This is a genomic window from Hymenobacter setariae, from assembly GCF_007713685.1.
Classification (GTDB): domain Bacteria; phylum Bacteroidota; class Bacteroidia; order Cytophagales; family Hymenobacteraceae; genus Hymenobacter; species Hymenobacter setariae.
Genome location: NZ_VMRJ01000006.1, coordinates 172,661 through 286,560 on the forward strand (window position 1 = coordinate 172,661; position 113,900 = coordinate 286,560).

Here is a 113,900-nt window from a genome sequence, read left to right on the forward strand (position 1 = left end):
TGTTGAAAGGGCTAAGCTCGGACCCGAATTATTTCGTGCGAGCCAACTGCGCCACGGCGCTGGGACGAGTAGCGCGGCCAGTGGCATACGACGCATTAGCAACAGCAGCTCGTTTCGATACTGACCACCGAGTACGTATCGGAGCCCTGCGCGTATTGCATAATGCATTAAAATTCAATGCAATGTCGCCGTCAGCGACCCGGTTGTCCATAGCGCAGCATGCGGCAGTAACACGTGGGCTGCTTATGCCTCAGAAAGTGCTCGGTAATGAATTGAATAGCACATTGGCCCAAGAGTCACTTGTAGCTGCTGAATGGTTTTTAAGGGCAAAGCCAGATAGCGCATTTAACCAAGCTTTCCCTAATTTGCTAAAGCTGGCAACGGATAATAAGCACTTCCGTGCCCGCGCCACTCTGCTGCAAGCAGCCCTGCGCCACGCACCTGCCGCCCAGCGCCCAGCCATTGCCGACAGCATCCGTGGCCGTTACCAGCGCACGCCCAACCAATACGAAAAAGCCGCCCTGCTTACGGCCCTAGGGGAGGACCCGGCGCAGTTTGACTTTATAGCCAAGCAAGCGTCCCTTACCACCGGCCCGCCCGTAGTGCCCGGCACTGCCCTAGGTGCCCTGGTGGCCATGCGTGGAAGCAAGAGCTTCCCCACCGCCCGGCAGGCCGATTTTACGGTGGCTTTGCGACACGCCCTGGCGGGCGGCGACGAGGCCCAGCTTAGTACCGCCGCCGAGGCTATGGCCGATTCTAAGCTGGTGCCTGCTCCCCAACCCGAAGACCTAGCCGCTCTGCGCCAGGCCCGCGACAAGCTGGCGCTACCGCGCGAAATCGAGCCGTGGATTGCACTGCAACAAGCGCTTGATAAGCTTGAGAAAGCAGCAACTCCCACGCCCATTCCGCGGGGCACGGCCGGGCAGCACCCCATCGACTGGGCTGTGGTGCAGCGCGTGCCAGTAGGCCAGCGCGTGCGCCTGGCTACCACGCAGGGCGTAGTGGAGCTGGAGCTGAAAGTAGTGGAATCGCCGGGTGCGGTGGCCAGCTTCGTAACACTGGTGCAGCAGCACTTCTACGACGGGCTGTATTTCCACCGCGTGGTGCCCAACTTCGTGGTGCAAGGCGGCGACCCGCGCGGCGATGGCTCGGGTAGCACGCCCTATACCCTGCGCTCGGAGTTGGCCCAGCTTACCTACGGGGCGGGCGCTGTGGGGCTAGCTTCGGCTGGCAAAGACACCGAGAGCTGTCAGTTCTTTATTACGCACCTACCCACGCCGCACCTCGACGGCCGCTATCCCATTTTTGCCCAGGTAGTGCGCGGCCTCGACGTGGTGCAGCGCCTCGACATCGGCGACCGCATCACGGCCGTGACACTACTGCCGGCCGCGGCACTTCCCCGTGAGAAATAGGGAGCATCTAGCCGCCGCCCGCAAAAATGCCCTAGGTGCGTAAGGTGTTTAAAATCAGTAGCTGCAAAGCACAGGCTCAACCTAAAAGGACATGTCACCGTTGCTACTAGCCTTTCGCTTACTGTTTTCGCTATGCCTGCCGTTTCCCTTATCGCCCTGCACCAAGTTGGTTTTTACTTAGAGCGCTTGCAAGACCTCGCGGTGCTTTATGTGCCCCGGCTGCTCTCGGCCATTGTGATGCTGGTAGTGGGCTGGTGGCTTATTGGCTGGGGTAGCCGCCTGGTGGCCGCCGCTACGGCGCGGCTTGATGTGTCGCTGAGCTCGTTCCTCACCAGCATGTTCAGTATCGCCCTCAAGGTGCTGCTGCTCATGTCGGCGGCGGGCATGGTGGGCTTCGAGACCACGTCGTTTGTGGCCATTGTGGGGGCCGCGGGCTTGGCCGTGGGCCTAGCGCTGCAAGGCACGCTGGCCAACTTCGCGGGTGGAGTACTTATTCTGATTTTCAAGCCCTTCACCGTTGGTGATGTCATCGAGAGCCAGGGTCGCACCGGCACGGTGCAGGCCATCCAGATTTTCAATACCATCCTGCTCACGCCCCAGGGCGACACGGCCATCTTGCCCAATGGCGCCACCTCCAACGGGGTTATCGTCAACAAAGCCCACCCACAGCGGACGTTAGTCGATATTCAGTTGGAACTGGACAGCAGTACCGATTTTGAGGCCTTGAGCCAACAAGTGCTGCCCCTGCTGCGCCACGACCATGAGGTGCCCGATGCACCCGCCCCGCAGGTGGTGCTGGTAGCCCTCAAGCCCGGCGCTACCATGACGGTGGCTTTCCGCGCCTATGCGCAGCCTGGCCAAGAGGAAAACCTGCGCAACCACCTCATGGAGCGGCTGCAACAGTGGTTTGCCCAGAAGCCCTTGGCCGACACCGCGCCTGGCAAGTAGCCCTAGGTGGCGCTATACTGGTACCACCACCACCTTCTTGGTGTCGAAAAACTCTTCTTCGTAAAAGTCTTTCAAATCAATTACCTGGGCTACGAGGCCGCTTTCAGCAATTTCCTCCCCTAGGTCGCCTCCTTTGAGGTAGTACAGCCCAGCGCCCGCGGCCGGGTGCTTTTTATAGCTGTGCATAATCCAGGGGTGAAACGTGGCTAGGCGAGCCACCGCACGGCTTACTACAAAGTCGAACTTCTCAGACACTTGCTCGGCCCGGGTTTGGGTAGCGGTCACATTGGCAAGGCCTAGCGCTCCGGCCATAAACTGCACCGCCTTAATCTTCTTGCCGATGCTATCGACCAGGTGAAACTTCACCTCAGGAAACATGATGGCTAGTGGCAAGCCCGGTAGCCCGCCGCCCGTGCCCACATCGAGCACGGCGCTGCCCGCCGGAAACTGCACCACCTTGGCAATGCCCAGCGAGTGCAAAATATGGCGCTCCAACAGGTTGTCGGTATCGGTGCGAGCCACTAGGTTTATCTGCGCATTCCAGGCTTTAAACTCTTGTTCGAGCTCCGCAAATTGCTGGCGCTGGTGCGGCGTGAGCTGTGGGAAGTATTTAGTGAGTAGAGACATAAAAAACGTGTGTCATTGCGAAGAGGAACGACGAAGCAACCTCTCCTTCGCGCCAACTAGCGTTCGCAAACGCCAGCGACATGTAAAGGAAAGGTTGCTTCGTCGTTCCTCCTCGCAATGACAGGCGGGGAGAGCAGTAGCAGCTTAATAATTAAATAAACTCTTTCTTGTCCTTCACCATGTCGAAGAGCAACTCACGAGCGCGGTGCAGCTGGGCTTTCACCGTGCCTAGGGGTGCCTTCAGCTCGGTGGCGATTTCCTCGTAGCTGAGCTCGTCGAAGTAGCGCAAGCTCACGAGGCGCTGGTACTTATCGGGGAGGCGCGACACGACGTGGCGCATGATTTCGATTTTTTGGTTCTTAATCGTCGTGTCGGCCGGGTTGAGGTCGTTGTCGCGAAACTCCAGCTGAATCTCGTCGCCATCGCCCATTTTCACGGCCGAGTCAATGCTCATCGTCTTGATTTTATTCTTGCGAATAAAGTCGATGCAGTTGTTGGTGGCGATGCGAAACAGCCAGGTGCTAAACGCGAATTCGGGGTTGAACTTGTGCAGGTTACGAAAAGCCTTAGCGAAGGCCTCGATGGTGAGGTCTTCGGCATCGTCGGGGTTGCGCACCATTTTGAGTACGACGTGAAACACCGGCTTCTTGTAAATCTGCATCAGCTCGGCGTAGGCCTTTTCGTCGCCGTTGTCCACGGCGGCGCGGATGAGTTTGAAGTCATGCCGGGCTTTAGACGAAAACTGTTTCTGAATATCAGCGGGGTTTACTTCCATTGGAGCGGTCGGCGCACCAAGAGCGAAAGGCCCCAGGCGCAATAAAAAGCGAGGTACAGAAAATCAAAAAAGGGCAGCGCAGCGGCTGGCAGCGTTTGCCCGAGGCGGCGGGCTAGTGGTATATAAGCCAGTAGCAGCAGCAATGTTCGAGCCAGCCACAATACTCCCAAAGATATAATATTTTCGGAGGAAAGTGAAACTGCCAATACGGCCGGCGTCAGCAAATAGAAAAGGACATTGCTGCCCATAAATATAGCAAGTCGAAAGCGGTCGGGCGCGCGGTAACGGCTGCCAGCCGAGAGGTGGCGGCGTTTTTGGCGCCACCAGCCCGCCCAAGTACGAGCGGGCTCGCTCAGGGTTTGGGCAGCCGGGTCGGCCACTACGGCCACGCGGGCACCTAGGGCCACGGCATCTTGCACCAGCAGGTCATCATCGCCGCTCAGGCGCCGAATGTGGCTGGCGAAGCCCTTGGTGGCCTGGAAAATACGGCGAGTATACGCTAGGTTGCGGCCCACGCCCATGTAGGGGCGGCTAGCCCAAGCCAGCCCTAGGTACTGCGCTGCCGTGAGCAGCGTTTCGTAGCGAATGAGCTGATTGAGCAAGCCGGGCTCTTCGGTGTAGCCCGAAAAACCAAGTACCATGTCGGCGCCATTTTTTTGGCTGAAGCCGCGCTGCATGAGGCGCAGCCAATCATAGGTGACAGGGCGGCAGTCGGCGTCAGTGAACAGCAGCCGCTCGTAGCGGGCAGCCTTGATGCCGAGCGTGAGTGCGTATTTCTTAGGCGAAAAGCCTGCTGGTGTGTGCGTCACAGTCACGAGCCGAAAGCGACCGGGGTAATACTGGGCCAGCTGCTGGGCGTAGAACTCGGTTTCGTCGTGGCTGCGGTCGTTGATGAGCACCAGCTCGAAGCCTGCCGGGTAATCTTGCTTGAGCAAAATGGGCACCAGCTCGCGCAGGTTGTCAAGCTCGTTGTGGGCGCATAGGATGAGCGAAATCGGCTCGCTATCGGGGCCGGGCTCATCGCCCGGCGCCTCGATAGGCCGCCGCGTAAACGGCCGAAAATACTGCGCCCAATACCAGAGCTGCACCAATAGCAGCGGCAACAAGATAAGCGACGGCGGGAGCGAGGTAAGCGGGGGCAACAACACAGGACTATGCCGCAAAGGTACGGCTAGGGGCGGCCCAGTGTTGGCCTTATTCGCTGAATAAGCAGCGCGCCTGTCCGAAGTACCTTTGTAGGAGTGCCGCGGGCCTAGGGCCGCGCCGGAACTATCCGCCGCGCCTGGCCAGTTGCCCGGCCTTCGGCCCAGTGCTTTTTTGACCATGACTTTTGACCTCCTCGCCCAAGACCCGGGCACCAAAGCCCGCGCTGGGTTGCTCACGACCGCGCACGGCGCCATCGAAACGCCCATCTTTATGCCCGTCGGCACGGCCGGCACCGTGAAGGCCGTGGGCCAGCGCGAGCTCAAGCAAGATGTGCAGGCCCAGATTATCCTAGGTAACACCTACCACCTCTACTTGCGCCCGGGCCTCGATGTACTGCAAGCCGCGGGTGGCCTGCACAAATTCAACGGCTGGGACCGGCCCATTCTTACCGATAGCGGTGGCTACCAAGTGTTTTCGCTCAGCGGTACCCGTAAGATTAAAGAGGAGGGCGTCACCTTCCGCTCGCACATCGACGGGAGCAAGCACCTGTTTTCGCCCGAAGGCGTGATGGATATTCAGCGCCGCATCGGGGCCGATATTATTATGGCCTTCGATGAATGCACGCCCTGGCCCTGCGAGTACGACTACGCTCGCCGCTCCCTGGATATGACGCACCGCTGGCTCAAGCGTTGTATCCAGCGCCTCGACACCACTGAGCCGCTCTACGGCTACGAGCAAAACCTTTTTCCCATCGTGCAGGGCAGCACCTTTAAAGACCTGCGCAAGCAGTCGGCCGAGTTCATTGCCGAGCAGGGCCGCGCCGGCAACGCCATCGGTGGCCTCAGTGTGGGCGAGCCCGCTGAGTTGATGTATGAGATGACCGAGCTAGTCTGCGACATCCTGCCGCAGGACAAGCCGCGCTACCTCATGGGCGTGGGCACGCCGGCCAACATCCTCGAAAACATCGCCCTAGGTGTTGATATGTTCGACTGCGTGATGCCGACCCGCAATGCGCGCAACGGCATGCTCTTCACCACCCAAGGCATCATCAATGTGACTAATAAGAAGTGGGAGCTAGACTTTTCGCCCATCGATGAAACCCTAGGTGGCCACGTCAGCACGTTTTACACCAAAGCCTACATGCGCCACTTGTTCCAGGCTAAGGAAATGCTTGGCGCACAAATTGCTTCGGCGCACAATCTCACCTTTTATCTGTGGCTAGTGAAGGAGGCACGCAAGCAAATCCTAGCCGGCACGTTTGCAGCGTGGAAACCGGGCATGGTTGAAAAGCTGATGACTCGTTTGTAAGGCTACGCGTCTAGGTAGTGCCAAAATCGTCTGTCATTGCGAGCGTAGCGAAGCAATCTTTCCTTCACATTCGCACTGCCTGCTAGGACATGAGAACCTACTATGTCTACATTCTTACTAACCAAAATCATACAATGCTCTACATCGGGGTCACAAACGATTTGGCGCGGCGAGTAGCTGAGCACAAAGCAGGTGCGCATGAGGGCTTTACAAAACGGTATAAGATAAATAAATTGGTTTATTTCGAAGAGTCTCCGAGCGTTGCGGTGGCTATCGAGCGTGAAAAGCAACTGAAAGCGGGCTCACGGGCTAAGAAGCTAGCTCTGATTAACGAGTTAAATCCTTATTGGAATGAATTAGCAGACGTTGGAGAAGTAGGCGAACGTTAAAGGAAAGATTGCTTCGCTGCGCTCGCAATGACAGGCGACCTTAGGTATCATTAGAATGAAACTTTTAGATAAATACATCATCGTCAAGTTTCTCACCGCGTTTTTCTTCACGGTGGTAATGCTGGTGTCGGTGATTTGCGTGATTGACTACACCGAGAAAAACGACGATTTTATTCACCATAACCTGTCGTTTGGGCACGTTTTCACGCACTATTACATCTACCTGTTTCCGTACTTCGCCAACCTGCTCTCGCCGATTACTATCTTCTTGGCGGTGGTGTTTGTGACGGCGAAGCTGGCGGCGCGCACCGAGATTGTGGCCATGCTAGCCAGCGGCATGAGCTTTATGCGCCTACTGGTGCCTTACCTCATGGGGGCTGCCATTATCGGGGCGCTCACGTTTGGGCTGGTGGGCTGGGTTATCCCGAAGGCTACCAAGGAAATAGTGCTTTTTGAGTCGCTGCACGTGAAAGAGCCCTACAAGTATGAAGGCCGCAACGTGCACATGAAAATTGGCCCTAAAAGCTATGTGTACCTGGAGAGCTACAGCAGCGGCAGCAATACCGGCTACCACTTTGCCCTCGAAACCATCGATGGCACTGTGCTGCGCCGCCGCATGACAGCCGACAACCTAAGCTGGGACAGCACCAAGCACGTCTGGAAAATGTCGCAGCAGCTAGTGCGCTCGTTTCGGGGCAACCAGGACGAATCACTGCAAACTATCCCGGCCCGCGACACCACGCTGAACCTATATCCAAAGGACTTCGCCAATACTTACCGTCTGGCCGAAACGCTGACCTCGCCCGAGCTAGATGCGCTGATTGACAATAAAATCTTGCGTGGCTCCGACGATACCGACCAATATCTGAGCGTGAAATTCGAGCGCTACGCCTATCCGTTTGATATTCTCATTCTCACTTTCATCGGCGTGGTATTGAGCGCGCGCAAAAGCCGCGGCGGCGTGGGCGGGCAAATTGCGCTAGGCTTCGTATTGGCGTTCATTTTCATCATTTTCGTGATGCTGAGCCGCAACCTAGCGCAGGTGGGCAGCATGCCGCCGCTGCTGGCGGCGTGGTTTCCGGGCATGGTGTTCTCGGCCATTGGGCTGGTGCTCTATCGCTTCGTGCCGAAATAGGTAGTGATGCTTGGTGCATAGTGCTTGGTGCTTGGGTTCTATGTGTAGGTGAGGCCGTTGTCTTAACCCAAGCACCAACTACCACGCACGAACAACCATGTTAAAAGACTACCTGAAGCTACATTTTATCGTCCTGCTCTGGGGCTTCACGGCCATTCTGGGCAAGCTGCTGACCGTGCCGCCCGTGGAGCTCGTTTTCTGGCGCACGGCTTTGGCCACCCTCGGCTTGGCGGGGCTGCTGGTGGTGCGGCGCACGGGCTGGCGCGTGGCGGGCTCCGAGGCCCTAAAGCTGCTAGGTGTGGGGGCGCTGGTGGCGGCGCACTGGATTACGTTCTTCTTGGCCGCGCGCCTTTCCTCGGTGAGCGTGTGCTTGGCGGGCCTGGCCACGCTAGCGCTGTGGACTTCCTTGCTCGAGCCTCTGCTGCTGTGGCGCCGCGTGCGCCCCTACGAAGTGGGCCTAGGGCTGCTGGCGATGGTGGGGCTGTACCTCATTTCTCAGGCCGAGTTTACGCAGCTCACCGGCTTGCTGGTGGCAGTGGCGTCGGCGGGGTTGTCGGCGCTGTTCAGCGTGCTCAACTCGCAGCTGGTCAAGCGCCACGCGCCGGTCAAGCTTACTTTCTACGAAATGGCCGGCGCTTGCTTGAGTATCGCGCTGTTCTTCCCGGTTTACAGCCGCTACTTCACGCAGGGGCTGCGCCTGGCGCTGCACGGCCTCGACTGGCTGTGGCTGCTGCTGCTGGCGGGCGTGTGCACGGTATATGCCTTCTCCTCTTCTGTCGAGCTGATGAAGCGCATTTCGGCTTTCGTCGTCAACCTCACCATTAACCTAGAGCCGGTATACGGTATCGTGCTGGCCCAGATTATGTTTGTGCTAGGCGTGCCAGGCTTTGGGCAGGAGAAAATGTCGGGTGGCTTCTACCTAGGTACCATTTTGATTTTGGCCAGCGTGCTAGTGCACCCCGTACTCGACCAGTGGAACCAGCGTCGCGCTCGCCGCACCGCCGCCGAGGCAATTGCCTAAGCCACTGGCTACAGCTGCCCGCGCCACACCAAATAGTCGCTAGGCCAAGCCAGGGCGGGCGCTTCACTAGCGCCGGGAAATAGCCCATACACCGCCGAGCCCGAGCCCGAAAGGCTAGCGTAGGCCGCGCCCGCGGCGTAGAGCTGCGCCTTGATGTCGGCCAGCACCGGGTAAGCGGGCGCCAGCGACGCCTCGAAGTCATTGCTGACTGTGTCGCGCCACGTGCTCATGGGCTGACCTAGGGCCTCGCGCAACGAGATGCTGGGCGCCTGGGGCACGATGCCCGCAAACGCCTGCGCCGTGCTAATGTGCAAGCCCGGATACACCACCACGCAAGGCGTGCCGCGTAGGTCGAGGCTGATGGGCTCAAAAACGTCGCCCCTTTCCAAAGCCAAGCACGGCTTATTCTGAATAAAAAAGGCACAGTCGGCCCCCAGGCGGCGGGCATAGCCTTCGAGCTGCGCCACGCTGAGATTCAGCTCAAACACGTCGGCCAAGGCCCGCAGGGCAAAGGCAGCATCGGCCGAGCCACCCCCTAGGCCGGCGCCGATGGGCACCAGCTTGTGCAGGTGCATCTGGGCAAAGGGCAAGGCCGGAAAATCAGCCTTGAGCAGCTCATAGGCCTTGACGCACAAGTTAGTAGTTGCCTCACCCGGAATGGGCCGGCCCGTAAGCGCGAGGCTGGTGCCAGCCTGGCCTTTGGGGGCGGGCAGTACTTCGAGCGCATCGGTCCAAGGCAGAGGCAGGAACACGGTTTCGAGGGCATGGTAGCCATCGGGCCGCTTGGCGGTCACGTACAGCCCTAGGTTAAGCTTGGCGTTGGGGAAGGTGAGCATAGCCGCAAAGATGGCGGCTGGCATCTTTGTGTTATGGCTGCTATTCTCCCTGCATACCCTGGCAAGCGCCTGCTCGACTTGGCCGTGGCTCTGCCGCTGGTGGTAGGCACGCTGCCGCTGCTAGTACTGGGTGCGGGGCTAGCTGCGTGGCAAAATGGCGGCCCTTGGCTATTCAGGCAGGCGCGGCCGGGGCTGGGCGGCCAGCTGTTCGCGCTCTACAAGCTCCAAACCATGACCAGTGCCCGCGACCCTGCTACCGGGCAGCTGCTGCCCGATGCCCAGCGCCTGCCGCGCCTAGGGCGCTGGCTACGAGCCACCTCGCTCGATGAATTGCCCCAGCTCTGGAATATTGTGCGCGGCGACATGAGCCTGGTGGGGCCGCGTCCGCTGCTGCCCCAGTACCTGCCGCTGTACTCGCCGCGGCAGGCGCGTCGCCACTTGGTGCGCCCCGGCCTTACGGGCTGGGCCCAAGTCAATGGGCGCAACGCCATTTCGTGGGAAGAAAAGTTTGAGTTGGATAACTGGTACGTCGACCACCAAAGCTTAGGGCTCGACCTACGCATTTTGTGGCGCACGGCTGGGCGGGTTCTGGGGCGGCGTGGCATTGCCGCGGCGGGCGAGGCCACCATGCCTGCCTTTCGGGGCAGCGGGGGCGGGGAGCCTACCTAGGCGGGCACTGGGTAGCGGGCGTCCCATTCGGCCGCTAGCGCTGGCAGCCGCTCCGAGCCATCGGTAAGCCAGTCTAGGGCCGAGGCCACGTCGGCAAAGTAGTGCGAGCTGAAGCGGATAGCCGGATGTACCAAGTCGTGGAGGGCGTCGACAGCCAGTTGGTTGTGCACGCGGTGGCTGTCAATGACTAGCACCAGCCGCTCTAGGTCTAGGGCCACCAAGCCGGGCATCCAGTGGGTGCCGAGCCACTCTTGGTCGGTCAGCTGCAAGTCGGGAAGGCTGTTCATATCGAGCAGCAAGTGGCGCACTTCTAGCTGCCGCAGCAGCGCTAGCAACTGCTGCGCACTCGTGCGGAGCAGCTGCGGATTACTCAGGGCTACCCATTCTAGCCGCAGTACTTTAAAGGATGGGTCATGCTGCAGGCAGAAGTTAGGAATGTAGCGGATAATCACAACGACAAGGGCACTAGCACCCACCACGAAGGTAACGCATTAGGCCGAATTTATTGCTATTTTAAGCTGATAAATAAGAGCTGTATACGCGTGCTGCACAGCCGTATGCAGCTATTGGCGAAAGCACTTCGCTGCTGCTTGCTCACTAGCTCAAGTAGTGGCCCTAGGGTAGGGGGTAGAGCCCACTTGTCCATTATCGGACACATCGCCCACTATTGGACATAGGGAAGGGTGAATAATAGGCAGGGTATTGTTGTAAGTGTCTTTTTAATAGATATTTAAATCATTGGCACGCCCCTTGGCTTAGTAGATAGCAACCCGCTACCTACTTGCCCACCAATGGACAGAGCTATATCGACTACTACGCAACGCCGCCGCCAGCTTCGCGCTTGGCTGCTGGGCCTAGGTGCCCTAGCTGCCGCGCTTGTGGCAGCACTGGGTTTGCGCACGGTGCTGCAGCCCAGCCTGCGCCGGGTCGACATACTCACGGCGACAGTCGAAACGGGCGATGTAGATGCCACGCTCACGGCCGCTGGCACCGTCATTCCGGCCCGCGAGGCGGTGCTGGTGAGCCCCATCCAGAGCACCATTCGCCGGGTGGCGCTGGCGGTGGGCACGCGGGTGCAGCCCGGCCAAACCATTCTGGAGCTCGACAAAGACCTGGCTGCCTCGACCTTGGCCAAGCTCGACGACGAGCAGCTGCGCAATCAAAATAAGAACGCCCAATTGCAGCTCACTCTGGCGCGTAGTCTTACCGACCTGCAAGCCCAGCAAGAAGCCCAAGCGCTGAAAGTGAGTAGCCTGCAATCGGCCCTGCGCGACGAGCAGCACCTGCTTGACATTGGGGGCGGCACTGCCGAGGCTGTGCGCCAAGCCGAACTGAACTTGAGCACCGCCCGCCTCGAAGCCGAGCGCCTACGCCACCAACTCGCCAACCAGCGCCAAGCCAGCGCCGCCGACCGCCGCGAGCTGAGCTTTACCGTTTCGATGCAGCAGCGCAGCATTGCAGAGCAAGCCGGTAAGCTGCGTCAGGCCGACATCAGCAGCCCGCAGCCCGGCGTGCTAACCTGGGTAAATGACAACCTAGGTGCCACCGTGCAGGCTGGCGATGCCTTGGCCCGCGTGGCCGACCTCAGCCGCTACCGGGTGCGCGCCACCCTGGCCGACACCTACGCCGACCAGTTGCACCCCGGCGACGCGGTGCTGGTGCGCCTAGGGCCGGGCTCCGACCTGCGCGGCACGGTAGCTAGCATCAGCCCCGCCGTGGACAAAGGCACCGTAACCTTCTACGCCACCCTCGCCAACGACCACCACCCGGGCCTGCGCGCCAATCTGCGGGCCGATGTATTCGTGATAACGCGCGCCCATCGCGCCGTGCTGCGCGTCAAAAACGGTCCCTTTTACCAAGGTGGGCAAGAGCAGCCAGTGTTTGTGCTGACCGGCGGCCGGGCCGTGCGCCGGGTAGTGCGCTTCGGTGACAGCAACACCGACTATGTACAGGTGCTGAGTGGCTTGGCAAAAGGGGAAGAAGTCTTGGTCTCGGAGATGAAAAACTACCTAGAAACGCCGGCACTGCGGGTCGAGTGAGTGCTAACGTGAAACCCCACCCCCGGCCCCTTCTCCGCTTAATGCGCGGAATCCTCCAGGAGAGGGGGAGCCTGACGATTTTTTAAAACTGATTTTATCAATAATAGCAGTGCTTCCTCTCTCCCTAAGTTTTTTAAGCAGAGCCCTCATCCAAAAGGCATCCGGCTCCCCCTCTCCCGGAGGATTCCGCGCATTAAGCGGAGAAGGGGCCGGGGGGTGGGGTCTAACGGCGGGCCTCTTGCTAGGATTGATTGCCTTTAGCACGTCCGCCCAAACCCTCACGCTACCCGCTCTTATCGAGCAAACCCTGGCTACTTCGGCCGCCAGCTTACAGGCAAGGGCGGCCCGCGAGGGTGGCTACTGGGCCTTCCGCGCCTACCAGGCCAACTACCGCCCGCAGCTGACGCTGGCCGGTACGGTGCCCAACTTCAACCGCGCCATCATCCCGGTGGTGCAGCCCGATGGCACTACCGAGTTTCAGAGCGTGCGCTACAATAACTCGCTGCTAGGGGTGGGCCTGAGCCAGAATATTGGCCTCACGGGTGGGCAAGTCGTCATTGGCTCGCAGGTGCAGCGCTTCGATGACTTTGCCCGCAGTGAGAAGCGCTATAATAACCAGCCCTTTACCCTAGGGCTTACACAGCCGCTGGGCTACTTCAATGCCCTGCGCTGGAGCCGCCGTATCGCGCCGCTGCTTTACCAGGAAAGCCAGCGCCAGTATCTCGAAGACCGCGAAGCCCTGGCCCAGCGCGTGACAGAGCTGTACTTCGATGTGCTGTTGCAGCAAGTAAATGCCGCGGTGGCCGGCCAGAATGCCCAGGCCACCGCCGAGCTGCTGCGCGTGGGCCGCGAGAAATACGCCCTAGGTCGCCTTTCGCAGAGCGACTTGGTGCAGCTAGAGCTCAACCTGCTCGACGCTCAGCAGGCTCAAGTGCAGGCCCGCCTCGATGCCGAAAGTGCCGCCGTTAGCCTGCGCACCTATTGCACCTTGCCCGGCCCTGCTACCACCGAGGCCGTGCCGCCGCTGGTCGTGCCTGCGCCCGCACCGGCCCTGGCCGTGGTGCCCACCGAGGCCCTGAGCCAGGCCCGCCAGCACCGCGCCGCGCCGCTGGCCTTCCAGCGGCAGCAGCTGCAAGCCGCCCGCGATGTGGCCCAGGCCCGCGGCACTACCGGCTTTCTGGCCACCCTCACCGCCAACCTCGGCTATGTAAACCAGGCGCCCTACTTGCTCGACAGCTACCGGGCGCTGCAAAATCAGCAACAGGTGTCGCTAGCCTTTTCGCTGCCGCTCGTGGACTGGGGCCGCCGCCGCGCCACCGTGCGCACCGCCGAGCTGGCCCGCGACCAAACCCAGGCCGTCGTGACCCAAGATGAGCGCGCCTTCGAGCAAACTGTGCTCACGCAGGCGGCCCAGGTGCCCGCCCTAGCCGGGCGAGCCAGCCTAGCCGCTCGCGCCGATACGCTGGCGCAGCGCCGCTACGCTATCACCCGCGCCACCTACGAGGCCGGTCGCCTCTCGCTCACCGACCTCACGCTGGCCTCGGCGGCCAAAGACCTCGCGCGGCGCAGCTACATTCTGGCTCTGCGGGCCGGGTGGGTGGCCCACTACCGGCTGCGCGGGCTCACTTTATTTGATTTTGAAACCGGGCAGCCGCTGGCTGCCGAGTAGCTGCTTTTGTACGATTGTCAGGCTGACGAAGGAAGCATCTTGGCCGCTTTATCAGCTTGAAAACTATTCCGCCAAGATGCCTTTCGTCAGTATGACAGACGATTTTAACGCGCTTTTTATGCAGTCAACTTCCACCACCTCCCCCGTCATCCGCCTCGCCAACATCGAGAAGGTCTACCAAACTCGCACCATCGAAACCGTGGCGCTCAGCCAAGTCAACCTCACCATCAACCGGGGCGAGTTTGTGTCGGTAATGGGCCCCAGCGGCTGCGGCAAATCGACCTTGCTTAGCCTCATGGGCCTGCTCGATGAGCCCAGCAGCGGCACTATCGAGATAGATGGTCGGCCCGTGACCTCCTACTCAGATAAAGAGCTGGCCGGGCTGCGCAATCATAAAATCGGCTTCGTCTTCCAGAGCTACCACCTTATTAACGACCTTTCGGTGCTCGACAATGTGGAGATGCCGCTGCTCTACCGGCCCAGCATCGGGAGCAGTGAGCGCCGCCGCCGCGCCATAGAGGCCCTCGATAAAGTAGGACTCACGGCCCGCACCAAGCACTTTCCGGCGCAGCTCTCGGGTGGGCAGCGGCAGCGCGTGGCCATTGCCCGCGCCCTGGCCGGCGAGCCCGAAATTATTTTGGCCGACGAGCCCACCGGCAACCTCGACTCGGTGATGGGCGAGGAAATAATGGAGCTGCTCCTAGGTCTCAATCGGGAGCAGGGAACCACCCTCGTGATGGTAACCCACGACGAGCAGCAGGCCCTGAAAACCCAGCGATTGATACGGTTTTTCGACGGTCGGCAGGTGGCCTAGGGCCAATTATTAATGAGCAATGAACAGTGAGCAATTGTGCTAACCGACCGTTCGCTCATTTTCCTACCTGCTCATTGCTCATTGTCAATTACTCATTACTCGTTACTCGCCATGCTTCTCTCTTATCTCAAAATCGCCTGGAAGGTGCTCCTGCGGCGCAAATTTTTCACCGCCATTAGCCTGTTCGGCATCAGCTTCACGCTCATGATTATGCTAGTGGTCTACGCCATGTTCGACTACGTGGCGGGACCGCACCGACCGGAGCTGAAAGCCGACCGGCTGCTGTTTGTGAGCCGGATGCAGCTGGTGTACCGCGAAGGCGGCACCAGCAACTCCAACCTAGGCTACGACTTCCTGGAGCGGCACCTGCGCACCCTGAAGACGCCCGAAAAAGTATCACTCAGCCTGGGCAACTTTAGCACCGTGACCGCCTACGTGGGCGACCAGACGCTGAAGCTGGACCGCAAATTCACGGATGGCGAGTTCTGGCAGGTACTCGACTTCGACTACGTGGCCGGCCGGCCCTACAATGCCCGCGAGGTGCGCGACGCTGCCCACGTGGCCGTTCTCAACGAAACCACCGCCCGGCGCTACTTCGGCAACGTGGCCGCGGCCGTGGGCCGCCCGGTAGAGCTGGATGCCGTGCGCTACCAGGTGGTGGGCGTGGTGCGCGACGTCAGCATCTCGCGCATCAACACCTACGCCGAGGCGTGGCTGCCCATTACCCTCTCTACCGACAACCTGCGCGACCCCAGCTATCTAGGGCGCTACCAAGCCATTGTGCTGGCCCGGCAGGCCGCCGACGTGCCCCTCGTGCAGCAGGAATACCAGCGGGTAATTGACCACCTACCCCTGCCCGACCCCAAGCAGTATAAGCAAATACGCAGCTACGCCCACACCCTGCTGGGCACGCTTACGGCACGCTTCAACATGGAGGGCGGCCCCGAGGGCGGGGCTAAGGTCTTTACCCGTGCCGCGCTGGTCCTAGGGCTGCTGTTTCTGCTGCTGCCGGCCCTCAACCTGGTCAATATCAACGTGAGCCGCACCCTGGAGCGCGCCTCCGAGATTGGGGTGCGCAAGGCCTTCGGGGCTACGGGCGGGCGGCTGGTGGGGCAGTTCCTGGTCGAGAATATCTTCCTGACGCTGCTCGGCGGCATCCTGGGCCTAGGGCTGGCCGCGGGCGCGCTGGCCTTGCTCAACAGCAGCCACTTCATCCCCTACGCGACCTACGCCCTCAACGAGCGCGTGTTTGGGGCGGCGCTGGTTATCGTGTTGTTTTTCGGCATCCTGTCGGGCGCCTACCCGGCCTACAAAATGTCGAAGCTGCACCCGGTAAAGGCCCTGAAAGGCGACGCCGGCAGCTAGCCCTAGGTAACGCTCCTGCTCATTATTCATTGCTCATTGCTACTTACTTATGCTACGCCACCTGTTTACCTTGATGTGGAACCGCAAGCGGGCCAATGGCCTGCTGATTCTGGAAGTGTTTATGGCCTTTGTGGTGCTCTTCGCGGTGGGCAGCACGGGCGTGTACCTGTGGCGCAACTACCAGGCGCCGCTGGGCTTTGCCTACGAAAACGTGTGGCAGATTAACCTGAACTCGGGCAGTCAGCCCCGCGCCGAGCAGGTGGCCACCTTGCAGCGCGTGCTAGCCAAGCTGCGAACTACCCCCGGCGTAGAGGTCGTGAGCCGCACCGAGGATACGACCCCCTTCTCGTACAATGGCAACAGCGGCAACATCACCACGGGAACGGGCGACACCCAGCGGCGCACCGAAGAGGCCGACTTCTACTCGGGGGGGCCTGAGCTGCGCGAGGTGATGGGTGTGCGCCTGGTGGCCGGCCGCTGGTTTGACCGCCGCGACGAAACGCCCACCCGCCGCCCGCCGGTGGTTATTACCGAAGCCACGCAGGCCGAGCTATTCCCGGATGGACAGTCGGCGCTAGGCAAAGTCATCCATTACGGCTTTCACGAAAATCAAGAGCGCGTTGTCGTGGGCATCAGCGGCCCCTATCGCGCCGGTGGCGAGTTGAGCGAGCCTAGGTCGGCCCTGTTTGGCTACATTAGCCCGCAAGACACCACTACGGCCCTGAATACCTTACTGGTGCGGGTGCAGCCCGGCACCGGCGCAGCCCTGGCCAAGCGCCTGTCCGACGACATCCGCCTCACCAGCGGCGGCCGCTGGAGCAGCGATATCACGACGCTCCGCGAGCAGCGCCTCTCCAAGCTCAAGGTGCTGCTGACGCTGCCCGCCGTGCTGGGCGTGGTATGCGTGTTCTTGCTGGTGAATGTGGCCCTAGGGCTCTTCGGCGTGCTGTGGCTCAACATCAACCAGCGCCGAGCCGAGCTGGGCGTGCGCCGGGCCATGGGGGCCACGGGCGCGGCCATCAGCGGGCAGGTGCTGGGCGAAATCCTGACGCTGACCACCTTCGGGCTGGTGCTAGGGCTGCTGGTGGCGGCGCAGTTTCCACTGCTGGGTGTCTTCAACATTAAGGCGGGCGTGTACCTAACGGCTATGTTGCTGGCCACCCTAGGCCTCTACGCGCTGGCGGCCGGCTGCGCCTTCTACCCCAGCCGGCTGGCGGCGGGCATCCAGCCGGCCGTGGCCTTGCGCGAGGAGTAGGAAGAGACTCTAAAAGCCGCGTTGGTGTAAGGTCAGCGCCAGTTGGGATAATATTCTTGGGACCCGCGGCAACGGCTACCACCTTTGCCGCATCTAGTAAGGCAGCCAACTCGGCACAGCTACTTATTTTTTGGTCCCTTGTAACGGATGCCCCGCCGGCCTGGTACCCTAGGCAAAACCAACCAAATAGCATCTTCACGCCACTTGTCTTTCTGAGTCATGAAAAACCTACTGCTTCCCGCACTGCTTGGCCTCGCTGCCCTCACTACGGCCCACGCTCAAGATACCCAAACCCGCCAGGTGCCCGCTTTCCATGCCATCAACGTGGGCACCGGCATCGAACTGACGCTGACTGCTGGCCACGGCCAGCACGTGGAAGTGAGCGCCGATACGCCCGAGCTGCGCGACCACATCGAAACCACCGTGAAAGATGGCGTGCTGACGCTGCGCTACGATAACCGGGACGACCGCAACGGTACGATGCGCCGCAACAAGCACCTGCGCGCCACCGTCACGGCCGACGAACTCACAGCCCTTTCAGCTCACAGCGGCTCGTCGGTACGCGCTTCAGGCGACTTCGACGCCGACAACTTCCAGCTCGACGTATCGTCGGGGGCCACGGTGAAAGCCAGCCTCGCCACCAATACCCTCACCGTGCGCCAAAGCAGCGGCAGCACCGCCGACCTCAGCGGCCGGGCCACCAGCGTAGACGTGCGTAGCAGCAGCGGCGCCACCCTCGACGGCAAGGACCTGCAATCCGAGCGCGCCCGCGCCGAAGCCAGCAGCGGCAGCTCAATACAACTAGCCGTGAAAGACGACCTCGTGGCCCAAGCCAGCAGCGGCGGCAGCATCAGCTACAAGGGCTCGCCACAACTCACCAAGCGCACCAGCAGCGGCGGGAGCGTAAGCGGCCGGTAAGTACGTTTGTCCTTGCGAGCGTAGCGAAACCATCGCACCTAGGCAGCCATGTTGCTCAGGTGCGATGGTTTCGCTACGCTCGCAAGGGCAGGATATGATAGAACATGATACTAATTGTCGACGACGACCTCGCCGTGCGCGTGTCGCTACAGCTGCTACTGAAGCAGGCGGGCTACCCGGCACAGGCTGTGGCCGGCCCTGCCGAGGCGCTGGCCGCCGTGCAAGCAGCCGCGCCCCGGCTCATCTTGCTCGACATGAATTTTACGGCTGCCACTACCGGGGCCGACGGGCTGGCGCTCCTAGGTCAGCTCAAAGCCCTAGCGCCGCAGGTGCCCGTCATTCTGCTCACGGGCTGGGGCAGCATTGCGCTGGCGGTGGCGGGCATGAAGGCGGGCGCGGCTGAGTTCATTACCAAGCCCTGGCAAAACGAAACGCTGCTCCAAACCATAGCTACCGTGCTGGCGCTGCACGCGCCCGCCGAGGCCGCACCGCTGCCCGGCCGCCCGGCCCTCGACCGGCAGTTTGCCCTAGGTAGCATCGTGGGCGAAGACCCGCGGCTGTTGGCTGTGCTGCGCCAAGTAGGGCAAGTAGCCGCCACCGACGCCTCGGTGCTAATAGAAGGCGAAAGCGGCACTGGCAAGGAGCTCATTGCCGAGGCCCTGCACCAAAACAGCCCGCGCCGTACCCAGCCCTTCGTAAAAGTGAACCTAGGTGGCATTTCATCGTCGCTATTTGAAAGCGAGTTGTTTGGCCACCGGCGCGGCGCCTTTACCGATGCTCGCGCCGACCGCGTCGGCCGCTTCGAGTTGGCCAACGGCGGCACCATCTTTCTGGACGAAATTGGCGAGTTAGAGCTGGCCAGCCAGGTAAAGCTGCTGCGCGTGCTACAAGACCGCACCTACGAGGTGCTTGGCGACTCGCGCCCCCGCCGCCTCGATATCAGGGTAGTGGCCGCTACCAATAAAAACCTGGCCGAGCTCGTAGCCCAGGGCCGCTTTCGCGAAGACCTGTTTTACCGGCTCAACCTCATTACGCTGCACCTGCCCGCCCTGCGCGAGCGGGCCGACGATATTCCGCGCCTAGCGCGCTATTTCATTGGCCAGCTACAAGCCACCTACCGCCGCCCCGGCCTACGCCTAGGGGCGGCCGCGGTCCACTGGCTGCAAGCGCAGGCATTGCCCGGCAATATTCGGGAGCTTAAAAACTTGGTGGAGCGCGCCGTGCTCACCAGCTCGCACGACGAGCTCACGCCTGCCGACTTCCAGGCGCGGCACCTAGGGCCGCCCGCCGCCACTACCGAGGCCGCCCTACCGCCCCCCGGCACCATGACCTTGGAGGCCTTAGAGGAGCAGGCCATTCGCCAAAGCGTAGCGCATTATCGGGGCAATCTCAGCCAGGTAGCGCGGGCACTGGGCCTAAGCCGTGGGGCATTGTACAGAAGGTTAGATAAGTTTGGGATTCCGTATAGCGAGTAGAGACCGATAATAATCTGTCATTGCGAGCGCAGCAATAGCACCTGCACGGAAGGAACACAAACGGCGCAGTTCAACAGGTGTCATTGCTCTTCGCTGCGCTCGCAATGACACTTCCTAACTATGCGCCTCAAGCTGCTTCTGTTTCTGTTGCCGCTGTATGCGGTACTCATCACCCTGGCGGCGCAGGCGCGCACCACTAATGTGGCGCTGTTCATCACGTGCGAGGTAGTGCTGCTGGGCAGCCTGGTGCTGGCGTGGCAGCTGTACCGCAGCTTTATGCAGCCCATTCGCCTCATTGAAGCGGGCACGGCAGCGCTGCAAGCCCAAGATTTCAATTTGAAGTTTCAGCCGGTGGGGCAGCCTGCGCTCGACCAGCTTGTGGCGGTTTACAACCACATGCTCGATGCCCTGCGCCAGGAGCGCGTAAGCCAGCACGAACAAAGCGTGCTGCTCGAGCGGCTTATCCAAGCCTCACCGGCCGGCATCCTGATACTGACTTTCGACCAGCTCATTGCCAGCACCAATGCGGCAGCGGCGCGGGCCCTAGGTCAGCCGGCAGCAGCGTTGAATGGCCGAGCGGTGGCGGCGCTACCCGCCCCGTGGGGAGCGGTGCTGGCCGACCTAGCTGCTGGCCAGCCCCAGACCGTGCGCCTCCCCGGCGGCCAAACCTACCGGGCCGCTGCCGCGCACTTTCTCGACCGGGGCTTTCAGCGGCGCTTTGTGGTGCTGGAAGAGCTGACGCAGGAAATCAGGGCCCAGGAAAAGCAGACCTACGAGCAGCTCATCCGGCTAGTAGCGCACGAGGTCAACAACTCCATTGGGGCGGTAAACTCGCTGCTGGGCAGCTTTCGGCACTACACCCCGCAGCTGGCCCCGGCCGACCAAGCCGACTTTGCCCAGGCCCTGGAAGTCAGCATCGTGCGCAACACCCAACTCGCCGACTTTGTGGCCGGCTACGCCCGCTTGGTGCGCCTGCCCCCGCCCGCCCCGCACCCCACCGACCTGCACGCCCTGCTGCGCGACCTAGGGCACTTGCTAGCGCCGCGCAGCGCGGCCCAGGGCATAGCTTGGCACTGGCAGTTGGCCTCAGCTGGTCCGCTCTTGGTGCAGGCCGATTCGCAGCAGCTAACCCAGGCCCTGCTCAACGTGGCCAAAAACGCCCTCGAAGCCATCGGCCCTAGTGGTGGTAGCGTGTGGGTGACTACTACCAGTCAGCCGCTCACGCTCAGTGTCGCCAACGATGGCGCGCCGCTCAGCCCCGAGGTCAGCCAGCGGCTATTCACGCCGTTTTTCAGCACCAAGGCAGGCGGCCAGGGCATCGGCCTTACGTTGGTGCGCGACATTTTATTAGCGCACGGCTTCACTTTTCGGCTCGAAACGGAGGGCGATGGGCGCACGGTTTTTGAGGTTAGCTTCTAAGCTGATGAACGGACGCTGTTATTGATTTAATACTATTGGCACTGGTTAGTATGGGACGGGCTTGTCTCATACTGGTACGAGCTCGACAATAGGAATTAGTATCTTAAGCAGATTTGGATAAACGATTTCTATAAAAAAGGCGCTGGTAAATAATTTGCGAAAACGGAAGGGTACGTTACTATCCTTTTCCTGATGCATTTTAAAGTCCTATATCAACTGCGGGTGTTGCTGCCCGTTTTTGTTAGCTTTTTCCTTAGCCTGCCCAGTGCCCATGCTCAAATCCAATACGCTAATAAAGTAGTGATGGAAGAAGGCATTGTGTCGGATAACACTCGGGCGGCCGATGGCAACCTAGCCACCAATGCCACCATCAAGCCCTCCTTACTGCTCGGCTACACTAGGCTGCGGGTCAGCTTCCCCACCACGGCCGCTGCAGGCAAAGAGGCGGGCATGTACATCAAACCGAATATTCTGATTTCGGCTGCCCTGCTAGGTGGCGCTACCCTGAATACTTTCTACAAGGACGGCTCTACCATTACCCCCGTCGATAGCCATTTACTGAGCAGCGATTTACTGAACCTGAAGATTGAAGTCTCGGGTATTCGGCGAATCTCTTTTACCCCGACTCAGCCCTTCAACCAGATAGAGCTAGTTTTCTTCTCTGTGCTAGCCCTAGGCCAAGACATTGAGATATACGAGGCCTTTAGCACGGCAGCGCCCCTACCGGTAGTGCTCACCAGCTTCCAGGCCGCGGCTACGCCGGCGGGCGTGTCGCTGTCGTGGGGCACCGCCTCGGAGCACGCTGCCGACCAGTTTGTGGTGGAGCGGGCCGCTGCCGATGCCCCCGGCAACTTCCAAGCCATTGGGCGGGTGCAAGCCGCGGGCACTTCTGCGCAGGCCCGTACTTACCAGTTTGTAGATGCCGAAGCTACCTCCGCCGCCCGGCGCTACTACCGCCTGCGGCAGCTCGACCACGATGGCACGGCCACTTTTAGCCCAGTAGTGGCGGTGCAGGCCGAGGCCCTAGCCACCCGGTTGCTAGCATATCCTAGCCCCACTGTCGGGACACTCACTGTGGCTGGGGCGGCGGGTTCCGAGTTTAGCATACTAGACCAGCTAGGCCGGCCTGTGCGGCACGCCACCACCAGCCCTAGCCAGCCGCAACTAGATGTAAGCAGCTTGCCTGCTGGCCTATACTTTGTGCAAGACGCCACCACCGGCCAGCGAGCGAAGTTCTTGAAGGCCAACTAAGGGCAGTAGCCTTGCTACCTCGCTTCGCTACTTGCCAAGCGCAAATACTGCGGGCCGCTTGTGCAGCTTGGGCAACTCGGGCAGGCGGCGCCAATCGGCCACGGGCAGCGTGCGCACATACTCGGTGGGCGCGGTAAGGTCGGCGGCTACGCACAGGCGCGTGGCGGGCCCTAGGTGTGCCAGCAAGTCGGCCAGCAGTTGGTCGTTGCGGTAGGGCGTTTCGATAAACAGCTGCGACTGGTCGCGCTGGGCGCTTTCCTTTTCGAGTTGCTTGATGGCCGCAATGCGCGGGCCTTTCTCGATGGGCAAATACCCGTGAAATGCAAACCGCTGCCCATTGAGCCCCGAGCCCATGAGCGCTAGTAAGATGCTCGACGGCCCCACCAGTGGCCGCACCGGCAGCCCCAGCCGGTGCGCCTCCTGCGCCAGTGCCGCGCCGGGGTCGGCAATGCCGGGGCAGCCGGCTTCCGACAGTACGCCCGCTTCGAGGCCCTGCTTGAGCAGTGGCTCTAGCGCGGCGCGCACTTGAGCTGGCGTGCTGTCTTTGTCAATCAGCTCAAAGCGAATGTCTTCGATGACGCGGTGCGGGGCCACCTCCTTTACGAAGCGGCGGGCCGTGCGCAGGTTTTCGACCAGAAAGTAGGGCAGCCGAGCCACGGCCGCCACCACCTGCGGCGGCAGCACCTGCGGCGCCGTGCCCTCGGCCAGCGGGGTAGGGAGGAGGTAAAGCATATTAATGAGCAATGGGCAGTGAATAATGAGCAGCGAAAGAAGAAGGGCAGGCGATGTATTGTAAGCCTGCCCGTCGCTCATTGTTAATGGCTCATAAAAGCGAAGTTGCGCACTAGCCCAAAAATCTCGTCGGGCTTTTCGGCGTGCACCCAGTGGCCGGCATCGGGCACGGTAGCCACCTGGGAGTTGGGAAACAACGCTGGAATGCCGTGCAGCTTGTCGTCGGCCGTGATGTAGTCCGACTTGCCGCCCCGGATAAATAGTGTGGGCTTCAGGAACGGCTGGGCCGATGAGATTTCCTGGCCCACGGCCGCTAGGTTCTCAACCAGCGCCGGTAGGTTGATACGCCAGGCAAAGGAGTTGTCCTCGCGCCGGTACAGGTTTTTCAGCAAAAACTGCCGCACGCCCAGCTGCGGAATGCGCGGCAACAGCGCCGCCTCAGCCTGCTGCCGGTTCTGGATGGTGCTTAGGTCCACGGCCTGCAAGCCCGCAATGATATCATCTTGATGCTCCATGTCCGAAAAGCGCGGCGCGATATCGAGCACGATGAGCTGCGCCAGCCGCTCGGGGTAACCTAGGGCCAGGGTCATGGCCACCTTGCCGCCCATGCTGTGCCCCAGTAGCGTGAGGCGCGCCGAATCGAGCCCTAGGTGGTCAAACAGCGCCAGCACGTCTTGCGCCATTAGGGCGTAGCTGTGCTCAGGTGCATGAAACGAGCGCCCGTGGTTGCGTAAGTCCACGCTAATTACCCGCAAGCCGGCTTCGTCGGCCCAGCGGCGTGCCAGCGTCTGCCAGTTGTCGAGGGTGCCAAAGAGGCCGTGCAAAATCACCAAGGGTGGCGCGGCCGGGTCGCCTTGTTCAAGAAAGTGCAGCAGGGGAGTAGCCATGAGATAGAAGCGAAATAGAAATACAAAGATGGCAGCCCGCCGCTCGGAAAAGGGCGCCATGTAGCCTGCTACCTGGCAAAGTGGTGGGCTAGCTGCCTACCACGGCACAGCGCACCCAGGGGTGGTTAATGAGCAAAGCGACAGTGATTACTATTTTTTAAAGTTGACTTAGCATCATGCTACACTTCAGGTTACTCGATAGTAGTTTTGAAAATAGGTTTGGTTTAATATTGTATTATAATGTCACATAATATTATTCTATAGGTAATGAGTAAGGTCAAATCTGCTTTTATAACCCACAGCTTGCGGCCTTTCAGCTAGTAGCGATAAAATAGCCAGCATAGCATCTTAAGCAGTTTACCGAGAATAATACCTTGTTAAGCTAATAAATAGAGTTGCAAAAGACCAGCTTTGTTACTTGTCAATTATAAAGGACCTATTCTAATCGAGTGCTACTAGCTAAAAGCCCTTTATTATTTACCATTCTGATTCTATTGTATATATGATAAACATAATTTATAAAATAAATAAGATTGGCTTGCTAGTAATCAGTAGCCGTGCAGCGCTGTCTAAACCGTTGGGCAGGGTAGGTTGAGTTTGCTGATACTTGGTTAAAAACTTTAGATATGTACGAAGAGAGCAAAGCTGCTTTCGTAGCAGTTCATCAGCTCGTCGAGCAGTCGGCTCAGCGGTATCGCAACCAACCAGCTGTGGTAGATGGGGCCGCCACTTATACCTACGCACAGCTGCTGGCGCGGGCCGACCAGCTTAGCCGGGCTATTCGGCACCAAGCCCCAGCCGCCGAGTTGGTGGGCCTCAGCACCACGCGCGGGTTCGATATGGTCGTGGGGGCATTGGCCATTCTGAAGGCGGGCAAAGCATACTTGCCTCTTAATCCCAGCTACCCCACGCAGCGCCTGGCGCAGCTCGTGGCCAGCTCGGGCATCACGAGCTGCGTAGCGCCCCCTACAGATGCCGCTGCCCTAGGAGCACTGGGCTTGCAAGTTCTTGCTTCCGACGCAGCACATACTTCTGAAAGCCAAGTTGTGACCCAGGGTGCAGCGGCCTACGTGCTCTATACCTCTGGCTCGACTGGCGAGCCTAAGGGCGTGTGCATGGGCCACAAGGCGCTGGTGAACTTGCTGCAGTGGCAAAACGAGCATTCGCTGGCGGGCCCTGGCACGCGCACCTTGCAGTTTGCGCCGCTGAGTTTTGACGTATCGTTTCAGGAGATTTTCGCTACCCTGACTACAGGCGGCACACTGGTACTGCTTAATGAAGAGCAGCGCCTCGACTTCGACGGCCTGCTGGAATTGCTTGAGGCAGAAGCTGTCAGCCGGCTGTTTTTGCCCTTCGTGGCGCTGCAAGCCCTGGCCGAAGCCGCCGTAAGCGCTCAGCGCTTTCCCAGCGCTTTGCGCGAAATCATGACGGCCGGTGAGCAGCTTAAGATTACGCCGCAGCTCGCGGCCTTTTGCGCGGCGCTGCCCGGCTGCGTGCTCTACAACCAGTACGGCCCCACCGAGTGCCACGTCGTGACGCAGCTGCGCCTGGCGGGCTCGCCGACTGCCTGGCCTGCACTGCCGGGCATCGGCCAAGCTATTGCTAACACCGAGGTTTTCTTTCTAGATACCGAGCTGCGCCCCGTGCCCGCTGGCAAAGTGGGCGAGCTGTGCATTGCCGGTACGTGCCTAGCCGAAGGCTACCTCAATCAACCCACGCTCACAGGGGCAAAATTTGTGCAAGGCGCAGATGGAAAGCGCTTTTACCGCACTGGCGACCTAGGGCGCTACCTGCCCGATGGCAACATCGAGTTTCTGGGGCGTCAAGATGACCAGGTTAAAATCCGCGGGCACCGCGTCGAGGTAGGGGAGGTGGAGGTGGCGCTGGCCGATTTGCCGGGCGTTCGGCAGGCCGTGGTGGTGGCCCACGCTGGCCCTACCGGTTCGCCTCAGCTAGTGGCGTACCTCGTGGCTGCGCCCGGTGCCGAGCCAGCGGTATCGGTGGTGCGCCAGGCGCTGGCCGAGCGCCTGCCCGACTACATGCTGCCCAGTGCATTTGTGTGGCTAGCCGAGCTACCCAAAACTACTAGCGGTAAGGTTGACAAGAAAGCCCTACCTGCTCCCGAGCGCAAGCGCCCTGCCCTAGGTGTGCCGTTTCGGAGGCCAGCCGCCGGTGCCGAGCAGCACGTGGCGCAGCTTTGGGCTGAGCTGCTGCAGCTAGATGAGATAGGGGCCGACGACAATTTTTTTGAGCTAGGCGGCAACTCGCTACTGGCCCAAAAAACAGTTGCTACTCTCCAAAAGCGGCACCAATACGCCGTGCCCATCACCAAGCTTTACCAGCTGCCAACGGCGGCTGGCCTGGCTGCCTACCTAGGTGGTGGGGGCCAGTCTCGCCCGGTCCCGGCCGACCTTAGCCAAGCCCGCGTCAGTCATGCAGGCGACATTGCGGTCATTGGCTTGGCGGGACGCTTTCCGGGGGCGGCGTCGGTGGCGGAGCTGTGGGATGTGCTGGCGCAGGGTCGCGAAACTATTCGATTTTTTAGCTCTGAAGAGCTAGATGCGTCAATTCCGGCGGCACTCAAAAACGACCCGCTGTACGTAGCAGCCCGCGGCGTAATTGACCACGCGGAGGATTTCGACACCCGCTTTTTTAATCTGCCACCCAAGCTGGCCGAGCTGATGGACCCGCAGCAGCGGGTATTTCTGGAAATAGCCTGGGAGGCGCTGGAAGAGGCTGGCTATTTGCCCCAGACCTACGCTGGGCGTGTGGGCGTGTTTGCGGGCAGTGGTAATAATACTTACTACCTGCGCCACGTGCTGCGCAACCCCGAGCGGGTGGCGCAGCTAGGCGAGTTTCAGGTAATGACGGTAAATGAGAAGGACTACCTGGCCTCGCGCACAGCCTACCAGCTAGGGCTCACGGGGCCGGCCGTGAGTGTGTACTCGGCCTGCTCCACGTCGCTGCTGGCCATTACGCAAGCCGTGCAAAGCCTACGTAGCGGCCAATGCGAGGTAGCGCTGGCGGGTGGCGTCAGCATCACGGCGCCGCTGCGCAGCGGCCACCTTTACCAAGAAGGCGCCATGCTGAGCGGCGATGGCCACTGCCGCCCGTTTGATGCGCAGGCGCAGGGCACCGTGTTCAGCGATGGGGCCGGGGTAGTGCTGCTCAAGCCCCTCGCCGCGGCCCAGCGCGATGGTGATACCATCCACGCCATTATCAAAGGGGTGGGGGTGAATAATGACGGCGCTGGCAAGGGCAGCTTCACTGCCCCCAGCGCCGAGGGCCAGGCTGGTGCCATTCGCCAGGCCTTGGCCGATGGCGCTATTGACCCCGCCACCATCAGCTACGTGGAGGCCCACGGCACTGCCACGCCGCTTGGCGACCCCATCGAAATCGAGGGCCTGGCTATGGCATTTGGGGAGCAGGCAACCCAGCAGTTTTGCGCCCTAGGCTCCATCAAAAGCAACCTAGGGCACCTCACGGCGGCAGCCGGGGTGGCGGGCTTTATCAAGACTGTGCTGGCTATGCGCTACCAGCAGCTGCCGGCCTCACTAGGCTTTACAACAGCCAACCCGCACATTGATTTTGCGGCTAGTCCCTTCTTCGTCAACGCCAAGCTTTCGCCTTGGCAGCCAGCCGGTACTCGTCGTGCTGGGGTAAGCTCCTTCGGTGTGGGAGGCACCAATGTGCACGTGGTGCTAGAAGAGTACGTGGTGCCCGAACTCACCGACCCGACCCCAGCGAGCGCCGAGCGCCCGGCGCAGCTCCTCACGTGGTCGGCCAAGTCAGAAGCCAGCCGCACTGCCTACGCCCAGCAGTTGGCGCAGCACCTAGGTGCTAGTTCGGCTATTTCCTTAGCCGATGCGGCTTTTACGCTGCACACCACGCGGCCGGCGTTTACGCACCGCGGCTTTGTAGTGGCAAGCACCGCGGCCGAAGCGGCAGTTGCACTTCAGCGCCCAGCAGGCACCCTAGGCGGCACGAAGACTGTAGCCACAGTGCCAGGTGAAACGGTATTTCTTTTCCCCGGCCAGGGCTCGCAATACCTAAACATGGGGCGCGGCCTTTACGAGCATGAGCCCGCCTATCGCCAAGCGATAGACGAATGCGCGACCCTGCTGCACGACCAGCTAGCCATGGATATCCGTGAGGTGCTGTATCCTGCGCCGGGCAGCAGCGGTGCTGAAGAACGCCTAAAAAATACGCGCTACACCCAGCCGGCGCTTTTCGTGACGGAGTACGCCCTGGCGCAGCTGTGGCAGAGCTGGGGCATTCGACCTAGTATTTTGTGCGGCCACAGTGTGGGCGAGTTTGTGGCGGCCCACCTGGCGGGTGTGTTCACGCTGGCCGATGCCCTGCGGCTCGTGGCCACCCGCGCCCAGCTGGTGAGCGAGCTGCCGCGCGGCAGTATGCTAGCAGTGCAGTTGCCCGCTGCCGAAGTACTAGCCCAGCTGCCAGCCGCCCTCTCGCTAGCGGCCACTAATGGCGCCCGCCGCTGCGTGGTAGCCGGCCCCGACGAAGACGTAGCCACCTTCGCGCAGTGGCTCGACGCGCAGGCCATCCCGAGCCGGGTGCTCGCTACCAGCCACGCTTTTCACTCCGCCATGATGGAGCCCGTGCTGCCTACCTTCCGGGCGGCGGTGGCTACTGTGGCACTGCACCGCCCCCAGCGGCCGGTGGTATCTACCGTCAGTGGCACTTGGCTGACCGATGCCCAAGCCACCGACCCTGAATACTGGACGCAGCACTTGCGGCGCACCGTGCGCTTTGCCGAGGCCCTCGATACCCTAGGGAGCCTTGCCAACCCACTGCTGCTCGAAGTAGGGCCTAGCGGCGTGCTAGCCGCGCTGGCCCGGCCGCACCTGGGGGGGCGCGCAGCGGCTGTGCTACCGGGCTTACCCCCGGCCACCATTCACACTGATAGCCACGCCATGTTGGCGACAATGGGTGGATTGTGGATGAATGGTTTGGCTATAGAATTGTCTCGCTTATATCTTGGGCAAGCGCGCCGCAAAATCAGCTTGCCTACCTACGCTTTTGACCGCCAGCGGTGCTGGGTCGACCCTCCTGCCGCTGTCGCCAGTTCTTCGGCGGCGCCCGCGGCAGAGGAGCTGCCTCGCCCGCTACTACCTGCTACTACCCCGCTACTTCCTTCTGCCATTAGTATGAGAAAGACTACGCTGCTTACCAAGGTGCGAACCTTGCTGGAGGAAACCTCCGGCATTGAGCTAACAACCGCCCCACCCACCGCCAGCTTCTTGGAAGTTGGGTTTGATTCGTTGCTGCTGACGCAACTGGCCATCACGCTGAAAAAAGAGTTTGGCTTGCCCATCACTTTCCGGCAGCTGAATGAGGAATATGCGACCCTAGGCCAGCTCGTTGACTACCTAGACCAGCAGTTACCAGCCGAAGCACCAGCCGCTCCTGCGGCGCCAGTGCCTGCTCCTGCACCGGCTGCCCCCGCACTAGCGGTGCCTGCGCCCGCCATAGTCCCAGTGGGGGCCTTCATGGCGGGGCCAATGCTCCCCGCGCCAGTTGCCAGCGACACGCTGGGCCTGCTGGCTCAGCAGCTACAGCTTATTGCCCAGCAAGTGGCCCTGGTGCAAGCCAGTACGGCTGCCGCGGTGCCGCTGCCAATGGCAGCACCTAGCGTAGCGCCACTCGCCCCGGCCCTAGGTGCTGTGGCGCCAGCCCCTGCGCCCGTAGCACAAGCGCTCTCTTCAGCGCCCGAACTTTCGGCAGAAGAAGTTGCCGAATTGAAAAAGCCTTTCGGAGCCACTGCCCGCATCGAGCGCCAAGCTACCGAGCTAGGGCCGGGGCAGCAGGCCTTTTTGCAGGAGCTGACTCGCCGCTACACCAAAAAAACTGCCGCCAGCAAGGCCTATACGCAGCAGCACCGCGCCCGCATGGCCGACCCGCGCGTGGTATCGGGCTTCCGGCCGCTGACCAAGGAACTGGTTTATCCGCTGGTAGTCAACCGCTCGCAGGGCAGTCGCCTCTGGGACCTCGACGGCAACGAGTACATCGACGCCCTCAACGGGTTTGGGTCGTCGCTGCTAGGCTACCAGCCGGCTTTTCTGAAAGAAACGTTGCACGCCCAAATTGAGCAGGGCTACGAGATAGGGCCCCAGCACGTGCTGGCCGGCGAGGTCAGCAAACTGCTGTGCGAGTTCACGGGCTTCGACCGGGTTGCGTTGTGCAATACTGGCTCAGAAGCCGTCCTAGGTGCCTTGCGTGTGGCCCGCACCATTACGGGGCGCTCGCTGGTGGTGGCCTTCACGGGGTCGTATCACGGCATTGTTGATGAGGTGCTGGTGCGCGGCACCAAGCAGCTCAAGTCCTTCCCGGCGGCGCCTGGCATTATGCCCGAAGCTGTTCAAAACATGCTCATTCTGGACTACGGTACTGACGAGAGCCTGCGCATCATCCAGGAGCGGGCGCACGAGCTGGCGGCCGTACTGGTCGAGCCCGTGCAAAGCCGGCGGCCCGAATTCCGGCCGGTGGCATTCCTAAAGCAGGTGCGCGAGGTAACGGCCGCCGCGGGTACGGCGCTGATTTTTGATGAGGTTATTACGGGCTTCCGGATGCACCCGGGCGGGGCGCAGGCACTGTTTGGCATCCGGGCCGACCTAGCCACTTACGGCAAGGTGGTGGGCGGCGGGCTCTCTATCGGCGTGATTGCGGGGCACGAAGAATGGATGGACGCCCTCGACGGCGGCCACTGGCAGTACGGCGACGCCTCATTTCCGGAGGCGGGCGTGACCTACTTCGCCGGCACGTTTGTGCGGCACCCACTGGCGCTGGCGGCGGCCAAGGCCTCGCTCCAATATCTCAAAGAGCAAGGCCCTAGGTTGCAGCAAGAGCTGACGGCCAGCACCGAGCGGCTAGCCCATGCGCTCAATACCGAGCTCGAGCGTCAGCAACTGCCCTTCTACGTGGCGCAGTTTGGGTCGCTCTGGAAAATTAAATTCTACGACGAGCTGCCGTATAATGAGCTGCTGTTTACGCTCATGCGCGAGAAAGGTATTCACATCTGGGATGGTTTTCCGTGCTTCCTCACCACGGCCCACACCGCATCAGAAGTTGACCAGATAGTAGCGGCTTGCCTAGCCAGCGCCCATGAGCTGGTGACCGCCGGCTTCCTCAAGTCGAGCCGGCCCGTTGTGGCTCGCCCGGCGGCGCCCGCCCTAGGTACCACCGAGCAGCTCAACCAGCCACCCGCGCCCGGCGCCCGCCTGGGCCGCGACCGGGCCGGCAACCCCGCTTGGTTTGTGGCCGACCCCAGCCGCCCCGACAGCTACCGCCAACTTAGCGTGAACTAACGGGCTATGAGCAAGATTTTTACTGATGACCCGCTCATAGCGCGTCTGCCCGCGCGCTTGGCCACGGTGGCCGAAGTAGAGTTTGACCCCTTCGCCGGGCCCGAGCTGCTGCGGCTAGTACCCATTACCGAGTCGCAGGCCGAGATTTGGGCGGCGTGCCTGCTCGGCGGCGACGATGCCAGCCGCGCCTACAACGAGTCGGTGACCTTGCGCCTAGTAGGGCCGCTCGACCGCACTGCGCTTGAGCGAGCGCTGCGGGCGCTGGGGCAGCGCCACGAGGCCCTGCGCTCGGCCTTCAGCGCCGATGGTAAATACAGCTGCGTCTTTCGAGAGCTGCCGCTGGAGATTGCCTACCAAGCCATCACCGACCTAGGCGCCCCTGAGCAGCAAGCGGTAGTGGCCGCTTGCGTGGCCCACGATGCACAGTATGTGTTTGACCTGCTACACGGGCCGCTGCTGAAAACCAGTCTGTTTAGCGTAGCGCCCGAGGAGCATCAGCTGGTGTTGACGGCCCACCATATTGTGTGTGATGGATGGTCGCTGGGTATCTTGCTGCAAGAGCTTAGTGCGTTGTACTCGGCTTACTATCAAGGGCTAGTACCTGCGTTGCCGGCCACCACGCCGTTTGGCCAATACGCCGACCAGCAGTTGCTTTTTAGTCGCAGCGTTGATTATCAAGTGGTCGAGCAATTCTGGCTGGCGCAGTACCAAGGTTCGGTGCCAGTGGTGGCTTTGCCCACCGACTTTACCCGGCCGGCCGTGCGCACTTACCGCAGCACCCGCGCCGATTATCCATTGGCTCCTAGCCTAGTAGCGGGCCTCAAAAAAGTAGGCCTAGGAGCTGGTAGTAGCTTTGTGACGACGCTGCTGGCAGCTTTTGAGGTGCTGCTGGCCCGGCTCACTGGCCAAAACGACGTAGTGGTAGGGCTGCCGGCGGCCGGGCAGTCGGCCAGTGGGCTGCCGCAACTAGTGGGGCACTGCGTAAACCTGCTGCCCTTGCGTAGCCAGCCCTACGGCGACGGTGACTTTGTTTCTTACCTGCGGCAGCGCAAAACGGCACTCTTCGACGCCTACGAGCACCAGCAGCTCACCTTCGGCAGCCTACTCAAGAAACTGCGCCTAACCCGCGATGCCTCCCGGGTGCCGTTGGTGCCGGTGGTGTTCAACATCGACCTTGGGCTGACCAACGAGGTGGCGTTTGAGGGCTTGCGCTACGAGCTGATTAACAACCCTAGGGCCTACGAAAGCTTCGAACTGTTTTTGAATGCCAGCGGTACCGAGCAAGACTTAGTGCTGGAATGGTCTTACAATACCGACCTATTCAAAGCCGAAACCATTGGCTTCTGGATGGCCAGCTTCGAGGCGTTGCTGCGACGCATTATTGCCGAGCCTACTACTAGCCTCAAGGCGCTAGTGCAGGGCGAGGCTGCTCCGCTGGCTGCGGCCTATCAGGCGCTCAATGCCACCGCGCAGCCTTATCCTGCGCACAAGCTGCTGCACCAGCTTATTGCCGAGCAGGCCCGCGCCACGCCCGCGCGGCCGGCACTGCGGTTTCGCCAAGAGGAACTGTCGTATTACGACCTAGACCGCCGCGCCAATCAGCTGGCTAACTACCTCTGGCATCAGGGTGTGCAGCACGGCGATGTAGTGGGTATTGCGGTAGAGCGCTCGCCTGCGCTGGTCATTGCCCTGCTGGCACTCATGAAGTGCGGGGCCGCCTACGTACCGCTCGACCCCGCTTACCCGGCCGAGCGGCTCGAATTTATGCTCGCCGATGCAGGAGCTCGGTTGCTGCTAGCTTCGGCCTCGGCTGCGCTGGCCACCACAGCCCGCGTGCTGGCCATCGACGAGGCCCTAGAGCTGTCGCGCAGCTACTCCGACCAGGAGCCCGCTGCGCTACCCGACAGCCAGCAGGTGCTATATGTGCTCTATACCTCGGGCTCGACTGGCAAGCCTAAAGGAGTGGAAATTACACACCGCAATGCTGTAAACTTTCTATGCAGCATGCAGCAGGCGCCGGGTATCACCGCCGATGACAAGCTGCTAGCCATTACCACTATCTCCTTCGATATTGCGGGCCTAGAGCTGTACCTGCCCCTAGTAAGCGGAGCCACTGTAGTGCTGGCCGATGCCTACGCGGCCAAAGAGGGCCAAGAACTACTGCGGCTGGTAGAAAAGGAGAAAATCACCATCATGCAAGCCACGCCCTCTAGCTGGCGCATGATGCTTGATGCGGGCTGGCAGCAGCCCCTGCCGCTAAAAGTGCTGTGCGGGGGCGAGGCCTTGCCGCTGGAGCTGGCTGGCCGGCTGTTGGCTCGCAGCCAGGCGGTATGGAACCTATATGGGCCCACCGAAACCACCATTTGGTCGTCGGTCAAGCAGATGGGCCGCACCGATACAGAGGTGACTATCGGCCATCCTATCGCCAATACCCAATTTTATATTCTGGATGAGCACGGCCGGTCAGTGGCTCCTGGCACGCCGGGCGAGCTATGCATTGCCGGCGACGGTGTGGGCCGCGGCTACTTAAACCGCCCTGCCCTCACGGCCGAAAAGTTTGTGGCTAATCCCTTTGCTAGCCAGCCGGGGGCACTGCTTTACCGCACCGGCGACCTAGGCCGGCTGCTGCCTTCGGGCGAGGTGCAATGCCTAGGGCGCCTCGACCAGCAAATGAAAATCAGGGGCTACCGCATCGAGCCCGCCGAAATCGAGCATGCCCTCGAAGCCTTCGACGAAGTGCGCCAAGCCGTCATTGGCACCTATGAGCGCCACCCCGGCGACGAGCGCCTAGTAGCCTACCTAGTACTGGCCAACCCGGTGTCCGCGCCGCTCGACAAGGCCCGCATCAGTCGCTGGCAGCAGGCGCTGCTGAGCCAACTGCCCGCCTACATGGTGCCCAGCGACTTTGTGACGCTCCCCGCGCTGCCCCTGACGCTCAATGGCAAGCTCGACCGCAAAGCACTACCAGCGCCCAGCAGCACGGAGGCAGGCCGCGCACTCACCCCAAGTCAGCCCCGCACCGACCTCGAAAAGCTCGTAGCTGCCACCTGGCAGGAGTGCCTAGGGGTAACGCAGGTTGAGCTAAACGATGACTTCTTTCAGCTAGGCGGGCACTCCCTCATTGCGGTGCAGGTGATGGCCCGCCTGGCCGAAGCCACTGGCCAGCGCTTGCCCTTGGCCACACTGTTTGAGCACCCAACTGTGGCGAAGCTAGCGGCCGTGTTGCAGCAAGCTAGCCCACCCGGCGCCTGGAGTTCGCTGGTACCCATCAAGCCCCAGGGCACTAGGCCGCCTTTATATATTGTGCATGGGGCAGGGTTCAATGTGCTCATATTTAACGCGCTGTCAAAGCAGATGGCAGCCGACCAGCCCGTGTATGGCTTGCAGGCCAAGGGGCTCGATGGCATTGAAGAGCCCGCCGCAAGCGTGGAAGCAATGGCAGCGCATTACGTAGCAGCCATCGTAGCGGCTAATCCTAATGGGCCCTATGCACTGGCAGGCTATTCGTTCGGGGGCATTGTAGCGTTTGAAATGGCCCGGCAGCTCATCGAGGCGGGCAAGCAGGTGACATTCCTAGGTATGTTCGATACCTACGCCGCGCAGACAGACCACTACGACCCCTGGCTGCATAAGACATGGAAACGAGGTATCCAGCTTGTTAAGCAATTGCTCTACAGTGCGGTGGCGTTGAAAAATAGTCCGCGTGAGGCTATGCGAATGAAGGTGCAGTCGCTTCGGCGAGCCACGGTAGAGCGGCTTCAATACAGTCCGGCCGAGCAGTACGAGCGCATTAATGGGCATCCCTACAAGCTGGGCCTTGTGCATGCGCTGGCGCAGCGCCAGTATCGGTTGCGGCCGCAGAATATTGTCGTTCACGTGTTTCGCAGCAAGGAGCGGCTCTATTATATGGAAGATTACACCTACCTAGGATGGCGAGAATTTGCTACGGCGGGCGTGAAAACATATGACTTGCCCGGCAATCACTTCCACATGTTTGCCCCGCCTCACGATGCCGAATGTGCCCAGATTCTGCAAGCTGCCCTCGACCAGTGCACCTAGGTAAGCCTGAGCTAGATGCCACCCCGCCCGGCGAGCTGCCCGTGCTACTGACGTGTAATACCCGGCCGGGCGCCGAAAGATGGCAACGTCCAGCTTTCGGCGCCCCGACTGGCGTAACAATTTTTAGACTACACGTTACTGGTAGCCTGGCATTTGTGTCGCAAGCCGCGGCACTGCTACAGGCCGAGGAACAGCGCCGTGCCCAGCGCTACCACCGCGCCGAAGACTACCACCGCTTTGTGCTGGGGCGGGCGGCCCAGCGGTTGGTGCTGGGTGCCTACCTAGGGCTGCCGCCAGCCGGCCTACACTTCGAGCCGGGCGCCGCTAAGAAGCCGCGCCTACGCGAGGCCCCAGGGCTGCACTACAACGTATCGCACGCCGGCGACTGGGTGCTGCTGGCCGTAGCCAAGGCAGAAGTAGGTATTGATATAGAGCGCCTCGCCCCGCAGTTTGCTTTTCAAGAGGTGCTCGACTACAGCTTTAGCCCCGCCGAAAAAGCATTCATCGAGCGCAGCCTGGTGCCAACTCATGCGTTTTACCAACTCTGGACGCGTAAGGAAGCCTTTGTGAAAGCGACTGGGCGGGGCATCGATGCCGAGTTTGCCCAAGTGCCGGCTTTGGATGGTCAGCACCACGTAGCTAGCCCCGGCCAAGTACCTAGGTGGGTGGTCAGCACCTTTGAGGCAGCAGCGGGCTACGTAGCCGCGGTGGCCTACCCGGCGGCGCTGCCGGGCCCGCAGCAGTTTTATGAACTTGGAAATGACGTGCTAGACGAGTTGTATACAGTGGCACCGTCTGAGCCTTATGTTCTTAGGTAAAGGTAGCCAACGCCTAAATCCATGCCCAGCCGCGTCGTTTTTCTACCACTTCCACCCCAAAATAGCGTAAGTAGTGCACTAATGGCTGCATGCTAGGCAGCACCAATACGGTGAGAATAATATCGCCCTGGGGCAGCGGCAGGCGCAGATATTCGTAGGGCCGCCAAAATACGCCGGGCCAGCGGCAGCGGCTCCACTCCACCGGACCGGGGCCGGGCCAGCCTTGACGCGCGGGGTCGTAGGCCAGCACTTCATTGAGCGCTACTTGCAGGTGACCCTTGGTGGGGTCAAAAACCAAGGTGGTAGCCGCGTTGAGCGTGTAGTAGCGTAGGTGCAGCACTAGGGCTGGGGCAGCTAGGGCTAGCACAGCTCCCAGCAAGCCCCAGGCCAGCCAGCGCTCGGCGGCGGTAGCGGCTAGCAGGTCGGGCCCCGCGGCGGCCAGGCCGGCGCCCACTGCCAGCAGCGGCCACGTAAGTAGCGCTAGTTGCCGGGTAGTGGTGGGGCAGTAAATGGTAGTTTTCTTGCTAAAAATGCTGAGTGCCCAGCGCAACAGCCCCAGCACTACCACCAGGACCACGGCGGCTTCGAGCAGCGAGCGGATAATTTTCATTGCCCCAAAATACGGGCATAGACCGCGCCGAACGCCTGCCCCACTGCTAGGTAGCTGTACTGGGCCACGGCCCGCGCCCGCAGGCGAGCGGGGTCGAAGCGGCCGGCGGGGGCTGCTAGCACCTCGCGCAGGGCTTGGGCTAAGGCTACTTCGTTGCCGGGCGGCACCAGCAGTCCGAGGCTCGGCTCGGGTAGCAACTCGGGCACGCCGCCTACGCGGGTGGCTACGGCGGGCAAGCCGCTAGCCTGCGCCTCGATGAGCACACACGGGAGGTTTTCGTAATTCGAGAACAAAACCAGGCAGGTGGCGCGGCGCATTTCGGCCGCTACCTGGGCTGGGGCCAACTTACCCAAAAACGTGACAATGCCCGTAGTCAAGAGCCCTAGCTCCTGGGCTAGGTGGTGCAGCGCCGCCTCGGCTGGGCCATAGCCCGCCACCCGCAAGCGCAGGCCGGGCTGCTCGCGGTGCAGCTTGGCCACCGTGCGCAGCAAGCCACCTAGGTTCTTGGCTGGCTCGTTGAAGGCGGCTACGTGCAGCAGCCCACTGCGCACGCCTGGCGGGGTAGGGGGATGAAACAACTCGATATCAACCACATTGGGAATGACAGTGGTATGTGCATTGACGCCGCCCAACGCCGCCAGTGCCTGCCCTAGGTCGGCCGAAACGGGCGTGAATGCGGCAGCCCGGCGCACCAGCCAGCCGGCTAGCCAGCGCATGGGCCTGCTCAGCCGGCCTATGTTGATGGGCTGGAAGGCCGTCCAGTGCTCTGTAAGCACATAAGGCGTGCCGTGGCGCCATTGTAGCCACCACGCCCACGCCGCTGGCCGAAACAGCACGTGCGCGTGCACCACCTCGGGCCGGGCGCCGCCCCAGTGGCGCCGTACCGCTCGCAAGCCGCGCTGCTGGGCCAGCAGCCACAGCCCCAGCTTCAGCAGCTTGTCGAGAGAGGCTAGGCCGGTGGGGCGTGCCCGGTAGTAGTAGCGCCAGGTAGGCACCGGCCCGCCTAGGTCGGCTTCCTCTACCAGCAGTGCCGGTAGGGGGCCGCGGGCTACCGTGGCAAACACTACCGCAGCTTGCACCGGCCCGCCATGCGCCGCAATGGCCGCCACGTGCCGGGCCACAAAGTCGCCGTCTTGGTCGTCGTAGCGGTGGGGGTACCACTTGGGCAGGTGCAAAACTCTCACGCCCCGAAAGTAGCAGCGCAGCAAGCCGCTGCCGGCCGCCGCGTCAGATAATGGCGGGGCGCTGCGTTATTTCATGGTACTGAAGCACGCCCTCTGCGAAGTAATGCGCCACCATGCTCTGGCGCGTCAGTTGAGGGTCCAAAATGGGCGAGCCAGCGTGCAATAGATTGGCGTGCCAGACAAGCACATCGCCTTTCTTAGCCAAAAAAGGCTGGCCTACACATGCGTGCTGCTGCAGAAGCTCTTCAATTTTGCGCTCATAGCTTTCGCGGGTATCGTGGCCGAGTTGCAGAGATGTGTTGCCGCTGACAAAATCCTCGCTCATCACGTAGCGGAGCTTGTGGCTGCCTGGGTAAAACAACAGCTCGCCGCTGCCCGCCTCAATATCTTCGAGGGCCACCCACACGGCCACGAGGTAGCCTAGCGGCTCGGTGGTCATGTGAATGCTGTCGCTGTGCGGCTTCTCCTGGCTGCCTCTGATAAAGTTGACGGTCTGAAAAGGCACGACTTCTTTATTGAAAATAAACCTGATGAGAGCCAGCAGCAGCGGGTGATGAAAGATGCCCGCTGCGGCCGGGCTGTGCTTCCAGGCATTAAAAATCTTGCGGCCGGTGAAATTGAACGCAATCTTACCCGCTTCGCGTAGCGCCGTTATTTCTGCGTTCACCGCATCAGCTTCAGCGGCTAGCAGTCCGGGCAAGATAAGGAAGCCATTTTGTGGCCATAGTAGCAGCTGGGCCTGCAGCGCTGCCGGAAACTCGCTAAAGTGCGCCTGCTTCCGAATGGCCTCTGGCGCAATACTATCTTGGTCCAACCACGGCGTATCGGCTGACGGCTGCTTGATATCGGCGTGGGCTACGTGCTGCCACACTGCCTTGCCAATACCTAGGGTTTTGTACAGCTGCTTGTTTTTGGCCAGCCGCAGCAAGTGCGCTAGGTTAAACAACCAATACGTGAAGCGTAGCCGACGTAAAAATCCGGTGTACTGCTCTAGTGCTTTCATGGTGGCTGGCGGTAGTTAGAGAGGGTAGAAGGTGCAATGAAAGTTCTTGGCTATGGTGTATTAGTATTTGATTTACAATTATTTAATCAGAGAGATATTATTTTGTAGTGCAATAGTATTGTTCATCTTTACTTCATAAATAAGCTGGCCTTTGTGAAAGCTGTCAATATATAAGTATTTAATTGTTTTTTAAATGAAAATCAGCTTTTTCTCAGCGTAACCGATGACTTTTTCTACCTAAGCCCACACAATAGGACGGAGGTGTAAAGCAGGCAAAGGCCAAAAAGCAAAAGGGCCCTGGCCCCGCAACAGCGGAACCAGGGCCCAGGCTTCTAGGGTGCCGTAGCTATTAGAAGAGGTAACGCACGCCCAACTGGCCCTGCCAGCGCGAGGCCAGCTGGTCGATGGAGTAGGTAGCTGGCGAGCTGTAGGTGAATGCCGGCCGGTTGTACTGATTGGCGCTGTATGTGGTCGAAATGTTGCCCGCCGCATCGGCGAAGGCTACCTGCGAGAGGCCGGTACCTAGGGTCGAGTTGAAGGTGTTGGGCACGAAGTACTGGCGACCCCAGTTTTTATTGAGCATGTTGCCCACGTTCTGGATATCAAACGAAATCTGGATAGTGTGGCGGGCCGGAATCTGACCGGCTTCGTTGGCCTCCAGTTTGCCCAGCTTGGCCTCTACCATGAAGCGCACGTCAGCTTGGTTGTTCCAAGGTGTGCGAGCGGCGTTGCGCTCGGCATACTGCCCGCGGCGGTTCTTGAGGTAGGGGTCGTTGTCGATAAAGCTGCTCAGGGCTGCGTATTGCGCGCCGCTGGCGTCGATAGCAAAGCCTGTGGGGTTTACGGTAGTAGCTACGCGATTGACGAGGGTGATATCAGTAGCCGAGCCAGGGATGTAAGCGAGCTGTACGTTCTGCTGCCCGTTGCCTAGGAAGTTGTTGTTGTACACCCAGGTATAGGGCGAGCCGCTGGCATAAGTCAGCACCGAGGTGAAGTAGCCCGTGAAACGCTGACCTAGGCCGTGGTGCAGGTTGATGCTAGCTACCACGCGGTGGCGCAGGTCAAAGTTGGAGTACGACAGTGCAGGGTCATTCACGTTCAATGCCGGGTTCAGCTCCCAGTTGCTTTGGGGCGAGTTGCGGATACCATTGCTGATGTCCTTACTCACGCCGTAGGTATAGGCCGCGCTCAGGTCTAGTAGGTTCACGAAGGTCTTGCCCACCGAGCCAGTCAGCTGGTAGCGACGGCCTTGGTTGGTGTTGGTCAGCAAGAAGGCGTTCGAGAAGTTCGTGTTCACCCTAGTAGCGGCGCTGGTAGTGCCGGGGAAGGTATAGCCCGTGTAGCGGGGCGACTGCGTTGGGCCTTGGGCAAAGTAAGTCGCGTTGTCAATCAGGTTGATGTTCTGGAACTTCACATCTTGCAGCACCTCCGTGTACAAGCCCTCTACCGAAGCCCGGAAGCCCATGGGCAGCTTGAAGTCGAAGGCCAGCGACGAGCGCCAGATTTGCGGCATCTTGAAGTCGGGGTCGATGAGGTTGATTTCAGTCGTGTTCTGAACCGAATTTGGCAAGGCAGTCTGCGCGTTTTGATAAATCTGGTCAGGATTCTGGCTGAGCAGTATCTGAGGGCCTTTCGACAAATCGCCGCTAGTGGGCTGAATATTGTTGTAGTCTACCGAGTTGTAGTTGATGCCGTTGTTGTAGTAAGCATAGCCCAGCCACGCAAACGGAATGCGGCCCGTGAATAAGCCCGTACCACCACGCACTACGATGCTGCCATCGCCCTTCACGTCGTAGTTGAAGCCTAGGCGCGGCGACACTTGGATGCGGCCCAAAAGACTGTTGTTAAACTCCGTCCAGCTCCTATGCTGATAGGTCTGGTTCAGGGTGCGGGCGTCGTTTTGCGGGTTGTTCACTAAGGCCGTATTCAGGGCCGGGGCCGTGGGCAGCGAGCTGAGGTCAAAGCGTAGGCCGGGCGTGATTTTTAGGCGGTCGGTCGCGTTCCACTCGTCCTGCAAGTAAGCCGAGTACAGGTTGACATTAAACGAAGCCGACGGGTTGTTGTAGTTATAGTCGTAGCTGTTGTCATTCTTGTTCGACGTACCACGAATACGGGTCGGCTGGTTGTTCAGGAACTGCGACACGCTGTTGTACTCAATGCGGCCATTCCAAGAGTTGATAAAGCCGTAGTCAATCTTATACAGCTCGTTGTGGGTACCTAGGGTCAGCGTGTGGTTGCCCAGGAAGTAGGTCAGGTTGTCGGTGATTTCGAAGGTCTTGGTGCGGGTGTTGAAGATGCTTGCTTCCCGGTCCGAGCCCAGCAAAATTTGGTTCGAGCCGCGATAGTAGGTGCCCGAGTACAGCGTGTTGTCGCCTGCCGAGGGGCCCACATTGTTTATCTGTACTGCTGGAAACAGCGTGCTCTGGCCGCCCAGCAGCGAGCGGTAATCGTGGATGTTGGTATAACCCAGGATGAGGTTGTTAGCAATCTTGCTGCTAAAGTTCGACTTCACTTCCAGTACCGTCGAGTTCTGCAAGTTGTTCTGGTTGAAGTCCTGCGAGCCAAACTTAAACAAGCTGCCCGAGCGCTCTAGGTTGGTCGCGTCCGACTTCACGTAGTTGTGGCGCAGCGCGATGCTCGTCTTATCATCGAGGTTGAAGTCGAGACGGCCGAAAATTTTGTCGCTGTTGGCGTGGATGTTATAGTTGTTGTACTCACCTACGTTGTAGCCGTAAGTGGTTTGCAGCTTGTTGGCAATGAGCTGGGCTAGGTCTTGCGACACTGGCGAGCCAGGCGTGCCTGCGCCATAAAACTGCGGCTCTTGGCGGCGGGCTATTTCGCCGTTTACAAAGAAAAACAGCTTATTTTTCACAATCGGGCCACCTAGGCGGAAGCCCGTCTGGTAGTCGTGGTAGCTGCTGCCGATGCGGCTGCGGTCGTCGTCGATGCTGCGGCCCGTGATACCTTGGTTGCGGCCGTAGCCATACACCGAGCCGTGAAAGTCGTTGGTGCCCGAGCGCGTCACGGCGTTAATCGAGCCGCCCGTAAAGTTGCCCAGCTTCACGTCGAACGGCGCCACCGACGCTTGAATTTCCTGGATAGCGTCGAGCGAAATCGGGTTGGCGCGGGCCGACGAGCCCGGCAGGCCCGAGGTGCCGCCCTGCCCACCTAGGGAAGGCGAAAAGCCAATAGCGTCGTTGTTCACGGCGCCATCTAGGGTAATGTTATTGTAGCGGAATGACGAGCCCGCAAACGAGTTATTCGAGTTGCGCGGGTCGAGGCGCGTAAAGTCCTGAATGCTACGCGAAATAGTGGGTAGCTGCTGAATAGCCTCCTTGCCCACGTTGGTGCCCGCGCCGGTTTTAGTGGCCTGCGTGTTGCCCGTAATAACTACTTCATTCAGGGCCTGCGCTTCGGCGGCCATCGTAAAGTTGAGGCGCGTAGTGTTGCCTAGGGTCAGGTATACACCGCTCACCGTCTGCTCCTTGTAGCCTACGTAGGTTACCGTGACCGTGTAAGGCCCGCCGGGTGCCAAGTTCGGAATGCTGAACCGACCGTCCGACTCGCTGGCCGTGCCGCGTTTGGTGCCAGTGGGCACGTTAGTAGCCACGACGGTAACGCCAATGAGCTCCTCGTTCTTATCAGAAATGACCTTGCCGCTTATCGACGAGGTGGTGACTTGCGCCGAGGCCCAGTGGGCCAGCAGCAAAAAAAGCAGGGTGGTCAGTCGCGTTGCGGGCTGACCTAGGGTACGAATGCGCATAAAAAGGGGGTTAAGCCAATGCGCCTGCAAAGTTCCCCCACGCTATAAGCTAATTAAGACTTCATAAATTATCAAATTATTGGTAATCAACATAAGATGTAATACTGGCGTAACATAGGCGCTAGTGAAGCGGCTCGGAAAGGCACTATATATAATAAGGTGTGTAACGGCCATCCAACTGGTAGCTCTGCCGCCGCAACATCACCGTCTAGCGAGTAAAAACCCTTAGTCGAAGGGTAAATGCCCTCAGTGGCCGTTAAAGGCCCTAGGGCAATAGCTTTGCCACTCACCTTTGTATCACCAACGCTGCTCCTGGCGCCGCTGGCCCAGGCTTCTCCCCGCTATGTTGTTATCCATGACCGGCTTCGGCCAAGCTCACCGCGAAACCGACCGCTACACTGCCACAGTAGAGCTTCGCTCGCTCAATTCTAAAACTCTCGACCTCACCCTGCGCCTACCGCGCTTTTTGCAAGCCCACGAGCTTGAAATCCGCCAGCAAATCACGAAAGCTCTGTTGCGCGGCAAAGTCAATTTCAACCTCGATTTCACCCGTTCCACCACCACTACTTCAGCAGCTGTATCGCTCAATCGCGAGGCGCTGCTCGCCGCCTTTCGCGAGTTGCAAGCCGTGGCCCAGCACCTAGGGTTGTCTACTAGCGAAGAAACCCTACTGGCGGCCCTGCGCCTGCCCGGTGTTATTCCTAGCGCGGCCGAGCAAGCCCAGGCCGCCCAAGCTGAGGCTGGCCCCGCCGACGAGCCCACTTGGGCCGAGCTACAGCCACTGCTCACCGAGGCGCTCGCTGCCATGCAGCAATTTCGCCACGACGAGGGCCAGACGCTTCAGGCCGAGATACTAGGCTATATCGCTACCATCCGGCAGCAGTTGGCCGCTGTAGAGCTGCACGACCCACAGCGCATTGCGCATGTGCGCCAGCGCCTCGCGGCGCATTTGGCCGAGCTTACGCAGCACGAGCAGTTCAACGCTACTCGCTTCGAGCAAGAAGTACTTTACTATATAGAAAAGCTCGACATTGCTGAAGAAAAAGTGCGTTTAGCTGCGCATTTAAACTATTTCGAGTTAGCAATTCAGCAGCCCGATGAGGCAGTAGGCAAGAAGCTGGGCTTTCTGGCGCAGGAAATAGGCCGAGAAATCAATACGATAGGTTCGAAGGCTAATGATGCTACCGTGCAGCACCTTGTGGTGGGCATGAAAGAGGAGTTGGAAAAAATAAAGGAGCAGCTCAACAACATTTTGTGATTACCGCAAAAATAATTTTCAAAAAAACTGCTGCATCTTTCGGATTACGTTTTGCATATTTCTAATAAAATGGACGTGTAGAACGAATAAATTATTGTTATTTTATAAGATGCTTAGCTTTACTTGTTATTAATATAAACTCTGATAATAAGTAACTTATAATAATAAATTGTTTTGCTAAAATTTGATTTGCGGAGAATGAGCTACGTCATTTTCAATTGCAATGAAATTTGGATTTTGCTTGTAACTTAGTTTCCACAAAGGACGAAGAGCTATTTCTACTTACTCACCCTCTTACTTTTTTACTTTTATGAAGTCACTCATACTAACCCTGCTGGTCTCGTTATCGGGCCTGCTGATGGCGGCCCGGCCCGCCTCGGAAATCGAGCTGGTAAAAAAGCGAGTATTGAGCGAGCGCGTAGAAGTACTAATTCCGAAAGGCTTCGAGCTGATGACCGAGCAGCAAATGGATTTTATCTATTCGCACGCCAGCAGCCGGCCCAGCGTAGTGTTCACTAACAACAACTTAGTGACGTTGTCCTTCAACTACTCCGACAACGAAGCCGACCAGGACATGGTCGATGTGTACCAGGCCAACTTCTCCAAAACCTACCACAAGCAGTACAAGCAGACTACTTGGTTTGGTGAGGGTGTGAAGGAGGTTTCGGGCCGCAAAGTGGGTTACCTCGAATTTATGAAGCCGGAGATGGGCCACGAAGTCTACACCTTGGTGTTCTTCACCGACGTGCAAGGCAAGCTCCTCATCTGCACTTTTAACTGCGCCGACCGCCAAAAGCCCGAATGGGAGCCACTGGCAAAGAAAATCTTAAACTCGTTGAAAGCCAACGGGTAAACGATTTCCGCCTCCTGGCGGAAAGTGGGGGATACTTGTGACAGATTATTAGTGCATTAGGCTAACATTATAACAAGACTTATACTATTATTTTAGAAAAAACCCCGGCCGGTTAGCGGTCGGGGTTTTTTAGTGTCGATATGGGTACCTAGGGCCGGGCGCCTAGGTCGTTCAGAAAGTCGCGCACTAGTCCAAAGGCTCCCGCAAACCCCGCCAGTGACAACGCGCCTGGTACGTCGTGTACATCGTGGTAGGCCTGGCTGCCGCCACGGGTATAAAGGAAAAAGGCTGGCACGCCCGCCTCCGAGAAGGGAAAATGGTCGGAATTGGCGGCGCGGCCGCGGGCGGTGAGGCGCGGCAGATAGTGGTGCGCCTCGTTGAGGGCAGTGAGGCGCTGGTAAGCGGGCTCGTAGACTTTTCCATTAACGACGGTAGCGCCTTCCTCACCGGTGCCTAGAAGGTCGAGGTTAACCAAAAACTTAATATGCGGCAGCGGTACCAGCGGATGCGCCACGAAGTAGCGCGAGCCTACTAGCCCCGCCTCCTCAGCCCCAAACAGCAGAAACACGACCGAGTAAATAGGCCGGTTTTCGGGGCGGGCGTAGTGGGCGGCGAGCTCCAGCAACAGTGCCACCCCACTTGCATTATCGTTGGCGCCCGGGAAATAGGTTTTGTTCCCCATCATCCCTAGGTGGTCGTAGTGGGCCGATACTACCAGAAAGCTATCGGGCTGAGTGCGCCCGCGGACGATGGCAGCAAGGTTCTGCGTTTGGTAATTGCGCTTGAGCTCCGCGTCGACGCGAAGCGTAGCGGTGAAAGGAGCGGCGGCATTGCTAGTTTGACCCGGCGGCCATTTGGAAGCCAGCACCTCTAGATGAGGCTGTTTGCCTTGCTGCTCAGCTACGGAAGCGGTTAACTTATTGACCAGTACAAGGCGTGCCTTATACATTCTTTCCCATTTGGCCAATAAATCAGCATTGCTAGGTGCAGTTAATTGGTTTTCCGCACGTTGGCTCAGTACTAAGAATTGGTTTGGCTTGCTGTCTAAGTAACCAGACAATAATTCTCGTGCCTTAGCTTCGCCCCCATACAAAGCTGCGGTGTCGGCTGGGATAAGCGAGGCGGCTGTGGTGGCAGCGCTAGGCGACTCGGGTGATGCAATAAAATCGATGCCTGGGGTGAAGGATACAGCAGGCATAGAAAGCCGACTTTGGTAACCGAGTTGCAGCTCCAGTTTACCCGGAAACGTATTTACATCCAACGTAAACGACTGCATAAAGTCGGGCGCCAGTGGCTGCAAGCCTAGCTGGCGTAGCCGGCCGCGTAGGTACGCAGCGGCCTGGTGCTCGCCGCCCTGCACATAGCCGCGGCCATGCATATTGGGCGCAGCTAAGGCTTCGATAGTGCGGCGGGCGCGGCCTAGGTCAGGCGCCTGGGCCTGGGCCGGACGGACAAAAAAAAGGCTGCTGCTCAAGAGCAGCAGTAATAGGGAAGTAGCCATTTGGCGGCGCGTCCACCAGTGCCAGCCTCCACTGATTAGCAATAGCGCCAGTGCGGCCCCTAAGCTATCACCAACTAGGTCCGACCATTCGGCTTGGCGCCCCACTGCCATGAGGTATTGCAGAATCTCGATAAGGCCTCCGAATAGCACACTGCCTATGAGCACAGGCATAGCTGGCCGTTGAGCCAGCGCGGGCCAGCGACGCTGCTGCCGAAGGGCCACCCAACTCAGCACGGCTAGCACGGCAAAGACCCCCGCATGGGCTGCCGTGTCGAAGGCTAGCAGCTTCCAGTCTGGGGTGCGGGGCATCTCCTTGGCCGGGGTGAGGGTGAGCACCAGCATGATTATCGCCCACAGCACAGGCGGCACGGCGTAGAGTTTTCGGGAAGAGGACTGGGCCATAAGGAGACGCAATAAGCAGCAGAAGCGGGCAAGAGAAAAGAGCCAAAAAGAACGCCATGCCGAACGCAGAGCGTTCCGAGGCATGGCGTTCTGAAGTAGCGTAGGACGGACCTAGGCGCCTACCAATTCGCTGTAAGCGTCGGCGGTCATTAGCTCGTCGATTTCGGCGGGGTTGCCGATAGACATTTTAATAATCCAGCCGTCGCCGTAGGGGTCCGAGTTTACGGTTTCGGGGGCGTCGGCAAGCTTAGCGTTTACTTCGAGCACCGTGCCCGTAATAGGGCTGAACAAGTCAGAAACCGTCTTCACGGCCTCTACGGTGCCGAATACGTCGTGCTGAGCAATATCCTTATCCACAGTATCAACGTCCACGTACACAATGTCGCCTAGCTCGCGCTGCGCGTGGTCGGTGATGCCGATGTACGCCACGTCGCCTTCGACGCGCAGCCATTCGTGGTCTTTGGTATAGTGCAGGGTGGCGGGGAAATCCATGAGGTAAAAGGGGCGCTGAATAAATGAGTAAAGAAGAGGTGCGGCAAAAGTACGTTGCCGCGGGCAGTAGCTATTGATGAAAAAGCATGCAAGGGCCACTTTACTCGTTTGCGTAGCGGCTACTGCAAACTGTAGCGTAGCTGCAAGCCGCCCTCGGTGGTGGCGTTGCGGAAGGCATTGCTCACGCGAGGCTGCGTGATGGTTTGGGTAAAGTAGAATTGAAGATTGAGACGAGCATTGAGCAGGTAGTCGACGGTGGGACGCAGCTGCACCGTGAGGGCGCCGTTGGTAATCTGCGCAGTCGGAATGCCCACGTCGCCCTGTACGGCGGGCGCACCACCCGTCAGGCCCGGAATGGGGTCTACCGAATTTAGAATGCTGCGCTGAATGGTAGTATTGTCGCGAATGCTTAGGTCGAGGCGCGCTTGCAAGTTGTTTTTGAGAACGCGCTGCTCGCCACCCACCCGGAAGGGCAGCCGCAGGCCGGTGGCTGCGTAGCCGATACCAATGGTAAGGTCGGTGGCGTGCACTTCGGTCACCTGGGCGTTGGTGGTGTTCAAAGCCACAGCGCGGCTGGTGGCATATTGCAAGCGGCCAGTTACGTTGTTGACGGTTTGAAAATTGATACCCACCAGCGGGGCTAGGCTTTCCAAGAAGCTAACCTGCCCTACCACGTAGTACGGCACGTACTGGCCAGTGCTGTTAGTGATAAGAGGTATGAGCGCATTAGGCCCAAAATCAGGCTGCTGGCTGTAGTTGGTAGTAGTGGTATAGCTGCCTAGGGTGTATACTGACGAGTATAAGTGATTGATGGTGAACGAGCGGAACAGGTCGCGCATACCCGGCAATTCAGCAAAGGTATTATACTCGAGGCGCCAGTTGGGCAGCGGGAACATACCAAACGGGTTGAAGCGCTTGGCCTCGTAGCCATCCGACGACTTGCCGTGGTAGGCATCCAAGAAGCTCTGAATCAGCACATCCTGCGAATTGAGGCTGTAGAGGCCAGTGGTAGTGCCACCCGCGGCACTAGCCGGGTTAGCCGCCTGCAGCTTGGCTTGCACCGCTGCGCGGTTGGCCACGAAGCGGTCGAAGGCCTTACTGGTTTCGCCGTTGGCGCCTAGGTCACCAAAAAACGTTTGGATGGTGATGGTAGTGGCGCTGAATGAGCCCGTGCCTAGCGCTTGAACAGGGGCTTGTCTTAAATCACCAAAAGGCTGAAGGTAGCCAACTTCTTTATAGGCAACGGCTGAGGTGTCTATTGCATTACGATAGTAAGCTTCGTCGTTTTTGGTGCGCTGCCAGCGGGCATCGAGTTGCACGTTGAAGCCGCGGAAGGGCTCTAGGGCAGTGCGGGCCGCCACGTTATCAGTCAGCAGGGCACTGTAAGCTGTGTTCAAATACTGGCTCGATTGCGTGTACCAGCCCTTGCTGACGGCCTCCTCGTAGAGCGAGGAGAGGCTGTACTGCCGGCCTAGCACAAAGGGAATGCCCGGCGCCAAGCCATCGAAGCTGCCGTCGGTGAGGCCAAAGTAGCGCGTCCTAGGTAGGTAGCCCGGTAGCAGCGTGCCATTGGAGTGGGCGTAGGTAAAGTTGATGCTGCGGGCGGTCATGATGGCCCGCAGGGCAGCCTTCACAAAGCGCAATGGGTCTTTGCGGGCCGTGTCGGGGGCAGCAGGCTGCTGGGGCCGGCCGGGCGGCACCGGCGCGCCCGCCACCGGCTGGGCTGGCCGGGGGCGCGGGGCTGGCTGGGCATTGTTGATGATATTCAGAAACCGCACTTTGTTGTACAGTTTCACCAGGTCAATCTTACCGTTGGCCGTAAACTCGGCGTTGTTCTGCACCGTGTTGCCTAGGTTAATGGCGACGGTGGTTGTGTCGGTCGGGTCTATAGTACCATCAGTGAAGCGCCTAGGGGTAGGGGTGCGGGCGCGCAGGGCGGTAGAGGCCGCCTGCCAGGTATAGTGCGCCGAGTAGCGCACATCGGCCGAGAGCCAGTCGGTGAGCGGAAATTTATCGAGCGGCAGGCGATAGGTGGCCGAGATAGTTTGGTCGAAGTTGGTGGTGCGGCCGCCGCGCAGCAGGTTTTTCCACTGCTGCTCGCGGTTGGCGCGGGCCTCGGGACTGTCGCCAATAGAGCGGCCGATGCCCTCGTCAATTACACCACGGTTGTTAGCGGTGTAGTCAATAGCCAAAGCCTTGGTAACATCCCAGCGCAGGTCATACACCCTATTGATGTAAAACGACTTATAGAATACCCCCGGAATATCGCCCGTGGTGGGCAGCGTGCCCGGCTCCAGCACGCGCTGCAAAAAGCGCTCGTTATAGCGCCGGTCGAGGTCGGTGCGGAACGAGAAGCGGCTCGGCAACGGTGAGAAGTTGACTTCCTTGAAAATCTTAAGGTAAGGGTTGTCGAGCGCCTTGATATTGCTCAGCGGCGTAATGCTGCGCGGGGTAGTTTGGTAGATGTAGGCCAGCGCCGCCGTGTACGAGCGTGAATAGTCGCTCTGGGTGTTGATATCGGAGTGGGTGCGCTCGGTAATGGCGTAGCTCACGGCTACGTTCTCAATGTCCCAGGGGTGCACCTTGGTTTGGGTGGGAGCGCGCTCCTTGCGCACGTTCAGCACCGAGATGCTGCGGCTAGTGGTGCGGTCTACTACCAATTGCTTGTACTCGGCCTTGGCTTGGTCAGTCTGAAACTTGAGCAAGCTTTGCTCTAGCTTGGTGTCGGGGTCGAGAGGGTCGTACTGCGGGGTGCTGATTTGGGTGCTGGCCTGCACCAGCACGGGCACCTTCAGGCGCAGAGCAGACGGTAAAAACTTATCGACGGCTACCGTGGCGTTGAGGTCGCCGCGCACCACATCGCTGGTCGAGCGGGCCTGAGCCTTATCCTGCAAGCCCCCGAAGCCCACGCCCACAAACGAGCCTGTGGCTGTGATGTTGGCTAGGTCGGCCAGTTTCACGTTTAGGCGGGCATTGGCCGCCCAGCCGCCCTGGTTTTCGAAATCAAACACCCGGAGTTCATCGGCCCATAAGCAGAAGGTTTTTACACTGGTATTGCCAACTTTTACGGGGTTGAGCACACCTATCATACAGCCTTGCACCGCCGAAAAGTCGGGGTTGCCCAGGATAGTGATGTAAGCTGTTTTTCCGCTGGGCAGCAGCACTTTCTTTATATAGGGCAGCGTGAGCGGCCAGCCACGCTGGTTGCGCTCAGCCTTGGCATCAATAAAGTCTTGGAAGGCGATGTCTATGTTGTTGCTTTCGGGCCACACGTCAGTCTGAGCCGTTTGGCCAGCCGTCGTGAACGTGAGGGGCAGCGAGTACTCGTAGTAGTTCTGGGTGTAGTCGGTGCCAATGCGCAAAAAGGCCCGTACACTGTCGCCTTCTTGCATGCTGCTCAGTGTATTGGGGTCTTGCGAGTCGGCGTGCAGGTACATGCGTAAGCGCTTATAGCGCAGCATGTTGATAGTGATATTCTTATAAGCTGCCTTAGCATAGCCATCACGCAGTTCCTCCACGCATAGGCGCAGGCTCTGCTCATTTTGCTGGCGCGAAACCGACGACGAGCCGTACTCGATGTCGCGCGTAATACCAGGCGGCTGCACGTAGGGAATGGCGCCGCTGCTGGCGGCCGTGGTTAGGCCGTTTTCCTCTACGCTCACCGTCGACACGTTGAAGGTCTTGGCATCGGTTATCTGCGTAGTTAGGCCACTGTTAGGGTCAGAGATGCGACTCAGAAAGCGGCGCCACTGGTTGGCCACGAACTGCGGCTGCACCATGCGTAGTACTACCGGCTGCTCCCAGCCAGTGAGGTAGAAGCGCATGAAACGAATGTTCTTAAAGTCATTCGGTCCTCTGTTGCCTTGAATGCCGGTGTACTCACGCACTGGAATGCGAAACTGGTAATATGTCACCGTTTCGCCGGTAACCGTTCCCGTAGTATTGGTAACGGGGGCCTCTACTTTGTCAATAATGTAGTTCTCCCCGATGTTAAGCTTGCCTGGGCGCAAATCCATGGTGTACTCATAGTACTGCTCCGAGTCTTGTACTACGTTGTCGCGGTTCAGGTCTTCTTTGTCGGGGTAAGCCGTGGAGCTGAGCTGCGAGTTTTCGGGCGAGTTGCCTTCGTAGTTGTCGTAGTCTTTGTAGCGACCTAGGAGCTGGACGTTGTTCTGAGTATAAAACGGGTCAAGGTGGTGGCGGAAGTCATCGGCCGCCGGGTCGTCAAACGCGTTAAAACCTCCTGGCTTGCCATTCCAAAAAACCTTCTCATCGACATTGCCGAAGCCATCCAAGCCCACATCTTGCAGAGCACGGGCGCCCGCAGCGGCGTTGAACGCATCGGTCAAGAACTGCTGCGTAGTAACGCGGCCCCAGGCGGTGGGTTCTGTATTTTGTGTTGGGTCGGGGTCGGCCGGCGTAGGCAGGCCGTTCTCAAACTCGTGGCGGTTGCCGTCTTTCAGCGCATCTTCGCTCACATTGCCTAGGTTCAGGATAAACCGGCCACCGGGGTTTGTATCCGCATAATAGGGCGTGCTCGAAGCTGGGTCATCTATCCGGGTTAGTTCTCGATTGCTGGCCTTTGCAAAAGGGTCCAGCATCCAGAATTCTAAGTATTCGATGTTGGCATTGTCGAAGTCCGTGTCAAATGTGATACCTCGTGAAATGCCGCCGAAGCGGTTTGCATTGGCAGCGCCTGTGGTGTTGGCAAAGCGGCGGCCATTGCTATCTGAACGGTCAAGGCCGGTCGAGAAGTTATAGGGGCCGCGCTCGCCAGGGTAATAAGCTAGATCGAAGCTGTACTCATAGCCGTTGCCGGTAGTCCCTAGGTCCTTATTGGGAAATATCTCATTGCGAGGTATGCCACGCGTATAAAAGTTGCTGAGCGTAGCGTTCGAAATACCCGATGTGCCGTTGCCGCCTGTATAGTAGCTCTGGTCGATGGTGTACCAGGCCAGCTTGCCGCGCTGGTAGTTACTAGCCAGCCCAGTAGCTGTGCCCAAAATGGGCGCGGGTGTGGCTGCCAGGCGCCAGGCCGGTACCGAGGCCAGCCCGCCGAGGGTGTAGGGCGTGCGAGCATTTTCAAAGTCGTCGATGTAGCTCACGCCGTTTTCGCCGCGCCCCAGCTGGGCCCGGCCGGCAATGAGTTTAGCCACTTCGCCCGTAAAGGCTACCGTCGATACCTCTTTGGTCGAGACGATGGGTAGCATGTCTACTAGCTTGGTCAGCACCCGGCTGTCTTTGCGGAAGCTCACGTCGCCGCCCAGCATGGTATTGTTAGCCGGTTCGTCGCCGATGTTCACGCGGTTGATGCCGGGAGCCTGGTTTTCTAGGATGTGCATGGCCGTGAAGCCAAACAGCGCGTCCTTGTTAGCAGCGTAGTCGAGGCGAGTGCCCACCAGCTTGCGCGGCTGCACCTGCACCAAGGCGTTCTTCTCGAAAGCTATACGCAGCTCGTTGGCCGCGCTGAGATAAGCTGGGTTAAGAATTTTAACCTTAGCCTGGTCATAAAATACTTGGTAATCAACGCCCTCCGTTAGTAGCGTGCTGCCCGAGTACACCTTTACCGAGCCCTGCGCCACCCCAATGCCGGGCAGGCTGATTTCATCAGAGCCTGCCGCGCCTTGGAAGCGCCCACGCAGGAAAAACTTGTCTTTTACTTGCTGCTGTTGCGCATCGCTCTGCGTCTGGTTGTAGAGCGCCTGGTACACATACTTCTGCACCAGCGCCCGCTCAGAGGCCGCTACGGTAGCGTTGGTATTGGTCGTGTCAAACTGCGCCCGCAGGTAAGAGCCAAACGGCTGCACGCTTGGGAAAATTATCTTTCCTAGCTCCGGGTCAATGGTGATACCCGGGAAAAAGTCGAAGTTGCCGTCGGCGTTGCGGTCGTTGTTGGCATTCACCCGGTCTAGCCCCAGCACCTGTATCAGCGGCGTATTCTGAATGCGCGCGCCTTCCTTCAGCGAAATCAAGTCTACGCCGGTGGCGTCGTCCTTGTAAATAATCTGAAGGTTAAAGTTGTCGCGGTTGAGCTGCGAAGCGTTCAGGGGATAGATGTTTTTCATCATCAAATCCCAGGCTGGCGTGTTGCGGGTGCGTAAGTTCGGGTTGAACTGGTTGAAGTTGAGACTCCTATCGTCGTAGGCTACGGTGCCCACACCGGGGTTGGTCGCCTTCAGCAGTTTCAGGAAGATTACTTGGTCCTGCGCTACGTTGCTGTACTCGTTTATCGTTTCGCCCACCGTGTAGGTAGTGCCGTTGTAGATGTACGAGTAGCTGACGCCCAGCACTTGGTCGGGCAGCAGGGCAGTATTCAGGTTGATGTAGCCGAGCTGCGGATTGAAGGTGTACTCGCTGGGAGCCAGCTTGCGGGCGCGTACCCGCTCGTAGTCGAGGTTTTTAATCAGCGCTACCGTGCCCTGCGGGGTGGGCAGGCTACCTAGGTACTGCTCCACGTTCAGGTTGTCGCGGGCAGCCGCGCCACCATTCAGCAGCGCATTATATAGCGAGTTGCCGGGGTTGCGGGCAAAGGGCGCCCCCCCCACGGTCTGATTGAAAAACTGCGAGCGCAACGTACGGTCGCGCCGCGGCTCACCTAGGTCCATCAGGGCCACCACGTTGCGCAGGTTGTCGGTAGTGCGGTTATCGTTGGTCACGTACACCTCTAGGCGGGTGACGGTGATGCCGCTCTGCACCGTGGGCAAACCACGTAGGTTCTGGTCGTACTGGTCGCGGAAGTACTGGGCCAGGAAGAAGTGACGGTCGCGCTCGTACTGGCTGGCTTTGAGCTCGTAGGTGCGGCTTTGAGCACCGTTTTGCACCCGCACCTCGTCGGCCGAGCCGCGTAGTGTAGCCGCCACCGCCGTCACGCCCAGGCGTCCAAATTGTAACTGGGTTTTGATACCGAACAAGTTAGAGCCACCCGTTATCAACGAGTTGTTCAGCGGCATGCTCACGTTACCTAGGTCCAGCTTACGCAGGATGTCGGTAGGCTGCCCCACGTAGTCGAACTTCATCTGGTTGTCGAAGTCGAACGCTGCCTTAGTATCGTAGTTGAACGTGAGCTTGAGTTTGGTACCGACCGTACCGCTCAAGTTCAAGTTCATGTTCTGCTCAAAAATGAAGTCACCTACGCTCTGCTGGCGCAGAGTAAGGGCTGGGTTGCGGTTCGTGTTGAAGCGCGCACCAGCCTTGAGTGTGAGTGAGCCCGCCGGCCGAATGTCGATGTAGCGCCCACCAAAAATGCGGTCGGCTACCGGCCCAATGTCAATCTTCGGAATGAGCCGCTGGGCCTGGGCCGAGCCGGGCTGCGCCCCAGTGCCCGCCACGCCGCCCTGGCTGCGTAAGCGATAGTAGTCGTTGATGGCCTGCCGCTCCTGAAACCGCAGCAGTTCTTCCCGCGTGATTTCGGTGGGGTCACGGTAGTCGATGTCGGTGCCCACCGTTTCGCGCACGTCGTAGCGCTTGAGGCTGTCGTCGGGCGTCACCTTCACCTGCACGCTTTTGGGCAGGGGTAGTACCAGCGGCGAGCGCCGCCGCTGCGGCGAAAAGCGGCTGCCCGGTCGGTCTTGGGTGCGCACCCGCGGCCGGCGGCTGGGGCGGTAGCGGCCCGTGTCGGCCGGCGCGGTTTGAGCCGGTAGGCCTTGCATAGGCAACCCTAGCTGGCCCGCCCACGTAAACACCCCAACTGCTACGCGCGAGTGCCCCGCCGCCCCGGCCGAGCCCGCCCACGCCGCTGCCATAAACACCGACGAGACCAAAGTGGTCGTCAGGATAGTGGCAGGCGTAAGTAATTTATAACCAGCAGATAGTAGAGACTTCAAGCAGATACGAAGGTTCGGCCCCGCCCTACCTAGGTAGGTGTCGCCGGGTTTAAGTAGATAAAGCTAACAGCCTAGGCAACAGCGCTTGCTGCCGCCTAGGCCTAGGTACTGGTAGCTGCCCGGCCGTTTGCCTAGTGCGATTTAAGAGCAAATTTGATAAGCTCTTCCACGCTCAAGTCGTTGCCGTGCTTGTGCTGAATCTGGTCGAGCGTTTTCTCGGCTGCCGCTCGGGCAAACCCCAGCATTACCAGTGCCTGCAACGCTTCCTGGCGCTGGGTATTGTGCTGGCGAGCCAGTGGCACAGTGTCTACGCCGGCCTTAGCTAGCAGCTCGTCTTTGCGCAGCTTGTCCTTGAGGTCGAGTATTACGCGCTGCGCCGTTTTAGGCCCTACGCCCTTGATGCTTTGGATGGCGCGTACATCTTCATTCACGATGGCTTGGCGAATCTCGCCCACACCCATGCTGCTCACCATGATAATGCCCGTGCCCGGGCCGATGCCCGACACCGAAATCAGGTGCAGAAACAGCGCTTTCTCATTAGGGTCGAGAAAGCCATACAGCGTTTGTCCATCCTCCTTAATGTGCTGGTAGGTATAGACCTTAACTTTTTCGTCTTCAGCAGGCAACTTAGAGTAAGTAGCCAGCGAAATTTTTACTTCGTAGCCTACGCCACCGGTGTCGATGATGGCTTGAGTTGGGTCTTTATAGGCAAGTTTACCGTCTAGGTAGGCTATCATAGCAGAGAATACTGGCGGTGGGCCGCCGAGGAAAAGTTGCTTGCCAAGCCTAAGTATGGCCTAGCAAGCGGTTCTTGGCTTTGTACTATCAAAAATAAGCCCTAGGCGACCAAATACTAGCAAGGCGGCCCGAAAGCAAGCTGTCTGCTTTCGGGCCGCCTTAATAAAATAGTAAAACGAGGTTGTCTGCTACTGGCTTACAAGGCCTTACCGCCGCGCTGGGCGTCGGCCACCGCAATGGCCGTCATGTTCACAATCTCGCGTACACTAGCGCCCAACTGCAGAATGTGCACCGGCTTGCGCATGCCCATCAAGATAGGCCCGATTACCTCGGCGCCGCCGATTTCCTGCAACACTTTGTAGGCGATGTTGCCCGATTCTACGTTGGGGAAAATCAGCGTGTTGGCGCCGCGCTCGGCCAGCGGCGAGAAGCCGTACTGCTCGCGTAGCAGCTCAGGATTGAGGGCTACGTTAGCTTGCATTTCGCCGTCGATGAGTAGGTCGGGGTAGCGCTCCTTGGCCAAGGCCGTGGCGGTGCGCATCTTGTCGGGCAGCACGCCCGAATTCGAGCCAAAGTTGGAGTACGAAATAGCCGCCACGCGGGGCTCGGTGTCGAAAAACCGCACGGCCCGCGCCGTCAGGCCAATGATGCCTACCAGCTCTTCAGCGGTGGGGTTAATGTTCACCGTGGTATCGGCAAAGAAGAACGGCCCGCGGCGGTTCTGAATGATGTACATCGAGGCCACCCGGCTCACGCCTTCGGCCGGCCCAATTACTTGCAGCGCCGGCACAATGCTCTTGCCATAGTCTTTGGTGAAGCCGGTGATGCAAGCGTCGGCTGCGCCAGTTTCGACCATCATGGCGGCGTAGTAGTTGCGCTCGCGCATCAGGCGCTTGCCTTCGTAGAGCGTGATGCCCCGGCGCTGGCGCTTCTGGTACAGCAACTCGGCGTATTCGTGGCGCTTCTCATCATTCTGCAAAATGTCGAGAATCTCGCAGCCTTCGAGGTCGATGTTATTCTCCTGGGCAATTGCCTTGATACGGTCTTCCGGCCCTAGCAAGATGGGGTGGGCGATGTTCTCATCGCGCACAATCTGGGCCGCTTTGAGAATTTTGTAGTTATCAGCCTCGGCAAACACCACGCGGCGCGGGCCCGAGCGGGCTGCCGACGTAATGCGGTTCATCAGCTTCTGGTTGACCCCTAGGCGGGCGCGCAGCTCGTCTTCGTAGGCCTGCCAGTCGGTGATGTCGCGGCGGGCTACACCGCTTTCCATAGCCGCCTTGGCCACGGCCGGCGACAGTGTAGTGATGAGGCGCGGGTCGAGGGGCTTTGGAATGAGGTAGGCGCGGCCGAAAGCCAGCGTGTTATCGCCGTAAGCCTTATTCACCATGTCGGGCACCGGCTCCTTGCTCAGCTCGGCCAGAGCGTGCACGGCGGCCAGCTTCATGGCCTCGTTGATTTCGGTAGCGCGCACGTCCAAGGCTCCCCGGAAAATGTAGGGGAAGCCCAGCACGTTGTTTACCTGGTTGGGGTGGTCCGAGCGGCCGGTGGCCATAATCAGGTCGGGCCGGGTGCTCATCGCTAGGTCGTAGCTGATTTCGGGGTCGGGGTTAGCCAACGCAAACACGATGGGGTTGTCGGCCATCGTCAGCAGTAGCTCGGGCGGCAGCACGTTGGCCGCCGACAGACCTAGAAACACGTCGGCACCTTGCAGCGCCTCGGCCATTGTGCTAATGGGCCGGTGGGTGGCAAAGCGCATCTGCATGTCGGCCAAGTTGGTGCGGCCGGGATTGATGATGCCGTCTTTGTCAAAGACAACCACGTTTTCGAGCTTGACGCCTAGCTCTAGGTACAGGCGTAGGCACGAAACCGCTGCGGCACCCGCGCCGCTCACCACCAGCTGAATCTCGTCTATCTTCTTGCCCACGATTTCCAGTGCGTTCAGCAGGGCGGCCGATGTGATGATGGCCGTGCCGTGCTGGTCGTCGTGCATCAGCGGAATGTTCATTTTCTCTCGCAGCTCGGTTTCGATGCGGAAGCACTCCGGCGCCTTGATATCCTCCAAGTTGATGCCGCCAAACGTGGGCTCTAGGGCCTTCACGATGCGGATAAACTCGTCAGGGTCCTGCGCGTCAATCTCAATATCAAAGCAATCAATACCCGCGAACTTCTTGAACAGTACGCCTTTGCCTTCCATCACGGGCTTCGACGCGGCCGGCCCAATGTTACCTAGGCCGAGCACGGCCGTGCCGTTGGAGATAACCGCTACTAGGTTGCCCTTGGCGGTGTACTTGTACACATCGTCAGGATTTTTGGCGATTTCCTTGCAGGGCTCGGCTACGCCCGGCGAGTAGGCCAGCGCTAGGTCGAGCTGGGTGCTCACGGGCTTGGTGGGTACTACCTCGATTTTGCCCTGGGGGCTAAGCTCGTGGTAGGCGAGCGCGTCTTGCGGATTGATTTTGAGCATGGTGGGAAGTTAGACCAAACAGAAACGGCCGCGAACCAATCGCGGCCGTTCGGCAAAATTACACTTTATTCGGCGGGCGCTACCCGCCCACCACTAGCTTTTGGCCCGGTTTTACCTGGTCGGTAGCTAGGTGGTTGAGGCGTTTTAGCTGAGCCAGCGTCAGTCCAAAGCGTTTGGCGATGCTAAATAGCGTATCGCCGGGCTGCACAGTATGCGTTTCCAGTGCGGGGGTGGCAAGGCTGTGCTTGGCATGGCGCGGCGTCTGGGCTACTGCTGGTAGGGCGGTGGCATCGGCGGGCGCAGCCAGGTGCAACTGCTGCCCTGCCATCACGGTTTCGGTGGTTAGCTTATTCCAGGCCTTCAGCTGCTCGATGCTGACGCCTTGTGATTGCGCCAGCTTGGTGAGGTTGTCGCCCGGCCGCACAGTATAGAGTACTGTAGCTGCTTCGGTTTTTTCTTCCCTAGGTCGGCGGCTGTCAGCCTGCGGCCGGCCAGTGGGGCGTCCTTCGGCAAGCGCGGCACGGCTGAGCCGTGGTGTAGCCACAGTCTCTTCGGAGGCTAGGGACGCATCGGAGGTAGTAGCGAGCTCCGGCTGCGGAGCAATGACGCGCGTTTCGCGGCGCTTGGTGGTGCGCGCAGGCTGTTGTACTAGTGCTACAGTAGCAGTGGCTTCGGTGGCCGCCGAGTCGGTGGGCATACCTAGGCGCGTGGCGGCAGTAGCCTTGGCTGCGACGGCCGCCTGCGCAATAGATAGGCGGCGCTGAGCCTCAGCCCGGGCTGCCAGCTGCTTTTTCACACGAGCCAACTCCTGGGCCTGGGCTATCTCGCGGGCAGCGCGCTCCTGGGCTTGGCGGGCGTAGCGCGCATTAGCAGCGGCTAGTAGCAGCGCAGTGCTGTCGGTTGGGGCAGCGCGGCGTAGCGTGGCCACCGTTACGGGGGGCGGCGCAGCTGCTGCTATTATGGCCTGATTGGCAGCCAGAGCTGAGGGCACTGGAGCGGGCACCATTACCAGCAGCTGACGACCGGGCTTCAGCGGCTGCTCTTTGCGTAGGCCGTTCCACTTACGCAGTTGGGCTGGGCTCACGTGGTATTTCTCAGCCACGGTGACTAAGGTTTGCCCGCGGTGCAGCGTGTGCGTGAGCCGCCGGAAGCGCGGAGCGGCTTCTTCATAAGAAGTGCGGGCCAATTGTGTGTTGGTCGGCCAAGGCTCGACGCCCGCTAGCCGAACAAACAGCGGCGACAGCGGCCGTGGTAGCTCGGCCGCAGGCTGGCAGTAAGCTAGCAGCGTAGGGCGGTCTACATCACCTAGGTGCTCGCGCGCCGCCGCCGGAAACCGCAGCACATAGGGCCGGTAGCCGGCTGGTAGGCTAGCGCGGCGCAGTTCGGGGTTGTAGCGGGCCAGGGCCAGCGAGTCGTCGTAGCCCAAGGCCCGGCTGAGGCGGCGCAAGTCAAGCGCTTGCCCGTGCAGCGTCAGCGTGTCAAGCTGCTCGTAGTGCTGGTAGCGCAATGCTGGGCTATGCAGGTCGTGCTCCTTGGCGTAGGTCATGGCGTACATGATGGCCGTGAAAGTGGGCACGTAGTTGCGTGTTTCGGCGGGCATGTGCGGGTACATATCCCAGAAATTGCGCTTGCCCGTCTTGCGGATTACCCGCTGCACATTGCCCGTGCCCCAGTTGTAGGCGGCCAGCACTAGTTCCCAGTCGTGAAACGTCCGGTAGAGGTCACGTAGATATTTGCAGGCTGCCTCCGTCGCCTTTTCGGGGTGCATGCGCTCGTCTACCCATTCATCACGCTTCAGGCGTAGGTCGTTAGCAGTGGGCGGCATAAACTGCCACAGGCCCACGGCACCAACCCCCGACTTGGCCGTGGGTATAAGAGCCGATTCTACTACCGATAAATATTTCAGCTCGTCGGGTAGGTTATACTTGGCTAGGTACTTCTCAAAAATTGGGAAGTAAAAATCCCGACGCTCTAGCACACGCTGGGTATAGCCGCGCTGCCGCTCCGTAAAAAGCCGCACGTAGGCCATCACGGCATTATTAAATTGGTGCGGCGCCGCCGTTTCAAAGCAGCTCATGCGGTCGCCTACTAGCTCTTGCAGCGTGGTCGGGGTTTGCAGCCAAGCTAGGCGGGCCGAATCCACCTGAAGCTCGATAAGGGGCTCAGCGGCCAGCGAGTCAATGGTAGCGGCAGGCAGGTCAACTAATTGGCGAACAGTATCCAACGGTGCGGCCTGTTGGGGGCGGGGCACTCGCTGAGCGGCTGCCGGCAGCGCTCCTAGTGCCAGGGCCCACACGAGTAACCGGCCTGTCAAACGACCCCGCAAAGCAGGGCGATTGGCCGACGCGGGTACTTGGTGCAATACTTTCATTAGGCTAAGGTAAAATACAAGTTCTGAACAGCCTAACCGTTAGCAAGCCTTGCTAAAAAAATGACTGACCGCGCAGCATCCCGCTACGCAGTCAGTCATTTTAAGGTTGGGCACTCTGTAAAAAGCACCTAAGAGGCGTAAACTAGCTAGCGGCCGTTACGGTAGTTAACTCATTGGCAAAAGCCAGCAGCTCAGCTTCGCGGAACGCGCCACTCAGAATCTGCAAGCCGATGGGAAGCCCTTCGGCATCTTGCCCAGCCGGAATAGAGATGGCGGGCACACCCGATAGCGATGCCTGCACCGTGAAAATATCCGCCAAGTACATCGACACGGGGTCTTGTTTTTCACCTATTTTAAAGGCAGTAGTAGGCGTGGTCGGCAGTACCAGGAAGTCATATTGGCGCAGCAACTCATCGGTTTTCTCCTTGATGAGCCGCCGCACGCGCTGCGCCTTAGTGTAGTACGCATCGTAGTAGCTGGCGCTGAGCACAAACGTGCCAAGCATGATGCGCCGCTGCACCTCGGGCCCAAAACCTTGTGCCCGCGTTTTCTTGTACAGCGATTCTAAATCCGTGGCGTCGGGCGCCCGGTAGCCATACTTCACGCCATCGAAGCGCGAGAGGTTGGAGCTAGCCTCGGCCGTGGTCAGGATATAGTAAGTCGGAATCATCTCGTCGAGGTACGGGAAATCCACGGCCTCTACTACGTGGCCCTGGCTGCGCAGTGCACCTAGGGTACCTTCTAGCGCATCGTGCACCTCAGGCTGCAAGCCCGGCCGGTCGATGGCTTCTTTCAAGTAGCCAATGCGGTAGTGGGGGAGGGGCTCTAGCAAGGCACTGTAGGCAGGCACCGGCTGCTGGCTAGCCGTACTGTCCATGCCATCGGGGCCGGCCATTACTTCAAGCAGACGCGCGGCATCCTCTACCGAGTGGGTAATGGGCCCAATCTGGTCGAACGACGAGGCAAAGGCCACCAGCCCGTAGCGCGAGATGCGTGAGTACGTCGGCTTCAGCCCCACCACGCCGCAGAAAGCAGCCGGTTGGCGTACCGAGCCACCCGTATCAGAGCCAATGGAAGCAAGGCACATATCAGCCTGCACTGCTACGGCCGAGGCGCCCGACGAGCCACCGGGTACGCGGCTAGGGTCCTGGGCATTGCGCGCAGGGCCAAAAGCCGAGTTCTCGTTCGAGCCGCCCATGGCAAACTCGTCGCAGTTCTGGCGGCCGATAAAGATGGCGTCCTCGTCTAGCAGCCGCTGTACGGCCGTGCCCGTGAAGAGCGACTTAAACCCATCGAGAATGCGGCTGCTGCTTTGCAGCGAGTGGCCCTGGTATGCCAGCACGTCCTTGAGGCCAATGACCATGCCGGCCAGGCGGCCAGCCGTGCCTAGGGCCAGCTTTTCATCCACGGCGGCGGCTTGCTGGCGAGCTTCATCGGCCCACACTTCCAGAAAAACATTCAGCTCAGCGTTGCGCTGGTCGATGTTATCGAGGTAATACTCAACGAGCTGGCGGCAGGACGTAGTGCCCGCCGCCAGCTCGCGCTGGATTTCCGAAAGGGAAGAAAACAGAGGTTTCAAATCTTAAGCGTCAGGTGAAGGCTGGTCGAGGCGCGGCTTGGCACCGGGCACGCTGCCCGGTAGAGGCGTGTCGTGTGCATGCGGTGCAGGGGCTGCGGCGGGCGAATTTACGTCATTCGCGGCATTATACACCGGATGCACGGGCTCATAGCCGGACGGCTGCGTGGGCGGCACGTGGCCATACTGCGGCTGCGAGGGGTCGTAGGGCTGCTGGTAGGGCGCTTGCTGCTGCGGCGGATATTGGTTGGAATACTGATTAGGGCGCGGCTGGCCAGCATTCTCAAACTCGTTGCGAATCTCGCTGCTGGCATCCTTAAACTCCCGAATGCCTTTACCCAAGCCCCGTGCGAGCTCCGGAATTTTATTGGCACCAAAGAATATAAGAATGACGACCATAATCAGAATTAATTCGGAGCCGCCGATATCACCTAGGAAAAGCAGGGTAGAAGTCATAAGAAAGAGGGGGTAAGACGCGAGTGAATAAAAGCTAGCAACTAGGCTGCCGGGCCATTCGGATTATATGGAGCGGCTGGCGGCACTTGGGGTAGCTGGCCGGGTGCCTGCTGGCCGTAGCCAGGCTGCGGCTGGGTATAAGGCTGATGTGGCTGCGCATACGGCTGCTGAGGCTGGCCGGCGTACTGCTGGGGTTGGCCGTAGGGCGGCTGGGGTGCCGTGGGTGCCTGGTAGTTGGGGCGCTGCGGCTCATTGCTAGCATCCTTAAACTCGCGCACGCCCTGGCCAATGCCCCGGAACAGCTCAGGAATGCGCTTGGCGCCGAAGAAAAGCACCAGCACAAAGATGATAAAAATGATGGTCTTCGGATTGCTGATGAACAGCAGGGTGAGAACTAGCATGAGCAAGGAGGCTGAGCAGCCGTAGCGAGTGGAAAAACGAAGAGAAAAGGTAGAAGCCAGTATACGATAAAAGCCGTGGCACTGGACTGCTACAAAGGTATCAGTTTAGTTGGTTTTGCCCGGCACTCAGGGTTGATGACGTATTCACCAACCGCTCACTATCTGGTGCTAATTGAATTAAGGAGACCAACCTAGGAAAATAGATTACTAGATTATTCCAAGTAAATAATTAATTGAACGTTAGCACGCACATTAGATACGTTCGCAGATTAGAAGGGCAAATTCAGCGAAAAGATTCAGCAGTACTGCGCATATGTCATTCAAAACTGCCAACTTTGTATCGGTTAGCAACCTGATACTGTAATCGACCTTTGGCCGATTCGGGAAAGGGAAGTTGGCTAAGTTTGTTTTCATAGCTCAGAAAGACACCGGGTAGTGCCCGGTGTTTTTTTTGTTTTATCCCACTTAGGTTACCCCCGAGCACGCCGCAACTGTCGGCCTTCGACCACATATACCAGCCCCAAAAACAGTAGTGGCAGTAGCAAGCCCACTGCATAGCCCGCAGGTGCTGGTAGCGCCTGAATGCCAGCTTGCCCTGCTACTACTAGACTCACTGCCCCAAGCAGCCATAGCAACAGCCGACCAACTGGGTAGGGCACCGGAAAATGCCGCTCGCCCAGCCACCAGCACAGCGCGGCCATCAAAAAATAGCACGCCAGCGTGGCCCAGGCACTGCCCGTGTAGCCCAACACCGGAATCAGTACAAAATTGAGCGCGATGGTCAGCACCGCGCCGGCGGCCCCGATGTAGGTGCCATAGTAAGTTTTATCAGTTAGCTTAAACCAGACCGACAGGTTGTAATAAACACCTAGGAAAAGGTTAGCGAGCAAGAGAATGGGCACTACATCGAGGCCGGTCAGGTAGACTGGACGCCGCAGAAATAGCGGACCTACCCAACTCAAATTCAGGCTGATACCAACAAAAATAAACGCGCAGCACAGCGTAAACCATTTGAGGACCAGTGCAAACGTAGCCGGTGAGTTTTTCTCCGTGCTTTGGGAGAAAAAGAAGGGTTCGGCTGCGTAGCGAAACGCCTGAATGACCAGTGACATGAAGATGCTGAGCTTGTAGCAAGCCCCATACACGCCCACAGCGCCTAGCCGACTTAGACCCGGATAAAAGTTTTCGGGCAGCCAGCGCGGGAGCAAGATGCGGTCGAGCGTTTCGTTGACCATGCCGGCCAAGCCCATCAGCATAAGGGGCAGCGCATAGGCCAATAATGGCCGCAAAAAAGATAAATCGGGCCAGCGGAAGCGGAAGTCTAGCAGCTCACGACCCAGCAATAGCAGCGTTAGAGCCGAAGCCGCAAGGTTGGATAAGAACACGTAACCTACCCCTAGGCTCGGGTTATAGACGGCTGCCACCAGCGGCCGAAGTCCGGCCAGCAAATTTGTGGAGGAACTCTGCATCACATAAGGACACAGCACCACAAAAAACAGGTTGAGCCCAACGTAGAGTAGGATGTTTGTCAAACGGATAGCGGCAAATTTGCGCGCCTTATTCTCAAGCCGCAGCCGTGCAAAAGGCAGCGCTGCTATCGCATCAAATCCCAGAATCAGAGCCACCCAGCGAGCGTATTCCTCGTGGCCGGGCGGTAAGTCGAGCAGCCCTAGTAAGGGCCGGGCTAGTAGCGCCAGCAGCAGCGTGAGCACTACGCTACTGAGTAGCAATAGGCTCAGGGTGCGGTTGTACAACTCACGGCGGTCTTGGCCGGGGCGGTTGGCAAAGCGAAAAAAGGTAGTTTCGAGGCCATAGGTGAAAACTACATTCAGGAAGGACACATAGGCATACAGCCCCGTAACTATACCATACTCAGCCGCCGCAAAATGGGCCGTGTAGATAGGTACTAGCAGATAGCTCAGCACCCGCCCCACTATGCTGCTGACCCCATAAATGGCCGTTTGGGAGGCCAGCTTTTTCGCAATACTCATTAGCCAATGCACAGGTTTCCTGTCAGGCTAAGCGACTATGTGACTAATAGCTACTTACCTAACAGTGATAACCCTTGGTAAAATTATTTTCCGGTAAAAACGGCCGGTCGTTTTTCAAGAAATGCCGCCGTGCCTTCCTTAAAATCGGCGGTGCCAAAGGCTTGGCCAAAGGCTGCGGCTTCGGCTTCGTAGCCTGCTTCGCCACCCTGGTCGAAATAGGTGTTTACGCAGTCGATAGTAAGCCCTAGGGCGATAGGAGCTTTTGTTAATATCTTGAGTAGCATACTGCGGCAAAAGCCAAGCAGCTCGGCCTGCGGCACTACATGGTTGGCCAAGCCTAGGCGCAGGGCCTCATCGGCTTTCACTTGGTCGGCTGTGAGCAATAGCTCCAAGGCCTTGCCCTTGCCCACTAGCTGCACCAAGCGCTGCGTGCCGCCGTAGCCAGGCAGTAGTCCTAGGTTCACTTCGGGCTGGCCAAAGCGGGCGTTCTCAGCCGCCACGCGGATGTGGCAGGCCATTGCTAGCTCGCAGCCGCCCCCCAGGGCAAAGCCATTGACCGCTGCCACCACAGGCTTTGGGCTGGTTTCAAACTCCCGGAATACGGCTTGCCCACGGGCAGCCGCCTCCTGGGCTTCTGGGCCACTCAACTGGGCGAGCTCGGCAATGTCGGCCCCAGCTACGAAGGCTTTTTCACCACTGCCGGTCAGCAGAATGCCCCTCACCGCCGCATCTTGGCGTGCGTGCCTGATGGCCTGGCCTAGGTCAGCGATAGTAGCCGCATTTAGCGCGTTTAGCTTAGTAGGGCGGTTGACAGTAAGCGTAAGAATGCCGGTAGCAGCATCTAGGTCGTAGAGCAGATTATCGAATGTAGGAGCCATAGGGAAAGCGCAAAGAGCAGATACGGCCCCAAAGGTAATGTTAGGCCAGCAGCAGTGTCGTAGACTGAGTGCGGTGGTAGTGTAGCGTTAAATTAAGGAGTACTCTGATAGGACTATAGGATATTTCCTGCATATTGCAGTACCATTTGCAGCTGCATCTAAGGTAGCTAAATAGCTAACAACGATTTGGCTAAGCTATGCTAGCGCATTGCATACTTTTTTCACCCTTCATCCTTTTCACCAATGAGTATCGTTTCCGAATTCAAAGAGTTCATTTCTAAGGGTAACGTACTCGACCTGGCGGTCGGGGTAATTATCGGTGCTGCCTTCGGTAAAATAGTTTCGTCGTTGACCGATGACATCCTAATGCCGATTTTAGGTTTGGTAGTTGGTAAAATGGATTATTCTACCATTGCCATAGGGCCAATGAAAGTAGGATTGTTCATTAATGCAGTGCTTAACTTTTTTATTATTGCTTTCTGCATTTTCCTCATTGTGCAGGCCGCCAATAAATTCAAACGTCCAGCCCCGGTGGTTGTAGTTGAGCCGCCTGCACCCGTTGCCACTAAAGAAGAGGTACTATTAACTGAGATTCGTGACGCGCTACGAGCCCGGAGCTAATGCAAGAACAGTCGCTAGCTGCTTTAGGTAGTGCGCCATGCTCGCTCGCGTACTTAAGCCGGAACTTAATGAAGTTAACTGGCAGTTAGCGCCGTATCTTCGATGCACCTTATTTGTCACTTTCTCGCGTGAAAAACCTCTTCACGGCCGGATTACTGGCCAGCTCATTTGTATTGTTAGGCACTTCAGCCGCCCAGGCACAGTCAGCCACGCTTGGCGCTCCAGCAGCCAGTGAAGCTCCTGCTAAGGGTATTGACCCGGCGCGTACTCGCCGGCAGCAACAAATGACGCCTGAGGAAGCGGCCCGCGACCAGCAACTGCAAATACTTGAAGCCCGCACCGGCAACACTAGTTTCGGTGCTGCTAATGGTGGGGCCTATCGCCAGTATGATAAGCGCAACGGAGGCTTCACTGTGCGCAAGTTTAAGGCAATGCCCGGCCAAGAGAACAAACGGGGCCTAGGGCATCAAGCACCCGGCAGCATTACCAAAGGGCAGCCGCTAGTGCATAATCATGGCCGTAAAAAGAAATTCCTATTCTTCTAATCACAGTTTCAGACTTATTAGTTAAGCTGCGCAAATTTGTCTAGAAGAAGCTTAAAGCAATAGGTCAATACGACAAGAAAGGGTCACCTAGCTAGGTGACCCTTTCTTGTTGCTTAAAACTCTGAACCTGTGATTAGAGCTTACGCTTGATTTCCTGTTCTTCGAAGCCCTCAATGTTATCGCCTTCTTGGAGGTCATTGAAACCTTTGATGGAAATACCGCACTCGTAGCCTTGGCGCACCTCCGACACATCGTCTTTGAATCGTTTGAGGTCCTGGATTTCGCCAGTGTGCTGTACAATGCCATCGCGTACCACCCGCACGCGGGTCTTGCGAGTGAGCGTGCCATCCGTCATCATACAGCCGGCAATAGTACCAACTTTGGTGATGTTGAACACTTGGCGAACTTCGGCGTTGGCCACTATCACTTCGTGCAAGGTTGGCGCCAGCATGCCTTCCATCGCATCCTTCACCTCATTGATGGCGTTGTAGATGATGGAGTACAGGCGTACGTCAATCTGCTCTTGCTCAGCAAGGCGGCGTGCGCTCTGCGAGGGCCGCACCTGGAAGCCGATAATGATGGCGTCGGAAGCCGAAGCCAGCAGTACATCGCTTTCCGAGATGGCACCCACCCCTTTGCTTAGGATGTTCACCTTCACTTCGGGAGTGCTCAGCTTCAGCAGCGAGTCGGAGAGTGCTTCTACCGAACCGTCCACGTCGCCTTTAACCAGGATGTTGAGTTCTTTAAACGAACCGATAGCCAAGCGGCGGCCAATCTCGTCAAGAGTAATGTGCTTCTTAGTACGGATGCTCTGCTCGCGGGCCAGCTGCTGACGCTGGGTGGCCAGTTCGCGGGCTTCACGCTCCGTTTCCATTACCTGAATGCGGTCGCCGGCCTGCGGTGCACCCGTGAGGCCAAGTACCTGCACTGGAGTAGCTGGGCCAGCTACTTTCTTTTTCTTACCGCGATAATCGGTCATGGCTTTTACACGGCCGTAGTGCGGGCCAGCCAGTACCACGTCGCCTACGTTCAGCGTACCGGTCTGCACCAATACTGTAGTCACGTAGCCGCGGCCTTTGTCTAGCTCGGCTTCGATTACCGTACCTACCGCGTTGCGGTCGGGGTTGGCTTTTAGGTCGAGAAGTTCGGCTTCGAGCAATACTTTTTCAAGCAGGTCTTCTACACCTAGGCCCGACTTAGCCGATACCTCTTGGCTCTGGTACTTACCGCCCCATTCTTCTACCAGAATGTTCATCTGCGAAAGTTCTTCGCGAATTTTCTCTGGATTAGAAGTTGGCTTGTCAACCTTGTTGAGGGCAATAACAATCGGTACCCCAGCAGCTTGAGCGTGGTTGATAGCCTCTTTCGTCTGAGGCATCACTGAGTCGTCAGCCGCGATTACGATAATAGCAATGTCAGTCACCTTCGCACCACGAGCACGCATAGCCGTAAAGGCTTCGTGACCAGGCGTATCAAGGAAAGTGATAGGTGAGCCCGATTTAGTCGTTACCTCGTAAGCACCGATGTGCTGCGTGATACCACCCGCTTCACCTTTTGCTACGCTAGCGCTCCGAATGTAGTCGAGCAGCGACGTTTTACCGTGGTCAACGTGACCCATGATAGTCACGATGGGAGCACGCGGCTGCAAGTCTTCGGGGGCATCAGTCAGGTCAATAGCCTCTTCGTCTTCTTCGGCCGAGAGGAACTCTACGTCGTAGCCAAACTCATCGGCAATAACCGTGATGGCTTCGGCATCAAGACGCTGGTTGATGGATACGAACATACCCATACCTAGGCACACCCGAATTACTTCGTTCACGTTCACGTCCATCAAAGACGCGAGGTCGTTAGCCGAAATAAACTCGGTGAGTTTGAGAGTTTTGGCATCAAGCTCGTTTTGGGCACGCAGAGCTTCGCGCTCTTCGGCAGCCATGCCACGCTTGTCGCGGCGGTAGCGGGCACGGTTGGCAGCGGCGTTGTTTTTGCCACCGCTCAGCTTAGCCAGCGTAGCCTTGATTTGCTCTTGAATCTGCTTGTCGTTCTGCTCAGGCGTAAGCGCAGGTTGGGGTGCGCGGTTGTTGCCTTGGCCCTGTCCACCCGGGCGGTTGTTCTGACCGGGGCGATTGCCCTGACCTTGACCGCCGGGGCGATTGCCTCCTTGACCTTGCTGGCCGGGAGCACCTGCCGGGCGGTTGCCTTGATAGCCACCACCTTGCTGGCCCGTACCAGGGCTAGTGTTGGCGCCGCCGCCCGGCTGGCCGGGGGCAGGTAGACGCTGACGCTTCTTCTGGTTGTTGTTATTGCCAACGCCACTCTTGCGCACATCAGACGAAGCCACAGGGCGAGGTCCACGGCCACCTGGGCCACGACGGCTCGAGTCAACTGGCAACTGAATTTTGCCTAGTACTGTGAGGCCCTTCAGTTGGTCAGCCTTAGCCGTAATAGTACCTTCTTCGGCAGCTGGTGCTTCGGCCGGAGCCGTAGGTGCAGCTGGGGCCGAAGCTACTGGCGCTGGTGTAGGTGTTGGTGCAGCAGGAGTTGCTGCTACAGGTGCTGGAGTAGGCGCTACCGGTGCAGGGGCTGCAGCAGGCTCTGGCTTAGCAGCAACTGGCTGTGCTGCGGGCGCAGGGGTAGGGCGCGGGGCTACTGGAGCTGCAGGCTGAGCCTGTGCTACTACAGCAGGCCGCGGTGCCGGAGCTGGGGCCGGGGTAGCTACAGGTGTAGGTGCTGGAGCCGGCGTAGCGGGACGCGGAGGTATAACACGGCCTTTGCTATCCAACTCAATCTTGCCTAGAACTTTTAGGCCAGGAGTTTTAGGTGCTTCAGTTACCGGAGCGGCTGGGGCAGCTGCCGGAGCCGGAGCTGGCTGGGCCGCCACAACTGGTGCTGGCGCCGGAGCTGCAACGACCGGAGCTGCTGCCACCGGTGCAGCTACTGGCGTAGGTGCAGGTGCTGCTGCTACAGGAGCAGGTGCCGGCTTAGGAGCTGGGGCGGGCGCGGCTGGCTTGGCCACAGCAGCTTGTGCTTGGGCATTCAGTTCGCTCTGGCGGCGCGCCTGGGTGTGGCGCTGCGCTTCCTGCTTGTCCTGTGCCGAGGCGGCAAATTCTTTTTCCAATAAAGCCACCTGCTCGCCGGTGAGCTTGGTGGTGGGCTTATTTTCTACCACAATCCCCTTGCGGGAAAGGGTCTCGACGGCCCGGTCGATACCGATGTTCAGGTCTTTGGCCGCCTGAATAAGCCGTTTCGGGGTTGCTTCCGCCATTCTATAAAGTCGCGAACGATACGTTCTTGGGTGCAAAGGTAAAGATTAAATCTGGCCAGCAGGCTATAAACCAAGCCTACTGGCTCGATTTAATAATATCCCTGCGGGCGGTTGGCCCCGGCCCTCATTGGGCGGCCGGAGCGCTGTCGGGGGTAGCTGAAGCTGCAGGAGCCGCTTCGTCGGTCGGGAGGTCGTCGTCGTCCGCAAATTCTTGACGAATAATGCGGTATACATCGTCCACCGTTTCTTCTTCTAGCTCGGTGCGGCGCACGATGTCGTCCTTTTTTACAGCCAACACAGCGCGGCCCGTGTCGAGACCAATTTTCTTGAGCTCGGTGATTACCCAAGCGTCAATTTCATCGGTAAACTCGTCGAGCGCGATATCTTCTTCGTAGTCGGTGGCTTCGCGGAAGACGTCGATTTCCATGCCTACCAGGCGCGAAGCCAACTTGATGTTAGCACCACCCCGGCCAATGGCCAGACTCACTTGGTCTGGCTTCATGAACACGGAAACCCGGCCAGTTTGTTCACTGATTTTCATTGAACCTACCTTGGCTGGGCTCAAGGCCCGGGCAATGAACAGTTCTAGGTTATCAGTGTAGTTGATGATGTCGATGTTCTCGTTCATCAGCTCGCGCACTACTGGGTGAATGCGGCTGCCTTTCATACCCACGCAGGCACCTACTGGGTCGATACGCTCGTCGTAGCTTTCTACGGCTACTTTGGCGCGCTCGCCGGGTTCGCGTACTACGTTTTTGATGGTGATGAGGCCATCAAAGATTTCGGGTACTTCCTGCTCGAACAATCGCTCGAGGAAGGCCGGGGCGGCGCGGCTCAGAATAACCTTAGGCGTGCCATTCACCACATCTACGCGGTGCACTACAGCGCGTACGGTGTCGCCCTTGCGGTAACGGTCTTTCGGAATTTGCTCGCTTTTGGGCAGTACTAGCTCGTTCTCATCCTTGTCCAGAATAAGAGCTTCGCGGCTCCATACCTGGTAGACTTCGCCAGTGATGATTTCGCCTACGAGGTCCTTGTATTTCTGATATAGGTTGTCGCGCTCCATGTCCTTTACGCGCTGAATCAGCGTCTGACGGGCTAGGAGTACAGCACGGCGACCAAAGTCCTCAATCTTGATGGGCTCGGCTACCGACTCACCAATCTCAAAATCAGGCTCAATCTTTTGGGCTTCGTTCAACGGAATCTTGTCGAGGTCCCAGATGTCCTCCGAGTCGTCGTCCACGATTTCGCGGTTACGCCAAATCTCTAGGTCGCCATTGTCGGGGTTGATAATCACGTCGAAGTTGGAGTCGTCCTCAAACTTCTTGCGAATCATCGTCCGAAACACGTCGTCGAGGATAGACATCATCGTGGGCCGGTCGATGTTGCGGCTCTTGGCGAACTCCTGAAAGTTCTCGATGAGCATCCGGGCGTTCAGGTCAGCCGCCGCTGCGGCGACTTCCTGTGGGCTAGGGGTTGCTTTTTTAGCCATGAGAGATAATTTTTGGCCGCTAGCTTCGGGCTAGCAACTGTTAGCTTTTTGGAAATAGACAGCAGGTTGGGGGCCAGCTGCTTGCGTCGAGCGAAAAGCTAACAGTTGCTGGCTGTTAGCTGACAGCTTACTTAAAGGAGATAACAACTTTTGCCTCCTTAATGTCCCCAAAAGGAAAAAAGGCAGCAGGTAGAGTGGTCTTCTTCGACTTTACTTTAATAACTTCTTCCAGCTCAATGCCTTCGGGCGTGACGGCAGTAAGCGGACCCGTTTTTTCGGTGCCATCAGCCAGCTTTAGGGCGAGGCTGCGGCCAATATGGCGCTGGTACTGGCGCGGGTCGGTGAGGGGCTGGTCGGCGCCGGGCGAGGTCACTTCGAGCGAGTAAGCTGCCTCTTCGCCATACGCCTCTTCGAGGCCGCGGTTGAGGCGGCGCGTCACCTGGGCACACTCTTGGATGCCGAGGCCGTTGGGGCCGTCGAGAGTAGCAGTGATTTTGGGCATCACTGAGTCGGAAACGGTCAGGTCAACTACGTATAATCCGCTGTCGCCGAGGGCATCGGCTAGCAGCTGTTGAATACGGTGGCGGTCAAATTGGGCCATGGTGGGCGGGGGGTAGGACAAAAAAAGAGGGGACTGCGCGTCCCCTCTTTTCAGATTGAATACCAATTTCGAGTGCAAAGATACAGATTTACCTGGGGCTTTGCAAGTGGTAAGCGATTGACCTGGGCAAGCCGTCGCTCCTAGGTGCTTGTGAGCCGACGGTGAAGGCTGCGGACAGGCACCTAGGCATTAGCGTACCTCGAAAGTGCGTACAAAATCCTGAGCGGCTGACAATACTGTAACGTCGGCCTCGGTACCATGATGCCAAGTTAGCCGTGGCTGCACAGATGTATGGTAACGGCCCACTGGCAGCGGGGCGTTAAGGGCATGGCTATTGAAGGGATATGCATTGGGATATTTTGACGAAGCCACCCACGGAATGGTAAAGCTGCGTGCGCTATGAGCCGCCACGACTACGTACATATTATACGTTAGGCTCATACTAGTATAAGGCTTGCCTACTAAGCTCAACTGCCCGTTGTCATCGCGGGATACTTCCATGAAGTGCGCGTAATCGAAGACGGGATTATTGAAGTAGACTTCCTGGTCGGTATCGTTGCGCACTTCGTAGCGGAGTACGATAGCTTCGCCAGGCGCAAAAACAGCGGTTTCCTGTCCTTGCTCATTCAATACAAGGTAAGTCGCACTCACTGGTTGGTGAGGAGCTTCCGCTTCTTTTTTGCAGCTAGTGAGACAGCCTAGCAGCGCAGCAAATGGATACAGTAAAATGTAGAAGTTTTTCACGTAAAGCGGGTTAGAAAAGTCAGTAAGGTGTTTATGAACAGAATATTGTATAAAGCCTTGGGCTAGTGACGCCAGCGTTGACTGCGGTCGTAGAGCAGCGCCCCTATACTTAGCATCACCTGGCTAGTGCGTTGATGGAAATTTTGGGTTTGGCCTAGATAGGTTACCTCGCGGGTGTAGGGTGTCAAGCTATGCTCGTAGCGAAGGCCAAAGTCTAAGCGCCAAACTTGAAATCCGAACCCCACCTGGCCTAGCAACTGCCCGCGCTCGACAGCGCCATACAAACTGCGGTATACTTCAGCAGTAGAGGAGGTGCCACTAGCACTCTGCCGCTGTTGTAAGGCTAGGACTGGCCCCGCTAATGCGTAGAAGTGCGGCCCTAGGTGCCTGCCTACCAGTGCTGCCACCTCGGCCCGCCGAATGCGATATCCGAAGGGAGCGTTGCTAGCTGGCTGATAGCCTGGGTCACTAGGCGAGCCTGCATCACCAGGATAGTTGAGTGGGTAGGTACTGCTGAGTGCACTAGTGTAGGCTAGCTCGAGCTGCGCAAACATGGAGCCCTCACCTAGCCGAATGCGGGCGTAAGCGCTGTAGCGGTTGCCCGTATCATCGAAGCGCACGGAGCTGGGAGAGGTTTGCAACTCGTAGGTACCTAGCTGCAAGCCCGACTCGCGTGCCCAGCTTTGGCTGACGTTGAAGCTGGCGGCCAAGCCAATGACTTCGACGCGCTGCGCCTGGGCCACCGAGGCCATGCACAGTGCGACAAATAGCGAAAAGAAAGCGTAGGAAAAGCGCATAAGTAAGGGCTGGGTGGAGGTAGAGTGAGTTGTAAAAGGACCTAGGGCAAGCTACCGGCCCAGGCAAAGCCCAAGGCGTAGGTTGAGAGCTAGGGTGGGGCCGCTCGCCCCGAGGTAATAAGTGGACGTAGCAGCTCCTGAGCTAAAAGCGAAGGGAATACCAGCATTAAAGTCAAAAAAGCCGTGACTGCCTAGGCGACGTTGCAAGCCATATAGAATGGCGCCATCAAAGCGGGCAAATGGCCCACTGCGGTTGTAGAAAAGGAAAGCAGTTTCGTGTGCTTGCCGGCCAAACCCTCCACCTAGGGCCACCGAGAAGTAGTTACCCGCAAAGTTGCCCGCACTCTTACCCAGCCGTAGGCGTCGCTCTAGGTTGTAGTAGTAGCGGCCCGCTACCTGTGCCCGAGCACAGAGTGCTTGCTCGTGGCTGGCCGTGCCTACGGGCGAATAGCTTAACCAATAGGGACTAATTTCGACTAGTACCGACCACGGTGCCCGTAGCTTGCGCTCATAGCCTAGGTGCAGGCCATAGCGGCCGTAGCGCACGGCACTCGGTACGTTACTGACCTCGCGCGACCAGTTGGCTGGCAGTAGTAGCAGATTATTGAGCCCAAGCTTCCACAGTTGCTCTTCTTGCACCTGCACGGGTGGGGCGGTGGTGCTGGCAAGCGGCGGCGCGGTTAGCACTTCCTCCGCATGCGTAGTAGTGGAGTCAAGTGGGGTTTGGGCGGTGGCAGGCTGGCTAGCACTGAGCCAGGTCAGCATACCCATTGCTAATCCAAACCCGGATGGTAGCAGGCGACGGTAGGGAATTGCCATTTAGGGATGTGAAAGCAGCGCGCCCGCCGACGGCTGTAGCGTGAGAGAAGCGTAAGTAGTAAGGATGCGGACGAGCGGGCGGCGCTCAGCGCCAGTGCTACGCCACGAGGTGCGATTGCCGCCGGCATCGGGGTAGGTGGAGGGCACGCTAAGGGTGCCATGGTTGGCAGCCAACTGGTAGTTGAACTGGGTGAGTGGGGGCGGCAGCATCGTTATTTCGGTGCGTTCGGCATCTATGTTAATGCCAGTTAGCTCGGGGGTGGGCTCTAGCCGAATGCTGCCATAGCGGTTGCGAATGGCATAGCCGCCCGCAATAGTCTTGAGCACGAGCGCCGACTTTTCGGCTTGGCACGTGAAGGCTAGCTGCAGGTCGCTGCCCGTCAGGTCGGCGTAGTGCACAGTAGCATCGAGACTGCCGCGCAGTTGGCGCAATTCCACTTGGCCAAAGTCCTGAGTCAGCTTTTGCCGGCCTGTCAGGCCTATTAGCTGCGTTTGGCCGTAAGTGTTAGCTACTTGTAAGGCATTGGCAGCAGGCATAAATATAGTGTAGTCGGCCCGCAGGTCGCTGGCGGGCGCTGGGGTCCCGGCGGCTAGCGTTTGGTAGTTAACCAAGTCAATAGCCCCCGCCTGCGGGCTGATGCGGTACTGCGCAGTCGGCAGGTCTTTCTCGGCCACAGCCCGCTCGGGGTGGCGGGCACTGAGGCGCAGCACTACGCGTAGGGTAGGCTGGTCCCAGCCTTGCACGCGTACGGTAGCTCGGTCGGCGCGAATACGCACTACTGTACCCGCAGGGCAGTCCAAGGTTTGCGACACGGTGCGAGTCACTACCTGTACCGTGCGTGGAGCCTGCGCCCAAGCTGGCCCCACCATGAGCCATGCTACCAACAAGCCCCAGCCGCTAAGCCAAGTAAGGGAAAGCTGCTTCATGAGGTGAGGAGGTGAATAAGCTCGCGCGTGACGGTTGCTTTCAAAATCGTGACTTGCACTTGCTGCCGCACGAGCTGCGGCGTCTCGCCGCGCGCCTGCGTTTGGGCGCGCAGCAAAGCTTCTTGCCTCTGCAGCGCGGTGAGCTGCGCCCGCAGCTTCTGAAACTGGCCAGACTGGCACACCTGCGGCAGCGAGGTGCAGTGTGCTTCGATAAAAGCTTCGCCTGCAGCCTCTAGTGGCTCGGTGGCGGGTAGGGGCGGAAGGGCTGGCACAGCCGGCAGCGGCGCTACCGCTACGGCCGGCGTGCGGGCAGGCTGCCGCAGCCAAGCTAGCCCCGCCACCAACAGCAGCAGTATGGAAGCCGCCACGCCGAGCTGCCAGGTGCGCCGCCGCTGCTGCGCTGGCCACAGCGGCACTGGCACAGCGGCTTGGTCTAGGCGATTGGCGAGGTGGAGCCATGTGTCGGCGGCTGGCTCATGGCTGGGCAGGTGGGGCAAGGCATTGGTAATGGCCTGCTCACCGGCTAGCTGTGTTGCTAGGATATCCCAGCCGCTGGGGTCGGGTTCATGGAGGGGCAATTGGCTGATGGCTCGTGCCAAGTGCTGCTGGCCATCCGCGTCGGGCGTTGGGTAAGAGCTCATGGGTGAAGCGAGGCTAATTTGAGTTGCAGCAGGCGCTTGGCTTGGTGCAGTTGCGACTTGCTAGTGCCCTCCGAAATGCCGAGTAGCTCAGCTACTTCGCGGTGCAGATATCCCTCAACTTCGACCAAGCAGAACACGGCGCGGTAGCCAGCCGGCAGCTCGGCAATAGCATTGGCGAGGGCTTCGCCGGTCAGGTTATCCTGCCAGGGTACTAGGGGCTCGCGGTGGCGCTCCTGGTCATACACTTCCATGCGCTGCTCGCGGCGCAGCGTCTGCAATGCCGTGTGCACCACAATGCGGCGAATCCAAGCTCCTAGGGTAGCTTGCTGGCGAAAGGTGCCCACTTGCTGAAATACCGCCATAAACGCATCCTGCAAGGCATCTTGAGCCAAAGCACGGTCGTTAAGAATGCGCAGCGCACAAGTAAACATGGCTGTTTTATAGCGTAGGTATAGCTGCTGCTGAGCCAGGCGGTCCTGGGCCAGGCAGCCAGCTAATAGCTGCTGCTCATCGCTCAAACTAAAGGGAGGGGGAGAAAGGGGCACAGTGCGCAGCTTTAGCTTAAAGTGATGCAGCTCTGCCTAAAGGTTGGTCGGGTACGCTATAATAGTTTTATTATAAAATAAGTATCTGGTTTTTAAGGGAATAAATTTATATATCTAAGCGAGAGGACCCGCGCTTCTGCTGGTTTGGCAGTGCACGGGCCCTCTTGGCAAATGAAGGCGGCCTAATCAGCTACCTAGGGTTTTGTTAGCTCAGTAGCCCACCGAGGCATCGTCGCCTCTAGGGTCGGCGCCGCCTTCTAGCTGCCCGTTAGGCAGCACCCGGATGAGGTCGAGCCGGCCCCACGGTGCCCGTGGCTTTGGATTATAGCCCTTTTCCTGGAGCGCTTTCTCGGCCTCGGGCGAGAGAGCGCCAGCCTCTACATCAAGCTGGTCGGGTAGCCACTGGTGGTGCAAGCGCGGGGCCGAAACTGCTTGCTCGGCATCGGCGCCATAGTCCACGATGCTGAGGATGGACTGCAACACACTGTTAATGATAGTGCTACCGCCTGGCGAACCCGTCACGAGGGCTAGCTTACCGTTTTTAGTGAGGATGGTGGGCGTCATGCTGCTGAGCATACGCTTGCCGGGGGCAATGGCATTGGCGGCGCCTCCTACCAAGCCGTACATATTGGGCACCCCAGCTTTCGAGCTGAAGTCATCCATCTCATTATTAAGCAAGAAGCCAGCGCCAGCTACCACTACTTTGCTGCCGTAAGCGCCGTTGAGGGTTGTGGTGCAGCTCACGGCGTTGCCCTGCGCATCGACGATGCTATAGTGCGTAGTTTGGTCACTTTCGTAGCGCGGCAAGCCAGAACCGGCCGCGATGCTGGTGCTCGGCGTAGCCTGGCCATCGGTGCGGATGGTTGTAGCGCGCTGTTTGTTGTAGTCTTTTGCCAATAACTGGGCCACTGGCACCTTTCCAAAGTCGGGGTCACCTAGGTAGGTAGCGCGGTCGGCATAGGCCCGGCGCTGCGCCTCCGTGATAACGGCCACCGCGGCGGGGGTGTGGTAGCCCAGCTTGCTTAGGTTATAGGGTTCCAGCATTTGCAGCATCTGCAATAGGGCCACGCCACCACTGCTCGGCGGCGGCATCGTGATAACGTCATAGCCACGGTACTGGCCATGCAGGGCGGCGCGCCACTTGGGTTGGTAGCTGGCAAGGTCTTGCTGAGTAATGAGGCCGTGGCCCTTGTTTATTTCGGTCAGCAGCAGCTCGGCCGTTCTGCCTTGGTAAAAGCCGGCGCGGCCCTGGTCCTGGATGCGCTGAAGCGTGGCCGCGAGCTCGGGCTGCTTGAGGGTGTCACCCTTTTGCCAGGCCGTGGCGCGCACAAATACGGGTGGCGAGCCAGGGTTATATTTCGTGAAATCAGCCTGGGTACGGTTGAGACCTGCCGCTTCTTTGTCGGTAAGGGCTACGCCGTAGCGGGCTAGGCGCACGGCCGGCGCAACGAGCTTGGCCCAAGGCAGTTTGCCGAGCTTTTTGTGCAGCGCCTCCATGCCGGCTACTGTGCCGGGCGTGCCCACCGCTAGCGGGCCAGCGGTGCTAAGGCCAGGTACTACGTTGCCGCTGGCGTCGAGGTACATATCGCGGCTGGCGGCAGCGGGGGCCGTTTCGCGAAAGTCTAGGGTGCCGGCCGTGCCGCTGTGGTCGCGGTACACAAGAAAACCGCCGCCGCCAATATTGCCGGCCACTGGCAGCACCACGGCCAACGCAAACTGCACGGCCACGGCTGCATCGTAAGCATTGCCGCCCTGCTGCATAATGTCACGGCCGACTTTAGAAGCTACGGGGTGAGCCGATACTACTAGCGCGTGCTTGGCTACCACGGGCGCGGCCGCTGGTGGCAGCTGGTCGGCCACAGCGCTGGTGGACTTAGCTGGGCGGGCAGGCTTGGCTAGCTGCCCTAGCGCGGGGCTAGCCAAGGTGGCCACCAGCAAACCAGCTCCGCAAAAACGAGTAAATAATTGCATACTGCAAAGTAGGCACCGCGGCTCGGCTATCGGGCGGCTGCCTACCTTTGGATGTCCCTATTTTTTCCTTGCTTATGTCTGCCGACGACCAGGCCCCTGCCACCGTATCTCCCGCTCCCTCGCTGACGCTCACCCAGGAAGACTCCTGGCTGCAGCCCTACGAGCCTGTGCTCTTGGCTCGCCAGCAGCGCTTGGCCGACCGGCTGGCTGTCATCAAGAAGGAATACGGCTCGCTCAGCAAGTTTGCCTTGGCCCACCAGCGCCTAGGGCTGCATTACGACCCGCGCCGCCGCGGCTACGTGGTGCGCGAGTGGGCGCCGGGCGCCGAGGCCATGTACCTAGTGGGCGACTTTAATTTCTGGAACCGCGAGGCCGACCCGTTGCACAAGGACGAAGCTACCGGTATCTGGGAAGGCTTTATTGCCGATGATGAGCACGGCCGGCGCCCGACCGCCGGCTCGCGGTATAAGTTGCACGTGGTGGCCCACGGCCACGGCAAAGACCGCCTGCCCGCCTACTTGCGCCGCGCCGTGCAAGACGAGCACAGCAAAGACTACTCGGCTCAGCTCTGGGTGCCCGAGGCACCGTTTCAATGGACCGACCAAACGTTTCGCATAGCTAACGCCACCAAGGGCCAGCCACTCATCTACGAAGCGCACGTGGGTATGGCGGTTGAAGAGGGCCGCGTAGGCACCTACCGCGAGTTTGCCGACCACGTGCTGCCCCGCATTCAGGCTGATGGCTACAACTGCGTGCAGCTAATGGCCGTGCTGGAGCACCCATACTACGGCTCGTTTGGCTACCACGTCGCTAATTTTTTCGCCCCTAGCTCCCGCTTCGGCACCCCCGAAGACCTGAAATACTTAGTGAATGAAGCGCATAAGCGTGGCATCGTGGTGCTGCTCGACCTAGTGCACTCACATGCTGTGAAAAACGAAGCCGAGGGCCTGGCCGACTTCGATGGCTCGGGCAACCTCTACTTCCATAAGGGCGACCGTGGCAACCACCCCGGCTGGGACTCGAAGCTATTCGACTATGGCCGGCCCGAGGTGCAGCAGTTCTTGCTCAGCAACCTGCGCTACTGGCTCGAGGAGTTTCACTTCGACGGCTTTCGGTTCGATGGTGTCACGTCGATGCTCTACCACCACCACGGCGAAGGGCACGCGTTTGGGGGCTACGACAGCTACTTTGGCCCGCAGGCCGACGACGACGCTATTCTCTACCTCATGCTAGCCAGCACGCTGGTGCGCGAGTTCAAGAAGTCGGCCATTCTGGTAGCCGAGGACATGAGTGGCCTACCCGGCCTATGCCGTCCCATTGCCGATGGGGGTGTGGGCTTCGACTACCGCTTAGGTATGGGCTTGCCCGATTTTTGGATTAAGACCCTCAAGCACAAGCGCGACGAAGATTGGGACCTAGGCGAGCTCTGGCACCAACTTGTGAACCGTCGCCAGGGCGAAAAAACGGTAGCTTACGCCGAAAGCCACGACCAAGCATTGGTGGGTGATAAAACACTGTCGCAGTGGTTGTTTGGCGATGCCATCTACCACCACATGCAAGCCAGTGACCCCGATGGCGGCGCGGCGCGAGCGCAAGCTTTGCACAAGCTCATTAGACTCATTACGCTGAGCGCGGGCGGCGAGGCTTACCTCAATTTTATGGGCAACGAGTTTGGCCACCCCGAGTGGATAGATTTCCCGCGGGCCGGCAACGACTGGAGCTACCACTACGCCCGCCGCCAGTGGAGCCTAGCCGACAACCCCGACCTGCGCTATAGCCAATTACTAGCCTTCGACCAGGCCATGCTGGGCTTGGCCCGCCAGCGCCAGCTCTTATTAAAAGGCCCCGCCCAACTGCTCAACATCGACTACGGCAACAAAATTATCGCCTTCGAGCGGGCCGGGCTGGTGTTTGTATTCAGCTTCAACGTGAGCGAAAGCTTCTTCGACTACGGCATTCCGGTGCCCGCCGTGGGGCGCTACCGGCTGGTACTTAGCTCCGACCGGCCTGCATTTGGCGGCTTCGACCGGCTCGACGAGTCTGTGATTTATGACACCCTAGGGGGCGGTGGCACCCCCGAAGCGCCCCGCCTGCGCCTATATGTGCCCAGCCGCACGGCCCTGATACTGGCAAAGGGTTAGGCAGTTGATAGATAGCAGAATGGGTACTGAGTGTAATACATAGCATATTACACTCAGTACCCATTCTGCTATCTATCAATTTCTTACTCGCGCTTTCGCCCGATGCTGAGGCGGTAGATTGTTTCCGTCAAGCGCTTGGCGCGAATCTCGGGCGTTTTGGCACCTTTGAGGTAACGCACATAAGAGCGCTGCTCAGGCTTGGTCAGGCTTTTAAAAAAAGTACTAGCGGCGGCATTCTCGCCTAGGCCAGCTGCTAGGTCGTCGGGTAGGTTCACCACGCGCTCGCTGAGGTCATGGCTGAGAGCCACGTGCAGCACATCGCCCACGGTTTTGCCTACGGCGCGGCGCACCTCGCGGGGCACTACTAGGGCGTAGTAGCCATCGCCGAGCGAGGTCAACTCGCCTTGGTAGGGAAAGCCTTCTATGGCTGTTTGCACGGGTAGCTCGTCCTTGGTGCCATAGACCTCGGCTACCGAGAAAGGCACGACTACAAACACATCGCCCGTGCGCGGGTCGTCTTCGAGCACCGCTTCAAATTCTTGTTCAAAATCTGTCATCAGCCGTAAAATTAACTTGCACTGTCGCTTGAGCGTAGCTGCGCAGTGCGCAAGGCCTGCGCCACAGCATCGGCATCGGCAGCGGCCACGGTGCGCACCACGTCAGATGGCAGGCCTAGGTCGAGGCGCAGACGGCGCGCTAGCTCTGGTGTCTCGGCCAAAATAAGGTCGGCGCGGTGCAGGGCCTGGCGTTGCAGCTCGGCTTGCCAGCTGGTGGCAGTTTCGAGCGAATCGGCTTCGCCCGCTGCCAATGTGGACACGTGCAGCACCAGCGGCTGCCGGGTGCGGTAGCGCAGTTCTTGCGCCGCTAGCCAAGTAGGCCAGGCCGGCGCGTAAATAGCCGCAAACGGTGCCTGCGCCAATGCCACCGGCACCGCAAAGCGTGCGTACTGAATAACTTGAAAATTCAGATTTGGCGCCTCAAATGGCTGGCTCACTACCCTAGGTTCTGTAGTACTATCGCTGGCCTCGGTAGCTGGCGGCTCACCGACCGTAGCAGCGTAGTAAGAAGCCTCATCTTCAAAGTCGGTAGCGAGCTTTGGTTCCTCTAGCGGCAAGGGTGTGCGTAGGGCTGCTAGGTCTTCTGACCAGCCCGCATGGGCAGGCCCTAGAGGTTCGGTCAGCGGGGCCTGCGTGAGAAGTGCTTCTTCAGGCGACGGCTCATCTAGCAAGCTAGGGGCTAGGTCTGCTTCTGCATCGAGGGCCGGCACCGGCGGCTCGGTCAATAGGTAATCGGGCGCCAGAATTGGCAACGCTGGTAGTGGTTGCTCAGGTTGGTCCGCGGCCGGTAGGGTAGGGGTAGGTGCTACGAAAGCATCTATTTCTAACTCGAGAGCCGTTGACACTACTTGGGGCTGGGCACTACCTAGGTCATCTACTGGAAGGGCTTCGCCATTAATACCCTCTACTTGGCTACCTAGGTAGGGGGCGACGGGCAGAGCCGCACCACCTTGCCAAATAACTCCGGGTAAGGTTTGCTTGCTTAACTCAGTAAGCTCGGGCAGGCTAAAGCTGCTGAGGCGGAGCACGCGCACCGCCGACCAAGTGAGCGGCGCAGGCGCTACTGCGTCCAGAACTGTAGGCACTGTAGGAGCTGGCAGCGCCTCTGGCGAAGTACCTAGGGGCGGCAGAACTGTTGGTGTAGACTCTTGCGCTGGTAAATCTGGTAGTACGCTGGGCGTAGTGGAAGGCGCTTCAAGGACTTCTGACGCGGCGTTGTCTGCTTCCAGTTTTGGCTGTACTTCGCTGGCCGCTGCGAGCACGGGCGGCGCGGCCTCTTCCGTGGTAAGGGGCAAAAAATCTTCCTGCGTGGGTTCGCCCGTAGCGGCGGGCACCAGCACCACTACCGAGTCGAGTGCCTGAGTCGGGGCTTCGGTAGCTTCTACCACCGCTCGCACGGCGGGGGCGGCTTCATCCCAGGCTAAAACCAAGACGGCAACGGGAACGGCAGCAGGCAAACTCATGGACGGCAAATGTGCCTGCGAATAACGGTGCTGCGAAACGCAATTCCGTGGCTGGCCTCAGAATATTACTATAACCTAGGCGCTCCAAGCAGGTTCTTAGCGCTTTGCTTTTCGATTAAAACTTATCTTGCAGGCTTTGCTCTTAGCATTTGCTAGCTAAGACAAGTGCCTTTTGATTGTTCTGTTTTTTATACGCGCCCTTCCGCTTTATGGCCAATTTTACCCAGGAAAATAACTATATGCTAAACAACCTGGCTGCTCAAAGCCGCCAGGAACAGCAGCCCGGCCCGGTGCAACGGGCTGAGCAAACCAACGATTACTTTTTCACCTTCACCACCGAAAACGGCACCCGACTACTACTGCACGCACTGTCGGACAAGATTCTGCGCTTTCGCTACCTCACGCCCGGCAGCCCCGCCGAGCCCGACTTCAGCTACGCCGTGCCCAGCGTCGATGATGCGCACCCGACTTTCCCGCGGGTACCCACTTTTCTGGAGTTTAAGGAGAAAAGCGACCACTACCGCCTCACCACGGCCCGCCTCATTTGCATCGTGTGGAAGGATTCGCTGCGCACGCGCGTGCTCGACCGCTCGGGCACCATCCTGAGCGCCGATGAAAAAGGCTTTCACTGGCATCACGACGACGACACGGGCAACGACATCGTGAAAATGAGCCACCAGGTACCTAGCGGCGTGTGCTACTACGGCCTCGGCGATAAGCCCGCCAACTCGAACCTGCGCGGCCAGCGCTTCGTGAACTGGGGCACCGATAACTATGGCTACCAAAAGGGCGCCGACCCGCTCTACAAAAACATTCCGTTTTACCAAGTGCTGCACCAGCGCATTGCGCACGGCATTTTCTTCGACAACACCTTCAAAGCCTTCTTCGACTTTGCCGCCGAGCGTGCCGATGTCACGAGCTTCTGGGCCGAGGGTGGCGAGCTGAACTACTATTTCATTTACGGCCCTACTTTGCTCGAAGTCAGCGAGGAATACACGTGCCTCACCTGCCCGCCGCCCTTGCCGCCCCTGTGGGCGCTAGGCTACCACCAGTGCAAGTGGAGCTACTTCCCCGAAGGCAATGTGCAAGAAATAGCCCTAGGTATGCGCGAGCGCCGCATTCCGTGCGATGCCATCTACCTCGACATCGACTACATGGATGGCTACCGGTGCTTTACCTGGCACCCGCAGCACTTCCCCGAGCCCAAGCGCCTGGTGCAGGACCTAGGGCAGCAAGGCTTTAAGCTGGTAGTAATTATCGACCCCGGCATCAAAATCGACCCGAGTTACCCAGTGTACCAGGAGGGGCTAGCGCAAGACTTCTTTTGCCGCCGGGCCGATGGGCCGCTCATGCGCGGCTCGGTATGGCCGGGCCAGTGCCATTTTCCCGACTACACGCGCCCCGCGGTGCGCGAGTGGTGGGCCAATTTATTTGAGGGTCTAATAAAAGACGTGGGCGTGCGCGGCGTCTGGAATGACATGAACGAGCCTGCTGTATTTGAGCGCGGCACTTTCCCCGACGATGTGCGCTTCGACTACGACGGACAGCCCTGCTCGCACAAAAAGGCGCACAACATCTATGGGATGCAAATGGCCCGTGCCACTAATGAGGGTGTGGCGCGCTTCAGCTACCCCAACCGGCCGTTTACCATAACGCGCAGCACCTATGCGGGCGGCCAGCGCTACTCGTCGGGCTGGACCGGCGACAACATCGCCAGCTGGGAGCACTTATGGCTGGCCAATATTCAGTGCCAACGGCTTAGCATCAGTGGCTTCAGCTTTATTGGTTCCGACATCGGCGGGTTTGTTGACCAGCCCAGTGGTGAGCTATATGCCCGCTGGATAGCCCTAGGTGCCTTTCACCCGTTCTTCCGCACCCACAGCAGTGGCGACCACGGTGACCAGGAGCCGTGGAGCTTTGGCGAGCCATTCACGAGCCTAGTGCGCTCTTTCATCGAGCTGCGTTATCAATTGCTGCCCTACATGTACACCACGTTTTGGCAGTACAGCACGCACGGCACGCCTATGCTGCGCCCACTCACCTTCCTCGACCAAAACGACCCTGAGACCTACCTGCGCATGGCCGAGTTCTCGCTCGGCGATAACCTGCTAGTCTGCCCCATCACTCAAGCTGGCGCCGATGGCCGCTGGATGTACCTTCCCAAAGGCCAGTGGTACTACTACTGGACCGACGAGTTGAAGACGGGCGGCGCCGAGGTGTGGGCCGCTGCCGACCTCACGCGCATTCCACTGTTCATTAGGGCTGGGGCTGTGGTGCCCATGCAGCCTGTGCTACAGTATGTAGGCGAGAAGCAGGTTGAGGAATTGACCTTGCATGTGTACTACAAAGCTGGCACTGTCGAGAGCGTGCTTTATGACGACGGGGGCGAGGGTTATGCTTACCAGCAAGGCCAACAAACTATCCGCCGCTTCACGGTAGCTGGCGACGCCACTACCCTTACTTTGACCCAGTACATCGAAGGCGACTACCAGCCTAGCTATGCTACCTACCGCGTGGTGCTGCACGGCCTCCCCACTGCCCCAGTTGCCGCCACAGCCGATGGGCAGCCAGTAGACTTAGGTACCTGCTCTGATACTGAAACAACTGTAGCAGCGCCCGCACTGGTAGTGAGCGCTAACCTAAAGACGCTGAAAGTAGAAATTGAACCCGTACCTACCTCATCAGCTAAGTAAATTCAAAGGATAGTGAAAAGGCCTTCTAGCTTGCGCTAGAAGGCCTTTTTAACTTATAGCTAGCTCAGTAGCAGCCCTAGGCTGCGTAAGTGCGTACTACTCGTGCGAGCCAATAGCCACTTATGCTCGCCACCCGCTAGCCCTTGCCGACCGAAGAACCGCAATCTAAACTCGCCATCATTACGGCGCTGGCTGCCAACCTTGGTATTGCCACCATCAAGTTCGTTGCCGCCTGGTTTACGGGCAGCTCGGCCATGCTAGCCGAGGGTATCCACTCGCTTGTAGATACTGCCAATGAGTGGCTACTGCTGCTTGGGCTACGCAAAAGCCAGCAGCCCGCTACTGAGTGGCGGCCTTTTGGCTATGGCCGCGAGCTGTACTTCTGGGCCTTTATGGTGGCCGTATTCATCTTTATCATTGGCGGGGGCCTCTCGCTCTACGATGGCATCGACCACATTCGGCATCCCGCTCCACTACATAGCCCCACCTGGAACTACGTGGTACTGGCTGTCGCCTTCTGCTTCGATGGGGCCTCCTTTCTAGTAGCGCGCCGCACATTCAACGCCCAGCGTGGTAGCCAGCCGTTCTGGAAAGCCTTTCGCGCTAGTAAAGACCCCTCTATTTTCGTCGTGTTGTTTGAGGATGCGTCTGACTTGCTAGGCTTGCTCATTGCCTTCCTAGGTGTGTTTCTAAGCCATTTACTCAACCAACCCGTGCTTGATGGCGTGGCTTCGGTGCTCATTGGCTTGCTCCTGCTGGTAGTAGCAGGGCTATTGCTACGCGAGACCAAAAGCCTGCTGCTCGGCGAACCCGCCGAACCCGCCTTACTGGAAAAAATAACGGAGTTGGTGCGGGCAGAAGTCACTATTGTCAACACGGCCCCACCGCTTTCTTCTTACCTCAGCCCTCACGAACTATTGGTAGTGCTGCCCGTCGAGTTTTCTCCTGACCTACCCGCCGCCCAACTCACCAAAACGGTGAAGCAACTACGCACCGCCATTGAAGCTGCTTACCCCGATGTAAAGCACATATTTATTCAGCCCACTAGCTTGAGTAAACCTGCCAGTTGATAACTCAAATTATTCAAAACGTGGTTGCTACTGCTGTAGCTTTTAAACTAAAACAGCGCCCTAGCTTAGCTAGGACGCTGTTTTAGTTATTAGAAACTAAGCAAACTATGCTAGGTTATTCGAAGCAGCTTTAGCCGTCAAGAACTCACGGTTTAGGATAGCGATATTCTCTAGCGAAATGCCTACTGGGCACTCGGCTGCGCAAGAGCCAATGTTAGAGCAGGCACCAAAGCCTTCGATGTCCATCTGGGCCACCATATTCTCTACACGCGTCTGGGCTTCTACCTTGCCCTGGGGCAGCAACGCTAGCTGCGACACCTTGGCGCTCACGAAGAGCATAGCCGAAGCGTTTTTGCAAGCTGCTACGCAGGCGCCGCAACCGATGCAGGTAGCAGCTTCAAAAGCCCGGTCGGCAATCTCTTTCGGAATCGGAATTTCGTTACCGTCGGGGGCACCGCCCGTGTTCACGCTCACGTAGCCGCCAGCCTGAATAATGCGGTCAAAGGCCGAGCGGTCAACGCTTAGGTCCTTGTTAACTGGGAAAGCATTAGCGCGCCAGGGCTCGATAGTAATAGTGTCACCATCCGAAAACTTGCGCATGTGTAGCTGGCAAGTCGTCGTACCCTTTTCGGGGCCGTGCGAACGGCCATTAATAAACAAGTCGCACGAGCCACAAATACCCTCGCGGCAATCGTGGTCGAAAGCTACTGGGTCCGTACCTGCGCGAAGCAAGTCTTCATTGAGCACATCGAGCATCTCCAAGAAGGACATGTCGGGCGATATATCCTTTACGTTATACTCGACAATCCGACCTTCAGTCTGACGGTTTGGCTGGCGCCATACCCGCAGCTTCAGGTTCATTGGTTTGGTATTGGTAGTGGAGGCAGAACCGGCCATTTTTAAGTATAAGTTATGAATTATGAGTTATGAAGTAGCAATTCAGCAATGAATGAGTGAGTTATGGGCTAGTGATGCTATAGTGTCAATAAAGACCAACTGCTACCAACTAGCCCATAAGTCATGATTCATAATTCATAATTTATTTGTAGCTGCGCTGAGTCAGCTTCACGTTTTCGAATACGAGCTCCTCTTTGTGCAGTACCTCGGGTTGGTTATCACCTTTGTACTCCCAAGCAGCTACGTAAGCATAGTTATCGTCGTCGCGTAGTGCTTCGCCTTCGGGCGTTTGGTACTCCTCGCGGAAGTGACCGCCGCAGCTTTCATTCCGGTTGAAGGCGTCATCTATCATCAACTCGCCAAGTTCTAGGAAGTCGGCTACGCGGCCAGCCTTCTCAAGTGCTTGGTTCATTTCCTCACCCGAACCAACCACTTTTACATCCTGCCAGAACTCGCGGCGGAGTTTCTGGATTTCAGCTTTAGCGTGCTTTAGGCCTTCAGCATTGCGAGCCATGCCGCAGTACTCCCACATAATGTGACCTAGGGCCTTGTGGAAATCATCGGGGGTACGCGTGCCGTTGATGCTCAACAGTTGCTCTACCCGAGCCTGCACGGCTGCCTTCGCTTCTGCAAAAGCAGGGTGGTCGGTAGTCACCGGCTTAGGTGGCGTTTGAGCCAGTTGGTCACCAATGGTGTACGGAATTACGAAGTAGCCATCGGCCAAACCTTGCATGAGTGCCGAGGCACCTAGGCGGTTAGCACCGTGGTCAGAGAAATTGCACTCGCCGGTAGCGTACAGACCTGGGATAGTGGTTTGCAAGTTGTAGTCAACCCACAGGCCGCCCATGGTGTAGTGTACCGCCGGGTAGATGCGCATGGGCATCTCGTAAGGATTCTCGTCGGTAATCTTTTCGTACATCTCGAAAAGGTTGCCATACTTCTGGCTTACTGCCTGGGCGCTGGTGCGCTTGATAACATCGGCAAAGTCGAGGTACACAGCCAAGCCCGAGGCACCTACACCACGGCCTTCGTCGCACATCATTTTAGCGTTGCGCGAGGCCACGTCGCGCGGCACGAGGTTACCGAAGGCGGGGTACTTACGCTCCAGGAAGTAGTCGCGGTCTTCTTCTTTAATGTCCTGCACCCGGATTTCACCTTTGCGCAGGCGCTCGGCAATCTCTTTGGTAGCGGGCACCCACACGCGGCCGTCGTTACGCAGCGATTCCGACATCAGCGTCAGCTTCGACTGGTAGTCGCCCGATACTGGAATACAGGTAGGGTGAATCTGGGTAAAGCAAGGGTTGGCGAAGTAAGCTCCCTTTTTGTGAGCACGCCATGGCGCGGTCACGTTGCAGTATTTCGCGTTAGTACTGAGGTAGAAAACGTTGCCGTAGCCACCCGTAGCCAGTACAACTGCGTGTGCGGCATGGGTTTGCACCTCGCCATTCACCAAGTTGCGCGTTACGATACCGCGGGCCTGCCCATCTACTACCACTATATCGAGCAGTTCCGAGCGGGTGTACATTTTCACTTTGCCGTAGGCTACCTGCCGGCTCAGCGCCGAGTAGGCACCTAAGAGCAACTGCTGTCCCGTTTGGCCGCGGGCGTAGAACGTGCGGCTTACCTGTGCACCCCCAAACGAGCGGTTGGCCAACAAGCCGCCGTACTCACGAGCGAAAGGCACGCCCTGCGCTACGCATTGGTCAATGATATTAACCGATACCTGTGCCAAGCGATACACGTTGGCTTCACGAGCGCGGTAGTCACCGCCCTTGATAGTATCGTAGAAAAGACGGAACACTGAGTCACCGTCGTTCTGATAGTTCTTGGCTGCGTTGATGCCGCCCTGCGCCGCGATGGAGTGTGCCCGGCGCGGCGAGTCGTGATACGTGAAGGCCTTTACATTGTAGCCGAGCTCGGCCAGCGATGCTGCCGCAGCGGCCCCCGCCAGACCCGTACCCACCACAATCACGTCGTACTTGCGCTTGTTGGCGGGGTTAACGAGCTTGACGTTGAACTTGTGCTTGTCCCATTTTTCGGCCAAGGGGCCTTCGGGCGCTTTGGAAAATAATTCCATATCTACTGGGTGGTTAGGTAGTCAGGAGGTTAGGGTTTAGGAAAAGCACGAACCAATCAGAGGGTACGACTGCCTAACTCCTAACGGCTTAACAACTTAGTTAAAAGCTAACGTCAGATGTTGCAACGTCACGGCTACGCCATCTTTCAGCGCGCCTTGCTCGTTGGTAAACAGATAAAAGTACAGCGGCATCGAAGCGAAACCGGCTGAAACTAGGACAGCGAAAGCATAGCCAAAGTTCTTAATCAATGGCATGTATTTGCGGTGATTGAGCCCTAGGGTTTGGAAGCCCGAGCGGAAGCCGTGCCACAGGTGGTAGCCTAGGCTAGCCTGCGCGGCTACATACAGGATAACATACCAGAGTTGGTGGAACGACGTTACGACTACCTTGTACAGGTTGTCATTATGATTAATGTCTGGGTCAGGAGAACCAAAGCGTGCGCGCCAGAAGAAATTGTACAAGTGCACAATCAAGAATACCAAGATAATAGAGCCTAGAATGCCCATGTTGCGAGAGGTCCACTCCGAGTTCTGCTTGGCTTCCCACTGGTCGTACTTATGAGCCCGTGCCCCCTTGTTGCGAATGGTAAGCATTAAGGCTTCGTAGATATGAAACCCGAAGCCCAAAACCAGTCCCCATTCAATGGTGCGAATGATGGGGTTGTGGCCCATGAAGTGCGAATAAACGTTGAACGCTACGCCGTCGTCGTTTTTAAAGAGCTGGAAGTTACCAATCAAGTGCACTACCAGGAAGGTGCAGAGAAACAAGCCCGTCAGGGACATGATAATCTTGCGCCCGATGCTGCTGGTAAAGGTTTTTGTAAACCAATTCATAAAAATATCAGCCAAAAAAGAGCTACTTAAGTTGCCCAAAGGTAGGGCCAAGGGAAGTGACCCCCCAAGCACGCGGCCCAATATGCGTGCTATTTAGAATGGTTAAATATTGCAGTTTCGTGAACTCTTGATAGCCATGAATCAATCTCCATCTCTCTCCGTTAACGCAACAAAGCCCAACCCATAACCACTCTCGGCTCACGAAAGTTGTGTTTAGTAGTAGATTGGTAGTGAAGGAATCAGCACGGCGACCCTTATTATTGTTATATGCAAACACTTTCCTCTCCTAAGTCGTCATTTTGGCGCAATGGGTGGTTTCTCATTCTGTGGCTGGTCGGCCTAGGCTGGCTGCTGCCAACAGCTGCGCACGCTACCCACCTTCGTGCCGGCGACATACAGGCTAAGGTTGACACTACGCCGACCCGTAACCCAAACCGCATATTTTTTAAGCTTACACTGTACCGAGACCCCACCAAGGTGCAGCAAAACACCATTAGAGTATACTATGGTGATGGTAAAACCAGCGACCTAGATATACCGGGTGGAATTCCTAAAACCAGCGAAGTATCGGTATCGCCTACGGCCAACGTCATTACGTTTTACTTCGAGCATACGTACCCTGGCTCGGGCCGGTACACGGCCAGTATGGTAGAGGCCAACCGGGTAGCGGGAGTGATAAACATGACGGCCTCGGTTAACCAGACGTTCTACATCAGCACTACGCTGACGGTAGACCCTGGCCTAGGTCAGAATCACTTGCCCGTGTTGCGGGCACCTGCCATTGATGCCGCGGCTGCCGGGCAAGTATTCTTGCACAACCCCGCTGCCTACGATGCCGATGGTGACTCGCTAGGCTTCCGGCTGATGCAGAGCCAGCAGGTAGCGTTGATACCGAACCCGCTGCCCGCCAGCTTTATCCCCACGCCTAGCATTACGAACGGCTACGAGTATCCAAACAGCCAGAGTTTTACATCGGGGGGGCAATCACCTAAGCAGGTTTCCTTTTTGGACAACAACGGCAACCAGCTAGCGCAGGTGGGAGCTGATGCTTCACTAACCATCAATAGAAGCGGCCAGCTTATCTGGAATGCGCCGTTGCGGGTAGGCACGTATAACGTTGCGATTATCGTAGAAGAGTGGCGTAAAAATGCCCTAGGCTACATTAAGATAGGAGAGGTGCTGCGCGACATGCAGATAGACGTGGTAGCTACTACCAATCTGCCCCCAGTAATCAAAATTCCTCAGGATACTTGCGTAGTCGCCGGTGCGGTCCTCAACAAGAGCGTAACAGCGGTAGACGGTACCGGCCCCAATGCTCCAGCTACGCCAATACAGCTTTTTGCCTATAGCGGCATCATTCCGCCGGCTACCTTCCGGCAGTCGACCCAAGGCCCGCCGCGGGCAGTAGGCCGGTTTAACTGGACTACGGCGTGCGAGAATATCGCGGCGCAGCCCTATCTCGTGGTGTTTAAAGCGCAGGATACGCCTCGCACCCCCCCTAATTCGAATGACCCGCCGCTGATTGATGAGAAAACTTGGCGCGTAACAGTAGTGGGCCCTGCGCCCACCAACTTGCAAGCGGCTCCCACTACGAATCAGCGCGTACTGCTGACATGGGCTAGCTACCCGTGCCTCTTCTCCAGCCAGCCTGGGGTGCTGCCCACTATCCAGATTTACCGCCGCGAAAACTCTTATCCGTTTACGCCGGGGCCCTGCGAAACGGGAATTCCAGCTGCGGCGGGGTACACGCGCATTGCAAGCATCCCGGCAAATCTAACGGCTTACACTGACGATAACAATGGCCAAGGACTGACCCGTGGGCGCACGTACTGCTACCGCATCTACGTCACCTTCCCGCTGCCAGCAGGCGGTGCCAGCCTAGCCTCGAATGAGTCTTGCGCTACGCTCTCGGGCCGCTCGGCGCAGATTACGAATGTGGATGTGTTGACAACCGCTGCCACCAACGGGCAAATTGCCATTAAGTGGACCCAGCCGCGGCCCAACGTAGGTAGCTTCAACGCCCCCCTAGGGTATCGCCTGAGCCGCAGCGCTACGGGCGCCGCGCCCTTCACGCTGGTAACTACCAAAACCAGCCTGACCGACACCACCTACGTGGACAGCGACGCCTCCTTGAACACGCAAGATGTGCAGTACACCTACCAATTGGTGTTTTTCAGTGCTGCCGCGCCGCAGCCCGGCAGTGCCGAAACCTCGGAAACCTCGCCGCTGGCTAGCAGTGTGCGCCTGAATGTGGTGCCAAATAGCCTAGGTCGGCAAAATGCGCTTACTTGGACATATAATGTACCCTGGGATAACAGTGGCCGGCCGACGAGTATTTATCGCCGTGTAGGCACGGGGACGGGGGCATTCAGCCTGCTGACCACCGTGACGCCGAGCGCGGGTGCCACGAGCGTTACCTACGCCGACCAGGGCCTCACGGTGGGCGAAACGTACTGCTACTATGTGCAAACCAACGGACAGTACGCCACACCGACTAACTCGCTCGGCCAGCCAATACTGACCAACTTGCTCAACCGCAGCCAGCAGATTTGCACCGTGCTCATCCCGACGCCATGCACACCGGTGTTGACGGTGGTGCCTACCAACTGCGATAGCCTGGCCAACGTCAACCAGACTTCCTCAACCTTCGACTTCCTCAACCAGCGCTACCAAAACCGCCTGCGCTGGACCCTAGGTAACACGCCGGCCGGCTGTAGCTCGGATGTAGCGTACTTCCGCATTTTCTACCGCAGTACGGCCGATGGTCCCTTCACGCTCATCGACTCTACCACTCAGTACACCTATCTGCACCGGGTGCCACTCAACACGAGTGGCAATACGGGTGGGGCAGGCTGTTACGTGGTGCAGGCCGTGAACGCCGCCAAAGTGCGTAGCGCCCTGAGCAATGTGGCCTGCCAGGATAACTGCGTGTTCTTCTTGCTGCCTAACATCTTCACGCCCAATGGGGATGACATCAACGAGAAGTTCCGGCCTAAGACAGCCAGCCCGATTGTGCGCACCCACATTCAGGTATTCAACCGCTGGGGCCGCAAGGTGTACGAGAGCGACAAGGACCCCTATATCAACTGGGATGGCGGCGGCCCGCTCGGCGAAACGGGTACCAGTGGCAAGGTGTCAAATGGCCTCTACTACTACCTAGCCGAGGTAGAGTTTGCCGATTTTGCTGGCACTAAGCGCACCTACAAAGGCTGGGTTGAAGTGGCCCGCTAGCGCAGGCCACCCGGCAGACAAGAAAAGCCGCCCCGAAAGAGGCGGCTTTTTTTTGCGCTAAGTTTGCCCCGCCGGCCGCTGGCTAGCCTTGTTCTACTTTAGTAACGCTGTTTGTGAATCCCACTCAACCTACCACCGTTGGCCCCGTGGCCGTTGTTTTTCCTGGCCAAGGCAGCCAGTTTCCGGGCATGGCCCGCGAGCTATTCGACCAAAGCGAGGCTGCTCGTGCCTTGCTGACCCAGGCTAACGACATCCTAGGGTTTAGCCTCACCAAGCTAATGTTTGAGGGTACGGAGGCAGACTTGCGCCGCACCGATGTAACGCAGCCTGCCGTATTCGTGCACTCAGTAGCGCAGTTTGTGGCCCAGCCCGACCTACAGCCCGCTATGGTGGCCGGCCACTCCCTAGGTGAGTTTTCGGCACTAGTAGCGGCTGGGGTGCTTTCCTTTGCCGATGCCCTGCCGCTGGTAGCCCGTCGTGCCCAGGCTATGCAGGCCGCTTGCGACGAGCAGCCCGGCACCATGGCCGCCATCTTGGGCTTGGCCGACGACGTGGTAGAGCGCGTGTGCCAGGAAATAACGGCCGCCGGCGACGTAGTAGTAGCTGCAAACTACAACTGCCCCGGCCAGTTGGTTATCTCTGGCTCGGCTGATGGCATCACCAAAGCTTGCGAAGCGCTGAAGGCAGCGGGTGCCAAGCGTGCGCTACCGCTGCCTGTAGGCGGGGCATTTCACTCGCCATTGATGCAGTCTGCGCAGGCCGCACTGGCCGAAGCCATCGAGCGCACCACCTTTCAGCCCGCGCGCTGCCCTGTGTACCAAAATGTGGACGCGGCGCCGCACCGCGACCCCGCCGAAATTAAAGCGAACCTATTGGCCCAGCTCACCGCCCCTGTGCGCTGGACCCAGAGCGTGCAGGCCATGGCGCAGGACGGCGCTACTACTTTCCTGGAGTGCGGCCCCGGCAAGGTATTGCAAGGCCTGGTAAAGAAAATAGCACCCACCGCTGCTGCGGCCTCGGTGTAGGGCAGTAGGTAACCCAGGGGCCACCTAGGCTCATAGCCAAGCTAAAGCCCACCGTACGCCTAGCCTTTGTGAGGCCTGGGCGTGCGGTGGGCTTTAGCTTTTTACTTGGGTCACTGGCAGTGGGTCGGGGCAATTATCCAGAAGCTCCGCCACTGTTTGATGTAGCTGCGGATGAAGTAATTGCGGAGCTATTTCGGCCAGCGGTACCAACGCAAATCGGCGGGCTGGCAATGCCGGGTGTGGTACGGTTAGGGTAGGGGTACTGATAATTTCCTGCCCATAAAGCAAAATGTCTACATCCAGCGTGCGGGCGCCCCAGCGCTGCCGCCGCTCGCGGCCAGCCTGCTGCTCGGCGGCCAAGCAAGCGGCAAGTAGCTCGGCAGCGGGCAGGGCAGTACGCACAGCCAGCGCTTGGTTTAAAAAGGCAGGCTGGTCTTCGAGGCCCCAGGCCGCTGTTTCGTAATAAGCCGACGCTGCCGTGATAGCGCCGGCCGTGGCTGCTAGCACCTGCTGTGCGTGCTGCAAGTGAGCAGCCCGGTCACCTAGGTTGCTGCCCAGCAATAGATAAGCCACTACACTGCTCATGCGTGCTGCTGAAAAAAGGCGGCAGTGCGCTCGGCCACTAGCCGGGCCAACGGAGGCAGCTCGGGCGAAACCCAGGGATGGCTGCCCCCGAACATATGCCCAGCATCCGGCACAATGAGCAGCTCCGCGTCGGGCTTGCGGGCCAGCAGCTCTTCGGCGGCGCTTAGGGGCACGGTTTCGTCGGGGTCGCCGTGTACAATGAGCAAGGGCTGGCGCAATTGCGGCACCAGCTTCGGAAGGTCGAGGCGCGGTAAGTTGGCGTGGTAGTCTTCGGCAATCTGATAGTACATGGGGAGTTGCTGGCCGGTGCGCGAGTTAGGCACATAGAGCACGCCTTGGCGCTGCCACTGCGCAATGACATCGGCGGGCCAGCGCGGGGCAAGGTCGGCCACGGCTGCCCAGGTGGCTACGGCGGTAACCCGCGCGTCTTCGGCCGCTTTTAGTAGCACCAGCCCGCCCCCGCGGCTGTGACCAATGAGGTACAAGCGCCCTAGGTCGAGCGTGTCCGCGGGCAGGGGCGTAGCGCCAGGTGTATGCAGAGCATCGAGCAGCTGCCCTAGGTCATTAAGCTCATGACTAAAGTTGTTATGCCCAAAGGCCTCGAGGTCTTCGAGGTCGCCGGTGCCACCTACCACCACGCCGTTGTGCGAGAGGTTGAGCTTGATGAATACAAAGCCTTGCTCGGCAAAAAAACGCGCCAGCAAGGAGAAGTGGCCCCAATCCTTAAAGCCTTTAAAGCCATGCACAAACACCACTATGGGCCGGGGTGAAGCGGCCGGCGAATCGGGGGCCAGATAGGTGGCATCGGCAGCAAAAGAGCGGCCGTGGCTAGTGCCCGTAAGCACGAACTCAACAGTAGTAAGCATACGTATAGCGAGGAAAAGCACCGCAAGCTACTTCCTAGGCAGTAGGGGCCAATGCGCCCGGCTGCCGTATCATTGCGCCCGCATGGCACATCCGCTCGACTCTATTCAAGCTCCTATCGCCGCCGAAATGGCTGAGTTTGAGGTGAAATTTCGCCAGTCGATGCAAACCAACGTGCTGCTGCTTGACAAGATAATGGGCTACATCGTGCGCCGCAAAGGCAAGCAAGTGCGGCCCATGTTTGTGTTCTTGACGGCTCGCACGGTAGCCGCTGACCCAGCGGGCACGCTAAACCCAGCTTCATTTCGGGGAGCGGCCCTCATCGAACTCCTGCACACCGCCACGCTGGTGCACGACGATGTAGTAGACGAGAGCAACTATCGCCGTGGCTTCTTTTCTATCAACGCGCTGTGGAAGAACAAGATAGCAGTACTGGTAGGCGACTACCTACTCTCGCGGGGCTTGCAGCTAGCGCTGGAACATGATGACTTCGACCTACTCAAGATAGTGAACCGTGCGGTGCGTGAGCTCAGCGAAGGCGAGCTACTGCAAATAGAAAAGGCCCGCCGCCTTGACATCACGGAAGATGTGTATTTCGATATTATCCGTCAAAAAACAGCTTCGCTCATTGCCTCCTGCACGGCGGTGGGAGCGGCCTCGGTGGGTGCCAGCAAAGAAGTAGTAGAGCGCGCCCGCCTCTTTGGTGAGAAGGTAGGTATGGCCTTTCAGATAAAAGATGACTTGTTTGACTACGGCACCGCCGAAATCGGCAAGCCGGTAGGCATCGACATCAAGGAGAAGAAAATGACTCTGCCGCTCATCTACGCCTTGCAGCAGGCGAGTTGGATTGAAAAGCGCCGCGTTATTTTCAACGTAAAAAACAATGCCGGCCATCGCGACCGTGTGCAGCAGGTTATCGACTTCGTTAAAAAATCGGGCGGCCTCGACTACGCCGTGCGCACCATGGAGCGCTATCGCGACGAGGCCCTAGCCATCTTGCACGAGTTTCCAGCCTCCGCCGCCCGTACCTCGCTAGAAGCGCTGATAAACTACACGATAGAGCGGGAGAAATAAGTAAGTACCGCACCGTAGCGGCTACTTACCTCATTTCAGTAATAACCAAGGGCTAGGACACAGCTTAGCCCAATACTCTTGTTCGCTGGCTGGGGCTACGCCTGGGAAATCACCCCAGCGGCCTTGCATATCGCCTATTACTTGAAAATGTAGATGTGGTGGCCAATCTCCATTCTCAGGGTAAGGCCCAACGCGGGCAAAAGCTTTCCCCGGAAGTACTGGATTACGTGGTTGCAAAGCCGCTAAATCGATACGGCTCAGATGGCCATATAGTGTATAGAATGGTACATCTTCTAGCCAATGCTGAATGATAACTGTTGGCCCGTAGTCGCCAAAATTGTTGTTATCTGCTACGCTATGCACTACGCCCGCAAGCGGCGCAGCCACTGGGGTGCCGGCCGGTACCCACATATCTACACCTAGGTGTAGGGAGCGCGCTTCCGTGGCATCCTCAAAATGAGAACTTCGACGGTAAATGACCCGGTTTTCAAGGTAGCCGCCTATACCAATAGTAGCGTGCTGTTCGGCTAGCATCTGCTGTACTATCTCAGCAAAAGCGGCGGTGTCGCGCAGTTGTTCGGGGTGGGCGAGGAGCGGGTTGCTAGCCGTGAAGTTGAGGCGAGCTACGCCAGGACCGCGCACCGGAAAGGGAAAAATGGGAGCTAGCCGGTCGCGGTACCGGGCTAGGAGGGAAGCTAGGTCTTGAGGCATAGGGCCGCGAAGCTAGGCCATGGCGTCCAAGTGGACCCTAGGTCGGCGCAGGCACCCAAATTATACACTAGCCGTACCAGGCACACGAACCGTAAATTTGCGCTTTATTTTAAATATATCAAGTCCGAGCCCATGTCGTCGTACCTGACGCTGACCGTCGTTGCCCTTACCCAGGAAACTCCCGATACCGTTACCATTCACCTGGAGCGGCCCGACCGCCAAACCGTGCCCAGCAAGCCCGGCCAGTTTTTGACGCTGCTGGTGCCCTGTGGCCCCGCTGGCTCTAAGCCCGAGCGTCGGGCCTATTCGCTCAGCAGCACGCCTGCCGACGCACCTAGGCTCTCCGTAACAGTAAAGCGTGTGGCTGGTGGCTTAGTTAGCAACTATCTGCTCGATACAGTGCGAGTAGGCCAGCAGTACGAGGTGCTGCCGCCGCTCGGCAACTTTGTGGTGCAGCCCAGCCCCAAGGCGGCGCGCTCGCTGGTGCTCATCGGAGCAGGCTCGGGCATCACGCCACTCATGAGCATGCTCAAGGCGATTCTTAGTGAAGAGCCCCAGAGCCACGTGCTTTTGCTTTACGGCAACCGCAATGAGGAGTCCGTCATTTTTAAGCAGCAGCTTGCTGACCTAGAAGCTAACAGCCGTGGTCGCCTGCAGGTCGAGCACGTGTATAGCCAGCCGTTGCGTCCGGCCGGGCCGCACCAGCACACGGGTCGCGTCAACCGCACCACTATCCTGCGCATTCTAGAGCAGCGCCACCAGTTTCCAGCCCCGCAGGCCGAGTACTACATCTGCGGGCCTGAAGGCCTGATGGCCGAAGCCGAAGCCGCCCTACAACTACTCAACGTGCCGAGCAGCCGCATCCGGCGCGAGAGCTTTGTGGCTGCCGCCGACACGGCCGAAGCTAGTGCCACCCACGGCGACGTGCTGGCCGGCACCGACGATGGCCCCGTCAAGAGCCGCAACGTGACTATTCAGTACGAAGGCAGCGAATATGTATTGACGGTGCCCACCGGCAAAACCATCCTCGACGCCGCCCTCGATGAAGACATCGACCTGCCGTATTCTTGCCAAGCAGGCCTGTGCACTGCCTGCCGCGGCAAGTGCCTATCGGGCAAGGTGCACCTCGACGAGCGCGAGGGCCTTTCTGATTCTGAAATCGCCAAAGGCTACGTGCTGACCTGTGTAGCCCATCCGCTTACTAGCGATGTGGTAATAGAAATCGGCTAATTTTTAAGCAACGTTAGTTGGTTAGATAGTAAGGTTTTGCGCTTAAAAGGATTGTAGGTTGTAACCATTCGGCAATGCTTAATGGTTACAACGTAGGCAGTGCAGCTTACTTTGCTAGCTGCTGAGACGAGTGCTGGCTAGCTGGCCTGGTGACTGCCCGTACCCATTTGCGCGCTATTTGCGTACCCTATTTCTATGCTGATATCTGAGGTTGATACTACTGCCCTATCCGTGGCGACTGATACGGCGCGGCCCGCGCGCCACTACTTACCTGAGGAATTTTACGTCACCGATTGGGCGGCGCTAGAGCCCTTCTTTAAGGAATTACAAACCCGTGACCTACCCGATGCCGCCGCTCTAGAGCAGTGGCTGCTCGACCGCTCGGAGCTCGAAGCGGTGCTAAGTGAAGACCTAGCGTGGCGCTACATCCGCATGACCTGCGACACTCAAGACGAAAGCCACGCCGAGGCTTTCCAGTTTTTCGTGCAGGAGATTGAGCCCCAGGTGGCGCCCTACGACCACGCCCTCAACGAGAAGCTGCTAGCTGCCCCTAGCCTGAATGAGCTAGATGAAACACGTTACGGGGTATTTCTGCGGTCGGTGCGCCGGGCGTCGGAGATTTATCGCGAGGAAAATATTGCACTCAAAACCGAAATTTCGACCAAGCAGCAGCAGTACGCCGCTACGGTGGGCGCCATGACGGTAACCCTCGACGGCGAGGAGCTAACGCTGCCCCGTGCCGCCGACCGTCTCAAGAGCCTATCGCGTCCCGTGCGCGAGCAAGCGTGGCGGGCCATTCAGGCGCGGCGCCTGCAAGACAGCAAGTCGCTCGACCAGTTGTTTACGGAGCTGGTGCAGCTGCGCCACCAGGTAGCACTAAACGCGGGCTTCGCTAATTTCCGCGATTACATGTTTGCCGCCCTTGGGCGCTTCGACTACACCCCCGAAGACACGTTTAACTTCCACGCAGCCATTCGGGCTACGGTGGTGCCGCTCATCGATGAGTTTGATGATGCCCGTCGTAAGGACTTGTCGCTGCCTGAACTGCGGCCCTGGGACCTTGACGTAGACCCCAGTGGCAAGCAGCCACTGCGTCCTTTCCAAACCGGCGAGGAACTACTGGAAAAGACTATTACCGTCTTTCAGCGCCTTGACCCCTTCCTAGGTCAGTGTCTGAGCACTATGCGCCATATGGGTCACCTCGACCTAGAATCGCGCAAGGGCAAAGCGCCAGGCGGCTATAACTATCCGCTGGATGAAACCGGCGTACCGTTCATCTTCATGAACGCCACTTCGTCGCTGCGCGATGTGGTGACGATGCTGCACGAAGGTGGCCACGCCGTGCATTCTTTCCTCACGCGTCGCTTGCCGCTATCGGCCGACAAGCACCCGCCGAGCGAGGTAGCCGAGCTAGCCTCAATGAGCATGGAACTGATGAGCATGGACCACTGGGACGTGTTTTTCGAAGACCCAGCTGAGCTGCGCCGGGCCAAGAAAACGCACTTAGAGAGCGTGCTGGAAACCTTCCCCTGGGTTGCTACCATCGACAAGTTTCAGCACTGGATATACGAGAATCCCAACCACACCGAAGCGCAGCGCCACCAGCACTGGACGCAGATTTTCCAAGAGTTCAACCAACGCAGCGTAAGCTGGCGCGGTCTTGAAAACTTCCGTCCTTACTTGTGGCAGAAGCAGTTGCACCTCTACGAAGTACCGTTCTACTACATCGAGTACGCGCTGGCTCAGCTCGGCGCTATCGCAGTGTGGCGCAATTTCCGGCAGGACCCCGCCGCCGCCTTGGCTGGCTATCAGCGGGCACTGGCCCTAGGATACACGCGGCCCATTGGTGAGGTGTATGCGGCGGCTGGCATACGTTTCGATTTCAGCACTGAGTACCTAACGCAGCTTGCTGATTTTGTGCGTGATGAAATGGCGTCGCTGTAAGGTAAGCGCGCCTTGCTAGTAATGAAAAACAAAAAGCCCGGCTTGCTGCCGGGCTCTTTTGTGTGCGCCTAGGGCGACGAGAACCAGTAATTTTGGCGAATGATGCTTACAATTCCTGTCATTAATCACTCGCGGCACCCGCTGCCTGAATACCAAACGGCACATGCAGCTGGCCTCGACCTACGTGCTGACCTGCCTAGCGGCGCCATTACCCTAGGCCCGCTAGAGCGCCAGCTAGTGCCTACTGGCCTGAGCTTAGCCCTACCTGTGGGCTATGAGGCGCAGGTGCGGCCGCGCAGTGGCCTAGCCTACAAGCACGGCATTGGCATTGTCAACAGCCCTGGCACCATTGATGCTGATTACCGAGGCGAGATTAAGGTGCTGCTGGTCAACCTGTCCAACGAGCCATTTGTGGTGCAGGATGGGGAGCGCATTGCGCAGCTGGTAGTAGCGCGGCACGAAACCATCGCCTGGCAGCTCGTCGAGCAGCTCAGCGAAACCGAGCGCGGCGCTGGCGGCTACGGCAGCACAGGTAAGTAGTGCGTAAGTGGTAGTGCTTAGGGCTCAGTCGTTAGATACTAAGCCCTAAGCACTACCACCTAAGTGCTACTAATGGTGGGCCGAGTGGCGGTTTTGGTGCTGGCCGATGATTTGGAGGTTGCCGCCGGCCGAGATGAGTTTCTGGCTTAGCTCGCGCAGCTTGTCGCCCACACCGCCGAAAGCGTGCAGGTTGAGGGCAGCTTTGCCGGTGAGGTTGCCTAGCTGGTAGAAGGACTTGGCCATAGCCGACGCATCGCCGCTGCCGATAGCCTGGTTGAGCACATCAAGCTCTTGAGCGATGGGGCGTAGAGCGGGGTCGTTGCTGCTCTGCAAAGAGCTGAGCCAATTGCCTACTTGGCTCTGGCCGGCGCTGGCATCTTGGGTGAAGCCGGCGCTCGTAGCGGCAAACAGGCTCTGGATACTGGATTCGATTTCAGAAATGTAGTTCATACAAGCAAAGTACGGGACGGAAAAGCTAACGCGGAAGGCGGGGCGGCAGTTTTCGCCCCAACTTTGCACGCACTGCTAATTTGACCCTAGGTACGTATGCATCTTGTTACGCTTTCCGACATCGAGCAGGCCCGGCAGCGGCTACAAGGCTTGGCCCGGCGCACTCCACTGCTACCTTTCGAGGTGCCTGAACTGCCCGGCGAACAGGTTTTCTTGAAGCCCGAAAACCTACAGCCTATTGGTTCTTTCAAAATCAGGGGTGCTGGCAATCGCATTATGGCGCTCACGGCTGAGGAGCGGGCGCGCGGTGTGCTAGCCTACAGCAGCGGCAACCACGCCCAAGGTGTGGCCTACGCCGCCCGCCAACTGGGCTTGCCGGCGACCATCATCATGCCCACCAATGCGCCTCAGGTCAAAATAGCGGCCACGCGTGCCCTAGGTGCCGAGGTACTACTCTATGACCCCGCCCACGAAAAACGCGAGGCCGTGGCCGCCTGGCTACTAGCCAGCGCCGCGCACCCGCCCGTATTAGTGCCCCCCTTCGACGATGCCTACGTGATAGCTGGACAGGGCACGGTGGGCCTAGAAATACTGGAAGACCTGCCTGCCGTAGAGCTAGTGCTGGCCCCTGTGGGCGGCGGCGGCCTGCTAAGTGGCGTAGCAGCAGCGCTCAAACTCTTGAAGCCTAGTGTGAAAATTATTGGCGTCGAGCCCGAGCTAGCAGCCGATGCGCAAGCTTCCTTCCGGGCTGGCCAAGTGGTAGAGTGGGCGGCGGCTGATACCAACCGCACCCTGGCCGACGGAGTTCGCACCTTGGCCCTAAGCGAATTAACCTTGGCACACTTGCGCCAATACGCCGACGACGTAGTAACCGTGAGCGAGGCCGAACTGCGCGCCGCTGCCCGCCGCCTGCTGCTCGAGGCTCGGCTGGTGGTAGAGCCCACGGCCGCCTTGCCACTAGCGGCGCTGCTGCGCCACCGTGCCAGCTTGCCACCTAGCCAGCATACGGTGCTCATTCTCAGCGGTGGCAATGTAGACCCGGCCGTATTGGCTGAGCTGCTGCAAGACTAAATAGCCCAGGCCAGTAGCATCCTACTGGGTTCGGGCGTTTCTTTGCGGCGAAACGATTCCGGCCAAAACGAGTATCTGTCGAAGACAAACCTACATTTACCCCCTTCTCTCCCCCTCCAATGAAAATCATCGTTCCGATGGCTGGCATGGGCAAGCGGATGCGTCCGCACACGCTCACCGTACCCAAACCCCTGATTCCGATTGCTGGCAAACCCATCGTGCAGCGCCTTGTGGAAGACATTGCCCGCGTGTGCGGCGAGGCAGTAGAAGAGGTAGCCTTTATCATTGGCCGCTTCGGCGCCGAGGTGGAAAAAAGCCTGATTAAAATCGCCGAATCGGTAGGAGCGAAAGGCACCATTTATTACCAAGACGAGCCCCTAGGTACGGCCCACGCCATCTTGTGCGCCAAAGACTCGCTAAGCGGTCCGCTGGTAGTGGCATTCGCTGATACGTTGTTTAAAGCTGATTTCACCCTCGATAGCTCGGTGCCCGGCACCATCTGGGTGCAGAAGGTGGAAGACCCCAAGCCCTTCGGCGTAGTGAAGCTCAACGAGCAAGGCCAGATTACCGACTTCGTAGAAAAGCCCGAAACCTTCGTGTCGGACTTGGCTATTATCGGCATCTACTACTTCCAGGATGGTGAGTACCTGCGCGACGAGCTGCAGTACCTACTCGATAACGACATCAAGGACAAAGGCGAGTACCAACTCACCAACGCCCTCGAAAACATGAAGAACAAGGGTACCATCTTCGTGCCCGGCCAAGTAACCGAGTGGCTCGACTGCGGCAACAAAGACGCCACGGTGTTCACCAACCAGCGCTACCTAGAGTACCTCAAGGAGCGTGGCGAAAAGCTGGTAGCTGACTCGGCTACTATCACCAACTCGGTGCTGATTGAGCCGGTATACATTGGCGAGAACGCCATCATTACCAATTCGGTAGTGGGCCCGCACGTAAGCATTGGCAACCAGAGCAACGTGCGAGACTCGCGCGTGTCGAACTCTATTGTGCAGACTTCGGCCTCGGTGCTCAACGCCGCCATTACCGACTCCATGATTGGCAACTTCGCCAGCGTCAGCAGCAAAGCTGTCGACCTGAGTGTGGGCGATTATAATGTGTTGAAGGTGTGATTTTTTAACGCAGTCTGACGTTATCGACGACGCGGCCCTCCTAGAGAGCCGCGTCGTTCGTCTTTATTCCCCCGTACTTTCGTGAAGCAGGCCCTAGCCTGCGCGAGAAGAGCTATGCGTCAATTTGTTGTGAGTCTGTTGGTTTTGGGGTTGTGTGGTCCGGTGGGCTGGGCGCAGAGCCGGCGTGCATCTGCCGATAGTGCAGCGGTCATTCGCAAGCCCACTAAGCTTAGCCGCCAAGAAAAGCGCGAGCTGGCCCGGCGAGCAGCGGCGAGCAATGCCCCGCGGCCCGCGGCCCCCACACTATCAGCCAAAGACAAAGAGATAAGCGAAGCCCTATTTGTGGACGGCGTGAAGTACGTGACGCTCGAAGACTACCCTAAGGCCCTCGACCGCCTGCTGAAAGCCTATGCCCTTAGCCCTAGCAACGCGGCTGTTAATTACAAGATAGCCGAAGCCAACCTGCTGAGCGGCAACCTGCGCGATGCCGCCAACTACGCCCAGGCGGCCGTGCAGCTCGACCCCAAAAACGCGTATTACTATCTGCTGCTGGCCCAGGCGCAGGCCAGCCAAAAGCAGTACGATGCTGCCACCGCCACCTACGCCAGCCTAGTGCGCGACGTGCCCGGCTCGGGCAACTATTTATTTCAGCTAGCCGACTTGTACCTAGCCCAAAACAAGCTGCCCGAGGCCTTAGCTACCCTAGAAAAGGCCCAGCAGCAGTTTGGTACGCTTGATGAGATTTCATTTAAGCGGCAGCAGATATACCTGCGGCAAAACAACTTGCCGCTGGCGCTGAAGGAAGGCGAAAGCCTGATTGCTAACAACCCGACCGAGACGCGCTACGTGCTGGCTCAGGCCGAAATGTACGCGTCTAACAACCGGTTGCCGGATGCCATTCGGGTGGCCGAGCAAGCCCTACGCATTGACCCCGACAATCCGCAGGCTCGGCTGATACTGGCCGAGGTGTACCGCCAGCAAAACCAGCCCGAAGCGTCGCAAAAGCAGTTGAAGCTAGCCTTTGAAAACCCGGCGCTTGACATCGACCAGCAGGTGCGCATCTTGGTAGGCTACCTCAAGCAGCTGCCTAATGATAAGCTTAACCCCCTGGCCCTCGACCTAGCAGCTGCCACAGTGCGCAGCCACCCCAAAGAAGCCAAGGCCTACAGCGTGGCCGGCGATGTGCAAACTCTAACTGGTAAGAAACGCGAGGCCCGCAATACCTACCTTAAAGCCCTGCGCCTCGACAATTCGAAGTACCAGCTCTGGCAGCAGGTGGTGCTGCTCGATGCCGAGCTCAACCAAGCCGATTCGCTGCTGGTGCACAGCGACCGCGCCCTCGAGCTTTTTCCCAACCAAGCGCAGCTATGGTTTTTCAATGGGGTAGGGCACTCGCTCAAGCAGCAGCCCAAGCAGGCAGTGTCGGCCCTAGAGCACGGCCGCAAGCTGGCCGCTGGCAACGCCGAGCTGCAAGCACAGTTTGATGCGCAGCTTGGTGATGCCTACCACGAGCTAAAAGACAACGCGAAATCGGATGCCGCGTATGAATCGGCCTTGGCAACTGAGCCCAACAATTATGGGGCGCTTAACAACTACAGCTACTACCTGAGTCTGCGCGGCGAAAAGCTAGAGAAAGCCAAGGAAATGTCGGGCCGCACGGTCAAGCAGTTTCCCGACAACGACACCTACCTAGACACCTACGCCTGGATACTTTATAAACTGAAAGACTACGCGGGAGCTCGCACTAGCCTCGAGCACGCACTCAAAACCACTAAGGATGCCGCCGTTATCGAGCATTATGGCGACGTGCTGTGGCAGCTAGGGCAGCACCCGCAGGCTGTGGCCGAGTGGCAGCGTGCCCGCAAGGCCGGGCCGGGCGCTTCGCCCCTGCTAGACCGCAAAATCAAAGAACAAAAGCTGTATGAATAAATCTGCTATCGTGCTTGCCGCTCTGGCGCTAGCCAGCTGCCACCGGGTGCCATCGTCATCGGGCAAGCTCGGGCCAGGCACTTCTACTGCCGTAGCACCCGTGGCAACGCCCGCCGGTGTAAAAGCGAACAATACCAATTTTCAGTACCTTAGTGGCCGTGGCAAGGTGCACTTCAAGCACAAGGAGGTTGACCAATCGGCTAACTTTAGCTTGCGGGTGCGGCGCGATTCGGCCATCTGGCTGTCGGGCTCTTTGCTAGGTATTGAGGGTGTGCGTGCACTGCTCACTCCCGATTCGGTACGGGTTGTTAACCGCTTGCAGAAGAGCTACTTCGCTGGCGATTACGCTTACCTTAGCCAACTGCTGAACGTGCCGGTGAGCTATCAGCAGATGCAAGCCATCTTGCTAGGTGATTATCAGCCAGCTCCTACTGGCACTAGCCCCAAGGTGAGCACTGAGGGCACCAATCAGGCCGTAACGTATCCCCAGGCTGCGCTGCTGCTCGAGCAACTAGTAAGCAATGAATCGGGCCGCTTGCAGCAGCTGAAAGTAAGCGAAAGCGGTGCGCAACGCAGCCTCACCGTGGCGTACTCCGATTTTCAAAAGCCCGAAGGCACCAATCTGCCTTTCGCCTACACGTCCAATGTAGTCGGGCAGCAAGGCGGCGCGGAAAGCACTTCGGCTACGCTTAGCTTTTCAAAAGTTGAGGTTGGTGCTGGCCACCTAGACTTTCCGTTCAGCATCCCAAAAGGCTTTAAAAAGGAAACCCGAATTAAGAAGTAAAATTCGGGTTAGATGCATTTGAAAGTGCCTTCAGAAGCTTACAAGCGAAGTTTCTGAAGGCATTTTTATATAGACTGACCTAGGGCTTTTACGCACCAACGCCGAGCTCAAGGCGGCGCCCGCGCGGCTCGCTGTCAACTCATTTCCTAGGTCAAATTACTGGCGTTGCCCATGGCTACGTGGCTATACCCGTCGCGTATGCGTTATTTTGCAAGGCGGTAGCTGGTGCGCCGTCCGCTTTCGTGACTGCTTCGTTGACAATTTCTAAGTGTTATTATCTGCTCGGGCTACTGCTGCTGCTGGGCACGTTGCCGGCTGCTGCCCAGCGCCATCAGCGCACTAAAACCAGCAAAGCCAAAGTATCGGCCAAGACTAGGACTAGAACCCCTGCTCGCACGCAACGCTCCGCGCCTTCGCGCCGCCCCCAGCAGCGCCAGCGTGCGAAGTCAAAAGAGCAGCTAGAGCGCGAGCGCCAAGCCAACCTAGCGCGCATTCAGGAAGCGGGTAAAGTGCTGACTCAGACCACGCAGAAAAAAGAAGCGACCCTAGGTCAGCTCAACGTTATTAAGGAAAAGCTGACGGTGAAGCAGGGGCAGATTCAGCATATTTCGACGCAACTGCAAGGTATTGAGACTAATGTGCACCAGACGGTGAAGCAGGTGCTGACTACCCAGCAGCAACTCGCCAACCTTAAGGCTGAATATGCACGGCTGATGTACGCTGCCTCCAAGACCAGCAGTGGCTTCAACCAACTCATGTTTTTGTTTGCGGCCGAATCCTTCAACCAGTTTGTGCTGCGGTTGCGCTATGTGCGCCAGTATACGGAAGAGCGCCAACGCCAAGCACAACGCATCATGGGTACGCAGCAGCAGCTAAGCCACCAGCTCGATGGCCTTACGCAGCAGCGCCAGCGCCAAAAAAGCTTGCTGACAACCCAACTGGTCGAAAACCGCAATCTCCTAGGGCTCAAAAACGAGCAGGATGAGGTGGTGCAGCAGCTAAGCCAGCAGGAGCAGGGCCTCCGAGCCGAACTAGCGCAGCGCCAGCGTGCCGTGGCCCAACTCGACGAGCTGATAGCACAACGTGTGCGGGAGGAGATTGCTCGCGCTGCCCGTGCCGCCCGCCTAGCGGCTGCCGCCGAGCGCCGCCGGGCCGCGCGCGCCGCCAGCGCGGCTGGCCGCAGTCGCTCACGTGGGGGCCGCGAGCAATCTTCCGACGACGAAGACGCAAGCGCTAACCCCGAAAGCGACGCGCCTGAAGAAACTTCGGCCGACCGCCGCGCTAGCCGTGTAGCTCTCACGCCTCAAACAGCGCTGCTATCGTCAAATTTTGCTGGCAATAAAGGGCGGCTGCCTTGGCCAGTAGCACGCGGCTTTGTTGCTCAGCATTTTGGGCGGCATGCGCACCCGGTACTCAAGCATGTGGTGGTAGAAAACCGCGGTGTCGATATCCAAACGGCCACTAATGAGCCGGTGCGTTCGGTATTTGCCGGGCGAGTACTGACAGTGGCCCAAGTGCCGGGAATGAACACCATCGTGATGATTCAGCACGGTGAGTATTTCACTGTGTATGCTCGGCTACGCTCGGTGAGCGTGCATGAAGGCCAGCAGGTAGGCGCTCGCGAGACCATTGGCAGCGCGGCTACCGATGCCGATGGCACTGCCGTGGTACAGTTTCAGGTATGGCGCAACTCTGCTAATCTGAATCCAGAAGGGTGGCTAGGCCACAAGTAGATTTGTTTGGCAGGAGCCTGTTATATAAGCAAATAACCGAATTGTGAGTTGCTGGCTTTGCCAAAGCATGATGGCTCATTGTGTACTGGCTAGGCCTCGCCTTAAGTAGCGATGTTCAAGTGTACGGCTTGTTTCGCTGACCTAGGATACTGCTTAGGGAGGTTAGGCTAATAGGCCTAAATGTCCAGGCTATAGTGCCTAAAAGCTCGGCACTATGGCGTTAATATTAGATGAATAAAATGTAAGGCAGGCAAGTTGCAATCTTGCCATTGTCCAGTAAATAAATCTTGGCGAGAGCCTAGGGCAAATCATTTGTAAAGAAGCCCATATTTTTTCGAGTAGGTAGCTATTGTGCTTAGCTAAGCCTCCTAAAATATTTCGGCTAACTTGTTTGTTATTGTGTAAGGGTATGTATATCAGGTGTATACATATTGATGAGCTTGGTTACGTAGTGCAGCTAGGAAAAGTTATACTATTTATAATTTTAATGTTGAGCTTATATTTTTAAAATATTTGCTTTTGTAAATATATTAATGGTGTTAATGAAAAATTAATATTTGTATTTTTACAAGTGCTTAGGGTAATTACAAGCTATCTAGTATGAAAATTGCAACTGGTTATTTGTTTAACCCTAAAAATTTAGACCGTTCTGAGACTAAGAGCGTATATTCTCTGCATCCCAATCAGGGCTCTGCAGCTAAAATCTTAGTATAGGTCAATTGCAACATTATGGTACTCTACGCTCGACGAACCCAGGTAAATCAACTGTTACTGCTGATTGTCGATGTTCTGCTCATCTTCGGGTCATTCCGATTAATTAACTACATCCAGCGTGGCGATTGGGAGTTTGCGGGTGATTACCCCATGTTCTTCGCCATTTTCGCTTTGTTGTGGTGGATACTGGCAGGGCAGTTTGCTAGCTCGGTTCCGCTTAACCGCTTAGCCACCTATGGCGAAAAACTTTGGAGCTTAATCCGGACGTTGCTACTGCACGCCGTACTGCTCACGGCAGGGCTGCTAGTGTTGCAAAAGCGCCTGTTGCCGATGCGCTATCTATTGCTGCTGTACTGCATGGCGGGCACGGCTGTAGTGATAGGGCGTCTGTTCATGACCTTTCTGTACCGCACGTATCGCTACCGCTTCGCTCGTCCTCACAGCCGCTTCGTGATTGTGGGCACTAGCCGTAGCGGCCGCGAACTGCACAGCTTCTTAACTGTACACGACCCGCTGGCTAACCAGTGCCTAGGGTTCTTCACTGATACGCAAGCGCCTGAGGACGTAAAGTCGCTCGTGCGTGGCCGGGTAAGCGAACTGAAGGAGTTTTGCTTGAAAGAACAAGTTGACGAAATCTACTTCGCGCTGCCGCTCAACCAAACTGAGTTCATTCAGGAGCTTTCCAGCTTTGCGGATGCCAATTTCATCGCGTTTCGCATTGTGCCTGATTTTGAAGGTACTCTGCACGAAGGTGTCAACATGCACTACCACAGTGGTGGGCCTATCCTGACGGTGCGCCGCAACCCCCTAGGTATGCGTCCTAATCAAATAGCTAAGCGCATGTTTGATTTAGCTTTCTCGGGGTTTGTTATCGCTACTATCTTCCCGGTAGTGCTGCCCGTGTTGGCTTTGTTGATTAAGCTTGACTCGCCCGGCCCTATCTTCTTCAAGCAGATGCGCCCGGGTAAGCATAACAAGCTTTTCCCATGCTTCAAGCTGCGCACGATGCGTACCGACCTAGGGGGCACCGAGCTACAGGCCACTAAGGGAGATGCCCGCGTAACCCGGGTTGGCCGCTTCTTGCGTGCCTCGAGCCTCGACGAACTGCCACAATTCTTCAACGTGTGGCTCGGCCACATGTCGGTAGTAGGCCCGCGCCCCAACATGGTATCGCAACTCGAAGAATATTCGAAACACATCAGCACTTATGCTCAGCGCCACGTCGTGACGCCAGGCATCACGGGCTACGCACAAGTAAACGGTTACCGCGGTGAAACGCGTGCCGAAGGTGCCATGGAAAAGCGTGTAGAGTACGACCTGAAGTATGTAGAAAACTGGTCGCTGCTGCTAGATGTCCAAATCATCGGCAAAACGGTGTGGAACATGATAGCTGGGGAGAAAAACGCTTACTAAGCGTTAGCCTCAGAAATAAGTAAGGTTTTTATTCTATCATAGTCTCTATGCTAGCCAAGCAGTTAGTTCTTGATTCAGGTATCTCTACGGGTTCATTTGAGGATTTTGTAGACAAAATTTTGCAGTTGGGCGCGGCCCGCAACTCAGCCTATGTGTGCTGTGCCAATGTGCACATGGTGGTAGAGGCGCACCGCGATGTAAGCTTTCGCCAAGTATTAGATGAGGCTAACTTGGTAACGCCCGACGGTGGCCCAGTAGCCAGCGTGGCCGGGTGGCTAAGTGGCCAGCCCCAAGAGCGAGTGGCGGGTATGGATTTGCTACCCGCCTTGCTTGCCGAGGCTGCCCGCCGCGGGCAGTCGGTATACTTCTATGGCACCACCGATGAGGTGCTACAAGCCATCGTAGACCGGGCCAAGCGCGAGTTGCCTACGCTGCGGTTGGTGGGTACTTGTGCGCCACCCTTCCGAGCACTTACCCCAGAGGAGGAGGAAGAGCACGTGGCGGCCATCAATGCTGCTGACCCCGACCTTCTGTTTGTAGCCCTAGGTTGCCCCCGGCAGGAGCGCTGGATGGCTGCGCATCGCGGCAAGGTTAAAGCCTGCATGTTGGGCGTAGGCCAAGCTTTCTTGGTGTATGCTGGCCTAGAGCAGCGCTTGCCATTGTGGGCGCGTCGTCTGTGGCTGGAGTGGGCTTATCGGCTATGGCTAGAGCCGCGCCGTTTGTGGCGCCGGTACTTAATCACAAATTCCCGCTTCCTCTACCTGATGGCCCGCCGTACGCTGGCGGGCACCTAGGAGAGAAAGCGGGAATTGCGCTGGCTTAATTAGCCCTTATGGCTTACAGCTAGTGTTTGATTTCCAGGCGCTGAGCTGAAGACGTGTCGTTACCCAGAATGCGCAGGATGTACAGGCCATTAGCCAGGTTATTGGTATCGAGCACAAATTGGTTTTCGCCGGCTGCTGCTTTGCGCTGATAGGTAGCTAGGGTATTACCCTGTAGGTCGGCGATTACGATAGACACCGTCGATTCCTGTGGCATGTTGGCGGTAAGCATAACCTGGTCGTTGGCCGGGTTGGGGTAGAGCGCGGGAGCTACTGCTTCTTCAGGGGCCACTAGGTTCGACTTGGCACTGCTCGCGGTGGCGGGTAGCAGGGTGATGTCATCGAAGTAGAGCCACTGCCCCCCAGCATTAGCCTGAGAGTAGATACCAACTTCGCATTGGCCGTTAGTCACCGTAACGCTCGGGATAGTAACCTGCACCCAATCATTCGGAGAAGTTGGGATGTTTGCGCTTAGAGCGCTACCACCGTAGTTCTGAGCCTGCAACTGAGCCACAGGCTGGCCGCCCTTGCTTTTCACCCAGGCGCTGAGCGAGTAGGTACCATTGGCTAGGCCCGTCACGGTCTGGTAGGTATAAATCTGGTAAGCCTCGGGGCGGTAGTGGGTGCCATGGTAAGTACCAGCGTGAGCGTTCGGGTACGACTCTGAATAGCTAGCATAAGCTTGGGTCGAGCCGCCGGTCCGCGTTTGCCACTGGCGAGGAGCCATCACGCCCGCGTTGTCATCTTCAAAGCTGAAGTTGCCTACCGAATTGGTCATAGACAGTGCTGCCTGCTGGGTGGGTTGTGCCGTGAACGCAACGTCATCGAAGTAGATGTACTGGTCGTTTTTGGCTTTGGAGTAGAAGCCAATCTCGCACTGCCCGTTGGTAACACGGATGTTGTTGACGCTAACTTTTACCCAGTCCCCGTTGGTGGCCGTGATGGCGGTGGTCAGCGTGCCAGCCCCGAAGTTCTGGGCTTGCAGCTGGGCGATGGGCTGGCCGCCGCTGCTCTTGACCCAGGCGCTGAGCGAGTAGGTGCCGTTGGCCAGGCCTGTCACGGTCTGGTAGGTGTAGACCTCGTAGGCGCCGGAGTTGCGCCAGTGCGTGCCGTGGTAGGTGCCGGAGTGAGCCCCACCGTAGGCCTCGGTGTAGTCCACGCTGGTGGGGCTGCCGTTGCCCACCGACGTGAGCCAGCCCGTGGGCGCGTCCACCTCGGCCCCGTCTTGCTCGAAGCTTGGATTCACCACCAAGCCATTGCCATTGCTGCTGCCCGTGTTGGAAACAAGCGAAGGTATTACTACCAGCACCGGAACTGCTGCCGAGGTGGTGCTAGCACCAGCATTGTCGGTAGCACGGGCCGTGAGGGAATAAAGGCCAAGCGAGGATGGCGTCCAGTTCAGTTGGAAAGGAGCGCTGGTAGCGGTACCTAGGCTAGTCGAGCCATTGAAAAACTCTACCTGGCTGATGGTGCCATCAGCATCGGCAGCAGTAGCATTCAGGGTGAGTGCTTTGCCGAGTACTAGGTTGCTGCTAGCTGCTAGTGTTACAGTGGGTGCTGTGTTGGTTTGCGGTGCGAGCGCAACGTCATCGAAATAGATGTACTGGTCGTTTTTGGCCTTGGAGTAGAAGCCAATCTCGCACTGCCCGTTGGTGACGCGGATGTTGTTGACGCTAACTTTTACCCAGTCCCCGTTGGTGGCCGTGATGGCGGTGGTCAGCGTGCCGGCCCCGAAGTTCTGGGCTTGCAGCTGGGCGATGGGCTGGCCGCCGCTGCTCTTGACCCAGGCGCTGAGCGAGTAGGTGCCGTTGGCCAGGCCTGTCACGGTCTGGTAGGTGTAGACCTCGTAGGCGCCGGAGTTGCGCCAGTGCGTGCCGTGGTAGGTGCCGGAGTGG

General features: G+C 58.5%; 80 protein-coding genes and 1 pseudogene (1 of these 81 cut by a window edge). 39 read left to right on the top strand and 42 right to left on the bottom strand.

What is annotated here, in order from left to right:
• A protein-coding gene (locus tag FNT36_RS21525) for a peptidylprolyl isomerase (RefSeq protein WP_233636130.1) crosses the window boundary here: on the top strand, nucleotides 1-1,412 show its 3' portion. It extends 646 nt beyond the left edge of the window; only the last 1,412 of its 2,058 coding nucleotides appear in the window; its start codon lies off the left edge, out of view; its stop codon occupies nucleotides 1,410-1,412.
• Nucleotides 1,413-1,544: 132 nt separating this feature from the next.
• Nucleotides 1,545-2,360, top strand: a complete 816-nt coding sequence (locus FNT36_RS21530) for a mechanosensitive ion channel family protein (RefSeq protein ID WP_144852000.1) — start codon at nucleotides 1,545-1,547, stop codon at nucleotides 2,358-2,360.
• 12 nt (nucleotides 2,361-2,372) lie between these two features.
• Here the strand turns inward: FNT36_RS21530 and rsmG are convergent, their stop codons facing one another.
• The 3 genes from rsmG to FNT36_RS21545 all read right to left on the bottom strand — a co-directional run bounded on the left by rsmG (nucleotide 2,373) and on the right by FNT36_RS21545 (nucleotide 4,868).
• Nucleotides 2,373-2,987, bottom strand: coding sequence for a 16S rRNA (guanine(527)-N(7))-methyltransferase RsmG (gene rsmG / locus FNT36_RS21535; protein ID WP_144852002.1), 615 nt, complete (start codon nucleotides 2,985-2,987; stop codon nucleotides 2,373-2,375).
• A 151-nt stretch (nucleotides 2,988-3,138) separates the two neighbouring features.
• Entirely contained in the window at nucleotides 3,139-3,762 is a 624-nt protein-coding gene (locus FNT36_RS21540; RefSeq protein ID WP_144852004.1) for an RNA polymerase sigma factor, read from the bottom strand.
• Complete coding sequence (locus tag FNT36_RS21545; RefSeq protein ID WP_233636131.1) at nucleotides 3,753-4,868, bottom strand: glycosyltransferase; 1,116 nt, start codon at nucleotides 4,866-4,868, stop codon at nucleotides 3,753-3,755. Before FNT36_RS21545 ends, FNT36_RS21540 begins: the two co-directional genes overlap by 10 nt.
• Nucleotides 4,869-5,085: 217 nt before the next feature.
• Between FNT36_RS21545 and tgt the strand changes: the two genes are divergently transcribed.
• The 4 genes from tgt to FNT36_RS21565 all read left to right on the top strand — a co-directional run bounded on the left by tgt (nucleotide 5,086) and on the right by FNT36_RS21565 (nucleotide 8,761).
• Nucleotides 5,086-6,216, top strand: coding sequence for a tRNA guanosine(34) transglycosylase Tgt (gene tgt / locus FNT36_RS21550; protein WP_144852008.1), 1,131 nt, complete (start codon nucleotides 5,086-5,088; stop codon nucleotides 6,214-6,216).
• An 89-nt stretch (nucleotides 6,217-6,305) separates the two neighbouring features.
• Complete coding sequence (locus tag FNT36_RS21555) at nucleotides 6,306-6,605, top strand: GIY-YIG nuclease family protein (RefSeq protein ID WP_144852010.1); 300 nt, start codon at nucleotides 6,306-6,308, stop codon at nucleotides 6,603-6,605.
• A 55-nt stretch (nucleotides 6,606-6,660) separates the two neighbouring features.
• On the top strand, nucleotides 6,661-7,740 hold the full coding sequence (locus FNT36_RS21560) for an LptF/LptG family permease (RefSeq protein ID WP_144852012.1): 1,080 nt from the start codon (nucleotides 6,661-6,663) through the stop codon (nucleotides 7,738-7,740).
• A 97-nt stretch (nucleotides 7,741-7,837) separates the two neighbouring features.
• Entirely contained in the window at nucleotides 7,838-8,761 is a 924-nt protein-coding gene (locus tag FNT36_RS21565; RefSeq protein ID WP_144852014.1) for a DMT family transporter, read from the top strand.
• Nucleotides 8,762-8,769: 8 nt separating this feature from the next.
• Here the strand turns inward: FNT36_RS21565 and ispE are convergent, their stop codons facing one another.
• Nucleotides 8,770-9,621, bottom strand: coding sequence for a 4-(cytidine 5'-diphospho)-2-C-methyl-D-erythritol kinase (ispE, locus tag FNT36_RS21570; protein ID WP_233636132.1), 852 nt, complete (start codon nucleotides 9,619-9,621; stop codon nucleotides 8,770-8,772).
• 9 nt (nucleotides 9,622-9,630) lie between these two features.
• Between ispE and FNT36_RS21575 the strand changes: the two genes are divergently transcribed.
• Nucleotides 9,631-10,266 carry a sugar transferase gene (locus tag FNT36_RS21575; protein WP_144852016.1) on the top strand — a complete coding sequence of 212 codons (636 nt, stop codon included), beginning with the start codon at nucleotides 9,631-9,633 and terminating at the stop codon, nucleotides 10,264-10,266.
• Here the strand turns inward: FNT36_RS21575 and FNT36_RS21580 are convergent.
• Nucleotides 10,263-10,718 carry a hypothetical protein gene (locus FNT36_RS21580; protein WP_144852018.1) on the bottom strand — a complete coding sequence of 152 codons (456 nt, stop codon included), beginning with the start codon at nucleotides 10,716-10,718 and terminating at the stop codon, nucleotides 10,263-10,265. The two genes, FNT36_RS21575 and FNT36_RS21580, sit on opposite strands and share 4 nt — an antisense overlap.
• 339 nt (nucleotides 10,719-11,057) lie before the next feature.
• Between FNT36_RS21580 and FNT36_RS21585 the strand changes: the two genes are divergently transcribed.
• The 9 genes from FNT36_RS21585 (at nucleotide 11,058) to FNT36_RS21625 (ending at nucleotide 22,471) form a co-directional block, all read left to right on the top strand.
• Nucleotides 11,058-12,305: an efflux RND transporter periplasmic adaptor subunit gene (locus FNT36_RS21585; protein ID WP_144852020.1), complete on the top strand. Its 1,248-nt coding sequence runs from the start codon at nucleotides 11,058-11,060 to the stop codon at nucleotides 12,303-12,305.
• Between the two features lie 247 nt (nucleotides 12,306-12,552).
• Nucleotides 12,553-13,974 carry a TolC family protein gene (locus FNT36_RS21590; protein WP_144852022.1) on the top strand — a complete coding sequence of 474 codons (1,422 nt, stop codon included), beginning with the start codon at nucleotides 12,553-12,555 and terminating at the stop codon, nucleotides 13,972-13,974.
• A gap of 118 nt (nucleotides 13,975-14,092) precedes the next feature.
• On the top strand, nucleotides 14,093-14,788 hold the full coding sequence (locus tag FNT36_RS21595) for an ABC transporter ATP-binding protein (protein WP_144852024.1): 696 nt from the start codon (nucleotides 14,093-14,095) through the stop codon (nucleotides 14,786-14,788).
• A 111-nt stretch (nucleotides 14,789-14,899) separates the two neighbouring features.
• Nucleotides 14,900-16,153, top strand: coding sequence for an ABC transporter permease (locus tag FNT36_RS21600; protein ID WP_144852026.1), 1,254 nt, complete (start codon nucleotides 14,900-14,902; stop codon nucleotides 16,151-16,153).
• A gap of 49 nt (nucleotides 16,154-16,202) precedes the next feature.
• Nucleotides 16,203-17,408 (top strand): FtsX-like permease family protein, encoded by a 1,206-nt coding sequence (locus FNT36_RS21605; protein ID WP_144852028.1) that lies wholly within the window; start codon nucleotides 16,203-16,205, stop codon nucleotides 17,406-17,408.
• 219 nt (nucleotides 17,409-17,627) lie between these two features.
• Complete coding sequence (locus tag FNT36_RS21610) at nucleotides 17,628-18,326, top strand: head GIN domain-containing protein (protein ID WP_144852030.1); 699 nt, start codon at nucleotides 17,628-17,630, stop codon at nucleotides 18,324-18,326.
• A 104-nt stretch (nucleotides 18,327-18,430) separates the two neighbouring features.
• Entirely contained in the window at nucleotides 18,431-19,801 is a 1,371-nt protein-coding gene (locus tag FNT36_RS21615) for a sigma-54-dependent transcriptional regulator (RefSeq protein WP_144852032.1), read from the top strand.
• A gap of 120 nt (nucleotides 19,802-19,921) precedes the next feature.
• On the top strand, nucleotides 19,922-21,220 hold the full coding sequence (locus FNT36_RS21620) for a sensor histidine kinase (protein WP_144852034.1): 1,299 nt from the start codon (nucleotides 19,922-19,924) through the stop codon (nucleotides 21,218-21,220).
• Between the two features lie 192 nt (nucleotides 21,221-21,412).
• A complete protein-coding gene (locus FNT36_RS21625; RefSeq protein WP_144852036.1) occupies nucleotides 21,413-22,471 on the top strand; it encodes a T9SS type A sorting domain-containing protein in 1,059 nt (352 codons plus the stop codon).
• Nucleotides 22,472-22,498: 27 nt separating this feature from the next.
• Here FNT36_RS21625 and FNT36_RS21630 read toward each other — a convergent pair whose 3' ends face one another.
• A complete protein-coding gene (locus FNT36_RS21630) occupies nucleotides 22,499-23,203 on the bottom strand; it encodes an SAM-dependent methyltransferase (RefSeq protein ID WP_394348954.1) in 705 nt (234 codons plus the stop codon).
• An 83-nt stretch (nucleotides 23,204-23,286) separates the two neighbouring features.
• Nucleotides 23,287-24,090, bottom strand: coding sequence for an alpha/beta fold hydrolase (locus FNT36_RS21635; RefSeq protein WP_144852038.1), 804 nt, complete (start codon nucleotides 24,088-24,090; stop codon nucleotides 23,287-23,289).
• Between the two features lie 626 nt (nucleotides 24,091-24,716).
• Between FNT36_RS21635 and FNT36_RS21640 the strand changes: the two genes are divergently transcribed.
• The 3 genes from FNT36_RS21640 to FNT36_RS21650 are packed head-to-tail and all read left to right on the top strand — an operon-like array spanning nucleotide 24,717 to nucleotide 36,292.
• Nucleotides 24,717-31,415 carry a polyketide synthase gene (locus FNT36_RS21640; RefSeq protein ID WP_144852040.1) on the top strand — a complete coding sequence of 2,233 codons (6,699 nt, stop codon included), beginning with the start codon at nucleotides 24,717-24,719 and terminating at the stop codon, nucleotides 31,413-31,415.
• Between the two features lie 6 nt (nucleotides 31,416-31,421).
• On the top strand, nucleotides 31,422-35,474 hold the full coding sequence (locus tag FNT36_RS21645) for a non-ribosomal peptide synthetase (protein ID WP_144852042.1): 4,053 nt from the start codon (nucleotides 31,422-31,424) through the stop codon (nucleotides 35,472-35,474).
• Nucleotides 35,465-36,292 (top strand): 4'-phosphopantetheinyl transferase family protein, encoded by an 828-nt coding sequence (locus FNT36_RS21650; RefSeq protein ID WP_233636133.1) that lies wholly within the window; start codon nucleotides 35,465-35,467, stop codon nucleotides 36,290-36,292. The genes FNT36_RS21645 and FNT36_RS21650 overlap by 10 nt, the downstream gene beginning before the upstream one ends.
• A 13-nt stretch (nucleotides 36,293-36,305) precedes the next feature.
• Here the strand turns inward: FNT36_RS21650 and FNT36_RS21655 are convergent, their stop codons facing one another.
• The 4 genes from FNT36_RS21655 to FNT36_RS21670 form a co-directional block, all read right to left on the bottom strand.
• Entirely contained in the window at nucleotides 36,306-36,902 is a 597-nt protein-coding gene (locus FNT36_RS21655) for a hypothetical protein (protein ID WP_144852046.1), read from the bottom strand.
• Complete coding sequence (locus FNT36_RS21660) at nucleotides 36,899-38,086, bottom strand: glycosyltransferase (protein WP_233636134.1); 1,188 nt, start codon at nucleotides 38,084-38,086, stop codon at nucleotides 36,899-36,901. The genes FNT36_RS21655 and FNT36_RS21660 overlap by 4 nt, the downstream gene beginning before the upstream one ends.
• A gap of 43 nt (nucleotides 38,087-38,129) precedes the next feature.
• Nucleotides 38,130-39,089: a phytanoyl-CoA dioxygenase family protein gene (locus FNT36_RS21665; RefSeq protein WP_144852050.1), complete on the bottom strand. Its 960-nt coding sequence runs from the start codon at nucleotides 39,087-39,089 to the stop codon at nucleotides 38,130-38,132.
• Nucleotides 39,090-39,438: 349 nt separating this feature from the next.
• Complete coding sequence (locus FNT36_RS21670) at nucleotides 39,439-42,852, bottom strand: TonB-dependent receptor (RefSeq protein WP_144852052.1); 3,414 nt, start codon at nucleotides 42,850-42,852, stop codon at nucleotides 39,439-39,441.
• 343 nt (nucleotides 42,853-43,195) lie between these two features.
• Here FNT36_RS21670 and FNT36_RS21675 point away from each other — a divergent pair, with 343 nt between their 5' ends.
• Both FNT36_RS21675 and FNT36_RS21680 read left to right on the top strand, forming a co-directional pair.
• The gene (locus FNT36_RS21675; RefSeq protein ID WP_144852054.1) at nucleotides 43,196-44,110 is read left to right on the top strand and encodes a YicC/YloC family endoribonuclease; all 915 of its coding nucleotides are present in this window, start codon (nucleotides 43,196-43,198) and stop codon (nucleotides 44,108-44,110) included.
• Between the two features lie 310 nt (nucleotides 44,111-44,420).
• Complete coding sequence (locus FNT36_RS21680) at nucleotides 44,421-44,963, top strand: hypothetical protein (protein ID WP_144852056.1); 543 nt, start codon at nucleotides 44,421-44,423, stop codon at nucleotides 44,961-44,963.
• A 148-nt stretch (nucleotides 44,964-45,111) separates the two neighbouring features.
• Here FNT36_RS21680 and FNT36_RS21685 read toward each other — a convergent pair whose 3' ends face one another.
• From FNT36_RS21685 to FNT36_RS21735, 11 genes and pseudogenes are all read right to left on the bottom strand, one after another.
• Nucleotides 45,112-46,866: a VanZ family protein gene (locus FNT36_RS21685; RefSeq protein WP_233636135.1), complete on the bottom strand. Its 1,755-nt coding sequence runs from the start codon at nucleotides 46,864-46,866 to the stop codon at nucleotides 45,112-45,114.
• A gap of 111 nt (nucleotides 46,867-46,977) precedes the next feature.
• A complete protein-coding gene (gene gcvH / locus FNT36_RS21690; protein WP_144852060.1) occupies nucleotides 46,978-47,358 on the bottom strand; it encodes a glycine cleavage system protein GcvH in 381 nt (126 codons plus the stop codon).
• Between the two features lie 119 nt (nucleotides 47,359-47,477).
• Entirely contained in the window at nucleotides 47,478-55,181 is a 7,704-nt protein-coding gene (sov, locus tag FNT36_RS21695) for a T9SS outer membrane translocon Sov/SprA (protein WP_233636136.1), read from the bottom strand.
• A 131-nt stretch (nucleotides 55,182-55,312) separates the two neighbouring features.
• Nucleotides 55,313-55,918 (bottom strand): Holliday junction branch migration protein RuvA, encoded by a 606-nt coding sequence (ruvA, locus tag FNT36_RS21700; RefSeq protein ID WP_144852062.1) that lies wholly within the window; start codon nucleotides 55,916-55,918, stop codon nucleotides 55,313-55,315.
• Between the two features lie 197 nt (nucleotides 55,919-56,115).
• The gene (locus FNT36_RS21705) at nucleotides 56,116-58,386 is read right to left on the bottom strand and encodes an NADP-dependent malic enzyme (protein WP_144852064.1); all 2,271 of its coding nucleotides are present in this window, start codon (nucleotides 58,384-58,386) and stop codon (nucleotides 56,116-56,118) included.
• A gap of 79 nt (nucleotides 58,387-58,465) precedes the next feature.
• Nucleotides 58,466-60,757, bottom strand: a complete 2,292-nt coding sequence (locus tag FNT36_RS21710; RefSeq protein ID WP_144852066.1) for a LysM peptidoglycan-binding domain-containing protein — start codon at nucleotides 60,755-60,757, stop codon at nucleotides 58,466-58,468.
• Nucleotides 60,758-60,899: 142 nt separating this feature from the next.
• Complete coding sequence (gene gatA, locus FNT36_RS21715; RefSeq protein WP_144852068.1) at nucleotides 60,900-62,336, bottom strand: Asp-tRNA(Asn)/Glu-tRNA(Gln) amidotransferase subunit GatA; 1,437 nt, start codon at nucleotides 62,334-62,336, stop codon at nucleotides 60,900-60,902.
• Between the two features lie 3 nt (nucleotides 62,337-62,339).
• Nucleotides 62,340-62,789: a Sec-independent protein translocase subunit TatA/TatB gene (locus tag FNT36_RS25950; RefSeq protein ID WP_144852069.1), complete on the bottom strand. Its 450-nt coding sequence runs from the start codon at nucleotides 62,787-62,789 to the stop codon at nucleotides 62,340-62,342.
• A gap of 242 nt (nucleotides 62,790-63,031) precedes the next feature.
• Nucleotides 63,032-63,190 (bottom strand): annotated as a pseudogene (locus FNT36_RS25705) (Sec-independent protein translocase subunit TatA/TatB); the annotation flags it as partial.
• Between the two features lie 470 nt (nucleotides 63,191-63,660).
• The gene (locus FNT36_RS21730) at nucleotides 63,661-65,181 is read right to left on the bottom strand and encodes a lipopolysaccharide biosynthesis protein (protein ID WP_144852075.1); all 1,521 of its coding nucleotides are present in this window, start codon (nucleotides 65,179-65,181) and stop codon (nucleotides 63,661-63,663) included.
• Between the two features lie 83 nt (nucleotides 65,182-65,264).
• Nucleotides 65,265-66,059, bottom strand: a complete 795-nt coding sequence (locus FNT36_RS21735; RefSeq protein WP_144852078.1) for an enoyl-CoA hydratase/isomerase family protein — start codon at nucleotides 66,057-66,059, stop codon at nucleotides 65,265-65,267.
• 243 nt (nucleotides 66,060-66,302) lie between these two features.
• On the opposite strand from FNT36_RS21735, the gene mscL reads away from it, so the two are divergent.
• Together mscL and FNT36_RS21745 are read left to right on the top strand one after the other, a co-directional pair.
• Nucleotides 66,303-66,680: a large conductance mechanosensitive channel protein MscL gene (gene mscL / locus FNT36_RS21740; protein WP_144852081.1), complete on the top strand. Its 378-nt coding sequence runs from the start codon at nucleotides 66,303-66,305 to the stop codon at nucleotides 66,678-66,680.
• Nucleotides 66,681-66,808: 128 nt separating this feature from the next.
• The gene (locus FNT36_RS21745) at nucleotides 66,809-67,225 is read left to right on the top strand and encodes a hypothetical protein (RefSeq protein ID WP_144852083.1); all 417 of its coding nucleotides are present in this window, start codon (nucleotides 66,809-66,811) and stop codon (nucleotides 67,223-67,225) included.
• A 133-nt stretch (nucleotides 67,226-67,358) separates the two neighbouring features.
• Here FNT36_RS21745 and infB read toward each other — a convergent pair whose 3' ends face one another.
• From infB to ggt, 10 genes are all read right to left on the bottom strand, one after another.
• On the bottom strand, nucleotides 67,359-70,487 hold the full coding sequence (gene infB, locus FNT36_RS21750; protein ID WP_144852086.1) for a translation initiation factor IF-2: 3,129 nt from the start codon (nucleotides 70,485-70,487) through the stop codon (nucleotides 67,359-67,361).
• Between the two features lie 124 nt (nucleotides 70,488-70,611).
• A complete protein-coding gene (gene nusA, locus FNT36_RS21755) occupies nucleotides 70,612-71,925 on the bottom strand; it encodes a transcription termination factor NusA (RefSeq protein ID WP_144852533.1) in 1,314 nt (437 codons plus the stop codon).
• A 181-nt stretch (nucleotides 71,926-72,106) separates the two neighbouring features.
• Entirely contained in the window at nucleotides 72,107-72,601 is a 495-nt protein-coding gene (locus FNT36_RS21760; RefSeq protein ID WP_233636137.1) for a ribosome maturation factor RimP, read from the bottom strand.
• Between the two features lie 168 nt (nucleotides 72,602-72,769).
• Entirely contained in the window at nucleotides 72,770-73,210 is a 441-nt protein-coding gene (locus FNT36_RS21765; protein ID WP_233636138.1) for a hypothetical protein, read from the bottom strand.
• A 176-nt stretch (nucleotides 73,211-73,386) separates the two neighbouring features.
• The gene (locus tag FNT36_RS21770) at nucleotides 73,387-74,121 is read right to left on the bottom strand and encodes a hypothetical protein (RefSeq protein WP_144852095.1); all 735 of its coding nucleotides are present in this window, start codon (nucleotides 74,119-74,121) and stop codon (nucleotides 73,387-73,389) included.
• A gap of 51 nt (nucleotides 74,122-74,172) precedes the next feature.
• Complete coding sequence (locus FNT36_RS21775) at nucleotides 74,173-74,940, bottom strand: hypothetical protein (RefSeq protein WP_144852098.1); 768 nt, start codon at nucleotides 74,938-74,940, stop codon at nucleotides 74,173-74,175.
• Complete coding sequence (locus tag FNT36_RS21780; RefSeq protein WP_144852101.1) at nucleotides 74,941-75,867, bottom strand: hypothetical protein; 927 nt, start codon at nucleotides 75,865-75,867, stop codon at nucleotides 74,941-74,943. It lies immediately after the preceding gene.
• On the bottom strand, nucleotides 75,864-76,508 hold the full coding sequence (locus tag FNT36_RS21785; protein WP_144852104.1) for a hypothetical protein: 645 nt from the start codon (nucleotides 76,506-76,508) through the stop codon (nucleotides 75,864-75,866). The genes FNT36_RS21780 and FNT36_RS21785 overlap by 4 nt, the downstream gene beginning before the upstream one ends.
• The gene (locus FNT36_RS21790) at nucleotides 76,505-77,053 is read right to left on the bottom strand and encodes an RNA polymerase sigma factor (protein WP_144852106.1); all 549 of its coding nucleotides are present in this window, start codon (nucleotides 77,051-77,053) and stop codon (nucleotides 76,505-76,507) included. The genes FNT36_RS21785 and FNT36_RS21790 overlap by 4 nt, the downstream gene beginning before the upstream one ends.
• 210 nt (nucleotides 77,054-77,263) lie before the next feature.
• Nucleotides 77,264-79,024: a gamma-glutamyltransferase gene (gene ggt / locus FNT36_RS21795; protein ID WP_144852109.1), complete on the bottom strand. Its 1,761-nt coding sequence runs from the start codon at nucleotides 79,022-79,024 to the stop codon at nucleotides 77,264-77,266.
• 74 nt (nucleotides 79,025-79,098) lie between these two features.
• Between ggt and FNT36_RS21800 the strand changes: the two genes are divergently transcribed.
• Entirely contained in the window at nucleotides 79,099-81,165 is a 2,067-nt protein-coding gene (locus FNT36_RS21800) for an alpha-amylase family glycosyl hydrolase (protein ID WP_144852113.1), read from the top strand.
• 83 nt (nucleotides 81,166-81,248) lie between these two features.
• Here FNT36_RS21800 and FNT36_RS21805 read toward each other — a convergent pair whose 3' ends face one another.
• Both FNT36_RS21805 and FNT36_RS21810 read right to left on the bottom strand, forming a co-directional pair.
• On the bottom strand, nucleotides 81,249-81,722 hold the full coding sequence (locus FNT36_RS21805) for a YdeI/OmpD-associated family protein (RefSeq protein WP_144852117.1): 474 nt from the start codon (nucleotides 81,720-81,722) through the stop codon (nucleotides 81,249-81,251).
• Nucleotides 81,723-81,733: 11 nt separating this feature from the next.
• On the bottom strand, nucleotides 81,734-83,179 hold the full coding sequence (locus FNT36_RS21810; RefSeq protein WP_233636139.1) for a glycosyltransferase: 1,446 nt from the start codon (nucleotides 83,177-83,179) through the stop codon (nucleotides 81,734-81,736).
• A 215-nt stretch (nucleotides 83,180-83,394) separates the two neighbouring features.
• On the opposite strand from FNT36_RS21810, the gene FNT36_RS21815 reads away from it, so the two are divergent.
• On the top strand, nucleotides 83,395-85,878 hold the full coding sequence (locus tag FNT36_RS21815) for a glycoside hydrolase family 31 protein (protein WP_233636140.1): 2,484 nt from the start codon (nucleotides 83,395-83,397) through the stop codon (nucleotides 85,876-85,878).
• A gap of 143 nt (nucleotides 85,879-86,021) precedes the next feature.
• Entirely contained in the window at nucleotides 86,022-86,948 is a 927-nt protein-coding gene (locus FNT36_RS21820; RefSeq protein ID WP_144852124.1) for a cation diffusion facilitator family transporter, read from the top strand.
• 105 nt (nucleotides 86,949-87,053) lie between these two features.
• Here FNT36_RS21820 and FNT36_RS21825 read toward each other — a convergent pair whose 3' ends face one another.
• The 3 genes from FNT36_RS21825 to FNT36_RS21835 all read right to left on the bottom strand — a co-directional run bounded on the left by FNT36_RS21825 (nucleotide 87,054) and on the right by FNT36_RS21835 (nucleotide 90,756).
• The gene (locus FNT36_RS21825; protein WP_144852537.1) at nucleotides 87,054-87,809 is read right to left on the bottom strand and encodes a succinate dehydrogenase/fumarate reductase iron-sulfur subunit; all 756 of its coding nucleotides are present in this window, start codon (nucleotides 87,807-87,809) and stop codon (nucleotides 87,054-87,056) included.
• A 178-nt stretch (nucleotides 87,810-87,987) separates the two neighbouring features.
• Nucleotides 87,988-89,922, bottom strand: a complete 1,935-nt coding sequence (locus FNT36_RS21830) for a fumarate reductase/succinate dehydrogenase flavoprotein subunit (protein WP_144852127.1) — start codon at nucleotides 89,920-89,922, stop codon at nucleotides 87,988-87,990.
• A gap of 96 nt (nucleotides 89,923-90,018) precedes the next feature.
• Nucleotides 90,019-90,756, bottom strand: coding sequence for a succinate dehydrogenase cytochrome b subunit (locus FNT36_RS21835; RefSeq protein ID WP_144852130.1), 738 nt, complete (start codon nucleotides 90,754-90,756; stop codon nucleotides 90,019-90,021).
• Between the two features lie 267 nt (nucleotides 90,757-91,023).
• On the opposite strand from FNT36_RS21835, the gene FNT36_RS21840 reads away from it, so the two are divergent.
• Together FNT36_RS21840 and fabD are read left to right on the top strand one after the other, a co-directional pair.
• Entirely contained in the window at nucleotides 91,024-93,987 is a 2,964-nt protein-coding gene (locus tag FNT36_RS21840; RefSeq protein ID WP_144852133.1) for a T9SS type B sorting domain-containing protein, read from the top strand.
• A 113-nt stretch (nucleotides 93,988-94,100) separates the two neighbouring features.
• The gene (gene fabD, locus FNT36_RS21845) at nucleotides 94,101-95,012 is read left to right on the top strand and encodes an ACP S-malonyltransferase (protein WP_262712190.1); all 912 of its coding nucleotides are present in this window, start codon (nucleotides 94,101-94,103) and stop codon (nucleotides 95,010-95,012) included.
• Between the two features lie 93 nt (nucleotides 95,013-95,105).
• Here the strand turns inward: fabD and folK are convergent, their stop codons facing one another.
• Together folK and FNT36_RS21855 are read right to left on the bottom strand one after the other, a co-directional pair.
• Nucleotides 95,106-95,597 (bottom strand): 2-amino-4-hydroxy-6-hydroxymethyldihydropteridine diphosphokinase, encoded by a 492-nt coding sequence (folK, locus tag FNT36_RS21850; RefSeq protein WP_144852135.1) that lies wholly within the window; start codon nucleotides 95,595-95,597, stop codon nucleotides 95,106-95,108.
• Complete coding sequence (locus FNT36_RS21855) at nucleotides 95,594-96,463, bottom strand: alpha/beta hydrolase family protein (RefSeq protein WP_144852138.1); 870 nt, start codon at nucleotides 96,461-96,463, stop codon at nucleotides 95,594-95,596. The genes folK and FNT36_RS21855 overlap by 4 nt, the downstream gene beginning before the upstream one ends.
• An 82-nt stretch (nucleotides 96,464-96,545) precedes the next feature.
• Between FNT36_RS21855 and FNT36_RS21860 the strand changes: the two genes are divergently transcribed.
• Nucleotides 96,546-97,535, top strand: coding sequence for a polyprenyl synthetase family protein (locus FNT36_RS21860; RefSeq protein ID WP_144852141.1), 990 nt, complete (start codon nucleotides 96,546-96,548; stop codon nucleotides 97,533-97,535).
• 30 nt (nucleotides 97,536-97,565) lie between these two features.
• Here the strand turns inward: FNT36_RS21860 and FNT36_RS21865 are convergent, their stop codons facing one another.
• A complete protein-coding gene (locus FNT36_RS21865; protein WP_144852144.1) occupies nucleotides 97,566-98,246 on the bottom strand; it encodes a peptidoglycan DD-metalloendopeptidase family protein in 681 nt (226 codons plus the stop codon).
• Between the two features lie 132 nt (nucleotides 98,247-98,378).
• Between FNT36_RS21865 and FNT36_RS21870 the strand changes: the two genes are divergently transcribed.
• From FNT36_RS21870 to dut, 3 genes are all read left to right on the top strand, one after another.
• Nucleotides 98,379-99,476 carry a ferredoxin--NADP reductase gene (locus tag FNT36_RS21870; RefSeq protein ID WP_144852146.1) on the top strand — a complete coding sequence of 366 codons (1,098 nt, stop codon included), beginning with the start codon at nucleotides 98,379-98,381 and terminating at the stop codon, nucleotides 99,474-99,476.
• Nucleotides 99,477-99,671: 195 nt separating this feature from the next.
• A complete protein-coding gene (locus FNT36_RS21875; RefSeq protein WP_144852149.1) occupies nucleotides 99,672-101,420 on the top strand; it encodes a M3 family oligoendopeptidase in 1,749 nt (582 codons plus the stop codon).
• A gap of 99 nt (nucleotides 101,421-101,519) precedes the next feature.
• A complete protein-coding gene (gene dut / locus FNT36_RS21880; RefSeq protein WP_233636141.1) occupies nucleotides 101,520-101,960 on the top strand; it encodes a dUTP diphosphatase in 441 nt (146 codons plus the stop codon).
• A gap of 69 nt (nucleotides 101,961-102,029) precedes the next feature.
• On the opposite strand, the gene FNT36_RS21885 is transcribed toward dut, so the two are convergent.
• Complete coding sequence (locus FNT36_RS21885; protein WP_144852152.1) at nucleotides 102,030-102,410, bottom strand: hypothetical protein; 381 nt, start codon at nucleotides 102,408-102,410, stop codon at nucleotides 102,030-102,032.
• Nucleotides 102,411-102,506: 96 nt separating this feature from the next.
• Here FNT36_RS21885 and FNT36_RS21890 point away from each other — a divergent pair, with 96 nt between their 5' ends.
• From FNT36_RS21890 to FNT36_RS21920, 7 genes are all read left to right on the top strand, one after another.
• Nucleotides 102,507-103,481 carry a threonine ammonia-lyase gene (locus FNT36_RS21890; RefSeq protein WP_144852155.1) on the top strand — a complete coding sequence of 325 codons (975 nt, stop codon included), beginning with the start codon at nucleotides 102,507-102,509 and terminating at the stop codon, nucleotides 103,479-103,481.
• A 119-nt stretch (nucleotides 103,482-103,600) separates the two neighbouring features.
• Nucleotides 103,601-104,611 (top strand): sugar phosphate nucleotidyltransferase, encoded by a 1,011-nt coding sequence (locus FNT36_RS21895; RefSeq protein WP_144852158.1) that lies wholly within the window; start codon nucleotides 103,601-103,603, stop codon nucleotides 104,609-104,611.
• Nucleotides 104,612-104,740: 129 nt separating this feature from the next.
• Nucleotides 104,741-106,540, top strand: coding sequence for a tetratricopeptide repeat protein (locus FNT36_RS21900; protein WP_233636142.1), 1,800 nt, complete (start codon nucleotides 104,741-104,743; stop codon nucleotides 106,538-106,540).
• Nucleotides 106,533-107,324, top strand: coding sequence for a DUF4292 domain-containing protein (locus FNT36_RS21905; protein WP_144852164.1), 792 nt, complete (start codon nucleotides 106,533-106,535; stop codon nucleotides 107,322-107,324). Before FNT36_RS21900 ends, FNT36_RS21905 begins: the two co-directional genes overlap by 8 nt.
• A gap of 254 nt (nucleotides 107,325-107,578) precedes the next feature.
• Nucleotides 107,579-109,057, top strand: coding sequence for a murein hydrolase activator EnvC family protein (locus tag FNT36_RS21910; RefSeq protein WP_233636143.1), 1,479 nt, complete (start codon nucleotides 107,579-107,581; stop codon nucleotides 109,055-109,057).
• A 729-nt stretch (nucleotides 109,058-109,786) separates the two neighbouring features.
• Nucleotides 109,787-111,184 carry an exopolysaccharide biosynthesis polyprenyl glycosylphosphotransferase gene (locus FNT36_RS21915; RefSeq protein ID WP_144852167.1) on the top strand — a complete coding sequence of 466 codons (1,398 nt, stop codon included), beginning with the start codon at nucleotides 109,787-109,789 and terminating at the stop codon, nucleotides 111,182-111,184.
• Nucleotides 111,185-111,231: 47 nt separating this feature from the next.
• Nucleotides 111,232-111,978: a WecB/TagA/CpsF family glycosyltransferase gene (locus tag FNT36_RS21920; RefSeq protein WP_144852170.1), complete on the top strand. Its 747-nt coding sequence runs from the start codon at nucleotides 111,232-111,234 to the stop codon at nucleotides 111,976-111,978.
• A gap of 49 nt (nucleotides 111,979-112,027) precedes the next feature.
• On the opposite strand, the gene FNT36_RS21925 is transcribed toward FNT36_RS21920, so the two are convergent.
• Nucleotides 112,028-113,900, bottom strand: a 1,873-nt coding sequence (locus FNT36_RS21925; RefSeq protein ID WP_233636144.1) for a T9SS type A sorting domain-containing protein, incomplete at its 5' end; no start/stop codon positions are given.

Bases quoted from the DNA above. Each gene is read 5' to 3' on its own strand.
- FNT36_RS21530 (WP_144852000.1), top strand. From the start codon at position 1,545: ATGCCTGCCGTTTCCCTTATCGCCCTGCACCAAGTTGGTTTTTACTTA.
- rsmG (WP_144852002.1), bottom strand. From the start codon at position 2,987: ATGTCTCTACTCACTAAATACTTCCCACAGCTCACGCCGCACCAGCGC.
- FNT36_RS21540 (WP_144852004.1), bottom strand. From the start codon at position 3,762: ATGGAAGTAAACCCCGCTGATATTCAGAAACAGTTTTCGTCTAAAGCC.
- tgt (WP_144852008.1), top strand. From the start codon at position 5,086: ATGACTTTTGACCTCCTCGCCCAAGACCCGGGCACCAAAGCCCGCGCT.
- FNT36_RS21555 (WP_144852010.1), top strand. From the start codon at position 6,306: ATGAGAACCTACTATGTCTACATTCTTACTAACCAAAATCATACAATG.
- FNT36_RS21560 (WP_144852012.1), top strand. From the start codon at position 6,661: ATGAAACTTTTAGATAAATACATCATCGTCAAGTTTCTCACCGCGTTT.
- FNT36_RS21565 (WP_144852014.1), top strand. From the start codon at position 7,838: ATGTTAAAAGACTACCTGAAGCTACATTTTATCGTCCTGCTCTGGGGC.
- ispE (WP_233636132.1), bottom strand. From the start codon at position 9,621: ATGCCAGCCGCCATCTTTGCGGCTATGCTCACCTTCCCCAACGCCAAG.
- FNT36_RS21575 (WP_144852016.1), top strand. From the start codon at position 9,631: ATGGCTGCTATTCTCCCTGCATACCCTGGCAAGCGCCTGCTCGACTTG.
- FNT36_RS21585 (WP_144852020.1), top strand. From the start codon at position 11,058: ATGGACAGAGCTATATCGACTACTACGCAACGCCGCCGCCAGCTTCGC.
- FNT36_RS21595 (WP_144852024.1), top strand. From the start codon at position 14,093: ATGCAGTCAACTTCCACCACCTCCCCCGTCATCCGCCTCGCCAACATC.
- FNT36_RS21600 (WP_144852026.1), top strand. From the start codon at position 14,900: ATGCTTCTCTCTTATCTCAAAATCGCCTGGAAGGTGCTCCTGCGGCGC.
- FNT36_RS21605 (WP_144852028.1), top strand. From the start codon at position 16,203: ATGCTACGCCACCTGTTTACCTTGATGTGGAACCGCAAGCGGGCCAAT.
- FNT36_RS21610 (WP_144852030.1), top strand. From the start codon at position 17,628: ATGAAAAACCTACTGCTTCCCGCACTGCTTGGCCTCGCTGCCCTCACT.
- FNT36_RS21615 (WP_144852032.1), top strand. From the start codon at position 18,431: ATGATACTAATTGTCGACGACGACCTCGCCGTGCGCGTGTCGCTACAG.
- FNT36_RS21620 (WP_144852034.1), top strand. From the start codon at position 19,922: ATGCGCCTCAAGCTGCTTCTGTTTCTGTTGCCGCTGTATGCGGTACTC.
- FNT36_RS21625 (WP_144852036.1), top strand. From the start codon at position 21,413: ATGCATTTTAAAGTCCTATATCAACTGCGGGTGTTGCTGCCCGTTTTT.
- FNT36_RS21630 (WP_394348954.1), bottom strand. From the start codon at position 23,203: ATGCTTTACCTCCTCCCTACCCCGCTGGCCGAGGGCACGGCGCCGCAG.
- FNT36_RS21635 (WP_144852038.1), bottom strand. From the start codon at position 24,090: ATGGCTACTCCCCTGCTGCACTTTCTTGAACAAGGCGACCCGGCCGCG.
- FNT36_RS21640 (WP_144852040.1), top strand. From the start codon at position 24,717: ATGTACGAAGAGAGCAAAGCTGCTTTCGTAGCAGTTCATCAGCTCGTC.
- FNT36_RS21645 (WP_144852042.1), top strand. From the start codon at position 31,422: ATGAGCAAGATTTTTACTGATGACCCGCTCATAGCGCGTCTGCCCGCG.
- FNT36_RS21655 (WP_144852046.1), bottom strand. From the start codon at position 36,902: ATGAAAATTATCCGCTCGCTGCTCGAAGCCGCCGTGGTCCTGGTGGTA.
- FNT36_RS21665 (WP_144852050.1), bottom strand. From the start codon at position 39,089: ATGAAAGCACTAGAGCAGTACACCGGATTTTTACGTCGGCTACGCTTC.
- FNT36_RS21670 (WP_144852052.1), bottom strand. From the start codon at position 42,852: ATGCGCATTCGTACCCTAGGTCAGCCCGCAACGCGACTGACCACCCTG.
- FNT36_RS21675 (WP_144852054.1), top strand. From the start codon at position 43,196: ATGTTGTTATCCATGACCGGCTTCGGCCAAGCTCACCGCGAAACCGAC.
- FNT36_RS21680 (WP_144852056.1), top strand. From the start codon at position 44,421: ATGAAGTCACTCATACTAACCCTGCTGGTCTCGTTATCGGGCCTGCTG.
- FNT36_RS21685 (WP_233636135.1), bottom strand. From the start codon at position 46,866: ATGGCCCAGTCCTCTTCCCGAAAACTCTACGCCGTGCCGCCTGTGCTG.
- gcvH (WP_144852060.1), bottom strand. From the start codon at position 47,358: ATGGATTTCCCCGCCACCCTGCACTATACCAAAGACCACGAATGGCTG.
- ruvA (WP_144852062.1), bottom strand. From the start codon at position 55,918: ATGATAGCCTACCTAGACGGTAAACTTGCCTATAAAGACCCAACTCAA.
- FNT36_RS21705 (WP_144852064.1), bottom strand. From the start codon at position 58,386: ATGCTCAAAATCAATCCGCAAGACGCGCTCGCCTACCACGAGCTTAGC.
- FNT36_RS21710 (WP_144852066.1), bottom strand. From the start codon at position 60,757: ATGAAAGTATTGCACCAAGTACCCGCGTCGGCCAATCGCCCTGCTTTG.
- FNT36_RS25950 (WP_144852069.1), bottom strand. From the start codon at position 62,789: ATGACTTCTACCCTGCTTTTCCTAGGTGATATCGGCGGCTCCGAATTA.
- FNT36_RS21730 (WP_144852075.1), bottom strand. From the start codon at position 65,181: ATGAGTATTGCGAAAAAGCTGGCCTCCCAAACGGCCATTTATGGGGTC.
- FNT36_RS21735 (WP_144852078.1), bottom strand. From the start codon at position 66,059: ATGGCTCCTACATTCGATAATCTGCTCTACGACCTAGATGCTGCTACC.
- mscL (WP_144852081.1), top strand. From the start codon at position 66,303: ATGAGTATCGTTTCCGAATTCAAAGAGTTCATTTCTAAGGGTAACGTA.
- infB (WP_144852086.1), bottom strand. From the start codon at position 70,487: ATGGCGGAAGCAACCCCGAAACGGCTTATTCAGGCGGCCAAAGACCTG.
- FNT36_RS21770 (WP_144852095.1), bottom strand. From the start codon at position 74,121: ATGCGCTTTTCCTACGCTTTCTTTTCGCTATTTGTCGCACTGTGCATG.
- FNT36_RS21775 (WP_144852098.1), bottom strand. From the start codon at position 74,940: ATGGCAATTCCCTACCGTCGCCTGCTACCATCCGGGTTTGGATTAGCA.
- FNT36_RS21780 (WP_144852101.1), bottom strand. From the start codon at position 75,867: ATGAAGCAGCTTTCCCTTACTTGGCTTAGCGGCTGGGGCTTGTTGGTA.
- FNT36_RS21785 (WP_144852104.1), bottom strand. From the start codon at position 76,508: ATGAGCTCTTACCCAACGCCCGACGCGGATGGCCAGCAGCACTTGGCA.
- ggt (WP_144852109.1), bottom strand. From the start codon at position 79,024: ATGCAATTATTTACTCGTTTTTGCGGAGCTGGTTTGCTGGTGGCCACC.
- FNT36_RS21800 (WP_144852113.1), top strand. From the start codon at position 79,099: ATGTCTGCCGACGACCAGGCCCCTGCCACCGTATCTCCCGCTCCCTCG.
- FNT36_RS21805 (WP_144852117.1), bottom strand. From the start codon at position 81,722: ATGACAGATTTTGAACAAGAATTTGAAGCGGTGCTCGAAGACGACCCG.
- FNT36_RS21815 (WP_233636140.1), top strand. From the start codon at position 83,395: ATGGCCAATTTTACCCAGGAAAATAACTATATGCTAAACAACCTGGCT.
- FNT36_RS21825 (WP_144852537.1), bottom strand. From the start codon at position 87,809: ATGAACCTGAAGCTGCGGGTATGGCGCCAGCCAAACCGTCAGACTGAA.
- FNT36_RS21830 (WP_144852127.1), bottom strand. From the start codon at position 89,922: ATGGAATTATTTTCCAAAGCGCCCGAAGGCCCCTTGGCCGAAAAATGG.
- FNT36_RS21835 (WP_144852130.1), bottom strand. From the start codon at position 90,756: ATGAATTGGTTTACAAAAACCTTTACCAGCAGCATCGGGCGCAAGATT.
- FNT36_RS21840 (WP_144852133.1), top strand. From the start codon at position 91,024: ATGCAAACACTTTCCTCTCCTAAGTCGTCATTTTGGCGCAATGGGTGG.
- folK (WP_144852135.1), bottom strand. From the start codon at position 95,597: ATGAGCAGTGTAGTGGCTTATCTATTGCTGGGCAGCAACCTAGGTGAC.
- FNT36_RS21855 (WP_144852138.1), bottom strand. From the start codon at position 96,463: ATGCTTACTACTGTTGAGTTCGTGCTTACGGGCACTAGCCACGGCCGC.
- FNT36_RS21860 (WP_144852141.1), top strand. From the start codon at position 96,546: ATGGCACATCCGCTCGACTCTATTCAAGCTCCTATCGCCGCCGAAATG.
- FNT36_RS21865 (WP_144852144.1), bottom strand. From the start codon at position 98,246: ATGCCTCAAGACCTAGCTTCCCTCCTAGCCCGGTACCGCGACCGGCTA.
- FNT36_RS21870 (WP_144852146.1), top strand. From the start codon at position 98,379: ATGTCGTCGTACCTGACGCTGACCGTCGTTGCCCTTACCCAGGAAACT.
- FNT36_RS21875 (WP_144852149.1), top strand. From the start codon at position 99,672: ATGCTGATATCTGAGGTTGATACTACTGCCCTATCCGTGGCGACTGAT.
- dut (WP_233636141.1), top strand. From the start codon at position 101,520: ATGATGCTTACAATTCCTGTCATTAATCACTCGCGGCACCCGCTGCCT.
- FNT36_RS21885 (WP_144852152.1), bottom strand. From the start codon at position 102,410: ATGAACTACATTTCTGAAATCGAATCCAGTATCCAGAGCCTGTTTGCC.
- FNT36_RS21890 (WP_144852155.1), top strand. From the start codon at position 102,507: ATGCATCTTGTTACGCTTTCCGACATCGAGCAGGCCCGGCAGCGGCTA.
- FNT36_RS21895 (WP_144852158.1), top strand. From the start codon at position 103,601: ATGAAAATCATCGTTCCGATGGCTGGCATGGGCAAGCGGATGCGTCCG.
- FNT36_RS21905 (WP_144852164.1), top strand. From the start codon at position 106,533: ATGAATAAATCTGCTATCGTGCTTGCCGCTCTGGCGCTAGCCAGCTGC.
- FNT36_RS21915 (WP_144852167.1), top strand. From the start codon at position 109,787: ATGGTACTCTACGCTCGACGAACCCAGGTAAATCAACTGTTACTGCTG.
- FNT36_RS21920 (WP_144852170.1), top strand. From the start codon at position 111,232: ATGCTAGCCAAGCAGTTAGTTCTTGATTCAGGTATCTCTACGGGTTCA.